Origin of the sequence: Cellulomonas sp. Y8, from assembly GCF_008033115.1 — a bacterium.
In the GTDB taxonomy this organism is placed as follows: Bacteria; Actinomycetota; Actinomycetes; order Actinomycetales; family Cellulomonadaceae; genus Cellulomonas.
Genome location: NZ_CP041203.1, coordinates 516,454 through 631,796, shown reverse-complemented (window position 1 = coordinate 631,796; position 115,343 = coordinate 516,454). Strand labels below are relative to the sequence as shown.

At 75.2% G+C, this 115,343-nt stretch carries 89 protein-coding genes and 5 pseudogenes (2 of these 94 only partly in view); 70 read left to right on the top strand and 24 right to left on the bottom strand.

Annotated elements, in window-relative coordinates; genetic code table 11:
• From FKM96_RS02810 to FKM96_RS02790, 5 genes are all read left to right on the top strand, one after another.
• Positions 1–405 carry the end of a carbohydrate ABC transporter permease gene (locus FKM96_RS02810; protein WP_371300479.1) on the top strand. It extends 525 nt beyond the left edge of the window, so 405 of the gene's 930 nt are visible here — the last part of the coding sequence; the start codon falls outside the window, past its left edge; the stop codon is at positions 403–405.
• A gap of 2 nt (positions 406–407) precedes the next feature.
• Complete coding sequence (locus FKM96_RS02805; protein WP_147793950.1) at positions 408–1,331, top strand: carbohydrate ABC transporter permease; 924 nt, start codon at positions 408–410, stop codon at positions 1,329–1,331.
• Between the two features lie 55 nt (positions 1,332–1,386).
• Complete coding sequence (locus FKM96_RS02800) at positions 1,387–2,703, top strand: sugar ABC transporter substrate-binding protein (protein ID WP_147793949.1); 1,317 nt, start codon at positions 1,387–1,389, stop codon at positions 2,701–2,703.
• A gap of 127 nt (positions 2,704–2,830) precedes the next feature.
• Complete coding sequence (locus FKM96_RS02795) at positions 2,831–4,597, top strand: beta-galactosidase family protein (protein WP_147793948.1); 1,767 nt, start codon at positions 2,831–2,833, stop codon at positions 4,595–4,597.
• Between the two features lie 127 nt (positions 4,598–4,724).
• Positions 4,725–6,359, top strand: a complete 1,635-nt coding sequence (locus FKM96_RS02790; protein ID WP_168216849.1) for a sensor domain-containing diguanylate cyclase — start codon at positions 4,725–4,727, stop codon at positions 6,357–6,359.
• A gap of 38 nt (positions 6,360–6,397) precedes the next feature.
• Here FKM96_RS02790 and mtnN read toward each other — a convergent pair whose 3' ends face one another.
• From mtnN to FKM96_RS02770, 4 genes are all read right to left on the bottom strand, one after another.
• Positions 6,398–7,144 carry a 5'-methylthioadenosine/S-adenosylhomocysteine nucleosidase gene (mtnN, locus tag FKM96_RS02785; RefSeq protein WP_246855165.1) on the bottom strand — a complete coding sequence of 249 codons (747 nt, stop codon included), beginning with the start codon at positions 7,142–7,144 and terminating at the stop codon, positions 6,398–6,400.
• A complete protein-coding gene (locus FKM96_RS02780) occupies positions 7,141–7,593 on the bottom strand; it encodes an S-ribosylhomocysteine lyase (RefSeq protein ID WP_147796879.1) in 453 nt (150 codons plus the stop codon). Before FKM96_RS02780 ends, mtnN begins: the two co-directional genes overlap by 4 nt.
• A 114-nt stretch (positions 7,594–7,707) precedes the next feature.
• Positions 7,708–8,649: a DNA-3-methyladenine glycosylase gene (locus FKM96_RS02775; RefSeq protein WP_147793946.1), complete on the bottom strand. Its 942-nt coding sequence runs from the start codon at positions 8,647–8,649 to the stop codon at positions 7,708–7,710.
• A 71-nt stretch (positions 8,650–8,720) separates the two neighbouring features.
• On the bottom strand, positions 8,721–9,554 hold the full coding sequence (locus tag FKM96_RS02770; RefSeq protein ID WP_147793945.1) for an alpha/beta fold hydrolase: 834 nt from the start codon (positions 9,552–9,554) through the stop codon (positions 8,721–8,723).
• Positions 9,555–9,649: 95 nt separating this feature from the next.
• Here FKM96_RS02770 and FKM96_RS02765 point away from each other — a divergent pair, with 95 nt between their 5' ends.
• The 3 genes from FKM96_RS02765 to FKM96_RS02755 are packed head-to-tail and all read left to right on the top strand — an operon-like array spanning position 9,650 to position 10,867.
• Positions 9,650–10,246, top strand: coding sequence for a TetR/AcrR family transcriptional regulator (locus FKM96_RS02765; RefSeq protein WP_210417350.1), 597 nt, complete (start codon positions 9,650–9,652; stop codon positions 10,244–10,246).
• Positions 10,247–10,280: 34 nt separating this feature from the next.
• The gene (locus FKM96_RS02760; protein WP_147793943.1) at positions 10,281–10,526 is read left to right on the top strand and encodes a CopG family transcriptional regulator; all 246 of its coding nucleotides are present in this window, start codon (positions 10,281–10,283) and stop codon (positions 10,524–10,526) included.
• Positions 10,523–10,867, top strand: coding sequence for a type II toxin-antitoxin system PemK/MazF family toxin (locus FKM96_RS02755; protein WP_147793942.1), 345 nt, complete (start codon positions 10,523–10,525; stop codon positions 10,865–10,867). The genes FKM96_RS02760 and FKM96_RS02755 overlap by 4 nt, the downstream gene beginning before the upstream one ends.
• A gap of 5 nt (positions 10,868–10,872) precedes the next feature.
• Here FKM96_RS02755 and FKM96_RS02750 read toward each other — a convergent pair whose 3' ends face one another.
• Entirely contained in the window at positions 10,873–11,841 is a 969-nt protein-coding gene (locus FKM96_RS02750; protein WP_147793941.1) for an alpha/beta hydrolase, read from the bottom strand.
• The gene (locus FKM96_RS02745) at positions 11,838–13,298 is read right to left on the bottom strand and encodes an MFS transporter (RefSeq protein ID WP_147793940.1); all 1,461 of its coding nucleotides are present in this window, start codon (positions 13,296–13,298) and stop codon (positions 11,838–11,840) included. The genes FKM96_RS02750 and FKM96_RS02745 overlap by 4 nt, the downstream gene beginning before the upstream one ends.
• Positions 13,299–13,418: 120 nt before the next feature.
• On the opposite strand from FKM96_RS02745, the gene FKM96_RS02740 reads away from it, so the two are divergent.
• Positions 13,419–14,312 (top strand): DUF72 domain-containing protein, encoded by an 894-nt coding sequence (locus FKM96_RS02740; RefSeq protein ID WP_147793939.1) that lies wholly within the window; start codon positions 13,419–13,421, stop codon positions 14,310–14,312.
• Positions 14,313–14,494: 182 nt separating this feature from the next.
• Here FKM96_RS02740 and FKM96_RS02735 read toward each other — a convergent pair whose 3' ends face one another.
• Positions 14,495–14,872 (bottom strand): RNA-binding S4 domain-containing protein, encoded by a 378-nt coding sequence (locus FKM96_RS02735; protein ID WP_210417418.1) that lies wholly within the window; start codon positions 14,870–14,872, stop codon positions 14,495–14,497.
• 118 nt (positions 14,873–14,990) lie between these two features.
• Positions 14,991–15,992, bottom strand: a complete 1,002-nt coding sequence (locus FKM96_RS02730; RefSeq protein ID WP_147793938.1) for a ketopantoate reductase family protein — start codon at positions 15,990–15,992, stop codon at positions 14,991–14,993.
• A gap of 107 nt (positions 15,993–16,099) precedes the next feature.
• Between FKM96_RS02730 and FKM96_RS02725 the strand changes: the two genes are divergently transcribed.
• The 3 genes from FKM96_RS02725 (at position 16,100) to FKM96_RS02715 (ending at position 21,108) form a co-directional block, all read left to right on the top strand.
• Complete coding sequence (locus FKM96_RS02725) at positions 16,100–17,323, top strand: amidohydrolase (RefSeq protein ID WP_147793937.1); 1,224 nt, start codon at positions 16,100–16,102, stop codon at positions 17,321–17,323.
• Positions 17,324–17,525: 202 nt separating this feature from the next.
• Positions 17,526–18,989, top strand: coding sequence for a S1C family serine protease (locus FKM96_RS02720; RefSeq protein WP_147793936.1), 1,464 nt, complete (start codon positions 17,526–17,528; stop codon positions 18,987–18,989).
• A 367-nt stretch (positions 18,990–19,356) separates the two neighbouring features.
• Positions 19,357–21,108 carry a glycoside hydrolase family 127 protein gene (locus tag FKM96_RS02715; RefSeq protein ID WP_210417349.1) on the top strand — a complete coding sequence of 584 codons (1,752 nt, stop codon included), beginning with the start codon at positions 19,357–19,359 and terminating at the stop codon, positions 21,106–21,108.
• Positions 21,109–21,185: 77 nt separating this feature from the next.
• On the opposite strand, the gene ppdK is transcribed toward FKM96_RS02715, so the two are convergent.
• Entirely contained in the window at positions 21,186–23,897 is a 2,712-nt protein-coding gene (gene ppdK, locus FKM96_RS02710) for a pyruvate, phosphate dikinase (RefSeq protein WP_147793935.1), read from the bottom strand.
• A gap of 205 nt (positions 23,898–24,102) precedes the next feature.
• On the opposite strand from ppdK, the gene FKM96_RS02705 reads away from it, so the two are divergent.
• The 18 genes and pseudogenes from FKM96_RS02705 to FKM96_RS02615 all read left to right on the top strand — a co-directional run bounded on the left by FKM96_RS02705 (position 24,103) and on the right by FKM96_RS02615 (position 53,643).
• The gene (locus tag FKM96_RS02705) at positions 24,103–25,113 is read left to right on the top strand and encodes a PhoH family protein (RefSeq protein WP_147796877.1); all 1,011 of its coding nucleotides are present in this window, start codon (positions 24,103–24,105) and stop codon (positions 25,111–25,113) included.
• A pseudogene (gene ybeY, locus FKM96_RS02700) lies at positions 25,110–25,563 on the top strand (rRNA maturation RNase YbeY). Before FKM96_RS02705 ends, ybeY begins: the two are co-directional and overlap by 4 nt.
• Positions 25,560–26,864 (top strand): hemolysin family protein, encoded by a 1,305-nt coding sequence (locus FKM96_RS02695; RefSeq protein ID WP_147793934.1) that lies wholly within the window; start codon positions 25,560–25,562, stop codon positions 26,862–26,864. The pseudogene ybeY and the gene FKM96_RS02695 overlap by 4 nt, the downstream one beginning before the upstream one ends.
• Before the next feature lies 1 nt (position 26,865).
• The gene (gene era, locus FKM96_RS02690) at positions 26,866–27,783 is read left to right on the top strand and encodes a GTPase Era (protein ID WP_147793933.1); all 918 of its coding nucleotides are present in this window, start codon (positions 26,866–26,868) and stop codon (positions 27,781–27,783) included.
• A gap of 68 nt (positions 27,784–27,851) precedes the next feature.
• Positions 27,852–30,134 carry a protein phosphatase 2C domain-containing protein gene (locus tag FKM96_RS21240; RefSeq protein WP_246855164.1) on the top strand — a complete coding sequence of 761 codons (2,283 nt, stop codon included), beginning with the start codon at positions 27,852–27,854 and terminating at the stop codon, positions 30,132–30,134.
• Positions 30,135–30,260: 126 nt separating this feature from the next.
• Positions 30,261–31,769: an FHA domain-containing protein gene (locus FKM96_RS02675; protein WP_147793932.1), complete on the top strand. Its 1,509-nt coding sequence runs from the start codon at positions 30,261–30,263 to the stop codon at positions 31,767–31,769.
• On the top strand, positions 31,766–33,385 hold the full coding sequence (locus FKM96_RS02670) for a serine/threonine-protein kinase (RefSeq protein WP_147793931.1): 1,620 nt from the start codon (positions 31,766–31,768) through the stop codon (positions 33,383–33,385). Before FKM96_RS02675 ends, FKM96_RS02670 begins: the two co-directional genes overlap by 4 nt.
• The gene (locus tag FKM96_RS02665; RefSeq protein ID WP_147793930.1) at positions 33,382–39,249 is read left to right on the top strand and encodes an Ig-like domain-containing protein; all 5,868 of its coding nucleotides are present in this window, start codon (positions 33,382–33,384) and stop codon (positions 39,247–39,249) included. Before FKM96_RS02670 ends, FKM96_RS02665 begins: the two co-directional genes overlap by 4 nt.
• A 78-nt stretch (positions 39,250–39,327) precedes the next feature.
• Positions 39,328–40,281: a MoxR family ATPase gene (locus FKM96_RS02660; RefSeq protein WP_147793929.1), complete on the top strand. Its 954-nt coding sequence runs from the start codon at positions 39,328–39,330 to the stop codon at positions 40,279–40,281.
• A gap of 31 nt (positions 40,282–40,312) precedes the next feature.
• The gene (locus tag FKM96_RS02655) at positions 40,313–41,482 is read left to right on the top strand and encodes a DUF58 domain-containing protein (protein ID WP_147793928.1); all 1,170 of its coding nucleotides are present in this window, start codon (positions 40,313–40,315) and stop codon (positions 41,480–41,482) included.
• Complete coding sequence (locus FKM96_RS02650; protein WP_147793927.1) at positions 41,479–44,106, top strand: transglutaminase domain-containing protein; 2,628 nt, start codon at positions 41,479–41,481, stop codon at positions 44,104–44,106. The genes FKM96_RS02655 and FKM96_RS02650 overlap by 4 nt, the downstream gene beginning before the upstream one ends.
• Positions 44,103–44,765: an RDD family protein gene (locus FKM96_RS02645; protein WP_147793926.1), complete on the top strand. Its 663-nt coding sequence runs from the start codon at positions 44,103–44,105 to the stop codon at positions 44,763–44,765. Before FKM96_RS02650 ends, FKM96_RS02645 begins: the two co-directional genes overlap by 4 nt.
• Positions 44,740–45,894: an FHA domain-containing protein gene (locus FKM96_RS02640; RefSeq protein ID WP_147793925.1), complete on the top strand. Its 1,155-nt coding sequence runs from the start codon at positions 44,740–44,742 to the stop codon at positions 45,892–45,894. The genes FKM96_RS02645 and FKM96_RS02640 overlap by 26 nt, the downstream gene beginning before the upstream one ends.
• A 16-nt stretch (positions 45,895–45,910) precedes the next feature.
• The gene (locus FKM96_RS02635; RefSeq protein WP_147793924.1) at positions 45,911–47,374 is read left to right on the top strand and encodes a PQQ-binding-like beta-propeller repeat protein; all 1,464 of its coding nucleotides are present in this window, start codon (positions 45,911–45,913) and stop codon (positions 47,372–47,374) included.
• A gap of 176 nt (positions 47,375–47,550) precedes the next feature.
• A complete protein-coding gene (gene leuA / locus FKM96_RS02630; protein WP_147793923.1) occupies positions 47,551–49,323 on the top strand; it encodes a 2-isopropylmalate synthase in 1,773 nt (590 codons plus the stop codon).
• Between the two features lie 304 nt (positions 49,324–49,627).
• The gene (gene recO, locus FKM96_RS02625) at positions 49,628–50,359 is read left to right on the top strand and encodes a DNA repair protein RecO (RefSeq protein WP_147793922.1); all 732 of its coding nucleotides are present in this window, start codon (positions 49,628–49,630) and stop codon (positions 50,357–50,359) included.
• Entirely contained in the window at positions 50,359–51,135 is a 777-nt protein-coding gene (locus FKM96_RS02620; RefSeq protein WP_147793921.1) for an isoprenyl transferase, read from the top strand. The genes recO and FKM96_RS02620 overlap by 1 nt, the downstream gene beginning before the upstream one ends.
• Before the next feature lie 126 nt (positions 51,136–51,261).
• Positions 51,262–53,643: a penicillin-binding protein gene (locus FKM96_RS02615; RefSeq protein ID WP_147793920.1), complete on the top strand. Its 2,382-nt coding sequence runs from the start codon at positions 51,262–51,264 to the stop codon at positions 53,641–53,643.
• Between the two features lie 23 nt (positions 53,644–53,666).
• On the opposite strand, the gene FKM96_RS02610 is transcribed toward FKM96_RS02615, so the two are convergent.
• Positions 53,667–54,287, bottom strand: coding sequence for a DedA family protein (locus FKM96_RS02610; protein ID WP_246855163.1), 621 nt, complete (start codon positions 54,285–54,287; stop codon positions 53,667–53,669).
• A 211-nt stretch (positions 54,288–54,498) separates the two neighbouring features.
• On the opposite strand from FKM96_RS02610, the gene FKM96_RS02605 reads away from it, so the two are divergent.
• Both FKM96_RS02605 and FKM96_RS02600 read left to right on the top strand, forming a co-directional pair.
• The gene (locus FKM96_RS02605; protein ID WP_147793919.1) at positions 54,499–56,571 is read left to right on the top strand and encodes a glucose PTS transporter subunit IIA; all 2,073 of its coding nucleotides are present in this window, start codon (positions 54,499–54,501) and stop codon (positions 56,569–56,571) included.
• A gap of 77 nt (positions 56,572–56,648) precedes the next feature.
• Entirely contained in the window at positions 56,649–57,497 is an 849-nt protein-coding gene (locus tag FKM96_RS02600; protein WP_147793918.1) for a PRD domain-containing protein, read from the top strand.
• A 19-nt stretch (positions 57,498–57,516) separates the two neighbouring features.
• On the opposite strand, the gene FKM96_RS02595 is transcribed toward FKM96_RS02600, so the two are convergent.
• Genes FKM96_RS02595 through FKM96_RS02585 form a run of 3 tightly spaced genes read right to left on the bottom strand, consistent with a single transcriptional unit; the run spans position 57,517 to position 60,172 of the window.
• A complete protein-coding gene (locus tag FKM96_RS02595) occupies positions 57,517–58,410 on the bottom strand; it encodes a metal ABC transporter permease (protein ID WP_217615863.1) in 894 nt (297 codons plus the stop codon).
• Positions 58,411–58,433: 23 nt separating this feature from the next.
• Positions 58,434–59,225, bottom strand: coding sequence for a metal ABC transporter ATP-binding protein (locus tag FKM96_RS02590; protein WP_147793916.1), 792 nt, complete (start codon positions 59,223–59,225; stop codon positions 58,434–58,436).
• On the bottom strand, positions 59,222–60,172 hold the full coding sequence (locus tag FKM96_RS02585; protein WP_147793915.1) for a metal ABC transporter substrate-binding protein: 951 nt from the start codon (positions 60,170–60,172) through the stop codon (positions 59,222–59,224). Before FKM96_RS02585 ends, FKM96_RS02590 begins: the two co-directional genes overlap by 4 nt.
• Positions 60,173–60,340: 168 nt before the next feature.
• Here FKM96_RS02585 and FKM96_RS02580 point away from each other — a divergent pair, with 168 nt between their 5' ends.
• The 4 genes from FKM96_RS02580 (at position 60,341) to FKM96_RS20495 (ending at position 64,403) form a co-directional block, all read left to right on the top strand.
• Complete coding sequence (locus FKM96_RS02580; RefSeq protein WP_147793914.1) at positions 60,341–61,726, top strand: glycine--tRNA ligase; 1,386 nt, start codon at positions 60,341–60,343, stop codon at positions 61,724–61,726.
• Positions 61,727–61,813: 87 nt separating this feature from the next.
• A complete protein-coding gene (locus FKM96_RS02575) occupies positions 61,814–62,956 on the top strand; it encodes a YibE/F family protein (RefSeq protein ID WP_246855162.1) in 1,143 nt (380 codons plus the stop codon).
• Positions 62,957–63,114: 158 nt separating this feature from the next.
• Entirely contained in the window at positions 63,115–63,492 is a 378-nt protein-coding gene (locus FKM96_RS02570) for a PadR family transcriptional regulator (RefSeq protein WP_147793912.1), read from the top strand.
• Positions 63,489–64,403, top strand: coding sequence for a permease prefix domain 1-containing protein (locus FKM96_RS20495; RefSeq protein ID WP_168216847.1), 915 nt, complete (start codon positions 63,489–63,491; stop codon positions 64,401–64,403). The genes FKM96_RS02570 and FKM96_RS20495 overlap by 4 nt, the downstream gene beginning before the upstream one ends.
• A gap of 63 nt (positions 64,404–64,466) precedes the next feature.
• Here the strand turns inward: FKM96_RS20495 and FKM96_RS21800 are convergent, their stop codons facing one another.
• Complete coding sequence (locus FKM96_RS21800) at positions 64,467–64,805, bottom strand: YibE/F family protein (protein ID WP_256375950.1); 339 nt, start codon at positions 64,803–64,805, stop codon at positions 64,467–64,469.
• A gap of 97 nt (positions 64,806–64,902) precedes the next feature.
• Positions 64,903–65,274 (bottom strand): annotated as a pseudogene (locus FKM96_RS21795) (YibE/F family protein); the annotation flags it as partial.
• Positions 65,275–65,852: 578 nt separating this feature from the next.
• Between FKM96_RS21795 and dusB the strand changes: the two are divergent.
• Positions 65,853–67,046 carry a tRNA dihydrouridine synthase DusB gene (gene dusB, locus FKM96_RS02555; protein WP_147793911.1) on the top strand — a complete coding sequence of 398 codons (1,194 nt, stop codon included), beginning with the start codon at positions 65,853–65,855 and terminating at the stop codon, positions 67,044–67,046.
• Positions 67,047–67,209: 163 nt separating this feature from the next.
• Here dusB and FKM96_RS02550 read toward each other — a convergent pair whose 3' ends face one another.
• The 3 genes and pseudogenes from FKM96_RS02550 to FKM96_RS02540 all read right to left on the bottom strand — a co-directional run bounded on the left by FKM96_RS02550 (position 67,210) and on the right by FKM96_RS02540 (position 70,910).
• Positions 67,210–68,136: a carbohydrate kinase family protein gene (locus FKM96_RS02550; protein WP_147793910.1), complete on the bottom strand. Its 927-nt coding sequence runs from the start codon at positions 68,134–68,136 to the stop codon at positions 67,210–67,212.
• A gap of 4 nt (positions 68,137–68,140) precedes the next feature.
• Positions 68,141–69,886, bottom strand: a complete 1,746-nt coding sequence (locus FKM96_RS02545) for a glycoside hydrolase family 13 protein (RefSeq protein ID WP_371300478.1) — start codon at positions 69,884–69,886, stop codon at positions 68,141–68,143.
• Positions 69,883–70,910: pseudogene (locus FKM96_RS02540) on the bottom strand (LacI family DNA-binding transcriptional regulator). The gene FKM96_RS02545 and the pseudogene FKM96_RS02540 overlap by 4 nt, the downstream one beginning before the upstream one ends.
• Positions 70,911–71,135: 225 nt before the next feature.
• Between FKM96_RS02540 and FKM96_RS02535 the strand changes: the two are divergent.
• From FKM96_RS02535 to FKM96_RS02520, 4 genes are all read left to right on the top strand, one after another.
• Entirely contained in the window at positions 71,136–72,377 is a 1,242-nt protein-coding gene (locus FKM96_RS02535) for a maltose ABC transporter substrate-binding protein (RefSeq protein ID WP_147793909.1), read from the top strand.
• Positions 72,378–72,481: 104 nt separating this feature from the next.
• Positions 72,482–74,107 carry an ABC transporter permease subunit gene (locus FKM96_RS02530; protein WP_147793908.1) on the top strand — a complete coding sequence of 542 codons (1,626 nt, stop codon included), beginning with the start codon at positions 72,482–72,484 and terminating at the stop codon, positions 74,105–74,107.
• A gap of 1 nt (position 74,108) precedes the next feature.
• Positions 74,109–74,987, top strand: a complete 879-nt coding sequence (locus tag FKM96_RS02525) for a sugar ABC transporter permease (protein WP_147793907.1) — start codon at positions 74,109–74,111, stop codon at positions 74,985–74,987.
• A 5-nt stretch (positions 74,988–74,992) separates the two neighbouring features.
• Positions 74,993–76,927, top strand: coding sequence for a glycoside hydrolase family 13 protein (locus tag FKM96_RS02520; protein ID WP_371300477.1), 1,935 nt, complete (start codon positions 74,993–74,995; stop codon positions 76,925–76,927).
• Between the two features lie 9 nt (positions 76,928–76,936).
• Here the strand turns inward: FKM96_RS02520 and FKM96_RS02515 are convergent, their stop codons facing one another.
• Positions 76,937–77,338 (bottom strand): PIN domain-containing protein, encoded by a 402-nt coding sequence (locus FKM96_RS02515; protein ID WP_147793906.1) that lies wholly within the window; start codon positions 77,336–77,338, stop codon positions 76,937–76,939.
• Entirely contained in the window at positions 77,335–77,583 is a 249-nt protein-coding gene (locus FKM96_RS02510) for a hypothetical protein (RefSeq protein WP_147793905.1), read from the bottom strand. Before FKM96_RS02510 ends, FKM96_RS02515 begins: the two co-directional genes overlap by 4 nt.
• A gap of 83 nt (positions 77,584–77,666) precedes the next feature.
• Here FKM96_RS02510 and FKM96_RS02505 point away from each other — a divergent pair, with 83 nt between their 5' ends.
• The 7 genes from FKM96_RS02505 (at position 77,667) to FKM96_RS02475 (ending at position 84,598) form a co-directional block, all read left to right on the top strand.
• Positions 77,667–78,938, top strand: coding sequence for a deoxyguanosinetriphosphate triphosphohydrolase (locus tag FKM96_RS02505; RefSeq protein WP_246855161.1), 1,272 nt, complete (start codon positions 77,667–77,669; stop codon positions 78,936–78,938).
• Between the two features lie 35 nt (positions 78,939–78,973).
• Entirely contained in the window at positions 78,974–79,618 is a 645-nt protein-coding gene (locus FKM96_RS02500) for a SigE family RNA polymerase sigma factor (protein WP_371300476.1), read from the top strand.
• Positions 79,615–80,583, top strand: a complete 969-nt coding sequence (locus FKM96_RS02495) for a hypothetical protein (protein WP_147793903.1) — start codon at positions 79,615–79,617, stop codon at positions 80,581–80,583. The genes FKM96_RS02500 and FKM96_RS02495 overlap by 4 nt, the downstream gene beginning before the upstream one ends.
• Positions 80,584–80,750: 167 nt before the next feature.
• On the top strand, positions 80,751–83,012 hold the full coding sequence (gene dnaG, locus FKM96_RS02490) for a DNA primase (protein ID WP_147793902.1): 2,262 nt from the start codon (positions 80,751–80,753) through the stop codon (positions 83,010–83,012).
• A gap of 55 nt (positions 83,013–83,067) precedes the next feature.
• Positions 83,068–83,595: a DinB family protein gene (locus FKM96_RS02485; protein WP_147793901.1), complete on the top strand. Its 528-nt coding sequence runs from the start codon at positions 83,068–83,070 to the stop codon at positions 83,593–83,595.
• A 48-nt stretch (positions 83,596–83,643) separates the two neighbouring features.
• Positions 83,644–84,150, top strand: a complete 507-nt coding sequence (locus FKM96_RS02480; protein WP_147793900.1) for a phosphoribosyltransferase — start codon at positions 83,644–83,646, stop codon at positions 84,148–84,150.
• Between the two features lie 25 nt (positions 84,151–84,175).
• Entirely contained in the window at positions 84,176–84,598 is a 423-nt protein-coding gene (locus tag FKM96_RS02475; protein WP_147793899.1) for a hypothetical protein, read from the top strand.
• A 104-nt stretch (positions 84,599–84,702) separates the two neighbouring features.
• On the opposite strand, the gene FKM96_RS02470 is transcribed toward FKM96_RS02475, so the two are convergent.
• Genes FKM96_RS02470 through FKM96_RS02460 form a run of 3 tightly spaced genes read right to left on the bottom strand, consistent with a single transcriptional unit; the run spans position 84,703 to position 88,186 of the window.
• The gene (locus tag FKM96_RS02470; protein WP_147793898.1) at positions 84,703–85,365 is read right to left on the bottom strand and encodes a response regulator transcription factor; all 663 of its coding nucleotides are present in this window, start codon (positions 85,363–85,365) and stop codon (positions 84,703–84,705) included.
• Positions 85,362–87,434, bottom strand: a complete 2,073-nt coding sequence (locus tag FKM96_RS02465) for a histidine kinase (protein WP_147793897.1) — start codon at positions 87,432–87,434, stop codon at positions 85,362–85,364. The genes FKM96_RS02470 and FKM96_RS02465 overlap by 4 nt, the downstream gene beginning before the upstream one ends.
• Positions 87,435–87,493: 59 nt before the next feature.
• Positions 87,494–88,186 carry a hypothetical protein gene (locus tag FKM96_RS02460; RefSeq protein ID WP_246855160.1) on the bottom strand — a complete coding sequence of 231 codons (693 nt, stop codon included), beginning with the start codon at positions 88,184–88,186 and terminating at the stop codon, positions 87,494–87,496.
• A 548-nt stretch (positions 88,187–88,734) separates the two neighbouring features.
• Here FKM96_RS02460 and ileS point away from each other — a divergent pair.
• The 22 genes and pseudogenes from ileS (at position 88,735) to FKM96_RS02355 (ending at position 115,278) form a co-directional block, all read left to right on the top strand.
• Positions 88,735–92,052 carry an isoleucine--tRNA ligase gene (ileS, locus tag FKM96_RS02455; RefSeq protein WP_147793896.1) on the top strand — a complete coding sequence of 1,106 codons (3,318 nt, stop codon included), beginning with the start codon at positions 88,735–88,737 and terminating at the stop codon, positions 92,050–92,052.
• Positions 92,052–93,443 carry a folylpolyglutamate synthase/dihydrofolate synthase family protein gene (locus FKM96_RS02450; RefSeq protein ID WP_147793895.1) on the top strand — a complete coding sequence of 464 codons (1,392 nt, stop codon included), beginning with the start codon at positions 92,052–92,054 and terminating at the stop codon, positions 93,441–93,443. The genes ileS and FKM96_RS02450 overlap by 1 nt, the downstream gene beginning before the upstream one ends.
• Before the next feature lie 138 nt (positions 93,444–93,581).
• A pseudogene (gene dhaK, locus FKM96_RS02445) lies at positions 93,582–94,578 on the top strand (dihydroxyacetone kinase subunit DhaK).
• 98 nt (positions 94,579–94,676) lie between these two features.
• On the top strand, positions 94,677–95,285 hold the full coding sequence (gene dhaL, locus FKM96_RS02440; RefSeq protein ID WP_147793894.1) for a dihydroxyacetone kinase subunit DhaL: 609 nt from the start codon (positions 94,677–94,679) through the stop codon (positions 95,283–95,285).
• Positions 95,282–96,019, top strand: a complete 738-nt coding sequence (dhaM, locus tag FKM96_RS02435; RefSeq protein ID WP_147793893.1) for a dihydroxyacetone kinase phosphoryl donor subunit DhaM — start codon at positions 95,282–95,284, stop codon at positions 96,017–96,019. Before dhaL ends, dhaM begins: the two co-directional genes overlap by 4 nt.
• Before the next feature lie 58 nt (positions 96,020–96,077).
• On the top strand, positions 96,078–96,686 hold the full coding sequence (locus FKM96_RS21230; protein ID WP_168216846.1) for a TetR/AcrR family transcriptional regulator: 609 nt from the start codon (positions 96,078–96,080) through the stop codon (positions 96,684–96,686).
• Positions 96,687–96,814: 128 nt separating this feature from the next.
• Positions 96,815–98,509, top strand: a complete 1,695-nt coding sequence (locus tag FKM96_RS02425; RefSeq protein WP_147793891.1) for an MDR family MFS transporter — start codon at positions 96,815–96,817, stop codon at positions 98,507–98,509.
• 15 nt (positions 98,510–98,524) lie between these two features.
• Entirely contained in the window at positions 98,525–98,980 is a 456-nt protein-coding gene (locus FKM96_RS02420) for a DUF4233 domain-containing protein (protein ID WP_147796871.1), read from the top strand.
• Positions 98,981–99,002: 22 nt separating this feature from the next.
• Entirely contained in the window at positions 99,003–99,434 is a 432-nt protein-coding gene (gene ndk / locus FKM96_RS02415) for a nucleoside-diphosphate kinase (protein WP_147793890.1), read from the top strand.
• Positions 99,435–99,482: 48 nt separating this feature from the next.
• Positions 99,483–103,067 carry a chromosome segregation protein SMC gene (smc, locus tag FKM96_RS02410; protein ID WP_147793889.1) on the top strand — a complete coding sequence of 1,195 codons (3,585 nt, stop codon included), beginning with the start codon at positions 99,483–99,485 and terminating at the stop codon, positions 103,065–103,067.
• A gap of 83 nt (positions 103,068–103,150) precedes the next feature.
• Complete coding sequence (locus FKM96_RS02405) at positions 103,151–103,720, top strand: hypothetical protein (protein WP_147793888.1); 570 nt, start codon at positions 103,151–103,153, stop codon at positions 103,718–103,720.
• 52 nt (positions 103,721–103,772) lie between these two features.
• Positions 103,773–104,972 carry a signal recognition particle-docking protein FtsY gene (gene ftsY, locus FKM96_RS02400; protein WP_147793887.1) on the top strand — a complete coding sequence of 400 codons (1,200 nt, stop codon included), beginning with the start codon at positions 103,773–103,775 and terminating at the stop codon, positions 104,970–104,972.
• A gap of 108 nt (positions 104,973–105,080) precedes the next feature.
• On the top strand, positions 105,081–105,440 hold the full coding sequence (locus FKM96_RS02395) for a hypothetical protein (protein ID WP_147793886.1): 360 nt from the start codon (positions 105,081–105,083) through the stop codon (positions 105,438–105,440).
• Between the two features lie 71 nt (positions 105,441–105,511).
• Positions 105,512–106,033 (top strand): hypothetical protein, encoded by a 522-nt coding sequence (locus FKM96_RS02390; protein WP_147793885.1) that lies wholly within the window; start codon positions 105,512–105,514, stop codon positions 106,031–106,033.
• A complete protein-coding gene (locus FKM96_RS20490) occupies positions 106,027–107,148 on the top strand; it encodes a peptidoglycan-binding protein (protein ID WP_168216845.1) in 1,122 nt (373 codons plus the stop codon). Before FKM96_RS02390 ends, FKM96_RS20490 begins: the two co-directional genes overlap by 7 nt.
• Positions 107,145–107,801 (top strand): ATP-binding cassette domain-containing protein, encoded by a 657-nt coding sequence (locus tag FKM96_RS02385; protein ID WP_168216844.1) that lies wholly within the window; start codon positions 107,145–107,147, stop codon positions 107,799–107,801. Before FKM96_RS20490 ends, FKM96_RS02385 begins: the two co-directional genes overlap by 4 nt.
• A gap of 599 nt (positions 107,802–108,400) precedes the next feature.
• Positions 108,401–108,886: a hypothetical protein gene (locus tag FKM96_RS02380; RefSeq protein WP_147793883.1), complete on the top strand. Its 486-nt coding sequence runs from the start codon at positions 108,401–108,403 to the stop codon at positions 108,884–108,886.
• 174 nt (positions 108,887–109,060) lie between these two features.
• Positions 109,061–110,369 (top strand): annotated as a pseudogene (locus FKM96_RS02375) (ammonium transporter).
• On the top strand, positions 110,366–110,707 hold the full coding sequence (locus FKM96_RS02370) for a P-II family nitrogen regulator (protein WP_147793882.1): 342 nt from the start codon (positions 110,366–110,368) through the stop codon (positions 110,705–110,707). The pseudogene FKM96_RS02375 and the gene FKM96_RS02370 overlap by 4 nt, the downstream one beginning before the upstream one ends.
• A 19-nt stretch (positions 110,708–110,726) precedes the next feature.
• Positions 110,727–112,523 (top strand): [protein-PII] uridylyltransferase, encoded by a 1,797-nt coding sequence (locus FKM96_RS02365; RefSeq protein WP_147793881.1) that lies wholly within the window; start codon positions 110,727–110,729, stop codon positions 112,521–112,523.
• Between the two features lie 27 nt (positions 112,524–112,550).
• Complete coding sequence (ffh, locus tag FKM96_RS02360; protein WP_147793880.1) at positions 112,551–114,155, top strand: signal recognition particle protein; 1,605 nt, start codon at positions 112,551–112,553, stop codon at positions 114,153–114,155.
• A 34-nt stretch (positions 114,156–114,189) separates the two neighbouring features.
• On the top strand, positions 114,190–115,278 hold the full coding sequence (locus FKM96_RS02355; protein WP_147793879.1) for an amidohydrolase family protein: 1,089 nt from the start codon (positions 114,190–114,192) through the stop codon (positions 115,276–115,278).
• A gap of 10 nt (positions 115,279–115,288) precedes the next feature.
• Here the strand turns inward: FKM96_RS02355 and FKM96_RS02350 are convergent, their stop codons facing one another.
• Positions 115,289–115,343, bottom strand: partial view of an alpha/beta fold hydrolase gene (locus tag FKM96_RS02350; protein WP_147793878.1) — the 3' portion only. Its footprint extends 779 nt past the window's final position; the window shows 55 of its 834 coding nt (coding positions 780–834); the start codon falls outside the window, past its right edge; it ends in the stop codon at positions 115,289–115,291.

Sequence of the window (115,343 nt, the reverse complement as noted above, 5' to 3'; positions counted from 1 at the left end):
ATCGGCAACATCGTGACCTGGAGCTTCGTGGGCTACAACATGCTGATCTTCTACTCGGCGCTCCGGGTGGTGCCGGCCTCGCTCTACGAGGCCGCGGCCATCGACGGGGCGGGGCAGTGGCGGGTGATCCGTGCGATCAAGCTCCCCGCGATCCGCGGGGCCCTGGTCATCGCCACGATCTTCTCGATCATCGGCTCGTTCCAGCTGTTCAACGAGCCGAGCATCCTGCAGAAGCTCGCGCCCAACGCGATCACGACGAGCTTCACGCCGAACATGTACGCCTACTCGCTGTCCTTCTCCGGCCAGCAGTACAACTACTCGGCCACCGTCGCGATCATCATGGGCGTCGTCACGATGGTCGTCGCCTACGCCGTCCAGCTCCGCGGCATGCGGAAGGAGGCGTGACGATGACGACCACCACCGCCCCCACGCCCGCCCGTCCCGTCGCGGGCCCGAAGCTCCGCACCCGCCGCGGCCACAGCGTCGACAGGCCCCGCCGCAGCGTCCTGCTCACGGTGCTCACCACCGTGGTCGGCCTGTACGCGGTCGTCCCGCTGGCCTGGCTGGTCATCAACGCGACCAAGGCGCAGGAGGACCTGTTCGGCTCGTTCGGCCTGTGGTTCGCCGGCGACTTCTCCCTGTTCCAGAACATCGCCGACACGCTCACCTACAACGACGGCATCTTCGTCCGCTGGCTCGGCAACACGCTGCTCTACGTGGTCGTCGGCGCCGGCGGCGCCACCGCCCTGGCCGTGCTCGGCGGCTACGGCCTGGCCAAGTTCACGTTCCCGGGCAAGCGCGCCGTGTTCGCGATCGTGATCGGGGCGGTCGCGGTGCCCGGCACCGCGCTCGCCGTGCCGACGTTCCTCATGTTCAGCCAGATGGGCCTGACCAACACCCCGTGGGCCGTCATCATCCCGTCGCTGATCTCGCCGTTCGGCCTCTACCTCATGTGGACGTTCGCGGCCGAGGCGATCCCGACCGAGCTGCTGGAGGCCGCCCGCGTCGACGGCGCCAGCGAGGTGCGCACCTTCGCGCAGATCTGCCTGCCGCTGCTCGGCCCCGGCATCGTCACGGTGCTGCTCTTCACGATGGTCGCGACCTGGAACAACTACTTCCTGCCGCTGATCATGCTCAAGGACCCGGACTGGTACCCGCTCACGGTCGGCCTGAACTCGTGGAACGCCCAGGCGGCGACCTCGGGCGGCCAGGCGATCTTCAACCTCGTGATCACGGGCTCCGTCCTCACGATCGTGCCGCTCATCGCCGCGTTCCTGCTGCTGCAGCGGTTCTGGCAGTCGGGCCTCGCGTCCGGCTCCGTCAAGGAATGACCCCTCCCGCACGACCCAGCACCACCCATCTCACGACGACGTGGAAGGACACCCCATGACCGCACGTACCCGCCGGACGCTGGTGCGCACCGTCGCGCTGGCCGGCGCGCTCTCCCTCGGCCTCGCCGCCTGCAGCTCCGGCGGCGACGGCGGCGGCTCGGACGACGCCTCGGGCGGCGGCTCGACGACGCTCACCATCTGGGCGTGGGAGACCTCGCTGACGGACGTGGTCGCCGACTTCCAGGCCGACCACCCCGACGTGACGGTCGACCTGGTCAACGCCGGCACCGGCAACGACCAGTACACCGCGCTGCAGAACGCGATCGCGGCCGGCTCGGGCGTCCCGGACGTCGCGCAGATCGAGTACTACGCGGTGCCGCAGTTCGCGATCGGCGAGTCGCTGCTCGACCTCACCGAGTACGGCGCCGACGACCTGGACGGCACCTTCAGCCCCGGGCCGTGGAACGCGGTGCACCAGGGCGACGGCATCTACAACCTGCCGATGGACTCGGGCCCGATGGCGCTGTTCTACAACAAGGCCGTCTTCGACCGGCTCGGCGTCGCCGTGCCGACCACGTGGGACGAGTACCTCGCGGCCGCGCGCGCCCTGCACGCCGCCGACCCGAGCGTCTACATCGCGTCCGACACCGGCGACGCCGGCTCGGCGACCTCGATGATCTGGCAGGCCGGCGGCCACCCGTACACGGTCGACGGCACGGACGTGACCATCGACTTCACCGACGAGGGCACGCAGAAGTACACCGACCTGTGGCAGCAGATGATCGACGAGGGCCTGCTCTCCGACATCAGCGGCTGGACCGACGAGTGGTACCAGGGCCTCGGCAACGGCACCCTCGCCACCCTGGTCGTGGGCGCGTGGATGCCCGCCAACCTGGAGTCCGGCGTCGCGCAGGCCTCCGGCGACTGGCGCGTCGCGCCCATGCCGCAGTGGGAGGCCGGCGACTCCGTGACGGCCGAGAACGGCGGTTCCGGCCTGTCGATCCCGGCGGGCACGCAGAACGCCGAGCTCGCCTACGAGTTCCTGCAGTACGCCACCGCCGGCGACGGCGTGCAGACCCGGATCGACGCGGGCGCCTTCCCGGCCACCGTCGCCGACCTCGAGTCGGACGAGTTCCTCAACAAGGAGTTCCCGTACTTCGGCGGCCAGAAGGCCAACGAGGTCCTCGCGCAGTCCGCGGCCGACGTGGCCGAGGGCTGGCAGTACCTGCCGTTCCAGGTCTACGCGAACAGCATCTTCAACGACACGGCCGGCCAGGCCTACGTGTCGGGGACGACGCTGCAGGACGGCCTGCTCGACTGGCAGGACAAGTCGGTCGCGTACGGCAACGAGCAGGGCTTCACGGTCGACTGACGCCCTCCGCCGGGCCGGCGGCGCGGCGCACGACGCCCGCCGCCGGCCCGGCACCGGCCGCCCGCCCGGCCACCGCCCCGCCCGGCCACCGCGCCCCACCCACGACACCCCGGGAGCACCGCCCAGCATGCCCACGTTCGAGATCGGCGACACCGACTTCCTGCTCGACGGCCGCCCGCACCAGGTGGTCTCCGGTGCGCTGCACTACTTCCGGGTGCACCCCGAGCAGTGGGCGGACCGCATCCGCAAGGCCCGGCTCATGGGGCTCAACACCATCGAGACCTACGTGGCGTGGAACTTCCACGCCCCCGAGCGCGGGCGGTTCGACCTCGACGGCCCGCGCGACCTGGGCCGGTTCCTCGACCTGGTCGCCGCCGAGGGGATGCACGCGATCGTGCGCCCCGGCCCGTACATCTGCGCCGAGTGGGACAACGGCGGTCTGCCCGCGTGGCTGCTCGCGGACCCGGAGGTCGGCGTCCGCCGGCACGAGCCGCGCTACCTCGCCGCCATCGCGCAGTACTACGACCAGCTGCTCCCGCTCGTCGCCGAGCGCCAGGTCACCCGCGGCGGCCCGGTGATCGCGGTGCAGGTGGAGAACGAGTACGGCGCCTACGGCGACGACCACGACTACCTGCGCGCGCTGATCGCGATGAACCGGGAGCGCGGGATCGAGGTCCCGCTGCTGAGCTGCGACCAGGCCGACGACGAGATGCAGGCCCGCGGCAGCGTCCCCGAGCTGCACCGGACGGTCACCTTCGGCACCCGCGCCAAGGAGCGCCTCGAGCTGCTCCGCCGGCACCAGCCGACCGGCCCGCTCATGTGCATGGAGTTCTGGGACGGCTGGTTCGACTGGTGGGGCCAGCCGCACCACGTGGCGCCGGCCGAGATGAACGCGCAGGACCTGGACGACCTGCTGGCGCTGGGCGCGTCCGTGAACCTCTACATGTTCCACGGCGGCACCAACTTCGGGTTCACCGGCGGCGCCAACGACAAGCACACGTACCAGCCGATCACCACGTCGTACGACTACGACGCCCCGCTCGCGGAGCACGGCGCGGTCACCGCCAAGTGGCACGCGATGCGCGAGGTCATCTCCCGGTACGCGCCCGTGCCGGACGAGCTGCCCGGCGACCCGGCGCCGGCGCCGGAGCTCGCGGTCGACCTCGACCGCCGGGTCCCGTTCGCCGCGGCGCTGCCCGTGCTCGGCGAGCCCGCGGCGTGGGACCACCTGCCGACCACCGACGAGCTCGGCCACTGGACCGGGTTCACGCTGTACCGCACCCGCGTCACCGCGGACGACGGCGCGCTCACGTTCGCCGAGGTCCGGGACCGCGCGCTGGTCGCGCTCGACGGCGAGCCGGTCGGCGTCCTGAGCCGGACCGAGCACAGCCGCACGCTCGCGCTGCCCGCCCGGGCCGGCGAGCTCACCCTGCTGGTCGAGGACCAGGGCCGCGTCAACTACGGCCCGCGGATCGGCGAGCCGAAGGGGCTGATCGGGCCCGCGCGGACGGCGACCCGCGAGGTGACCGACTGGGCGGTGACGCCGCTGCGCCTGGACGGCGTCGAGCCGGCGCTGGCCGACCTGCTGGCCGCCGCGCCCGCCTCCGACGCCGCGGTGCCGGTCGCCGGTCCGGCGTTCCTGCGCGGCACCTTCGACGCCGTCGCGGGCGCCGACCACTTCCTGCGCACGGACGGCTGGGGCAAGGGCCTGGTCTGGGTGAACGGCTTCCTGCTCGGCCGGTACTGGAGCGCGGGCCCGACCGCGACGCTCTACGTGCCCGGGCCCCTGCTGCGCGCCGCCGGCAACGAGCTCGTGGTCCTCGAGCTGCACGGCGCCGCGGAGGCGCGGGTGACGTTCGTCCCCGGTCCCGACCTCGGCTCCTCGGAGGTCTGAGAAGTCACCCGCCCGCCATCGCGGTCCACCCGGTCGGCGCCTCAGATGACCTGCGAGGACGCCGATGACACGAGCAGGTCCCCGGCGCGCTCGCCGGGGCGGCGCGTGCAACAGCGAGGATCGGGACGTGGACGGCGCAGGGCAGCAGGAGTGGGAGGCCGACGAGGGCGCCCGGGCGCTGCGCGGGGCCCTGGCGGCGCTGACCCGGGACGGCTCGTTCCCGCTCGACGGCCTCACCCCCCGGTCGCCCGCGTCGGCGGCCGAGGGCGCCGGGCGGGTCCCGGGGCTGCCGCGCCGCCGGCGCCGCGTGGAGGCGGGCGGCGCGCCGGCTCCCGAGGACCTGCCCGCGCTGATGGCGCGGCAGTCGCAGCGGCTGCGGCAGCTCGAGACGCTCATCGAGGCGGCACCGGTCGGCATCGGCCTCGTGCAGCTCGACGGCCGCACGCCGCTGACGAACGACACCCTGCGGCAGCTGCTCGGCTACTCGACCGAGGAGTTCGCGACGATGCCGTTCGCGGACTACACCGTGGCCGAGGACCAGGCCGAGAACGACCGGCTGTTCCGCGCGATGGTGGACGGCGAGGGCGAGGCCGACGGGTTCGCCATGCAGAAGCGGTTCGTCCGCAAGGACGGCACGACGCTCTGGGTGGACCTCACGGTGTCGCTGGTCCGGGACGCCGACGGGCGGCCGGACTACGCCATCGGCATGGTCCAGGACATCACCGAGCGCAAGCGGCTGGCCGACGAGCTCGCCGCCGCCGAGCTGCACTACCGGCTGCTGGTCGAGCACGTCCCGGCGGTCGTCTACATCGCCGAGCCCGGGCCCGGCGGCCGGTTCGAGTACGTGAGCCCGCGCCTGGAGTGGATGCTCGGCCGAACACCCCAGGAGTGGCTGGACGACGCGGGGGAGTGGACCCGCGCGATCCACCCGTCGGACCGCGCGATGCGGTTCCACGAGGAGGCGCTGCGCGAGGGCCTGGGCGAGGGCGGCCAGCTGCCGTCGATCACCTACCGCCTGCGGCACCGCGAGGGCTACGACGTGTGGGTGCGCGACGACGCCGTCCTCCGCCGGGACAGCGACGGCAGCCCGCGGCTGCACGGCGTGCTCGTCGACGTCACCCAGGAGAAGACGCTCGAGGAGCGCCTGGCCCACATGGTCGACCACGACGCGCTCACCGGGCTGGTCAACCGGTCGCACTTCCACCGGCTGGTCGACGAGGCGCTGGCCGGGCGGGTCGACGGGCGCCGCGGCGTCGCGGTCATGTACGTCGACCTGGACGACTTCAAGGCCGTGAACGACAGCTTCGGGCACGCCGTGGGCGACCGGGTGCTGGTGGCGGTGGCCGACCGGCTGCGCGAGCTCGTGCCGCCGTCCGGCGCCGTCGCCCGGCTGGGCGGCGACGAGTTCGCCGTGCTGGTCACCGGCACGCCCGCCGCGGTGCGGCGCGCGGTGGCGGCGGTGCAGGACATGGGCCAGGTGTCGGTGCCCGTCGGCGGCGCGTGGGCGCGGGTCAGCGCCAGCGTCGGGGCCGCGGTGGCGGACCGGGCGCACACGACCGAGAAGCTGCTGCACGACGCGGACCAGGTGATGTACGACGCCAAGCTCGGCGGCGACCGGCCGGGGCGCGGCGGCGCGCGCCGGGGTGCGGCGGTGCGCCGGACCGTCGCGGAGCGCCGCGGGGCCGTCGGCGGTGCCGCGGCCGGGCGCCGGGCGGGCGACCGCGGGACCGGCGACGAGGGCGGCCGGCGCGCCGGGGGCTGAGGCGGATCCTCGAGTCCCCGGCGCGCCGGCCGTCGTCGTCAGGCGGGCGCGCCCACCCGGGCGAGCATGGCCAGCACGACCGCCGCGGAGCGGTCGGCCGCGTCGTCCACGTGCGTGAGGAAGTCGTCCGCGCCGGCCGGGCCGCACAGGTCCGAGATCCCGCGCACGGCGAGGAAGGGCACGCCGTAGACGTGCGCCACCTGGGCGAGCGCGGTGGTCTCCATGTCGGTCGACAGGCCGCCGGGGAACTGCTCGCGCACCGGACCGACCAGGCTGGCGTCGACGAACGCGTCGCTCGACAGCATGAGGCCCGCGCGCACGGTGAGGTCGCCGGCGTCGGCACCCAGGGCGGCGCCGCGCAGCGCCTGGTCGCCGTGGTAGGTCGCCGGCATGCCCGGCACCTGGCCGAGCGCGTAGCCGAAGGCCCGGGCGTCCGCGTTCGTGTACACGTGCTCCGAGCCGACGACGACGTCGCCGACGTGCACGCCCGCCTGGACGCCGCCCGCGCTGCCCGCGCTGATCAGCGCCGCCGGCGCCGCGCCGCCGCGCGCGGCCGCGACCAGCACGAGCGCCGCGGACGCGGCCGAGGCGGCGTTCGCCAGGCCGATCCCGGAGCGGACGAGCAGCACGTCCCGGCCGGCGACGGTGAGGACATGGTGCTCGGCGCCGCCGACCGTGGCCGGCTCGCCGACGGCGGCGGCGCGCTCCAGGAACGGCGCCGCCTCGTCCGGCATCGCGACCGAGACGACGACGTCGACGCCCGCGAGGGCGCTCGCCGCCGTCACGCGGTCACCTGGCTCCACTCGGCGCGGTGCGCGAGGAACTCCCGCGCCGCGCCCTGCGCGCCCTCCAGGGTGTGGTTGGCGCCCCAGCCGCACTGCACCTCGTTCGCCGCGGGCACCTCGCCGGCGGTGGTGATGTCCTGGAGCGTGTCGGCGACCAGGGCCTGGACGTCGTCCTCGGCCCACTCGCCCTGCAGGATCAGGTAGAACCCCGTCTGGCAGCCCATCGGGGAGAAGTCGATCACCCGGTCGCTGTGGTTGCGCGAGTGCTCGGCGAACAGGTGCTCCAGCGAGTGCACGACCGGCATCTCCAGGTGCGCCTTGTTGGGCTGGGCGAACCGGATGTCGTACTTGCTGATCACGTCGCCCGCCGGGAGCACCTTCGTGTCGGCCAGCCGGATGTACGGCGCGGCGACCGTCCGGTGGTCGAGGTTGAACGACTCGACGTTCATGCGGGGCTGGTTCACGGGACTCCCTCGGGGTGCAGCGGTCGGACGGGAACATTGTGCAGCGGTCGGGGGGTGCGCGGTATTCCGGGCGCGAGGGCCGGACGCAGGTGTCGCGGGTCAGGCCGGGCGGACCGCGCGCCGGGGCCGCGGCCGGGTGCGGGGGGAGCGTGACCGGTCCGTGAGCTCGAGCAGCCGCACGACCCGTCCCCGGTGCGGGGCCCAGGGGGCGAGCACGTCGAGCACCTCCTCCTGCTCGACCCGCCGCCCCGCGATCGCCGTGCCGACGAGCCGGGGCAGGTGCAGGTCCCCGACCGACACGGCGTCCGCGTCGCCGAGCGCGCGCCGGGTGGTCTCCGCGACCGTCCACACGCCGATCCCGGGGACGGTGGCGAGCCGCCGCCGGACCTCCGCGGCGGCGCCGGGCGCGTCCGGGGCGACGTCCAGCACCTCCTGCAGCCGGCGCGCGACCGCGGCGGCGCGGAGGATCGTCGAGGACCGCTGGTCGTCCACCCCGGCCCGCCGCCAGTCCCACACCGGGACCCGGCGCCAGCCGAGGGCGTCCGGGGGCACCCGCATGCCCGCGGGTGCCGGCCCGGGCGGGACCTCGCCGTGCCGGAGCAGCAGCCAGCGCCAGGCGTGGTGCGCGTCGACCGTGACGACGCGCTGCTCCAGCACCGCGGGTACCAGGGCGCCCAGCACGTCGCCCGTGCGGGGGATCCGCAGGCCGTGCAGCCGGTGGTGCGCCGCGGCGAGCGCGAGGTGGCCGACGGCGTCGAACGTGCGCGGGTCGTCCCGGGCGCCCAGCAGGTCCGGCAGGCCGGCGAGCGCGCGGGCCGCGCCGGGTCCCCAGGCGGCCGCGGCGACCCCGCGGGGCCCGGGGCGCAGGTGCAGGGTGGCGGGCCCGTCGGCGGTGCGCAGGGCGTGCCAGACCGTGCCGTCGCGCTCGATGCGGAGCGCGGGGTCGAGGCCGCCGCGGCGGACCAGCATCAGCGTGAGCCGGACGTCGAGCGGGCCGTCCGGGACGTACCCGCGGGTCTCGGGGCCGCCGGGGTGCTGCACCCCTCCAGCATGCCGGACGGCGCCGACACGGGCCTCGTGGGCCCGGCCGGCGCCGTCGCGGGGACGCGGGGTCAGCGCTTGAGGAAGTCGAGCAGGACCTCGGTCACCTCGGCGGCGTGCGTCCAGAGCATGCCGTGCGGCGCCCCCTCGATCTCGACGTACTCGGCCTGCGGCAGCGCCGCGTGGAACGGGCGGCCGGTGGCGTCGATCGGCAGGATCCGGTCCGCGGTGCCGTGCACGATCAGCGTCGGCACGTCGACCTTCGGCAGGTCGCCGCGGAAGTCGGTGAGCCAGGCGGGGACCACGGCGCTGGACGCGAACCAGGACGAGCCGGCGGCGACGTCCCAGGAGTGCCGGAGCGCCTCCTCCGACAGCCGCGACCCCAGGTTCTCGTCGGTGTTGTAGAAGTCGGCGTAGAAGCTGGTGAAGTACGCGTAGCGGTCGGCGGTCACGGCCTCGACGATCCCGTCGAACACCTCGCCCGGGACGCCCGTCGGGTTGTCGTCGGTCTGCAGCAGGAACGGCTCGAGCGACGCCAGGAACACGGCCTTCGCGACCCGCTCCGAGCCGTAGGTGCCGAGGTACCGGCCGACCTCGCCGGTGCCCATCGAGAACCCGACGAGGACCGCGTCGCGCAGGTCCAGGGTGTCGAGCACCGTCTTCAGGTCGGCGGCGAACGTGTCGTAGTCGTAGCCCGTGGTGGGCTGGCTCGACTGCCCGAACCCGCGGCGGTCGTACGTGATGACGCGGTAGCCGGCGTCCAGCAGGGCGGCTGACTGCTTCTCCCACGAGTGCCCGTCGAGCGGGTAGCCGTGGATCAGGACGACGGGCTGCCCCGTCCCGTGGTCCTCGTAGTAGAGGTCGATCGACGTGGTGTTCTCGGTGCCCACGGTGATGTACGGCATGGTCAGCCCTCTCCCTCTTCGGAGAACGGTCGTTCTCCGCGATGTCGCCTACACTAGAGAACGAGCGTTTTCCGCGCAAGCCCCGAGGAGCGGCCATGAACCAGGTGCAGGAGGCGGCCCGTCCGGCGCCGTCCGCCGACGAGCTGCGCGAGCGGGTGCTCGCCGCCGCGGACGGGCTCTACTACCGGCGCGGCATCCAGGCCGTCGGCATGGACGAGCTGCGCGCCGAGGCCGGCGTCCCGATGAAGCGGCTCTACGCCCTGTTCGGCGGGAAGGACGCGATCGTCGCCGAGGTGCTGCGCCGCCGCAGCGCGCAGTGGGAGCGCGGCGTGCAGGCCGCCGTGGACGCGGCGCCGAGCCCGCGCGAGCGGCTGCTGGCCGTCTACGACCACCTGGCCGGGTGGTTCGGCGAGACCGACTTCCACGGCTGCATCTTCATCAACTCGTTCGGCGAGCTCGGCGGGTGCTCGCCCGAGGTCGCCGAGATCGTCCGCGCGCACAAGGCGCGGTTCCAGGAGTACGTCGCGGGCCTCGTCGCCGACGCCGGCGGAGGGCCCGCGCTCGCGGCGCAGCTCGCGATCCTCGCGGAGGGCGCGCAGACCACCGCGGCGATCGCCGGCTCGCCCGAGGCGGCGGTGCAGGCGCGGGCGGCGGCGGCGACGCTGATCGACGCGGCGGGGCTGCGGGGCTGACGCCGGGCTGGTATGACCGGTTATACTCGGGGCCATGAAGACCGCGATCTCCGTACCGGATCCTGACTTCGAGCGGTTCGAGCGCGTCGCGGCGCGGCACGGGATGAACCGCTCCGAGTTCTACCGCCTTGCGGGACGCCGCCTCGCGGACGAGCTCGAGGGGACGAGCGAGCTCACCGCCCTCGCCAACGCGGCCATCGCGCGCGCCGGGCAGCCGGCCGGCGACGGCGCGTTCCTCCGCGCGTCGGAGCGGGCGGTGCTGGAGGGGACCGAGTGGTGATCGCCCGCTCCGACGTGGTGTGGGTCGACTTCGGTCAGCCGAGGGGGAGCGAGCCGGGCAAGGTCCGTCCCGCCGTGGTCGTGCAGGACGACTGGCTGCTCGCGACCGAGATCGGGACGGTGCTGGTGGTGCCCCTCACGTCGAACCTGGCACTGGAGGTGTTCCCGGGCAACGTGCTGGTCCCCGGTGCCGCGAGCGGCCTCGACCGGGACAGCGTCGCGGTCGTCTCGCAGGTCGGCCCGGTGTCGCGCGAGTTCCTCGAGCCGTTCCCGACCGGCCACCTCCCGGCCTACCTGGCGAACGCGGTGGCGGCCGGCATCCGCCTCGTCACCGGCATCTGAGCGGATCAGGCCGCGCGGTCGCCCTGCACCCGCGCGAGGAACTCCGTGACCGTGCGCAGGTACTCCGTCCGCGGGCCGTCGGCGGACAGCGCGAGGTCGTGGATGCCGCCCGGGATCGTCACGAGCGTGACGTCGTCGCCGAGCCGGGGCGCGCGCGCCCAGATCTGCTGCACGTCGAGCACGGTGTCCTGGGCGTCGAGCAGCGGGTTCGACCGGGAGTTCGGCCCCGACTCCGCCGCGGTGGCGACCAGGACGGGGACGTCGATCCGCAGCCCGCGGCCCAGCCGCGCCTGGCCCCGGCGCACCGCGCGCAGCCAGCCCGCCCGCACCGGGAACCCCTCGGCGGGCTTGAGCGACCGGTCGTAGTCCCACCGCCCGCCGTGGTCGGCGTGCAGGTGCCACGAGTAGGCGGACGGCCCGTCGGCCAGCACCCGCATCCGGTCCACCGGCCCCAGGCTGTCCAGCACCCAGGTCGACACCACGCGGTGGAACCACCGGGAGTTCAGGTCGAACCACGGGCTGTTCAGCACCAGCGCGTCGACGGCCCCGCGGCCGCCGGGGCTGTCCGCCCACAGCGCGGCCGTGAGCCCGCCGGTCGAGTGGCCGTGCACCGTGAGCCGGTCGTGGCCGAGCTCGTCGCGCAGCAGCCGGGCGGCCAGGCCGAGGTCGGCGCGGTACTCGGCGAGGTCGTCGACGTAGTGCGGCACCTGGCCCTCGCGCCAGGACCGGCCGCACCGGCGCAGGTCGAGCGCGTAGAACGTGTGGCCCGCCGCGGCGAACGCGTCGGCGAGGTGGGTCTGGAAGAAGTAGTCGTTGAACCCGTGCACGTGCAGCACGGCGCCGCCCCCGGGGGTCGACCCGGGCTCCGGGGTCCGGCGGACGACCGTCGCGACCAGGTCCGCGTCCGTCCCCGACAGCGCGAGGGTGCGCTGCTCCCAGCCCGGCCCGAGCGGGTCGGGCCGCCAGCCGGTCACGCGGGGCCCCCGTCGGTCGACGCGCGCGCCCCGGGCCGGGCCGCGGCCAGGCGCAGCGGCAGCAGCGCGGCCAGGCCGATCGCGATGACGAGCACGATGCCCAGGATGCCCCACCGCTGCGAGCCCGCGACCGCCACGGCGGTCGAGAACGCGAACGGCGCGAGGAAGCTCGCCGCGCGACCGGTGGTCGCGTACAGCCCGAAGATCTGGCTCTCGCGCCCCGGCGGCGCGATCCGGGTCAGCAGCGAGCGGCTCGCCGACTGCGCCGGCCCGACGAACACGCACAGCAGCAGCCCGCACACCCAGAAGGCCGAGGTGCCGGCGCCCGCGAGCGCGAACGTGGCGACGCCCGCCACCACCAGCCCGACCAGCGAGACGACGATGAGCACGCGGGGACCGACGCGGTCGTCCAGGGCGCCGGCCGCGAGCGTCGAGATCCCGGCGACCACGTTGGCGGCGATCGCGAACACCACGACCTCGCTCGCGGAGAACCCGAACGTGCCGGACGCGATCACGGCGCCGAAGGTGAACACGCCCGCGAGCCCGTCGCGGTACACGGCGCTCGCGAGCAGGAACCACACGGTGCTGCGGGACGTCCGCCACAGGTCGCGCACGTCGGCGACGATCCGACGGTAGGCCTCGAGCACGCCGGGCCGGCGGCGCGCCGCGGCGGCCTCCGCGGGGTCGTCCGGCACCGCGACGAGCACCGGGACCGCGAACGCGCCGAACCACAGCGCCGACACCAGCACCGCGACGCGGATGTTCACGCCGTCCTCGCCCGTCACCCCGAACCAGCCGACCTCCGGGTTGATGAACCCGACGAACAGCACGAGCAGCAGCACGATGCCGCCCAGGTAGCCCGCGCCCCAGCCGAGCCCGCTGACCCGGCCGAGGGTCGCGGGGGTCGCGACCCGGGGGAGCAGGGCGTTGTAGTGCACGCTCGCCAGCTCGAACGTGAGGTTCGCGGTCGCGAGCAGCGCGATGCCGAGCAGCAGGTTCGCGGTGAGCGAGTCCGGGTCGGGCCGGACCAGCGCCATCGCGGCGCACAGCGCCACCGTGACCGCGGTCTGGACCGCCAGGTTCCGCCGCCGGCGGCCCGAGCCGTCCGCACGGGTGCCGGTGAGCGGCGCCAGCAGCGCGATGAGCACCCCGGCGGCCGTCAGGCCCCAGCCGAGCCAGGTCGAGTGCCGGGCGAGCGCGGCGTCGAGCGCGTCGCCGCCCGCCGCGACCACGGCGGGATCGACGAACGCGTCGCTGGTCAGCCAGCGCGTGAACACGAACGTCGTGATGACCGCGTTGAAGGCCGCGGAGCCCCAGTCCCAGAGGGACCAGGCGAGGATGCGGCCGCGCGCGCCGGGCGCGGGAGCCGGCGGGGCGGCAGGGCCGGGCGTCGCGGGGTCGGTGGGCGTCGGGGGCCCGGCCGGCGTCGGCGGCTGCGGGGCGGGGTCGGCGTGCACCCGCCAGGCATACCGTCATCGGGCGTCCCGCGCGTGTCGAACGGCTGAACGGGCCGTGACGTGGGCCCGGCGTCACCCGTCCGCGTTGCCGCCCGCTCGGTCCCTGCCTACGGTCCGGCCATGACCTCCACCGTCCGGATCGGCATCTCGGGCTGGCGGTACGCGCCCTGGCGCGGGGTGTTCTACCCGAAGGGGCTGCCGCAGCGCCGCGAGCTCGAGCACGCCTCCCGCCACCTGGGCACCATCGAGATCAACGGCTCCTTCTACGCGCTCCAGCGGCCGGAGTCGTACCAGGCCTGGCGCGCCGAGGTGCCGGAGGACTTCGTGTTCTCGGTGAAGGGCGGCCGGTTCGTCACCCACATGAAGAAGCTCGCCGACGTCGAGGTGCCGCTGGCCAACTTCTTCGCCTCCGGGGTGCTCGCGCTGGGCCCGGCGCTCGGGCCGGTGCTGTGGCAGCTGCCGCCGACGCTCGGCTACGACCCCGACCGGCTGGCGCGGTTCTTCGACCTGCTGCCGCGGACGACCGCCGCCGCGGCGGAGCTGGCCGGGCGGCACGACGAGCGGCTCGACGACCGGGCGTTCACCACCACCGACGCCGACCGGCCGCTGCGGCACGTGCTGGAGGTGCGGCACGCGTCCTTCGAGACGCCCGAGTTCCCGGCGCTGCTGCGCGAGCACGGGATCGGGCTGGTGGTGGCCGACACCGCCGGGCGCTGGCCGTACCTGGAGGACGTCACGTCCGACCTGGTCTACGTGCGGCTGCACGGCGACTCCGAGCTGTACGTCTCGGGCTACGACGACCCGGCGCTGGACCGGTGGGCCGCGCGGGTGCGCGCGTGGGCCGCGGGAGGGGAGCCGGAGGACGCGCACCGGCTGGGCCCGGCGGCCGCGGCGGCGCCGGAGGGGCGGGACGTGTTCGTGTACTTCGACAACGACACCAAGGTGCGCGCCCCGGTCGACGCGATGGCCCTCGCGGGGCGCCTGGGCGTGGGACCGCTGGTCGCCCCGGCCTGACCGCGGCCGACCCAGGGTCGCCGGGGGGCCGGCGGGCCCGCATCGCCCTGTCCGCACCCGACAGTGGAACGTCATGACCGACACGCCGACGGCGTGTCGGTCATGACGTTCCACTGTCGCGGGCGCGGGCGCGGCCCCGGGGAAGGGAGCGAGGGCGGGCGCGGGCGCCGGTTCGAGCGGAGTCAGCCGCGGCCGCGGAGGCGGTCGATCTCGCGGCGCTCGCGCTTGGTCGGCCTGCCCGCACCGCGGTCGCGCTGCGCCGCCACGGCCACCTGCTCCGGGGGCGGGGGTGCCGGGGTGCGGTCGACGTAGCACCGGGCGGCGGGCTCGGCGCCGACGCGACGCTCCAGGACGTGCGCGACCTCGACGATCCGCTCGGGACCCTCGCCGCGGACCCGGACCTCGTCACCGACCTTGACCGACGTGGCCGGCTTGGCGCGCTCGCCGTTGACGCGCACGTGGCCGGCGCGGCACGCGGTCGCCGCCGCGGCGCGGGTCTTGGTGAGCCGGACGGCCCACACCCAGCGGTCGACGCGCGTGGACGGCGGCCCGGCCGGCAGCGGCTTCGGGGTGGGCGCGGGGGAGCCCGTCGCCCCCGGACCGCCCGCGGCACCCGGGTCGGCCTCGCCGCCGCCCGCCCGGCCCGCCGCGTCGTCGCTCAGCACGTCGTCGCTCCGGTCAGGCCGCGGCCCGGGCCGCGCCGAGGATCTCGGCCGCGTCGTGCCCGCCGGGCTGCTCGCCGGCTGCCGCGGCGGCCTCGGCCAGCCGCAGCAGCGCCGCGTTCAGCGGCGTTGCGACGCCGTGCAGCCGACCGAGCAGCACGATCTCGCCGTTCAGGTACGCCGCCTCGATCGACCCGGCGCCGCGCACCAGGCTCTGCCAGGACGACCCGCCGCGGCGGGTGACGCCCGGCAGCTCCACCAGCGTGAAGTCGCCGCGGGCGGCGCCCTCCTCCTCGGGGGAGGTCGGCTCGATCCCCGCCGCCGCGAGCACCGCGCGCGCCTCGGCGACCGTCGCGGCCAGCAGCTCCTTCGCCGCGGGCTCGCGCACCGGGCCGCACAGCGCCTCGACGGCGTTGCCGAGGTTGCTCAGCAGCTTCGCGTACTTCCACGCCATGACGTCCCGCACGACCGGCGCACGGAACCCGACCGCCTCCAGGTCCGCGCTGACGGCGGCCAGGTCCGGGTCGGCGTCCCCGACGGGGAACGAGCCGAGGGTGAGCACGCCGGTCACCGGGCTGCCGGCCGCCGACACCCGGCCCGGCTCGAGGAACGTCGCGGGCAGCCACACGCCCATGCCGGCCACCCGGGCGAACCGGCGCAGCGCGGTGCGCTCGTTGTCGACGCCGTTCTGCGCGCACACCAGCAGCAGGTCCTCGCCCGCGGTCCGCCCGCCGGCGACCGGGCGGCCCGCCCACTGCGCCGTCGTCGCGGCGGTGTCCTGGCCCTTCACGGCGAGCACGAGCACGTCGCCGGGGCGCAGCTCGACGTCCTCCGGCCCGGCGGCCGTCGCGGCCCGGACCACCCGGGCGCCGGCCGGGGTCGTCAGGTGCAGGCCGTCCGCCCGCAGCGCGTCGAGGTGGGCGCCGCGGGCGACGAGCACGACCTCGCGCCCCGCCTCCGCCAGCAGCCCGCCGATGGTCCCGCCGACCGCGCCGGCACCGATGATCACGTATCGCACGCGTGCCACCGTGCCACACGCGGGGCGCTCGCGGCGTTCGGGGTCGGCCGACGGACGCCCGGGTCCCGGGTGCGAGCCGGTCCGGACGCCGACGTACGGTGGAGGTCATGACCTCCTCTGTCGTCGCCATCACCGGCGGCCACGTCGTCCCCGTCTCCTCCGACCCGATCGACGGCGGCACCGTCCTCATCCGCGACGGCCGCATCGAGGCGGTCGGCGCCGACGTCGCCGTCCCCGAGGGCGCAACCGTGATCGACGCGACCGGCCGCTGGGTGCTGCCGGGCTTCGTCGAGGCGCACGGCCACGTGGGCATCCACGAGGAGGGCGAGGGCGTCGCGGGCAACGACACCAACGAGATGACCGGCCCCAACATGGCGGCCGTCCGGGCGATCGACGCGGTCAACATCGACGACGAGGGCTTCCGCGACGCGCTGTCCGGCGGCGTGACGTCGGTCGTCGTGAAGCCGGGCTCGGGCAACCCGATCGGCGGCCAGTCGGTCGCGATCAAGTCCTGGGGCGGCCGCACCATCGACGAGCAGGTCATCAAGGCCGCCGTCTCCGTGAAGTCGGCGCTCGGCGAGAACCCCAAGCGGGTGTACGCGGAGAAGAAGCAGACGCCGTCGACCCGGCTCGGCACCGCGCTGATCATCCGGCAGGCGTTCACCGACGCCCAGCACTACCGCGCCGCGCGCGCCGCCGCCGAGGCCAAGGGCGAGCCGTTCAAGGTCGACCTCGGCCTGGAGACGCTGGCGCGGGTGCTCGACGGCGAGCTGGCCTGGGACCAGCACGCGCACCGGCACGACGACCTGGTGACCGCCATCCGGCTGGCCGACGAGTTCGGCTACCGGCTCGTGCTGAACCACGGCACCGAGGGCCACAAGATCGCCGACGTCATCGCCGAGCGGGACATCCCGGTGATCTTCGGCCCGATGTTCACCTCGCGGTCGAAGGTCGAGCTCCGGGACCGCGCGATCGCCAACCTGGCCGCGCTCGCGAAGGCCGGCGTCCGGGTCGCGATCACGACGGACCACCCGGTGGTGCCGATCAACTTCCTGGTGCACCAGGCGACGCTCGCGGTGAAGGACGGCCTGCCGCGGGAGACCGCCCTGGAGGCGCTGACCGTCAACCCGGCGTCGTTCCTCGGCCTCGACGACCGGGTCGGCGCGCTGGAGCCGGGCCGCGACGGCGACGTGGTCATCTGGTCGGGCGACCCGCTCGACGTGCACGCCCGCGCCGAGCACGTCCTCATCGAGGGCCGCACGGTCTACACCTGGGACGACGCGACGCAGACCGCCCACGTGGTGGAGCGGTCGGAGCGGTTCACCGCCTGACACGGGGTGTCCGGCTGCCGTGAGGTCGTCACAACCCGGTGAGGTCGTCACGAGCGAGTGACGACCTCACGCGGTTGTGACGACCTCGCGGGCCGGCGGAGGTTCATGGGCGGCGCTCAGGGAGGGTTCAGCGACCTTCCGGGATCGGGGCGTTCTCTTGCTCCTGTCGGCGCCACAGCGGCGCCCCGCAGGAGGTGCCCTCATGGACCAGCACGACCAGGCCGCTCAGCCGACCGACCCGCAGCCGACCGACCCGCAGCAGTCCGCCGCGCAGCCCGTCGGCGGTGCGCCGCAGCCGGCGACTGCGCCGCAGCCCGCGGTCGACCCCGCGTACCCCGGCTACGCCGCGTACCCCGGCTACGCCGCCTACCCGGGCGACCCGGCCGCCGCCCCGTCCGCCCCGCGCCGCTCCCGCCGACGCCGCACCGCCGTCGGACTGGTCGCCTCGGGCGCCGTCGCCGGGGCCCTGGTCCTCGGCGGGTCGGCGGTCGCGCTCGGCTGGCCCGCGGGCACCGCCGGCACCGGGCTCACCGCCTCGGCGGGCCGCGACGGCTCCGCGTCCGGCCTCGGCGGCTGGAGCGGCTCGACGGGGTCGCAGGGCGGCTCGTCCTCCGGCTCCGGGTACGGCGGCTCCGCCCCGTCGACCGGTCTCCCCGGCTCCTCGTCCGGCTCGGCGTCGACCGGCACCGGCACCCTCGACACCAGCACCGCCACCGAGGCCCAGCAGCAGGGCGTGGTGCTGATCGACACCGTGCTCGGCTACCAGTCGGCCGAGGCCGCGGGCAGCGGGGTCGTGCTCACCTCCGACGGCCTCGTGCTGACGAACAACCACGTCGTCGAGGGCGCGACCGAGATCACCGTGACGATCGGCACCACCGGCGAGACGTACACCGCCCAGGTCGTCGGCACCGACGCGACCGCCGACGTCGCGGTCCTGCAGCTCGAGGGCGCGTCCGGCCTGACCACCGCCACGCTCGACTCGGACTCCGACGGCGACCTCGCCGTGGGCGACGCGGTCACGGCGGTCGGCAACGCGGGGGGCGGCGGCGTGCTGCTCGCCGCGGACGGCACCGTCACCGCGCTCGACCAGTCGATCACCACGCAGGCCGAGGGCGTCTCGTCCGGCGAGTCGCTGACGGGGCTGATCCAGGTGGACGCGGACGTGGTCTCGGGCGACTCCGGCGGTGCGCTGCTGGACGACCAGGGCGAGGTCGTCGGCATCACGACCGCCGCGTCCTCCGGCTCGTCGGACATCACCGGCTTCGCCATCCCGATCGACGACGCCCTCGACGTGGCGACGCAGATCGTCGCCGGCCACGACTCCGACACGATCACGCTCGGCTACCCGGCGTTCCTCGGCGTGCAGCTGGCGACCGGCGCCAGCACGACCGTCCCGGGCCTGGGCGGCCTCGGCGGGGCGACGGGCTCGACCGGCGAGGGCGCGACCGTCGCGGGCGTGATCGACGGCACCCCGGCGGCGCAGGCCGGCCTCGCGGCGGGCGACACGATCACCGCGGTCGACGGGACCGCCGTGGCGGACGGCGACGCCCTGAGCGCGGCGCTCGCGACGCACGCCCCCGGCGACCAGGTCACGCTGACCTGGACCGCCGCCGACGGCACCGCGCAGACGGCGACCGTCACCCTGATCGCGGGCCCGGCGGACTGATCGCCGGCGACCCGCCGGCGCGCCCGGCCTCTCCCTGCGGAGGCCGGGCGTCGTCGGGTCGGCGCGCTGTCCAGCGGCTTACGATCTCCCGTTTGACAACGATGTAGAACCGTCGGGAGAGTGGCTCGGGCAACGGTGCACCGCTCACGGCGAGGAAGCCCCATGACGCACGCGTCCACCCCCGCGGACCCGACCGCGATCCCCACGACCGCGCTCGGGGCGCACGCCGGACCGGTGGCCCCGCGCGCCACCGGGCGGCTGACTCAGCGCCCGCTGCCGGCCACCTCGGTCCGGCTCGACCCCGCGGGGCCACCTGGGCCGCTGGCAGCGCCTGAACGCCGACGCCACGCTCCCGCACAGCATCGGGATGCTGGAGGACAGCGGCGCCCTGCCCAACCTCCGCCGGGTCACCGGCGAGCACGACGGTCCGTTCGTCGGCTACCAGTTCGCCGACTCGGACGTCTACAAGGTGCTGGAGGCGATCGGCTGGGAGATCGGCCGCACCGGGACCGACGCGTTCGACGGCTTCCTCGACCGGACCCTCGACCTGCTCACCCGGGCCCAGGACGCCGACGGCTACCTCAACTCGTTCGTCCAGGTCGACCGCCCGGACCAGCGGTGGGTGGACCTGCGCTGGGCGCACGAGCTGTACTGCGCGGGCCACCTGATCCAGGCCGCGGTCGCGCTGCACCGCGGCGCCGGCCGGGCGGACTACCTCGCGCTGGCCCGCCGGTACGCCGACCTGGTCGTCGCGACCTTCGGCCCGGACGGTCGCGCCGGGTACTGCGGCCACCCCGAGGTGGAGACCGCGCTCGTCGAGCTGTACCGCGAGACCGGGCACGAGCCCTACCTGGCGACGGCCCGGCGGATGGTCGACGAGCGCGGCCAGGACCTGGCGCTGCTCGGCCCGGACCGGCTCGGCGCGCACTACTTCCAGGACCACGCGCCCGTCCGGGAGTCGCCCGAGGCGACCGGGCACGCCGTCCGGCAGCTCTACCTGGACGCGGGTGTCACCGACGTGTTCACCGAGCAGGGCGACGTCGCCCTGCTGGACGCGATGCGCGCCCAGTGGGACTCGGCGCACCACCAGAAGATGTACGTCACCGGGGCGATGGGCTCGCGGCACTTCGACGAGTCCTTCGGCGACGCCTACGAGCTGCCGCCGGACCGCGCCTACGCCGAGACCTGCGCCGCGATCGCCGACGTGCAGTGGTCGTACCGGATGCTGCTGGCCGACGGCGGCTCCCGGTACGCCGACGCGATCGAGCGCGCGCTGCTCAACGCCGTCGCCGCCTCGGTGTCGGCGGACGGACGGTCGTTCTTCTACTCCAACCCGCTGCACCTGCGCGAGGGCCACCGCGAGGAGGAGAACGCACCGTCCCGGCGGACGCCCTGGTACTCCTGCGCGTGCTGCCCGCCCAACATCGCCCGGCTGGTCGCGTCGCTGCACGCGTACCTGGCGACCGCGACCGACGACGCGCTGCGGGTGCACCTGTACTCCGCAGCCACGATCGAGGTCCCCGAGCACCTCGGCACCGGCACGGTCCGCCTCGACACCGCGTACCCCGCCGACGGGCGGGTGCTGGTCGAGGTCGACGGCGAGCTCACCGGGTCGCTGGCGCTGCGCGTCCCCGGCTGGGCCACCGGCCTGCGGGTCGTCGTCGACGGCGCCCCGCTCGCGGCGACGGCTCGCGCCGACCTGCCCCTCGACGACGGCTACCTGGTGCTGCCACCCGGCACCCGCCGGGTCGAGCTCGACCTCGACATGCCGGCCACCGCCGTCGCCGCGCACCCGCGGGTGGACGCCGTGCGCGGGTCGGTGGCGATCGTGCGCGGCCCGGTCGTCTACTGCGTCGAGCAGGCCGACCACCCCGAGGGCCCGTCGGTCGAGGACGTGCGGCTGCGCGCCGGCGGCGCCCTCACGGTCGTCCCCGGGGACGACCCGCTCCCGCGCATCGTGGCGGAAGGCGTCGCGACGGACGCGGCGGACGTCCCGCTGTACCGCGCCGGCGCGGACCTGCCACCCGCCGGCCGCCCGGTCCGGCTCACCGCGATCCCGTACGCGCAGTGGGGCAACCGCGCCCCGGGCGCGATGCGCGTCTGGCTCCCGCTGGCCTGACGGGCGACCGCGGACCGGGCGCCGCGCCGCCGCCCTCCCGGTGTCCCAACCGGGCGGGCGGCGCCGCGCGCGCCCCCTCACCGGGCGTCGGAGTCGGCTCCCTGGATCGCGGCCCTGCCGGCCTCGAGCCGCGCGACCGGAACCCGGAACGGCGAGCAGGACACGTAGTCCAGGCCCACCGAGTCGAAGAACCGGATCGACTCCGGGTCACCGCCGTGCTCGCCGCAGACGCCGACGGTGAGGTCCGGGCGGGTGGCCCGACCCTCCTCGACGGCGATGCGGACGAGCCGACCGACGCCCTTCGTGTCGATGGTCTCGAACGGGGACACGGTCAGCACCCCGTTCGCGAGGTACTCCGGGAAGAACGCCCCCTCGACGTCGTCCCGCGAGAAGCCCCACGTCGTCTGCGTGAGGTCGTTGGTGCCGAACGAGAAGAACTGCGCCACCTCGGCGATGCGGTCGGCCGTGAGCGCCGCGCGCGGCAGCTCGATCATGACGCCGACGGGCAGGTCGAGCGGGACGCCCCGCGCCTCGCCGACCTCGGCCATGATCCGCAGCGCCTCGTCGCGGACCAGGTGCAGCTCCATCACGGAGCCGACCAGCGGCACCATGATCTCGGCGTGCGGGGTGCCGCCGGCCTCGACGCGGTCGGCCGCGGCCTCGCAGATCGCGCGGATCTGCAGCGCGAACAGCCCGGGCACGACCAGGCCGAGCCGGACGCCGCGCAGGCCGAGCATCGGGTTGGCCTCGTGCATCCGGCGCACCGCGGCGAGCAGCTTCACGTCGTGCGCGTCCTCCTCGCCGCGCTCCCGGGCGAGCGCGACGCGCACGGCCAGGTCGGTGAGGTCGGGCAGGAACTCGTGCAGCGGCGGGTCGATGAGCCGGATGGTGGTGGGCAGCCCGTCCATCTCCGCGAGCAGCGCGCCGAAGTCCTCGCGCTGCAGCGGCAGCAGGGCGTCGAGCGCCGCCTGCCGCTCCTCGTCGTCGTCGGCGAGCACGACCCGCTCGACCAGCACCCGCCGCTCGCCGAGGAACATGTGCTCGGTGCGGCACAGCCCGATGCCCTGCGCGCCGAGCGACCGGGCGCGCCGGGCGTCCTCGGCGGTGTCGGCGTTCGCGTGCACCCGCAGCCGGCGGGTGTCGTCGGCGTGCGTGAGGACGCGGTGCACGGAGCGGACGAGGTCGGCGGTCTGCTCGTCCTCGCCGGCCTGGTCGAGCGCGGCGTCGAGCCCCTCGCCCAGGTAGGTGCTGACGGGGGAGGGCACGACCGGGACGGCGCCGAGGTAGACCTCGCCGGTGGAGCCGTCGATCGCGAGGACGTCGCCCTCCGCGACCTCGTGCCCGCCCACCTTCATGGACCGGGCGGCCGGGTCGATGTCGAGCGCGTCGGCGCCGACCACGCAGGTCAGTCCCATGCCGCGCGCCACGACCGCCGCGTGCGACGTCTTGCCGCCGCGCGCGGTGAGCACGCCGACCGACGCGATCATGCCGCCGAGGTCGTCGGGGTTGGTCTCCCGGCGGACCAGCACCACGTCCTCGCCCGCGGCGGCGCGCGCCTCGGCCGTGGCGGAGTCGAACACCGCGGCGCCCACCGCGGCGCCGGGGGAGGCGGCCATCCCGGTGGTGAGCAGGGTGCGCTCGGCGTGCGCGTCGAACCGGGGGAACATCAGCTGCGACAGCTGCGCCCCGCTGACCCGGGCCAGCGCCTCGTCCATCGTGATGAGGTGCTCGTCGACCAGCTGGGTGGCGATCCGGAACGCCGCCGGGGCGGTCCGCTTGCCGACGCGGGTCTGCAGCATCCAGAGCTTGCCGCGCTCGACGGTGAACTCGACGTCGCACAGGTCGCGGTAGTGGGTCTCCAGCCGGCGCATCGCCTGGCGGAGCTCGCCGTACGCCTGCGGGGACACCTGCTCCATCTCCGCCAGGCTCAGGGTGTTCCGGATGCCGGCGACGACGTCCTCGCCCTGGGCGTTCGCCAGGTAGTCCCCGTAGTCGCCGGAGTGGCCGGTCGCGGGGTCGCGGGTGAACGCCACGCCGGTGCCGGAGGTCGGCCCGAGGTTGCCGAACACCATGCTGACGACGTTCACCGCGGTGCCGAGGTCGTCGGGGATGCGCTCGCGGCGCCGGTACAGCCGGGCGCGGTCGGTGTTCCAGGACCGCAGGACGGCGACGATCGCCAGGTCGAGCTGCTCGCGCGGGTGCTGCGGGAACACGCGCCCCGACTCCGTGCGCACGATCTCCTTGTACGCCTCGACGAGCTGGCGGAGGTCCGCCGCGTCGAGGTCCACGTCCTGCTCGACGCCCTTGGCCGCCTTGGCCTTGTCGAGCGTGTCGGCGAACAGGTCGCCGTCGATGTCGAGGACGGTCCTGCCGAACATCTGGATCAGCCGCCGGTACGAGTCCCAGGCGAACCGCTCGTCGCCCGCGAGCTCGGCGAGCCCGATGACGGACGCGTCGTTGAGCCCGACGTTGAGCACGGTCTCCATCATCCCGGGCATGGAGAACTTGGCGCCCGAGCGCACCGAGACGAGCAGCGGCTCGTGGAAGTCGCCGAGCCCGCGGCCCAGCGCGTCCTCGAGCCGGCGGACGGCCATCGTGACCTGCACGCGCAGCTCGGGCGGCAGGTGCCCCGTGCGCATGTACGCGCGGCAGGCGTCGGTGGTGATGGTGAAGCCGGGCGGCACCGGCAGGCCGAGGCGGGTCATCTCGGCGAGGTTCGCGCCCTTGCCGCCGAGCAGGTCCTTCTGGTCCTTGCCACCCTCGGAGAAGTCCTGGACATAGCTGGCCACGTGCACCTCCGGTACGACCGCGGGGGCGTCGTTGCACCCGCCCTCCCTACTCTGCTCCCCGCGCTCGCGGTCCGGTAGGGCCATCGGTACCTGGCGGAGCCGCACGACGACCGGGAGAATCCGGGGGCGGTGCGTCGGTGGGGGTCGGTAGGATGGGAGCACCAGTCCGCCTCGATGAATGGAGCGCACGGCGCACGCCGAGCACATGGCCGAGACCACACCCGATCGCCCGCGGCGATCGCTCCCCGGCACCGCCCGGGTCGAGCACCGGATCACGATCCCGTCGAGCGTGTCCATGGTCGAGCTCCTGGGGATGGACGACCAGGTCCTGCGCGCCGTGGAGGACGGCTTCCGCACCGTCGACGTGCACGTGCGGGGCAACGAGATCACCCTCGGCGGCCCGGCGGGGGACGTGGCGCTCGTCGCCCGTCTCGTCGACGAGCTGGTCGAGACCGCCGTCGCCGGCACGCCCCTGACCCCGGACGTGGTCACGCGCTCCGTCGCGATGCTCACCGCCGGCACCGCCACGCGCCCGGCCGACGTCCTGACGTTCAACATCCTGTCCAGCCGAGGCCGGACCATCCGGGCCAAGACCGCGGGCCAGAAGGAGTACGTCGACGCGATCGACCGGAACACGATCACGTTCGGCATCGGCCCCGCGGGCACCGGCAAGACCTACCTCGCGATGGCCAAGGCCGTGCAGGCGCTGCAGGCCCGCCAGGTGAACCGCATCGTGCTCACCCGGCCGGCCGTCGAGGCGGGGGAGCGGCTCGGGTTCCTGCCCGGCTCGCTCAGCGAGAAGATCGACCCGTACCTGCGCCCGCTGTACGACGCGCTGCACGACATGGTCGACCCCGAGTCGATCCCGCGGCTGATGGAGGCGGGCACGATCGAGGTCGCGCCGCTCGCCTACATGCGCGGCCGCACGCTCAACGACTCCTTCATCATCCTGGACGAGGCGCAGAACACCTCGGCCGAGCAGATGAAGATGTTCCTCACCCGCCTGGGCTTCGGGTCCAAGGTGGTCGTGACCGGCGACGTCACCCAGGTCGACCTGCCGTCCGGCACGACCTCCGGCCTCCGCGTGGTCGAGTCGATCCTCGACGACGTGGACGACGTCGCGTTCTGCCGGATGTCCTCCTCGGACGTCGTCCGGCACCGCCTGGTCAGCGACATCATCGACGCCTACGCACGCTGGGACAGCACCAAGAGATGAGCATCGAGGTCAACAACGAGTCCGGTCACGAGGTCGACGAGGCGGAGTTCGCCGCGCTCGCCCGCTTCGTCCTGGACCAGATGCACGTGCACCCGCAGACCGACCTGTCGATCCTGTTCGTCGACACCGAGGTCATGACGGACCTGCACGTGAAGTGGATGGACGAGCCCGGCCCCACGGACGTGCTGTCGTTCCCGATGGACGAGCTGCGCCCCGGGGCGCGCCGACGAGCCGACGCCCGCCGGGCTGCTGGGCGACGTCGTGCTGTGCCCGGAGGTCGCCGTCGAGCAGGCGCGCACCGCCGGCCACTCCACGGCCGAGGAGCTGCTTCTCCTCACGACGCACGGGATCCTGCACCTGCTGGGCTACGACCACGCGGAGCCGGAGGAGGAGAAGGAGATGTTCGGCCTGCAGCGCCAGCTGCTGCTGACCTTCCTCGCAGGACGATGACCGCCGGCGTCCCGCTCGGGCTGCTCGCGGCCCTGACGGTCCTGGCGGTGCTCGTGGCGGCCGTGCTGTCCGCGGGCGAGGCGGCCGTGCTGCGGGTGTCCCGCGGCGTCGTCGCCGACCTGCTCGCGTCGCGGCACCCCGCCGGCGAGCGCGTCCGCCGGCTCACCGAGGACCGCGCCGCGGTCGCCGGGTCGGCCGGCGTCGTCCGGCTGCTGTGCGAGATGGTCGCGGCCGTCTGCCTCACGCTCGCGATCGCCGCCTCGTCGCTGCCGTGGGCGGCCGAGCTGGTCGTCGCCGTGGCCGCCTGCGCGTTCCTCACCGTCGTGCTGGCCCGGCTCAGCCCGCGCTCGCTCGGCCACCGGTACCCCCGCCAGGTGCTCACCACCACGTCCCGGCTGCTGCTCGGCGTGCGCGCCGTCGCCGGCCCGCTGGTCCGGGTCGCGCCGGCCGCGGGCACCGACCTCGACGAGGACGAGCTGCGCGAGATGGTCGAGCGCGTGGGGGAGTCGCCGTCGATCGACGTGGACGAGCGCGCGATGGTGCGCTCGGTGCTCGGGCTCGGCGACACCCTGACCCGCGAGGTCATGGTGCCGCGCACCGACATGGTCACGACCCACGAGGCGACGCCGCTGCGCAAGGTCCTGTCGCTGCTGCTCCGCTCCGGGTACTCCCGCGTCCCGGTGGTCGGCGAGGGCGTCGACGACCTGCGCGGCGTGCTCTACCTCAAGGACCTGGTGCGCCGGATGCAGGACGACCCGGAGGGCGCCGAGGCGCCGGCCGGCTCGCTGGTGCGGTCCGCCGTGTTCGTGCCGGAGTCGAAGCCGGTCGACGAGCTGCTGCGCGAGCTGCAGGCCGGCGCCAGCCACATCGCGATGGTCGTCGACGAGTACGGCGGCATCGCCGGCCTGGTGACGATCGAGGACGCCCTCGAGGAGATCGTCGGCGAGCTGACCGACGAGCACGACCCGCACGCCCCGCAGGTCGAGGACCTCGGCGGCGGCACCTACCTGGTGCCCGCGCGGCTCGCGAAGGACGAGCTCGGCGAGCTGTTCGGCCTGGACGTCGAGGACGACGACGTCGACACCGCGGGCGGCCTGCTCGCCAAGGCGCTCGGCAAGGTGCCCATCCCGGGCTCTGCCGGCGAGATCCACGGCCTCCGCCTCGTCGCGCAGGGTACCGAGGGCCGGCGCAAGCGCGTCGCCCGGGTGCTCGTCTCCCGAGCCCCGGAGCCCGACGACGCGGACGCCCGCGAGACCGCCGACCGACCGGCCGACCCGGCCCCCACCCCGACGGACCACTGACATGACGGAGACCCCCGTGCCCCACCGCTCCGGCTTCGCCTGCCTCGTCGGCCGGCCCAACGCCGGCAAGTCGACGCTCACCAACGCCCTGGTCGGCCAGAAGGTCGCGATCACCTCCGGGCGGCCCCAGACGACGCGGCACACGGTCCGCGGCATCGTGCACCGCCCGGACGCCCAGCTCGTGCTGGTGGACACCCCCGGGCTGCACCGGCCGCGCACCCTGCTCGGCGAGCGGCTGAACGACCTGGTGCGCGACACGCTCAGCGAGGTCGACGTCGTCGGCTTCTGCCTGCCGTCGGACCAGAAGGTCGGCCCGGGCGACCGGTTCATCGCCGAGCAGCTGGCGCAGCTGGGCCGCCGGACCCCGGTCGTGGCGATCGCCACCAAGGCCGACCTGGTGGGCAAGCAGCGGCTCGCGGAGCACCTGCTCGCCGTGTCCGAGCTCGGCGAGTGGGCCGACATCGTGCCGGTGTCCGCCGAGTCGGGCTACCAGGTCGACGTCGTGGAGCAGGTGCTCGTCCAGCACCTGCCCGAGGGCCCCGCGCTGTACCCCGAGGGCGAGCTGACCGACGAGCCCGAGGCCGTGATGGTCGCCGAGCTGGTCCGCGAGGCCGCGCTCGAGGGCGTGCGCGACGAGCTGCCGCACTCGCTGGCGGTCGTCGTCGACGAGATCGTCCCCCGGGAGACCGGCGCGGGCGAGACCCCGATGCTCGACGTCCGGGTGAACCTGTTCGTCGAGCGGGACAGCCAGAAGGCGATCGTGATCGGGCGCGGCGGCTCCCGGCTGCGCGAGGTGGGCACGACCGCGCGCCGCGGGATCGAGGCCCTGCTCGGCTCCCGGGTGTACCTGGACCTGCACGTCAAGGTCGCGAAGGACTGGCAGCGCGACCCCAAGCAGCTCGGGCGGCTGGGCTTCTGAGCACCGCGACCACGCAGCGCGAGCAGGGGGTCCCCCCGGGGGGTACCCACCACGGGGATAATCGCGACGTGCGCTACCGGACCGCTGCGGGGACCGTCGTGGGCGCGGTGGTCCTCGCCGTGCTCGGGGCGCTCATGGGCCCGCAGTGGGCGCCGGTGCCGCTCACCGACCCGCTGACGGTGCAGACGCAGTCGACGGCGATCACCGACGCGCCCGCGCTCGGGACGTACGCGGTGCGGTCGTCAGTGCTCACCGTGCGGCTCGACGGCGCGGACGTGGAGGCCCGGCTGCTGATGCCGGTCGGGGTCGACGGCGACGTGCCGGCGGTGGTGTTCGTGCACGGCGCGGGGACCGGGAAGTTCGAGGACGCGTTCGTCGACCAGGCGCGCTCGCTCGCCGAGGCCGGCGTGGCGACGCTGGTGCCGAACAAGCGGCTCGACACCTACACGCTGCGGCACCGCGACTACGTGGCGATGGCCGACGACTACCTGCGCTCGTGGGACCTGCTGCGGGGCCTGCCCGGGATCGACCCGGACCGGGTCGGCGTCTACGCGGAGAGCGAGGGGGCCTGGATCGCGCCGGTGATGGCCGCGGACCAGCCGGGCATCGGCTTCGTGGTGCTGGCCTCCGCGCCGGTCGTGCCGCCCCGGCAGCAGGCCGCGTTCGCGGTCGACTCGTACCTGCGGAACACCGGCGTCCCGCAGCAGGTGTTCCGGGCGATCCCGCGGGCGGTCGGCATGTCGCTGCCCGGGGGCGGCCTGGACTACGCGGACTTCGACGTCGCGCCGTACCAGCGCCGGATGAGCCAGCCGGTCCTCGTCGTCTACGGCACCGCGGACGCGTCGATGCCGGTGGTGCAGGGGGCCGAGCAGATCATCCGGGACCTGGCGATCGCCGCGAACACCGACTACACCGTGCGCTACTACCGGGGCGCCGACCACGGGATCCGGGTGGACGAGGTCGTGGCCCCGGCGTTCCTGGACGACCTCGCGGGCTGGGTGCAGGGGCTGCCCGCGACCGCGTCGGCCGCCCCCGCGGATCGCGGGCCAGCAGCCCGAGCAGCTGTACTGGGCCGGTCCGGTGCCGCAGCCGCGGTGGCTGGGCGACGGCGACGTGCTGCTGTTCCTCGTCGCGGGGGCGGTGGGGGTGCTCGTGCTGCTGCCCGTCGGGCGGCTCGCCGTGGTGGGCGTCCGGCGGGTGCGCGGCCGCGAGCCGGGGCCGGGGCGCGACCGCGTGCTGACCCGGCGGCTGGCGCTGCTGTCCGCGGCATCCGTCGCCACGGTCGCCGCGCTGGTCTGGTACCTCGTCTCGGTGGCCCGACTCGCCGTCGGGTACGAGCGCAACGGCTGGATCGTCCAGGGCGGCTGGATCGCGGTGCGCGTGCTCGGCCTGGTCGCCGTGTACGCCGCGGCGGCCGTCGTGGTGCGGCTGCGGCGGCTGCGCCCGGGCCGGCGAGCCGATGGCGCACGGGGTGCTCGGGCACGTCGTGCTGTGGGGCACCTGCGCGGCCAGCGCGGCCCTGCTGGTGGTCCTGGCGTACTGGGGCGTGTACCAGCTCGGCATCTGAGGGTGTGGACGATGCGGTGCGTGGCGCCGCGACCAGGCACCATGGTGCCTGCCAGGGCGACGAGGGGAGAGCACGGGTGCGGACGACGTGGGGTTCGGCGACCGACCGCGGGCGGGTGCGCGCGCTGAACGAGGACGCGCTGCTGGCGCACCCGCCGGTGTTCCTCGTCGCGGACGGCATGGGCGGGCACGAGGCGGGCGACGTCGCCAGCCGGCTCGCGGTCGAGGAGTTCGGCGCGCTCGCCGGCCGGACCGCGGTCGACCCGTCCGACCTGCACGCGTGCTTCCGCAGCGCCGCCCGCCGGATCCGCGGGGCGTTCGAGCGCCGCGAGGGCGGCACCACGGTCGCCGGGGTGGCCCTGGGCGAGCACGACGGCGCCGCGCACTGGCTGGTGTTCAACGTCGGGGACTCGCGGGTCTACCGGTGGGCCGACGGCGAGCTCGCGCAGCTGACCGTCGACCACTCGGTGGTCCAGGAGCTCGTCGACTCCGGCGCGCTCAGCCGGGACGCCGCCGAGCAGCACCCGGAGCGGCACGTGCTCACCCGGGCGCTCGGCACCCGGTGCCGACCCGGAGCCCGACTACTGGACGCTGCCCGCGCGCCCCGGCGACCGCCTGCTGGTGTGCTCCGACGGCGTGACCGGCGAGCTCGCGCCGTCCGACCTGGCCGACGTGCTGGACCGCGTCCCGGGCGCCGCCGCGGCCGCCGCCGAGCTCGTCCGCCGCGCGGTCGAGGCGGGCGGCCGGGACAACGCCACGGCCGTCGTCGTGGACGCCCTGGGTGACGAGCCCGACGGGACGGATTCACCCGGATGGCTCGCGTTCGGCACCGGTCCTGCCGATAGGACATGGGACGAGACGGTCGACGGGGCCACCATCCCGCGACCGCGAAGCCACCAGGAGGACCGTCGGTGATCGTGCCCGAGTACACCCCCGGCGAGTGGTACGCCGTCGTCGCGGGAGGCGTCGTGCTGCTGCTCGCCCCGTCGACCCCGCCCGAGGTCGTGCGCGACGTCTGGGCCACCGCGCCGGAGCGCGGCGGCGGCCTGGGCGCGCAGCTCGACGCCCTGGTGCGGCACGGCCTCGGCGGCCTGCACCCGTTCGCGGCGGTCGACCTGGCCGGCGGCAAGGTGCACACCGCGCTGCGCGGCGACGTGGAGGTCGAGGTCGTCCGCGGCACCCGCGCCGAGGTGCTGTCCGCGCCCGAGGTCGTGTCCTGGTCCGAGCGGTCCGTCGGCTCCGCCGAGGAGATCACCGTCCGGGTGTCCGGCGCCGGCCGCGGCCCCGCCCTGCCCATCGTCAGCGGCGTGGTGCGCGCGTCCCGCGTGCGGGTGCGGCTGACGGGCGCCGAGCCGGCGCGCGAGGTCGAGGCCGCGCCGTCCGAGCCCGTCGCGCTGCCCGCCGCGCCGACGCCGGTCGCCGTCGCGCCCGCGCGTGCGGCGGCGGTCGAGGACGCGGCGCCGGCGCCGGCCGAGGTCGAGGCCGAGCCGGTCCCCGCGGTCGAGGCGGCCGCCGTGGCCGAGCCGGTCCCCGCGGCCGGGTCCGCGGACGTGCCGTCCGGCACCGAGGTCGTCGAGGGCACCCCCGCGCCGGCCGAGGTCGTCGAGGGCGAGCTCGTCGAGGCCGAGGTGGTCGAGGAGGACGCGCCCGCCGAGCAGGACGCACCCGCCGAGGTCGCGCCCGCCGAGCAGGACGCACCCGCCGAGGACGCGCCCGCGGAGGAGGCGCCCGCCGAGGTCGAGGAGCACGACGCCGTCGCCGAGGTCCCCGCGCCCGCCCCGGCCCCGTTCCCCGCCCCGGCACCCGCGCCGCCCGCCGCCGGGGGCCCCGTGCTCCCGTCGCCGGCGCAGCCCTACGTGCCGCCGGCCGCCCCGGCGCTGCCCGGCCCGGCGTCCGCCGACGACCACGACGGCCTGACGATCCTCAGCGGCGAGCTGGCGTCGATCCGCCAGCACCTGCCGTCCTGGGCCGTGTCCCAGACCGGCGACTGGCCGTCCGGCCCCGTCGTGCCCACCCCGGCGCCCGCGCCCGGCGTCTCGGGCGCGCTGCCCGTCACCGCCGCGCCCACGGCCCAGCTGCCGGTGCCCCGGCTCGCCCTGTCCACCGGCGCGCTCGTGCCCGTCGACGCCGTCGTCCTGATCGGCCGCGCGCCGCAGGCCGACCGCGCGCCCGACGGCTCCGAGGCGCGCCTCGTGACCGTGCCGAGCCCGGAGCAGGACATCTCGCGCACGCACGCCGAGGTCCGCCTGGAGGCCGGCCGCGTGCTGGTCACGGACCTGTACTCCACGAACGGCATCACCGTCGCGACCGGCACCCTGCCGCCGCGGCGCGTCACCGCGGGCGAGCCCGTCGCCGTCGCGGAGGGGGACGTCGTCGACCTGGGCGACGGCGTGACGTTCACCGTGGAGCCGGGTGCGTGAACCGACGGCGTGAGGCCTCGCAGCCGCCGCACCTGCCCGGATACGCGGTGCAGCGGCTGCTGGGCTCGGGGGGCTCGGCCGACGTCTTCCTGTACGAGCAGGACCTGCCGCGGCGACCGGTCGCGGTCAAGGTGCTGCTCGGCAGCGTGGACGCGGAGGCGCGGGAGGCGTTCGAGCGCGAGGCGGACCTGACCGCCCGGCTCTCGCACCACCCGTCGATCGTGACGGTCTACCAGGCGGGCGTGGCCGGCGACGGCCGGCCGTACCTGGTGATGGAGTACTGCGCGCGGCCCGGCCTCGGGCAGCGGTACCGCAGCGAGCGGTTCGAGGTCGCCGAGGTGCTCGAGCTCGGCGTCCGGCTGGCCTCGGCGGTCGAGACCGCGCACCGTGCCGGGATCCTGCACCGGGACATCAAGCCCGGCAACGTGCTCACCAACGACTTCGGCCGGCCGGTGCTCACCGACTTCGGCATCGCGTCCACGGTCGACGCCGGCGGCCCGGCCGTCGGCATGTCGATCCCGTGGGCGGCACCCGAGCTGCTCGCGGCCGACCCGCACGGCGACGCGCGGTCCGACGTGTACTCGCTGGCCGCGACGCTGTTCTCCGCGCTCGCCGGCCGCTCGCCGTTCGAGCGGCCCGGCGGCCCGAACGAGGCAGCGGACCTGGTGGGTCGGATCGAGCGCGGCGCGCCGGTGCCGTTCGCCCGCGACGACGTGCCCGACCGGCTGCGCACCGTGCTGGCGCGCGCCATGGCCCGGGAGCCGCAGCAGCGGCACGCCCGGGCGCTCGACCTCGCGCAGGACCTGCGCGCCGTGCAGGCCGACCTGGGGCTGCCGGTCACCGCGCCCGACGTCGACGACCACGCCGGCCCGGCCGGAGCCGCCGCCGCCGGTGCCGCGGCGCCCGCCGACGCCACGCGCGTGCGGCCGGTCGTCGAGGTCGCCCCGCACGCCGCACCCTCGCTCGCGGCCCCGGGCGCTCCCGCCGCGCCCGCGCGCCCGGCCGCGCCCGTCGGGCCGCCCCTCGACCTCGGCTCCGGGCCGGAGGCGACCCGGCTGCGACCGGTCGTGGCGGTGCACCCCGGCGCCGCGCCGGGAGCCGCCCCGGCCGCGGGCGCGCCGGCTCCGGACGCCGCGCCCGGCCCCGAGCTCGTCGCCGCCCCCGTGCACGAGGTGCACCCCGGGTCGGCTGGCCGGTCCCGCACCGGCCGCGTCCTGGCCGCGGTCGGCTCCGTGGTCGTGATCACCGGCGCGGTCCTCGGCATCGCCCTGTTCGCGAACCGCCCCGAGACCGACCCCGGGCCTGCCGCGGGCACCGAGTTCCCCGGGCCGGCGAGCACCCTCGGCCAGACCGTGCCGGCGCCGACCAACCTGTTCGGGGCGCGCCAGGCCGACGGCACCGTCGTGTTCACCTGGACCAACCCTGAGCCGCAGGACGGCGACACCTACCTCTGGGGCGTGCGCACCGCCACGGGCGAGCCCCAGCTCGAGATCGCCGAGGAGCCCACCGTGACCGTGACCCCGCCGGCCGAGGGCGGCGAGGTGTGCATCGAGGTCTCCGTCGTGCGCGCGGACCGCCGCGCGTCGACGGTGCCCGCGGAGGGCTGCGCCGCGTGAAGCTCCCCTGGAACCGCAAGAAGGTCGCGTCCACCGCGGCCGTCGTCACCGTGCCCGCGGTGCTCGCGACGCTCGCCCTGGTCAACCCCGGGTTCCCGCTCGCGCAGGTCGACCTCAACGACGGCGCCGTCTGGCTGACGTCCACCAGCACCCTGCAGGTCGGCCGGTACAACGCCCAGGTCGAGGAGCTGAACGCCGGGCTGGTCGCGAGCAGCACCGAGTTCGACGTGCTGCAGGACGCCGGCGACGTGCTGATCGTCGAGGCGGGCACGCTGACCGTGGTCGACCCGGCCGGGGTCACCGCCGCCGCGCAGGTCGCGGTCCCCGCGGGCGTCCAGGTGTCGATGGCCGGCGGCACCGTCGCGGTGATGGACACCGACGGCCAGGCCTGGGTCCGCACGTTCGCCGATCTGCCGATGCTCCAGGTGACGGCCGACGAGCCGGACGCCGACGTCGGCGCCGGCGGCGTCGTCACGGCGTCGGTGACCGGCGACGCGTTCGCCGTGGCGGGCGCGACCGGCGAGGTCACGCGCCTCACGCCGACCGCGGGCGGCGCGGCGACGGCGGAGGAGGCCCCGGCGCTCGGGGGCGCGGTCGAGCGGCTGACCGCCGTGGGCGACGTGCCGGTCGGCCTGGACGGCGACACCGTCCGCACCCCGGGTGGGTCGACGGCCCTCGGCCTCGCGCAGCCCGTGCTCCAGCAGCCCGGTCCCGCCGCGAGCACCGTGCTCGTCGCGGGCAGCACCGGCCTGGTCGAGGTGGCGGTGTCCTCCGGCGAGGTCGCCGCCGAGCACGAGGCGGGCGGGGCGGGCACGCCCGCGGCGCCCGTCCGGGTCGGCTCCTGCGCGCACGCCGCCTGGCCCACCGCGACGCAGAACTACCTCGAGCTGTGCGCGGACGCGGAGCCGCGGCTGCTCGACCTCGACGGCGTGACCGCGACGGACCACCTGGTGTTCCGGGTGAACCGGCAGGTCGTCGCCCTCAACGAGACCGTCGACGGGCGGCTGTGGCTGCCGCTCGAGGACACCGAGCTCCGGGAGCCCGACTGGTCGGACGTCGTGCCGGAGGAGAAGCCCGAGGACGACACCGATCGGGCCGAGGGCGACCGGACCACCCAGCAGCTGGTCCCCGAGTGCTCGCCCACCAGCGCCGCCCCGACCGCGGTCGACGACCAGTTCGGCGTCCGCGCGGGACGGACCACGATCCTCCCGGTCATCGACAACGACACCTCCTCCGACTGCGGCATCCTCGTGCTCAGCGAGGTCGACCCGCTGCCCGCCGAACTCGGCACGCTGCAGCAGGTGTACGGCGGCCGGGCGCTGCAGGTCACCGTGCCCGCCGACGCCACCGGCTCGGCGACCTTCGCCTACTCGATCAGCGACGGCCGCGGCACCACCGCCCCGTCGACCGCGCAGGTCACGCTGACCGTCCGCGACGCGTCGCTCGACGAGCCGCCGGTGCAGGACCGCACCGGCGAGATCCGCGTCGAGCAGGGCCAGACTGCGTCCTACCCGGTGCTCGCCGACTTCTCCGACCCCGACGGCGACCCGCTCACCCTGGTCGGCGCGACTGCCGAGAAGGGCACCGCGCGGTTCCGCCAGGACGGCACGCTCAGCTACGTCGCCGACGGCGGCGAGCTCGGGCGCGACGTGGTGCACGTCGTCGTGTCGGACGGGACGTCGACCACCGAGGGGACCGTCGACGTCGACGTCCGGGCCATCGGTTCGCTGGACCTGCAGATCGACCCGGTGCACGCCGTCACCTACGTGGACCAGGACGTCCAGCTGCGCCCGCTCGACGCCGTGCGCACCTTCGGCGCCGAGCAGCCGCGGCTGGCCGGCGTCGAGGACGTGCAGGGCACGACGGTCACGCCCGACCTGGAGGCCGGGACGTTCAGCTTCCGCGCCGCGCAGGCCGGCACGTTCTACGTCAGCTTCACGGTGACCGCCGCGCCGCAGCAGGCGACCGGCGTCGCGCGCATCGACGTGCGGGAACGGCCGGAGCAGGCCGAGCCGCCGGTCGCCGTCGCCGACGACGCCTGGCTGCCCGCGGGCGGGGAGACCACCGTCGACCCGCTGGCCAACGACACCGACCCGGCCGGCGGCGTGCTGGTGCTGCAGAGCGTGTCCGCGCCGGACGGCCTGCGGGTCGCCGTTCGGCAGCGCACCCTCGTCACCATCTCCGCGGTCGGCGCGCTGACCGAGCCGGTCACGCTGCAGTACGTCGTGTCCAACGGCACCGCCAGCGCCACCGGGCAGATCCTGGTCCGCCCGGTGCCGGCGTCCGCCACCCCGCAGCCACCCGTCGTGCCGAACGTGACGGCCGACGTCCGGACCGGGGGCGTCGTCACGATCCCGGTCCTGGAGGACGCGTCCGACCCGGACGGCGACACCATCACGCTGAAGCCCGAGCTGGCCGAGCCGCTCGGCGACGGCGAGGGCCTCATGTTCGTCTCGGGCGACAACCTGCGGTACCAGGCCCCGTCGTCCCCGATGACCGTGCACGCGACGTTCGTCGTCCAGGACGCGACCGGCATGGAGACGGCTGCGACCGTCACCGTCCGGGTGCACGAGTCCGACCCGGAGACCAAGGCCCCGCCGAAGCCCCGCGCTCTCACGGCGCGCGTGTTCGCTGGGGAGACCGTGCGGATCCCGGTCCCGCTGGTCGGCATCGACGCCGACGGCGACGGCATCACGCTGCTCGGCGTGGCCTCCGCCGGCACCAAGGGCCGGGTCACCACCGTCGGCGCGGACTTCCTGGAGTACGAGGCGCTGCCCGACGAGGCCGGCACCGACACCTTCACCTACGCCGTCGAGGACTGGACCGGCCAGCGCGCCGTCGCCACCGTGCGCGTGGGCATCGCCGCGCGACCCGGGGACAGCAACCGCGTGGTCGCGCGCGACGACACGATCACCGTCCGGCCGGGGCAGACCGTCGAGGTCCGGGTCCTGGAGAACGACACCGACGTGCTCGGCGGCGAGCTCGCCGTCCGGGAAGACCTGGAGGTCGACGAGGGCATCACGGCCTCGCTGTCCGGCAACCGGGTCGTGGTCCGGGGCGACGCCGCGGGCGTCTTCAACATCGGCTACACCGCGGTCAACGAGCGCGGGGCCGTCAACGGTGCCGTGCTGTCCGTGACCGTCGACCCGGACGCGCCGGTGCTCGCGCCGATCGCGCGCGACGTCGTCGTGCCGCCGGTCGACACGGTCGGGCGGACCAGCGTGGACGTCGACGTGCTCGGCGTCGCGCAGAACCCGAGCGGGCCGCTCGGGGACCTGCGGGTCTCCGTGCCAGGCAGCGCGTCGTCGGTGGCCACCGTCCGCGGCGACGGCACGATCACGGTCACCCTCGCCGAGACCGCCCAGACCATCCCGTACCTGCTGACGAACACCACCGCCGAGGACGTCAGCTCCTACGCGTTCATCTCGGTGCCCGCCCTCGGTTTCTTCCCACCGACCGCGCGCCCGCGCGCCCCCGAGCTCCGGGTCGCCGGCGGCGAGACGCTGACGATCCCGCTCGGCGAGCAGGTCCAGGTCGCGCCGGGGCGGACCGCGCAGGTCGCCGACGCCACCGCCGTGACGGCCACGCGGTCGGACGGCTCGCCGCTGGTCGCCGACTCCACCACCGTGCAGTTCCGACCCGCCGACGGGTACGTCGGCCCGGCGTCGATCACCGTGCCGGTCACCGACCGCACCGGCGCGGGGGACACCTCCGCCCGGACGTCGGTGATCACGCTGCCGATCACGGTCTACACGCTCGACGACTACCCCCCGACGTTCGTGCCCTCCACCCTGGAGGTCGGGCCCGGCGAGGCGCCCACGACGGTCGACCTCCAGGCCTTCACGCAGGGTGTCGAGGGCGCGTCCGGCGCGGACACCTTCACGTACCGGCTGACCGGCGACGCGCCGGCCGGGTTCTCGGTCTCGCTCCAGGGCAGCCGGCTGTCCGTCGCCTCCGACGTCGGCACGCCCAAGGGCACCCGCGGCACGCTGCCGATCGAGCTCGGCTACGGCCGCGCCGGGAAGATGGCCGTCCAGGTCGAGGTGCGGACCGTCGCGAGCACCCGGCGCGTGGCCGCGCTCCAGGACAAGGTCGTCAACGACGCCGTCCAGGGGCAGGAGCGCGTGGTCGACGTCCTGGCCGGGGCCTCCAACCCGTTCCCGGACCAGCCGCTGCGCGTCGTCGGCGTCACGGTGGAGACGCCGGGCGCCGGCACCGCGTCCGTGTCCGGCTCCGACGTCGTGGTCCGGCCCGCCGCCGAGCTCGTCGGGCAGATGGTCGTGCGGGTGCGCGTCCGGGACGCCACGGACGACAGCGCCCGCGAGGTCGCGTCCAGCGTCACGCTGCGGGTGCGGGGGAAGCCGGAGACGCCGGCAGCCCCGCGGGTCGGCGAGGTCCGCGACGGCACCGTGGTGCTGTCCTGGACCGCGCCCTACGACCGCGGCGAGCCGATCAGGGGCTACCGGGTGACCGCCAGCGCGGGCGGCCCGACGACGTCCTGCGCCAGCACCACCTGCACCATTACCGGGCTGACGAACAACGTCGAGTACACGTTCACGGTCGCGGCGGAGAACGCCGTCGGCTGGTCCGACCCGAGCCCGGCGTCCGCCGTCGCGCGCCCCGACACGGTGCCGGACACCCCCGCCGCCCCGTCGCTCGCGTGGGGCGACCAGGAGGTCACGGCGACCTGGGCGGCGCCGAACTCCAACGGGTCGCCGGTGTCGTCGTACACGCTGATGATCTCGCCCGCGCCGCCGGGCGGCTCGCCGTCCGTCACGACCAGCGGGACGTCGTACACGTTCCGCGGGCTGAGCAACGGGACCGCGTACACGGTGCAGGTGCGGGCGCACAACCGCGCGCCGGAGCCGAGCGCGTGGAGCGCGGCGTCGGCGCCCTCCACGCCGGCCGCGCCTCCGGAGGCGCCGACGGTGTCCGCGGGACGGGTCGGCAGCCCCCTGGGCGGTCAGATCAACGTGACGTGGAGCCCGGGAGCCGCGAACGGCGACGCCGTCGCGGGCTACCAGCTCAGGATCACCGGCGGCGGGCGCGACCGCACACTGACGTACGGCGCCGATGTCACGTCGTACCCGATGACCGACGCCGCCAACGGCGTCGAGTACCGGTTCGAGGTCTCGGCTCGGAACAAGGCGGGCTACGGAGGTGCCGGCTCGGCCACCGCCAAGGCGTACGGTCGACCTTCCGCCGGCTCGGCACAGGTCTCGGCGTCGCAGTCGGATGCTCCGTCGGGCCAGGGCTGGGCGCGTATCGCATGGGGTGATGCGAACGGCAACGGCCAGGAGGTGGACCACTACGACGTTCTCCGAGACGGCGCGGTCATCGCTCAGGTCGGGCGTTGGGAGCGGTCGTACCAGGTCAACGGTCTGACCGGCGGGACCACGCTCACGCTCCAGGTGCGGGCTGTGCACGACGGCGGCGAGAGCGATGCCGTCGGTGACACGGTGACGGTGGCGACCAAGCCGAGCGCGCCCTCGTCGATCTCGATGGTGCAGAACCCGGCGGACGGGTCCGCACGCCCTTCGCAGGTCCGGGTCTCGTGGCAGCCGAGTTCCCCGGGCGAGCGGAACGCGACGATCACCTCCTACCAGTACCGGGTCACCGGCTGGCCCGGTATGGGGAACGGCGAGATCAGGTCGACGCCCACCCCGTATGTAGACCTGCCGGTCGAATCGGTCGACAACGGCACAACTTTCCGCATCGAGGTCTGGGCGGTGTCGTCGAGCGGCGCCGAGAGCACCAGCACGCGGTCCGACCCGTTGCGTGTGGCGTGGACCGACGCGCCGCCGCAGAACCCGGATCCACCGGACGACGGAAGCGGATCCGGCACCGGCGGTTCCTCGCCCTGACGCCCGGCCTGCCGATCGGGTGATGGGCCCGCACGACACGACACCACGACAGACAGCACCGACAGGAGACACCCCCCGATGACCCCCGAGCAGTCCGCCTGGTTCGCCGAGACGTTCGCCGGCCTCGTGGGCAACGTGTCCCGCGCGGTCCTGGGCGCCGACCGCCCGGTGCGGCTCGTGCTGACCGCGATGGTCGCCGAGGGGCACGTGCTCCTGGAGGACGCCCCCGGCACGGGCAAGACCTCGCTGGCCAAGGCCATCGCGGCGTCGGTCCAGGGCACCCACCAGCGCATCCAGTTCACCCCCGACCTGCTGCCCTCCGACGTCACCGGCGTGACGATCTGGGACCAGGGGGCGCGCACGTTCCAGTTCCACCCGGGCCCGGTGTTCACCTCCGTGCTGCTGGCGGACGAGATCAACCGCGCCTCGCCGAAGACGCAGTCCGCGCTGCTGGAGGTCATGGAGGAGGGCCACGTCACGGTCGACCGGGACACGCACCCGGTGGGCCGGCCGTTCGTCGTGATCGCGACCCAGAACCCGATCGAGCAGGCGGGCACCTACCGGCTGCCGGAGGCGCAGCTCGACCGGTTCCTCGTGCGCACCTCGCTCGGCTACCCGGACCGCACCGCGACGGTCGAGATCCTGTCCGGCGCGCGGGACCGCACCCGCGAGCTGGACGCCGTGGTCACCACGGCGGGTGTCGTCGAGATGGCGGAGCTCGCGCAGACGGTGCACGTCGACGGGTCGGTGCTGGACTACGTCGCGCGCCTGATCGAGGGCACGCGCGAGGACCCGCAGACCTCCCTGGGCGCGAGCGTCCGCGGTGGTCTGGCGCTGGTGCGCGCCGCGCGGGTGCAGGCGGCTGCCGCGGGGCGTGCCTACGTGATCCCGGACGACGTGAAGGACCTCGCGGTGCCCGTCCTGGCGCACCGCCTCGTGCTCGACCCCGAGGCCGACTTCCTCGGCGCGACGACCACCCAGGTGGTCGAGCGCGTGCTGTCCGCGACCCCGCCGCCGGTGGCGCGCGCGTGACCAGGGTCGGGGTGCACCCGGGAGGCGCGGCGTGAGGCGGTCGCGCACCCGGCTGTCGGGCGTGGGCTGGGGCGCGGGGCTGCTCGGTGCGGCCGCCGCGGTCGCCGGCGTGCTGCTCGGCTGGGTCGAGCTGGCGGCACTGGGCGCCGTCGGCGTCGTGGCGCTGCTCGTCGCGCTCGCGATGACGTGGGGCCGGCTGCCGCACGCCGTGCGGCTCGACCTCGCGGACCGGCGGGTGCGCGTGGGGGAGCGGGCGTTCGGCGGGGTGGTCGTGTCGGCCCCCGGCGGTCGGCGGACGCGCGCCGTGCGCCTGGAGCTGCAGGTCGGCGAGGGCCGGGCCGAGCTCGAGATCCCGTCGCTGGCCCCGGGCACGGAGCACGAGGAGCTGTTCGCGGTCCCCACCGACCGGCGCGCCGTCGTCACGGTCGGCCCGGTGCGGGCGGTGCGCGGCGACGCGCTCGGCCTCGCCACCCGGCACGCGGTGACCACGGGCTCCGAGGAGCTGTACGTGCACCCGCGCGTCGTCATGCTCACCGGCGCCGACGCGGGCCTGCTCCGCGACCTCGAGGGGGGCGCGACCCGCGACCTGTCCGACATGGACCTGGCGTTCCACGCGCTGCGCGACTACGTGGTCGGCGACGACCGCCGGTCGATCCACTGGCGCACCACCGCGCGCCGCGGGCAGCTCACGGTGAAGCAGTACGAGGACACCCGCCGCACCCAGACCGCCGTCGCACTCGCCACCGACCCCCGGGACTACCGGCACGGCGCGGACGACGCGGAGCTGGAGCTCGCGGTCAGCGTGGTCGCCTCGCTCGGCGTGCACGTGCTGGCCGAGGAGCACCCGCTCGCGGTGCTCGCCGGTCCCGGCCGGGTGCGCACCACCGCGCGCCGGCCGCTGCTCGACGACTGCTCCGGCATCACCTGCGGCCCCGACGGCACCGGCTCCCGGCTGCTCGGCCGACGGGTCGCCCGCGAGGCGCCCGACGTGACGCTCGCGTTCCTGGTCACCGGGTCCGTCGTGCCCGCGGCGGACCTGCGCGCCGCCGCCCGGCACGTGCCCGAGGGCACCCGGACGCTCGTGGTGAGCTGCGTCCCCGGTGCCGAGGTCGAGGTCCGCACGCAGCGCACGCTGAGCCTGGTCCGCCTGGGCTCGCTCGACGACCTGCCCCGCGCCCTGCGTCTGGCGGCGGCGGCATGACGACGACGACCGAGAACCCCGTCGCGCCCGGCGTCGTCGCGCACGGCGCCCCGGACGCAGCCCCCGGCGTTCCGACGCCGCCCGGGCCGCCCTCGTCCGGGCGCCGTCGGCCCGGCGGCTCCGGGCAGCCCGCGGGCGCGGAGCGGCCCCGCCGCGGCGTCCCGCGCGGCGGCCGGGCGGTCGTCGACGTGCTCGTGCTGGCCGGCGCCGTCCTCGCCGCGCTGACCCCGCTGCTGCCCGTGTACGGCGGTTCGGTGCTGCTGGCCCCGGTGGTCGGCGGCGTGCTGCTCGGCGCGGCCGCGGGCGTGCTGTCGGCGTGGGCGCGCTGGTCGCCCCCCGTGACCACGGCCGTGCTGCTCACGGTCACCGTCGTGCTCGGCGGGCCGCTCGCGACGCCGGACCAGACCGTCGGGGGCGTCGTGCCGACGCTCGCGTCGATCGTGTCCGTGGTCCGCGGGTCGGGGCTGGGCTGGAAGGACGTGCTGACCCTGCAGCCGCCGCTGGGCGGCTCGGGCTGGCTGCTGGTCCCGCCGTACCTGCTGGCGGTGGTCGGGACCGCGGTCGCGGTGCGGCTCGCGCTGGGCTCCGGGCGCGCGGCACCGGCGGCCGCGCTGCTCCCGCCCGTGGTCCTCGCCGGGGCCGTGCTGCTCGGCACGCACACCACGGTCGCCCCGGTGGCCGCCGGCACCGCGATCGCGGTCGTCCTGCTGGTCTGGGCGTCCTGGCGGTCCGGCCGGCTGCGGGCGCGGCGCCCGGTCGCGCTCGTCCTGCTGGTCGCGCTCGCCGGCGGCGCGGGCGTCGCGGCGGGCACCACGGTCGAGTCCAACCGGGACCGGTACGTCCTGCGCGACGCGCTGCTGCCGCCGTTCGACCCCCGCGACTACGCCAGCCCGCTGTCCGCCTTCCGCAAGTACGTGAAGGACGACGACACCGTCGAGCTGTTCACAGTGCAGGGACTGCCCGCGGGCGCCCGGGTCCGGCTCGCGACCTTCGACCGGTTCGACGGCGTGGTGTGGAACGTGGCCGGCGACGGCTCGTCCCGCGCGTCGGGCCAGTTCCGCCGGGTCGGCGAGGTCGTCAGCGAGCAGGCCGTCGAGGAGGCCGACGCCGTCGAGGCGTCCGGCACCGGCGGGGAGCGCGCGGAGGTGCAGGTCCAGGTCGACGGGCTGTCCGGCGTGTGGCTGCCGACCGTCGGCGAGGCGGTGTCCGTGCGGTTCGACGACACCGAGGCCCAGTCGCGGCTGCGGTTCAACGACGCGACCGGCGCGGCCGTGCTCACCGGCGGGCTGGACGAGGGGCTGACCTACACCCTCGACGCCGTCGTGCCGGCCGAGCCCGACGACGAGCAGCTCGGCTCCGCCGCGGGCAGCGCGCTCGACCTGCCGGAGCCCCAGGGCGTCCCGGACGCCGTGTCGACCGCGGCCGGTGACGCCGCCCGCGAGGCCGAGACGCCCGCCCAGGTCGCCCGCGCGCTCGAGCAGGCGCTGTCCGAGCGCGGCTTCTTCTCGCACGGGCGCACCGACCAGGGGGACTACCCGTCGCTGTCCGGGCACGGCGCCGACCGGGTGGCGACGCTGCTCGGCGGCGACCTCATGGTCGGCGACGACGAGCAGTACGCGTCCGCGATGGCCCTCATGGCCCGCGAGATGGGCCTGCCCGCGCGGGTGGTCATGGGCTTCGTGCCGGGCGACGACGAGGAGGCGGCCGCGACGCCGGACGCGCCCCTCGACCCCGACGCCCCGGTGGTCGTGACCGGCGCCGACGTGCACGCCTGGGTCGAGATCGCGTTCGAGGGGTACGGCTGGGTCACCTTCGACCCGACCCCGCCCGAGAGCCAGACGCCGCAGGACGAGCAGGAGACCAGCCAGGCCGACCCCGAGCCCCAGGTCGCGCAGCCCCCGCCGCCGCCCGCCCCGCCGGTGGACCCGCCCGCGGACGACACCGACCAGCCCCAGACGCAGGACGGCGAGGACGAGTCCGCCCTGGCGGTCTGGCAGCGCATCGCCCTCGGCGTCGCCGCCGGGTCCGGCCTGCTGCTGGTGCTGCTCGCGCCGTTCCTCGTCATCGCGGGTCTCAAGGCACGCCGCCGGCGCCGCCGGCGGCGCGACCCCGTCCCGGTGAACCGGGTCGTGGGTGGCTGGCAGGAGGTGCTCGACCTGGCGACCGACCTGCGCCGCGACGTCGACCCGGTGGCCACCCGCCGCGAGGGCGCGCGGTCGCTGGACCGGGCGTTCACCACCGCGCCGGAGCCGGAGGAAGGGCGCCGCCGGAAGCGTCCCGCCCCGGTGCCGGCCGGCCCGACGCCGGCCGGCGTCGAGGCGGGCGCCGCGGTGGTCGCGCTGGCCGACCGTGCGGACGCGGCCGTGTTCGGCGCCGCGGCCCCGACGACGGCGGACGCGCGGGAGTACTGGGCGGAGGTCGACCGGACGCTCGCGTCCATGCGGGCGGCGACGCCCCGCAAGCAGCGGTGGCGCGGGAGGGTGGCGACCCGGTCGCTGCGCCGGTCCGAGCGGCGCCGGGCCGCGGCGGCCGCCGACCGGGCGCGGCGGAGCGCGCCGGACGGCAGGGAGAAGCGGGGGACCAGGGGACGACGGGCACGACGAGCGGACGGAGCGGACGGATGAGCAGCACCACCGGCGGCGTGGTCCCGCCGAGCGCACCGCCTGCGCCGGTCGGACGCCGCGTCGCGGCGTACCTCGTGGACGCCGCGCTGACGTCGATCGCCGCGGCGCCGCTCTGGCTCGCGTGGGCGCCGGCGTTCGCGGCGACCGTGCGCGCGGCCTCCGACTCAGGGGCGGGCACGGTGCCCGAGCCCGCCGCGCCGTCCGGGGTGCTGCTCGCCGTCGGGGCGGTGCTGCTCGCCGCCTGGGCCGTGGCGCAGTGGGTGTGGAACGGCACCCGCGGCTGGACCGTCGGGCGCCGGCTGCTCGGCCTGCGGCTCGTCGACGTCCGGTCCGGCCGGCCCGTCGGGCTCGGGCGGGCGTTCGTGCGGGCGCTGATCGTCGCCCTGGGCTCGCTGGCGTGCGGCGTGGGCCAGCTCGTGGTGCTGCTGTCGCCGCTGTTCGACTCGTCCGGGCGCCGGCGCGGCTGGCACGACCGGGTGGGGGGAGGGTGTCGTCGTCGACGTGCGGGGGCTCGTCCCCGCCCGTCGGGTGGCCGACTGGCCGGCGCGCCCGAGCCGGGCCGGAGGCGCCGACGCGCCCGCGCCGCCCGCACCGCCCGCGGGGCACGGCGGGGACGCCCCGGCGTGGCCCTCCGTGCCGCACCCCGCGGCACCGGGTGACGCGTGGGCGGGCGAGCCGACCGCCGCGGGCGGCACGCCGACCGTCGACCCCACCCCGTCCGAGCCCACGCGCACGCGGTGGAGCGCGCTCGCCGCCGACCGCCGGCTCGACGCCCCGGGGCTCGTGCTGCCCCCGCTCGGCGGACCCGGCCTCGGGCCGGACCTCGACACCCGGCAGATCCCGGTCGTCCCGGCGGCCGTGGTGCCCGCGCACCCCGCGGCGCCCGTGCCGCTCGCACCCGGACCGGACGCCGCCGCGCCCGCCGCCGGACCGGCGGCGCCGGCCCCCGCTCTGCCGGACGCCCCGGCTCCGGCCGCTCCGGGTGCGGCGCCCGGGTACCTCGCGGCCCCGGCGGCGCCCGCCGCGACGCCCGCGTACCCGTCGGCCCCGGCGATGCCCGTCGCGGCCCCGGCGACGCCCGCGCACCCCGCCGCCCCGGTGCCGCCCGCGCCGGCCGGTCCCGCCTCCGGCGAGCAGGCCGCCTGGCGCGACGCCCTCGGTCCCGTCCCGGGGCCCGTGCCGACCGAGCCGCCGACGCGGACCGGCCGGCACGCGGTCGTGCCGGGCGCGCCGGTGCACCCGGACGCCCCGCCGGCCCCGCCCGCGCCCGCCGCGCCGGCGACCCCGCCGCCTGCCGCGGCGGCAGCCCCGCCGCCGGCGCCCGGCCCCGCGCCCGCCGGCGACTGGCCCCCGCCCGCCCCGGCACCGGCCCCGCACGCCGCCGTCGCCCCCGCGACCCCCGCGGTGCCGGTCCCGCCCGCCCCGTTCCCCGCCGCGCCCCCGGCCCCCGTGCCGGGCCCGGGCGCCGGGTGGGCGGTCCGGCTCCCCGACGGCACGGTCGCCGCGCTGGACAGCCCGCTGCTCGTCGGGCGCAACCCCGACCCGCAGGACGGCGTCCGGACGGTCGCCGTCGCCGACCCGGGCCGCTCGGTGTCGAAGACGCACCTCATGCTCGGCGTCGACGAGCACGGGCCGTGGGTCGTCGACCGCGGCTCGACCAACGGCACGCTCGTGACGCTCGCCGACGGCCAGCGGATCGTCTGCCTGCCGGACCGTCGGGTGCGGCTGGCGGACGGCTCGCTGGTGGCGTTCGGCGACCTGGCGCTCGCCGTGGGGCTGCGCGCCTAGGGGCCTACGATGACGCATGGGCCGCCTGCGGTCTGCTGCGACGATGCAGGACGTCGAGCTGGTCGACGTCACTGGCCGCCCGCGCGCGCCCGGACGGCCCCGCACCTGGCTGCCGCCGTCCCCGCCGGACGAGCCGCCCGCACCGGGGCCGCCGCGGTCGACGCGTCCCCGTCGTCGTCGGTGGATCGCGGTGCTCGTCGTCGTGGGGCTGGTCGTGGCGGGCGTCGCCGTCGGGCGCGCCGCGGCGCCGGCACCGCCCGCGGTCGTCGCGCCCGGGATGCTCGCCCCGCTGGACGGGCCGCCGTGGGCGCGGTGGCGGGTCTCCGTGCCGCGGTCGGCCGACGTGCTGGCGGCGACCGGTGCGCTGGTCGTGTCCGGGGTCCGGGACCGCCGGTTCCAGGTGACGGGCTACGACGAGGGCAGCGGCGAGCGGCTGTGGACGCGCGACCTCGGGCCCGTGGCCGGGACCCGGCCGCTGACGGGCTGCCCGCACACGGGGGCGGACGTCGGCCCGGTCGTGCTGTGCGTGGTCGAGCCGCCCGTCCTGCCCGGCGGCGGCTGGTCGCACGGCACGGTCCCGTTCCCCGCGCCGGACGAGCGCTGGGCGCAGATCTCGGCGCTCGACGCCGCCACCGGTGACGTGCTGGGCCGGTGGACGGTCTCGGGCCGGCTCGCCGCGGTCGACCGGATCGGCGACGACCTGGTGGTGCTGCGGGTCGGGGCGGACGGCCACGCGCGTGTCGGCCGGTACGCCGGGGCGGACGGCCACCGCCTCTGGTGGTACCGCGGCACCACCCCGCTCCGGCTGCGCGAGGGGATCGTCAGCGGCTCGGAGCTGCGGGTGAACGAGTCGTTCGTCCTGCTGCAGGGCTGGTCGGCGACGGTGCTGGACGCCGCGGACGGCGACGAGCTGACCGCCACCCCGCCCCGCTCGTTCGTCGTGGGGTCGCTGTCGACCGACGTGTACGGCACCTGGTCCAGCGGCGACGGCGGCGTCGTCCACGACCGGACCGGTCGCCCGCTGTTCTCGTCCCGGGCGCTGTTCCCGACGATCACGGCCTCCGACGGCGCCCCGCCGGACGTCCTGGTGATGGACGAGGGCGGGACGCTCGTGGGCCGGTCGCTGCCGGACGGGGCGGAGCTGTGGCGGCACGACACGTACCGCGCGGTCCGGGTGCAGTCCGGGGGGCACCTGGTGCTCCTCGGCGTCGACGGCTACCAGGTGGTGGCCGCCCGCACGGGCCTCTCGGAGTGGGAGTCGCCCGAGCGGGTGCTGATGTGGTGGGCGCCGCTCACCGACGGGGCGACGGTGCTGGGTGCCGGTCGCTCGCCGACGGGGCGGCCGACGATGGAGGCCCGCCGGCTGTCCGACGGCGAGCTCGAGTGGGTGCTGCCGATCGAGGACGGCGTGCGGTCCGTCGAGGCCGTCGGCGGCCACCTGGTGCTGCGGAGCCGGGACGAGCTGATCGCCCTCACCTGAGCCGTCCGCATGCTGAGCGGTTGCGGTCCGCCCGGTGGTGCGGAGTACAGTCGAACCGTGCTCACGCTTCGCAGCCTCCTCCTTCGCCGCCGCGACGAGGCCCTCTAGGCCGGATCCTCGTCGCGGTGTTCGGTGCGCCGGCTGACCCCAGCACCCCGCGAAGCGAAGGACCCCCGATGAGCTATCACACCCGCACCGCCCAGCAGCCCTCCGGCATGCCGGTGCACAAGTACCGCCCGTTCGCCGACCAGATCCGGGTCGAGCTGCCGGACCGCACCTGGCCGACCAGGCAGATCAGCAAGGCCCCCCGCTGGTGCGCGGTCGACCTGCGCGACGGCAACCAGGCGCTGATCGAGCCGATGAACGCCGCCCGCAAGCTGGCGATGTTCGAGCTGCTGGTGCAGATGGGCTACAAGGAGATCGAGGTCGGCTTCCCGTCCGCCTCGCAGACCGACTTCGACTTCGTGCGGATGCTGATCGAGGAGGGTCGCATCCCCGACGACGTCGTCATCCAGGTGCTGACCCAGTCCCGCGAGCACCTGATCGAGCGGACCTACGAGGCCATCGCCGGCGCCAAGCAGGCGATCGTCCACCTGTACAACTCCACGTCGGTGCTGCAGCGGGAGGTCGTCTTCCGGTCCGACGAGGACGGCATCGTCGACATCGCCGTCTCCGGCGCCCGCCTGTGCAAGAAGTACGAGGAGAGCATCCCGGAGACCGAGGTGTTCTACGAGTACAGCCCGGAGTCGTACACCGGCACCGAGCTCGAGTTCGCGGTCCGGATCTGCAACGCCGTGCTGGACGTGTTCGAGCCGACCGCAGAGAAGCCGGTCATCATCAACCTGCCGGCCACCGTCGAGATGGCCACCCCCAACGTCTACGCCGACTCCATCGAGTGGATGGGCCGGCACCTGCGGTACCGCGAGAACGTCGTGCTGTCGCTGCACCCGCACAACGACCGCGGCACCGCCGTCGCGGCCGCCGAGCTGGGCTACCTGGCCGGCGCCGACCGCATCGAGGGCTGCCTGTTCGGCAACGGCGAGCGCACCGGCAACGTCTGCCTGGTCACCCTCGGCATGAACCTGTTCAGCCAGGGCGTCGACCCCGAGATCGACTTCTCCGTCGGGGGCGGCATCGACCACATCCGCCGGGTCGTCGAGTTCTGCAACCAGATGGCGGTCCCCGAGCGGCACCCGTACGGCGGCGACCTGGTGTTCACCGCCTTCTCCGGCTCGCACCAGGACGCCATCAAGAAGGGCCTGGACGCGATGGAGGCCCGGGCGGCGGCCGAGGGCGAGGACGTCGACGACATCGTCTGGGCCGTCCCGTACCTGCCGATCGACCCGAAGGACGTCGGCCGGTCGTACGAGGCGATCATCCGGGTCAACTCGCAGTCCGGGAAGGGCGGCATCAGCTACCTGATGAAGTCCGAGCGCGACCTGGACCTGCCGCGCCGCCTGCAGATCGAGTTCTCGCAGGTCGTGCAGCGGTACACCGACGCGCACGGCTCGGAGGTCACGGCCGACGTGCTGTGGCGGATCTTCACCGACGAGTACCTGCCCGTCGACGCCGCGTCCGACCTGGACGCCTGGGGCCGGTTCGCGCTCCGCGGCACCCGGACCACCAGCGCCGAGGAGGGCCCGGACACGCTCGCGGTCGACCTCGTCGACGGCGGGGTGGACCGCACCGTGGAGGCGTCCGGCAACGGCCCGATCGCGGCGTTCGTCGCCGCGCTCGACCAGGTCGGCGCCCGGGTGCAGGTGCTGGACTACGCCGAGCACGCCCTGTCCGCCGGCGGCGACGCCGCGGCCGCCGCGTACGTCGAGTGCGCGGTCGGGGACCGGACCCTGTGGGGCGTCGGGATCGACTCCTCCATCACCACCGCCTCGCTCAAGGCCATCATCTCGGCCGTCAACCGCGCCGAGCGCGAGGCTGCCGCCTCCCGCTGACCCGCGCGGGCCCCAGGACGGGGCCGGCGCCACCCCCGACCGGCCCCAGCGCCCGGTCCCGCCCGCCGCGCCCACCCGCGCGCGGCCGCGGGGCCGGGCGTCGCCGCGTCCGGGACGGGTGGCCGGCGCGGTCGTCAGGTCGCGTCAGGCCGGGAGTGGAAGATTGTGACGGACACGCCGACGGCGTGTCCGTCACAACCTTCCACTCCAGCGGGGGTGCGGCGTGAGGAGGTTCCGCGGGGGCGCGGCACGCGGTCGGCGAACAGGTGCGCGGTCCGGGGCGGTCGCAGGGGACAATACGACCGTGAGCCTCTACCGCGACGAGGCGATCGTGCTGCGCACCCACAAGCTGGGGGAGGCGGACCGGATCGTCACCCTGCTGACCCGCACCCACGGCAAGGTGCGCGCGGTCGGCAAGGGCGTCCGGCGCACCACCTCGCGGTTCGGCTCCCGGCTCGAGCCGTTCATGCACATCGACGTGCAGCTCAACACCGGCCGGAACCTCGACGTCGTCACCCAGGTCGAGACCCTCGGCGCGTACGGCCGGCCGGTGTGCGAGGACTACGCCCTGTACACCGCGGGCACCGTGATGCTGGAGACCGCCGAGCGCCTCGTCGAGGCCGAGCGCGAGCCCGCGCTGCAGCAGTACTGGCTGCTGGTCGGTGCCGTCCGCTCGCTGGCGTCCCGGGAGCACGCGCCCGGCCTGGTGCTCGACTCCTACCTGCTGCGCGCGCTCGCGATCGCAGGCTGGGCGCCGTCGTTCACCGACTGCGCCCGCTGCGGCCGGCCGGGACCGCACCACTCGTTCGCCGTCGCCCAGGGCGGCGCCGTCTGCACCTCCTGCCGCCCGCCGGGCGCGACCGCCCCGGCCCCGGAGACGTTCGAGCTGCTGTCCGCGCTGCTCGCCGGCGACTGGGCGGTGGCCGACGCGTCCGCCGAGCGGCACCGCAAGGAGGGCAACGGCCTGGTGTCCGCGTACTCCCAGTTCCACCTGGAGCGCACGCTGCGCTCGCTGCCGATGGTCGAGAGGATCTGATGCCGGTTCCGCCGCCCCCGCACCCGAGCGGGGCCCGCCCGCCCGTGCTGCCGAAGGAGCTCGTCCCGCAGCACGTCGCGATCGTCATGGACGGCAACGGCCGGTGGGCGAACGCCCGCGGGCTGCCGCGCACCGCCGGGCACGCCGCGGGCGAGGCGTCGCTGCTCGACGTCGTCGCCGGGGCCATCGAGATCGGCGTGAAGCACGTCTCGGCGTACGCGTTCTCGACCGAGAACTGGACCCGGTCCCCGGAGGAGGTCCGGTTCCTCATGGGCTTCAACCGGGACGTGCTGCGCCGCCGCCGGGACGTGATGAACGACTGGGGCGTCCGCGTGCGCTGGGCCGGGCGCCGCCCGCGGCTCTGGCGGTCGGTCATCTCGGAGCTGGAGGAGGCCGAGCGGCTGACCGTCGGCAACACCACCTGCACGCTCACGATGTGCGTGAACTACGGCGGCCGCGCCGAGATCGCCGACGCCGCCAAGGCGATCGCGCAGGACGTGGCGGCGGGCCGGCTCAAGGCCGACAAGGTCACCGAGAAGACGGTCCAGCGCTACCTCGACGAGCCCGACCTGCCGGACGTGGACCTGTTCCTGCGCTCCTCGGGGGAGCAGCGCACGTCGAACTTCATGATCTGGCAGGCCGCCTACGCCGAGCTGGTCTTCCTCGACGAGCCGTGGCCCGACGTCGACCGCCGGCACCTGTGGCGCGCGATCGAGACGTACGCGAGCCGCGACCGCCGCTACGGCGGCGCGGTGGACAAGCCGACCTCCGCCTGACCGGGGTCGCCGGTCCGTAGGTGGGCACGGCGTCTTCACCACGTCTCCCGGCCGTCCCCGCAGGTCCACCTACGCCCGCCACCCGGTGGGGCCGGGGGTGCCGCCGGGCTCCCTAGCGTCGCGCGCATGACTCGTCCCCGCCGCCCGCCCCGGGTCCAGGTGACCCCGGCCCAGGTGCTCGCGCTCCTGCTCGCGTTCCTGCTCGCGTCCGGCACGGGCGGCCTGCTGCTCGCCGGCACGCTCATGCCGGTCGCGGCGGCCGCGCGCAACGCCACCGAGCTCGGCGAGGAGATGCTGCAGGACCTGCCCGCGCACCTCGAGCGCCGTCCGCTGTCCCAGCGGTCCGTGATGACCGCCGCGGACGGCACGCCGTTCGCGGAGTTCTTCGCGGAGGACCGCGTGGTCGTGCCGCTGGACGCGGTGTCGGAGCACCTGCAGCACGCGGTGGTCGCGACCGAGGACCGGCGGTTCTTCGACCACGGCGGGATCGACCCGACCGGCATGGCCCGCGCCCTGGTGCAGAACCAGCTCACCGGGTCCCAGCAGGGCGCGTCGACGCTCACGCAGCAGTACGTGAAGAACGTGCTCATCGAGCGGTCCGCCCGCGTCGGCGACCACGCCGGGGTCGAGGCCGCGCAGGAGACCGACGGGGCCGAGGGCTACGCCCGCAAGCTCCGGGAGGCGCGGCTGGCGGTGGCGCTGGAGCAGGAGCTCACCAAGGAGGAGATCCTGGAGAGCTACCTCAACATCGCGCCGTTCGGCGTGGCGGTCTACGGCGCGGAGTCCGCCGCCCGGCGGTACTTCAGCAAGCCGGCGGCGGAGCTCGACCTGGTGGAGGCCGCGACGATCGCGGGGATCACCCGGAGCCCGAGCGCGCTCGACCCCACCCGGTCGCCGGCGGCCGCCGAGCGGCGCCGCAACACCGTGCTGATGCTCATGCACGACCAGGACTACATCACCGTCGAGGAGCACGACGCCGCGGTCGCCACCCCGATCGCGGACACCCTGCACGTCAGCGAGGCGCGCAGCGGCTGCATGGCGGCGGACGCCGCGATCCCGGGCTCGGGGTTCTTCTGCGACTACGTCACCCAGGTGATCCGGCACGACCCCGCGTTCGGCGAGACGCCGGAGGAGCGCGCCGACCTGCTGTACCGCGGGGGCCTGGTCATCACCACCACGCTCGACCCCCGCCTGCAGGCGCTCGCGGACGAGCAGGTCAAGGCGCGCGTGCCGGTGGGCGACCGCTCCGGCGTGGGGTCGGCCATGGTGGTCGTGGAGCCGGGCACGGGCGGGGTCGTCGCGATGGCGCAGAACCGCACCTTCGACAACACCGCCGAGGCGGGCGGGTCCGCGGTGTCGGTGAACTACAGCACGTCGTACTCCTACGGCGGGTCGGGCGGGTTCGCGCCGGGGTCGACGCTCAAGCCCTTCACGCTCCTGGAGTGGCTGGAGCAGGGGAACGACCTCGGCCGCACCGTCGACGGCACCGCGCGCACGCTGAACACGAACCAGTTCACCGCGTGCGGGTCGCGGCTGCCGAGCCAGACGTGGCCGGTGCGCAACTCCGAGGGCGGCGCCGGCGCGATGTCGGTGCTCCAGGCGACCCAGCGGTCCGTGAACCTCGGCTACCTGTCGATGGCGATGCAGCTCGACCTGTGCGACATCATGCAGGGCGCGGCCGACCTGGGCGTCACGCAGTCCTCGGCCGGGCGCGAGGGCGAGCCGTTCGGGGCCTACGCGGCGAACGTCCTCGGCTCGGAGTCGACCTCGCCGCTCGCCCTCGCCGGGGCGTACGCGGCGTTCGCCGCCGACGGGCTGTTCTGCACCCCGGTGGCGGTGAGCGGCGTGCGGGACCCGTCCGGCGCCGCGCTGCCGGTGCCGGACGCCGGGTGCTCGCAGGCGGTCGACCCCGAGATCGCCGCCACGATGAACCACGCCCTCGGTCACGTGTGGCAGGGCACCGGGCGGTCGCTCGGGACGCCGGGGTACGCGGCGGCGGGGAAGACCGGCACCACGAGCCGCAACGAGCAGACCTGGTTCGTCGGCTACACGCCCCGGCTGGCCGCGGCCACCTGGGTGGGGTACCCGGACTCGTTCTCCCCGATGCAGAACCTGGTGATCAACGGCCGGCGGCACCAGCACGTCTACGGCGCCACGATCGCGGGCGTGGCCTGGAAGGGGTTCATGGACGCGGCGCTCGCGGACGGGAAGCCGAACCCGGCGTTCACGCCGGTGACCGACCGGGCCCGGCTGGGCCGGTCGTCCTCGGTGCCCTCGGTGGTGGGCCTGGACCGGGACGCCGCGGTCGAGGTGCTGCGGCGGGCCGGGTTCGAGGCGGTGGTCGGTGGCAGCACGGCGTCCGACCTACCGGCCGGGGTCGTCGCGAGCCAGAGCCGGATCGGCAGCGCGGAGCCGGGGTCGCGGATCACGCTCTACCCGTCGCGGGGCGGCGGGGGAGGCGCGCCGCTGGACGGCACGGAGGAGGACGGCGCGGAGGAGGACGGCTGACGGGAGCGGGCCGCGCCCGTGGGTCAGACCAGCTGCTCCGCGGGTGCCGCGTCGGCGGCCGGCTCCCCGCCGGCGGCCGTGCGCGCGGCGCGGGACCGGCGGCGGAGCACCGCCCAGGTCAGCAGCGCGGCGAGCACCACCAGCACCGCCGCCAGGCCCCACGGGGACGCGGTCGCGATCCGGACGGCCGCCCACACCGCGCCGAGCCCGACGGTGCCCCAGACGAAGGCCCACGCCACGCTGCCGGGCACCGACGCGGCGAGGAACCGGGGGTAGGGCATCCGCACCAGCCCCGAGCCGACGAACACCGCCGTCTGCACGCCGACGGTCAGGTACGCGAGGACCACCGCGAACGGACCGAACCGGTGCACGAGGCCCAGCCCGCGCCGGGCGGTCGGGGTGCGCATGAGGCGCTGGACGTGGGCACGGGCGACGCCGCCGCGGGCGGTCGTGGCGTCGTCCGCGTCCGCCGCGTCGCCCTCGGCGCCCGGCACCCGGTCGGCGAGCCGCGCGGCCCCCGACGTCACCCCCCGGCCGACCCAGTAGAACAGGTGCGAGCGCGCCATGACGACGACGAACAGCCCGGCGATGACGGCCCAGAACGGCCACCCGCCCATCCCGTACGCCGCCGCCGTGTCGCTCACCCGTCCGAGTCTACGAGTGAGGTCAGCCTGACCTCGTCGGGACGAAGGTCCCGAGCGGACCCCCGGCGCCGGGGTGCTAACCTCTCCGCGAACCTGAGTTCACACAGGGTTGTTACCCGCCGTCGTCGCGGGGCAAGACCTGAGCCGCAGCGATGCGCCTCAGGTCTTTTTTTGTGCCCGGACGGCGTCGGCTCTCGACGAGGAGTACGACATGACGTCCGCGACGACGCGCGACAGGGCCGAGGAGATCATCCGGGCGGTCGGAGGACCGGCCAACGTCCGCGCCCTGACGCACTGCGCCACCCGGCTGCGCTTCGAGCTGCGCGACGCCTCGGTGGTCGACCAGCAGGCCGTGGAGGCCGTGCCCGGCGTGATGGGCGCCGTGCCGCAGTCCGGCGACCGCTACCAGGTGGTCGTCGGCGGGGCGGTGCAGACGGTGTTCACCCAGATCATGGGCCTGCCCGAGATGGCCGGCGTCGGCGCCGGCCGGCAGTCCGACGCCGACGTGAAGGCCGCGGCGCGGTCGAAGGCGCGCGGCAAGGTCGCGTGGCTCGACGCGGTGTTCGAGTACCTGTCCGACTCGTTCCGCCCGCTGCTCGGCGTGCTGCTCGGCGCCTCGCTGATCATCGCGTTCGCCGCGGTGCTCGACGCGCTGGGCGTGGTCGACTTCCGCGCCGACGACAAGCCCGCCACCTGGGTGTTCGTCGACGCGATGTGGCGGGCGGTGTTCTACTTCCTGCCGATCATGGTCGCGTACAACGCGGCGAAGAAGCTGCAGGTCGACCCGTGGCTCGGCGCCACGGTCATGGCCGCCGTGATGACGCCGAACTTCCTGTCCCTGACGGACGCGGCGACGACGGTGTGCACCACCAACGCCACCCTCGGCACCACGGCCTGCGTGGCGGACGTGTTCGGGCTGCCGATGCAGCTCAACGACTACGGCGGCCAGGTGTTCGTGCCGCTGATCATGGTCGCGGTGCTCGCCCCGCTGTACCGCGGGCTCAAGCGGGTGTTCCCCGAGAACATCCAGATGGTGTTCGTGCCGTTCCTGTCGATGGTCGTGATGATCCCGGTCACCGCGTTCCTGCTCGGCCCGCTCGGCATCTGGCTCGGCTCCGGGCTCGGCGACGGCCTGGCGTGGCTGAACGGCAACGCCCCGATCGTGTTCGCCATCGTGATCCCGCTGATCTACCCGTTCCTGGTGCCGCTGGGCCTGCACTGGCCGCTGAACGCGCTGATGCTGGTCAATCTCAACACCCTGGGCTACGACTTCATCCAGGGCCCCATGGGCGCGTGGAACTTCGCCTGCTTCGGCGCGACCGCCGGCGTGCTCGTGCTCGCGGTGCGCGACAAGGACGTGCAGATGCGCCAGACCGCGACCGGCGCGCTCGCCGCCGGCCTGCTCGGCGGCATCTCGGAGCCCTCGTTGTACGGCATCCACCTGCGGTTCAAGCGGATCTACCCGCGGATGCTCGTCGGCTGCCTCACCGGCGGCGTCATCATCGGCGTGCTGGGCGGCGTCGACACCAACGCCTTCGCGTTCACCTCGCTGCTGACCATCCCGGTGTTCAGCCCGATCCCGGTGTACCTGATCGCGATCGCCGCGGCGTTCGCGGTGTCGATGGTGCTCGTGATCGTGTCCGACTACCGCACGCCGGAGCAGCGGGCCGAGGCCCGCGCCGCCCGGGAGCAGGCGGAGGCGGACCTGGCGCTGGAGTCGGCGTCCGTCTCCGCCCCCGTCGCGGCGACGGTGGGGGCCGGTGCGCCGGCGGCCGGCCCGGTCGCCGCGGCGCCCGCCGCCCCGGCCGCGCCCGCCGCCCCGGCCGCCCCCACGGCCGCCGTCCTGGCGCCCGTGGCCGGCGAGGTCGTCCCGCTCGCCGAGGTCGACGACCCGGTGTTCGCGTCGAAGGCGCTCGGCGAGGGCGTCGGCGTGGTCCCGTCGGACGGCGTGGTCGTGGCCCCGGTCGCGGGCGAGCTGCTGACGGTCGCCGACACCGGGCACGCGTTCGGGCTGAAGACCGCCGACGGCGTCGAGGTGCTGGTGCACGTCGGCATCGACACGGTGAAGCTCGCGGGCACCGGCTTCGAGGTCGCCGTCCGCAAGGGCGAGCACGTGGCGGCGGGGGACCGGCTGGTGACCGTCGACCTCGGCGTCGTCCGCGAGGCCGGCTACGACACCACGACGCTGGTCACGGTCGTCAACGCCCGGGCCCTCGCGCGCGTCGAGCCGCGGCCGGCCGGTACCGTCGCCCGGGGCGCGGTCGTCGTCGACGTCGAGCCCTGACCGCCCGGGCGGGGCCGCGCCCGACCGCGCGGCCCCGCCCGGACACCCCGACCACCCGAGCCCCGGCGAGGAGCGACGTGGACATCCTCCGCGTGTTCAACAACAACCTGGTCCTCGCGCGCGACGAGGACGGCTCCGAGGTGATCCTCACCGGCCGGGGCCTCGGCTTCCAGGCCCGCCCGGGCGACCTCGCGGACCCGGAGCGCATCGTCCGCGTGTTCCGCCCCGACGACGGCCGGGACCCGGACCACCTGGCGGGGCTGCTCGCGGGCATCCCGCCGGAGCACGTCCAGCTGGTCGGCGACGCGCTGACCGAGGTCGGCCTCCAGGCGGTCGCCGGCCGCCCGGCGCTCGTCGTCGCGATGGCGGACCACGTCAGCTTCGCCCTGGCGCGGGCCGAGGCCGGGCAGGCCGTCGAGTACCCGCTGCTCGCCGAGGTCACCAACCTGTACGCCGACGAGCACGCGCAGGCCCTGCGGCTGCTGGAGGCGATCAACACCCGCGTGGTCACGCCGCTGCCGCCGACGGAGGCGGTCGGCCTGGCGCTGCACCTGGTCAACGCCGGGTTCGCCACCGGCGACCTCGCGTTCAGCTACACGATGACCGGGCTGATCCAGCAGTTCCTGGACGTGGTCGCCGGCGCGCACGGGGTCGCGCTCGAGGCGGGCGGGGTGAGCGTCGGGCGGTTCGTCACCCACCTGCGGTACCTGTTCGTGCGGGTGCACCAGCGCCGGCAGCTCGACGACGCGAAGCACTCGGCCGTGGGCGACGCGATCCGCGCGACCTACCCGGAGGCGGTCGACACCGCCGACCGGCTCGCGCGGCTCGTCGAGGTCCGGCTGCAGGCGTCCCTGACCCCGGACGAGGTCGCGTACCTGGCGCTGCACGTCGCCCGCGTGGTCCAGGACGCGCAGCAGCCGGCCTGACACGACGGCGACGGCGGGCTCAGCGGGCCGCCGGCAGCTCCACGTCGTCCGGCAGCTCCGGGTGCGGGTCGTGCGGGGCCTCGTCGCCGCGCCGCGCCAGCAGCGGCCGCGTGACCGCCGCGACCGCGTACAGCCCGATCGCCAGCAGCACGATCGTCGCGCCCGGCGGGATGTCCTCCCAGTACGTGATGGACAGCCCGACGACGCTGACCGCGACGCCGATGCCCGACGCGAGGGCCATGACCCGCGAGAACGAGCCGGCCACGAGCTGCGCGACCGCCACCGGGACGATCATCAGCGCGCTCACCAGCAGCAGCCCGACGACGCGCATCGCGATCGTGACCGTGAGCGCCGACATCGCGGCGACCACCATGTTGAGCGCGGTCACCGGCAGCCCCGAGCCGCGGGCGAACTCCTCGTCGTGGCTCACCGCGAACAGCACGTGCCGCAGGCCGAGCCCGACGAGCAGCACGCCGACGGCGAGGCCCGCGGTCCACCACAGGTCGCCGGTCGACACGGTGGAGATCGAGCCGAACAGGTAGGACACCAGGTTGGCGTTCGTGCCGCCGGCCAGCTTGATGAGCAGCACGCCGCCGGCGATGCCGCCGTAGAACATCAGCGCGAGCGCCAGGTCGCCGGAGGTGCGGCCGCGGGCGCGCACCCACTCGATCGCGACCGAGCCGATCAGCGCGGCGACCACGGCGCCCGGGATCGCGAGCGCGTCCTGGGGGACCAGGCCCGCCCAGGTGCCGACCAGCCAGCCGAGCGCGACGCCGGTGAGCGCGACGTGGCCGAGCCCGTCGCCCATCAGCGCGAGCCGGCGCTGCACGAGGAACGTACCGACCACGGGCGCGGCGGCGCCGACCAGCACGGCCGCGATGAGCGCGCGCTGCATCAGGGGGGACGACAGCATCGCCCCGAGCGTCTCGAACCACGTCACGGCAGGACCTCCATGGACAGCCCCGTGCCCGGGTCCGGCGGGGGCGGGTCGGCGTGCGGGTGGGTGTGCTCGTGCTCGGGGCCGGCGTGCTCGCCACGCGGGGTCGGCGGTGGGCCGTCGTAGACGACCCGGCCGTGCCGCAACGCGACCGCGCGGTCGATCAGGCCGGCGAACGAGCCGAGCTCGTGCAGGATCACCAGGACGGTGCCGCCCTGCTCGTGCAGCCGGCGGACCGTGGCGACGAACGTCTCCTGGGTCGGCAGGTCGATCCCGGAGGTCGGCTCGTCGAGCACCAGCAGGTCGGGCTGACGGACCAGCGCGCGGGCGATGAGCACCCGCTGCTGCTGGCCGCCCGACATCTGCAGCACCGAGCGGCGCGCGTGCCGGGCCATGCCGACCTCCTCCAGGGCGGCGAGCGCCCGCTTCCGGGCGTCGCGCGGCGGTCGGAGCGTGCGGCCGTGCACCAGGCCGGACATCACGACCTCGAGCGCGGTCGCCGGGACGCCGCCGCCGGCCGGCAGCCGCTGCGGGACGTAGCCGACGCGCTCCCACGGGACGCCGTCGCCGAGCGCGCCGCCGAGCAGCCGGACCTCGCCCGCGGTGCGCGGCGCGATGCCCAGCAGGGCCCGCACCAGCGTCGACTTCCCGGAGCCGTTCGCGCCGAGCAGGGCGACGACCTCGCCGCGATCGACCCGCAGGTCGACGCCGGACAGGATCTGGTGGCCGCCGAGGACGACGTCGACGCCGGTGGCGAGGACCGCGGGCTCGGGCGCGGTGGTGTCGGTCACGAGCACGAGAGTGCCGTACGGAGGGTCTCCAGGTTGGCCCGGGCGACCGAGACGTAGTCCTGCGTGTCGTCCGTCAGGCCCTCCAGCGGGTCGAGCACCGCGGTGTCGACGCCCAGCTCGTCGGCGAGCGTCTCGGCGACCTTCGGGCTGGCGAGCGTCTCGAAGAAGATCGTGGACACGCCCTCGTCCTGCACGACCTTCCCGACCTCGGCCAGGCGCGCCGGCGACGGCTCGCCCTCGGGGTCGACGCCGGAGATCCCGACCTGCTCCAGGTCGTACCGCTCGGCCAGGTAGGAGAACGCCTCGTGCGTGGTGACGATCGTGCGGCTCTCGCACGACGCCAGGCCCGTGGAGTACTCGGCGTCGAGGTCGGCCATCGTCTGGGCGAACGCCTCGGCGTTGGCCTGGAACTCGTCGGCGTGGTCGGGGTCGATCTCGGCCAGCTGCGCGGCGACGTCGTCGGCGACCGCGGGCAGCCGGGTGGGGTCGAGCCAGAAGTGCGGGTCGAGCGAGCCGTGGTCGTGGTCGCCGTGGCCGTCCGCTTCCTCCTCTCCGTCCTCGCTGTGCTCGGCGGCGTGCAGCTCGGTGTCCTGAGCCGCGTCCACGACGTGCGCCGGCGGGTTCGCGTCCACCGCGTCGTCCACGGCGGCCTGGAACTCCGACAGGTACACGACCAGGTCGGCGCGGCCCACCTCGTCCACCTGGGCGGGGGAGAGCTCGAGGTCGTGCGGCTCGGCCCCGGGGGGCGTCAGCGTGTCGACGGACACGAGGTCGCCGCCGACCTGCTGCGCCACGTACTGCAGCGGGTAGAACGAGGCCAGCACCGCGATGCCGTCGCCGTCGCCGGACCCGCCGCCGGAGCCGCCCGAGCCCGGGGAGGAGCAGGCGGACAGGGCGAGGACGACCCCCGCGGACACGGCGAGGGGCAGGGTGCGACGACGGGGCATGCCTCCATCATCGGACTGTTGAGAACGAGTGTCAAAACCGCGAGGCGACGCGCCCGTCCGAGGTGCGGCGTCGCCGGTCACGGGCGGGCGCGGCCCGGTAGCCTGTCGGACGATCCCTCCCTCCGCGCCACCCAGGCGCGCAGGACCCCGGCACCAGGAGCACTCACCGTGGCAGCACCGTCCCGTCTCGACTCCGTCGTCTCCCTCGCCAAGCGGCGCGGCTTCGTCTTCCAGAGCGGCGAGATCTACGGCGGTTCCCGCTCCGCGTGGGACTACGGGCCGCTGGGCGTCGAGCTCAAGGAGAACATCAAGAAGCAGTGGTGGCGCACGGTCGTGCAGTCGCGCGACGACGTCGTCGGCCTCGACTCCGCGGTGATCCTGCCCCGCCAGGTGTGGGTGGCCTCCGGCCACGTCGGCGTGTTCACCGACCCCCTGACGGAGTGCCTGCACTGCCACAAGCGGTTCCGCGAGGACCACATGCTCGAGGAGTACGAGGAGAAGAAGGGCCGCGCGCCCGAGAACGGCCTGGCCGACATCGCCTGCCCGAACTGCGGCACCCGCGGCCAGTGGACCGAGCCCCGCGACTTCAACATGATGCTGAAGACGTACCTCGGCCCCGTCGAGGACGAGTCCGGCCTGCACTACCTGCGGCCCGAGACCGCCCAGGGCATCTTCGTGAACTTCGCCAACGTGCTGACCACGGCCCGCAAGAAGCCGCCGTTCGGGATCGGCCAGATCGGCAAGTCGTTCCGCAACGAGATCACCCCCGGGAACTTCATCTTCCGGACCCGCGAGTTCGAGCAGATGGAGATGGAGTTCTTCGTCGAGCCCGGCACCGACGAGACCTGGCACCAGTACTGGATCGACCAGCGCACCGACTGGTACGTCGACCTGGGCATCTCCCGCGAGAACCTGCGGCACTACGAGCACCCGGCCGAGAAGCTGTCGCACTACTCCAAGCGCACCGTCGACATCGAGTACAAGTTCGGGTTCAGCGGCTCCGAGTGGGGCGAGCTCGAGGGCATCGCGAACCGCACCGACTTCGACCTGTCGACGCACAGCAAGCACTCCGGCCAGGACCTGTCGTACTTCGACCAGACCAAGGACGAGCGCTGGGTGCCGTACGTCATCGAGCCGGCCGCGGGCCTGACCCGGTCGCTCATGGCGTTCCTCATCGAGTCCTACGCCGAGGACGAGGCGCCGAACGCCAAGGGTGGCGTCGACAAGCGCACCGTGCTGAAGCTCGACCCGCGCCTCGCGCCGGTCAAGGCCGCCGTGCTGCCGCTGTCCCGCAACGAGGCCCTGTCGCCCAAGGCGCGCGACCTCGCCGCGGAGCTCCGCAAGTCCTGGAACGTCGACTTCGACGACGCCGGCGCCATCGGCCGCCGGTACCGCCGCCAGGACGAGATCGGCACCCCGTTCTGCATCACGGTCGACTTCGACACGCTCGAGGACCAGGCCGTCACGATCCGGCACCGCGACGACATGACCCAGGAGCGGGTCGCGCTCGACCAGGTGACCGGCTACCTCGCGCAGCGGCTCGTCGGGGCCTGACCCCTGGGCCTCTCGCACGGCCACGCGCACGGCGCGGGTCCCGCCCCCGACGTCACCGTCGGGAGGCGGGCCCGCGCCGTCGTCGTCGTGCTGCTCGGCGTCGCGCTGCTCGCGACCGTGGCCGGGCTCGTGGCGCTCTGGCCGCGCGAGGACGCGCCGACGCTGCAGACCACGCCCGACGGGTCGTCGTACGTCGAGGTGACCGCCACCGACGTCGACCTGCTCGCGGACGCGGAGACCGGGCCGGCGCTGCTCGCGGAGACCGACGACGGCACGTCGATCACCGTGCAGGTCGCGCCCGAGTACCTCGACGTCATCGAGGCGGGGGACCGGATCCGGGTGCTGACGCTGCCGCAGGCCGGGGGTGCGGCGCCGTACGTGTTCGTCGACCTGGTGCGCGGGCCGCCGATGGCGCTGCTCGCGGCCGTCATGGGCGTGCTCGTGCTGGCGGTGGCGCGGCTGCGCGGGCTCGGGGCGCTGGCGGGGCTGGTGGTGTCGGTCGGCGGCGTGCTGTGGTTCACGGTGCCCGCGCTGCTGACCGGCGGTCCGCCGCTGCCCGTCGCGCTGGTCACCGCGTCGGCGCTCATGTTCGTGCTGCTCTACCTGGCGCACGGGGTGTCGATCCGGACGTCGACGGCGCTGCTCGGCACCCTCGGCGGGCTGCTGGCGACGGGCGCGCTCGCCGCCTGGGCCACCGGGGCGACGCACCTGACGTTCCTGAGCGGCGAGTACGCGCTGGACCTGCGGGCCAACGCCCCGCTCGCGGACCTGCAGGGCATCTTGCTGTGCGGCATCGTGCTCGCCGGGCTGGGCGTGCTCAACGACGTGACGATCACCCAGGTGTCGGCGGTGTGGGAGATCCGGGCGCTGTCGCCGGCCGCCTCCCGGCGGGACCTGTTCCGCGGCGGCATGCGGATCGGGCGGGACCACATCGCGTCGACGGTGTACACCGTGGCGTTCGCGTACCTCGGCGCGGCGCTGCCGCTGATCCTGCTCGTGGCGATGTCGGACCGGACGCTGCTCGACACGCTGACGAGCGGGGAGATCGCGGAGGAGGTCGTGCGGACGCTGGTCGGCTCGATCGGCCTGGTGCTGGCGATCCCGCTGACGACCGCGATCGCCGCGGCCCTGGCCGCGCCCCCGGCGGCGCTCGCCGCGGGGGAGCCGGCGAGCGACCAGGACGCCGCCGCCCCGACGCCTGATCCCGACGGCCTGACCCCGACGGCCTGACCCCGCCCTCTCGCCCGACCACGCCCGCTCCTCGCCGAGATGGCAACTCTCGGCTGTGCGAGGCGCCCCGGTCACAGCCGAGAGTTGCCATCTCGGCGGATGTGGTTCTGGGCGAGAACTCTGGTGGCACGAGTAGTTGATCTGTTACGGTACTCGACATGACACAGGCACCCGACCGCCCGGCCGCGGGGTCGGACGCGTTCGCCGCCGACCTGCTGCGAGGGCACACCGACACGATCGTGCTCGGGGTGCTGCGCCGCACCGACCGGTACGGCTTCGAGGTCTACAAGGCCATCCGCGACGCGACCGGCGGCCAGCACGAGATCAAGGAGGCGACGCTGTACGCCTCGTTCCGGCGGCTCGCCCGCGACGGCCTCGTCGAGGCCTACTGGGGCGACGAGTCCCAGGGCGGCCGCCGCAAGTACTACCGGATCACCGACGCCGGGCGCGCCGTGTACCGCCGCAACGTCGCCGACTGGCGCGCCACCCAGCAGATCATCAACACGCTCCTGGACCTCGAGGAGGGCCCGCGATGAGCACCACCGTCGACACGAGCATCCACCGCGCGCTGGACCGCGCGTTCGCCGCGGCGCCGGCCTCGGACGAGGCGCAGGACCTCAAGGAGGAGGTGCGCGCCAGCCTCATGGCCCGCGCCGCCGACCTCGAGGCCGCCGGCGCGGCCCCCACGGAGGCGGCCCGCACGGCCCTGGCCGAGATCGGCGACCTGCGCGACGTCGTCGCCGCGGTGGCCGACGCCCCGGCGGACGACGCGGGGTACGCCGCGCTGCTGTCCGCGCACCGGGTCCGGCCGCGGCCCGCGTTCGTCGTGCGGATCACGCTCGCCGCCGTCGTGCTGGCGGGTGCGGCGGCTCTGGTGGCGCTGGTCGCGACCGGCGTGCTGGCGTGGTCGGTCGGGGCGGGGGCGGCGCTCGGGGTGGTCGCCGGGCTGGCGACCGGGGTCGTCGTCGCCGACGCGCTGCGCCAGGAGACGACGCAGAACTACCCGCTGCCCGGCGGGCGCGCGCTGGGCTTCGGCGCCGCGGGCGCGGCCGTGGTGACGGCCCTCGGGCTCGGCGGGCTGTTCGCGACCGACGTCGGCCGCGTCTGGCTCGCGGTCGCGGCCGGGGTGCTGCTCGTCGCCGGCGTGCTCGGGTTCGTGGTCCTCGGCGTGACGCAGACCAACCGGCACAAGCCGTGGACCGTCGAGCTCGGGCGGCAGGCCGCGGGCCAGGACCGGTTCACGCGGGAGCCGGAGGCGGCGGCGCGGTTCGGCATCTACTCCGCGGCGCTCGGGCTCGTCGCGGTCCTGGCGTTCGTGGTGCTGACGATGACGGTCGGGCTGGCGTGGTCGTGGCTCGCGCTGGCCGCGGCGGTCCCGCTGTACTTCCTCCTCCTGGCCCGCATGCTCTTCCCGGCGTCCGCCGGCGCGCGCGGCTCCGCCGCCTGACGTCGAGGTAGGACCTCCGCGTCGAGGTAGGACCGTCTGCGGCCCTACCTCGCGCGGACGGTCCTATGTCGGCGGGTGGAGCGGCTCGGCGGCATCGGCCTCCGTGACCGCGTGGACGTGGGCGTAGGCGTGGGTGTCCGGGGCCGCGTGCCGGGCCGGGGCGGCGCCCGCGCGGGTGACCACCAGCGCGGCGATGCCGGTCGTCAGCGGGATCGCGAGCACCAGGCCGATCGACGACACCATGGTCCGCACGATCTCCTCCGCGAACTCCCCGGACGTCAGCGTCGGCCCGAGCGGCAGGCCGTACAGCTCGAGCAGCAGCAGCACCGGCAGCGCGGCCCCGGTGTAGGCGAACGCGATCGTGTAGACCGTCGACGCGATGTGGTCCCGGCCGATCCGCATCCCGCCGCGGAACAGCTCGCCCCGCGTCGCCGCGGGGGGAGACCGCCCGCAGCTCCCACACCGCCGACGCCTGGGTGATCGTCACGTCGTTCAGCACGCCGAGCCCGGCGAGCACCAGCCCGCAGAGGAACAGCCCGCGCAGCGACGTCGCCCCGCTCTCGCCGAGCAGCTGCGCCAGCCGGTAGGAGTCCTCGCTGCTCACCCCCGACAGCCGGGCCCACTCCGCCCCGAGGATGCCGAGCCCGGTCGTCGCCGCGAGCCCGGCCAGCGTGCCGAGCAGCGCCGCCGAGGTCCGGAGCGACAGCCCGTGCGCCAGGTACAGCACGACCGCCATGATCAGCGTCGACGCGCTCAGCGCCACCACCACCGGGTTCTCCCCGCGGACCAGGGCCGGCAGCACGTACACCCCGATCAGCGCGAACGCGATGAGCAGCCCGATCAGCGCGCGCAGCCCCCGGCCGCGCGCCACCAGGATGATCGCGAGCGCGAACACCAGCGCGATCGACACCAGCGGGAGCGTGCGGTCGTAGTCGTGCCAGGCCCAGACCTCGTCGTCGGAGCCGCTCGCCGGGTAGTGCTCGACCAGGATGCGGGTGCCGGCGGGCACCTGGTCCGCGGGTGGTGGACGCCGTGGCCCACACCTGGACGTCGCGCCCCTGCTCCGGCCCGCTGGTGACGGTGGCGTGCACCCGGAGGCAGGCCACCTCGTCGGGGATCGTGCCGTCGGGCAGCCGGTCCTCGACCGTGCCCTGGCACTGCTCGACGGACGTGCCGGTGACCGTCGCCGTCGGGTAGTCGATCGCGACGTCGCTGATCTGCCGGGCGGTCGACGGCTCGCCGTGCGGCCAGGTCAGCGCCATGCCGACGGCGGCGGCCAGCACGAGCGGCAGCAGGATCGCGGCGATGACGCGGCGGGTGCGCAGGGCGGCGGGGGGAGGGCACGGGGCGATTCTGCCGGGTGCGCGGGGATCGCGCCGCGGGCCGTGCCGGCGGGGCGCCGACCGGCCCGACGCGGGGTCCGCCCGCGCCGTGGGGGACAATCGAGGCATGACCGCTCCCTCCACCGTCGACCCGGCCGCCCCCACGGCCGAGGGGCACGTGCTCCCGCCGCTGCGCATCGGACCGCTCACGATCGACACGCCCGTGGTGCTCGCGCCGATGGCCGGCGTGACGAACGCGGCGTTCCGCCGGCTGTGCCGCGAGTCGGGCGCCGGGCTGTACGTCGCGGAGATGGTGACGTCGCGGGCGCTGGTCGAGCGCGGCGAGGAGTCGATGCGGATCATCTCGCACGCACCGGACGAGAAGCCGCGCTCCGTGCAGGTCTACGGCGTCGACCCGGCGACGGTGGGCGCGGCGGTGCACCTCATCGCGTCCGAGGACCGCGCCGACCACGTCGACCTCAACTTCGGCTGCCCGGTGCCCAAGGTGACCCGGCGCGGCGGCGGCTCCGCGCTGCCGTGGAAGCGCGAGCTGTTCGAGTCGATCCTGAAGGCGGCCGTCGACGCGGCGCGGCCCTACGGCGTCCCGGTCACGGTCAAGATGCGCAAGGGCATCGACGACGACCACCTGACCTACCTCGAGGCCGGCCTCGTCGCGCAGGACCTCGGCGTCGCCGCGGTCGCGCTGCACGCCCGCACCGCCGAGCAGTACTACTCCGGCACCGCGGACTGGTCGGCGATCGCGCAGCTGAAGGAGACCGTCACCGACATCCCGGTGCTCGGCAACGGCGACATCTGGTCCGCGGAGGACGCCGTGCGCATGGTCCGGGAGACCGGCTGCGACGGCGTCGTCGTGGGACGCGGCTGCCAGGGGCGGCCGTGGCTGTTCGCCGACCTCGCGGCCGCGTTCGCCGGCTCGCCGGAGCGGATCACGCCGGGCGCGCGGTACGTCGCGCAGGTCATCCGGCGGCACGCCGAGCTGATGGTCGAGGCGTTCGGGGACGAGGGCAAGGCGCTGCGTGAGCTCCGCAAGCACATGGCCTGGTACTGGAAGGGCTACGTGGTCGGGGGCGAGCAGCGCGCGGCGCTGGGCCTGGTGTCGAGCCTCGCGGAGCTCGACGACCGGCTCGCCGCGCTCGACCTGGACCAGCCGTACCCGGGCGAGGCGGCGGAGGGCCAGCGCGGCCGCGCCGGGACCCCGAAGCGCCCGCACCTCCCGGACGGCTGGCTGGACAGCCGCGACCTCTCGGAGGACTTCCGCCGCGGCCTGGCGGAGGCCGAGCTGAGCGTCAGCGGCGGCTGACGCCGCCGCGCCCACACACACCCTCGCCGAGCGGGCACTCGATGTCCCCATCGGACGCCGCGAGGGGACATCGAGTGCCCACTCGGCGTGCGTGGAGCGTGGGTCGGGAGCGCGTGGGGTGGTCGTGGGGCCGTGAGGTGGTCGCGGAGTGCGGGAGTCCGGGTCAGGCGCGGGTGACCGCGACGCGGGTCGCGAGAGCGCGCACGACCTCCGCGCTCGCGTGCGGGGCGCCCAACGACTGCGTCCCGACCGCCAGGGCGCCCGCCGCGCTGGCCCACGCCAGGGCCTCCGGCGTGGGGAGGCCCGCCAGGGTCGCCGCCAGGAGGCCCGACAGGAACGCGTCGCCCGCCCCGTTGGTGTCGACGACCGCGTCGGCCGGCGCCGCGCCGACCTCCCAGAACCCGCCCGCGTCCAGCGCCAGGGCGCCCCGCGCGCCGCGGGTGCACACGGCCAACCGCGCGCCGCCGGCCACCCGGGCCCGCAGGTACGCCACCGGGTCCGCGAGTCGGGCCTCGGACACCAGCAGCACGTCGGCCCCGTCCGCGAACGGCCGCTGGAACTCCGCCACACCGTCGTCGTCGTGCACGTCGCACCAGACCGGCACCCCGGCCTCCCGCGCGGCGGCCAGCACCGGGATCGACAGCTCCGCGAGGTCCACGACCGCCGCCCGCGCGCCGGCGAGCCCGGCCCGCGCGTCGACCGCGACCCCCGGCGACGGCAGCGTCAGGTACACCGACACCCGCCCGCCGTCCGCGGCCATGAGGTTGACGTGCCGCTCGGTCCGCCCGTCGCGCGCCGGCACCGCGTCGAGTGCGATCCGCGGGTGGTCGAGCGCCGTCCGCACCGCGTCCCCGAGCGCGTCCGCGCCCAGCACCGTCCGCAGCCGCACGTCGACGCCCAGCGCGGCCAGCGTCACCGCCTTGCCCGCGGACGTCCCCCCGAGCCCGTCGTGGTGCCCGGACGCGAACAGCGTCTGCGAGCGCGCCTCGGGCAGCGCGTCGAGCCGGACCAGCGTGTTCCAGGAGGCGGGCCCCACGACGACGACGGGGCCGCCCCCGTGCGCGGGGGCGGCCCCGTCGGGGTGCGTCACGGCGTCAGCGCGCCCGGAGCCAGACGGTGGTGTCGCCGGGCAGCTCGGCGCCGACCGGGGCGTCGCCCGGCAGGCCGGAGGCCAGCAGCACCTCGGCGCCGGCGGGCAGCGCGACCGGGGAGGAGCCCAGGTTCGCGACGACGACGACCGAGCCGTTGCGCACGGCGATGACGTCCTCGTCGTCCTGGAACTCCGGCTCCCAGGACGCCCCGCCGAGGCCGAGCTTCTCGGCCCGGCGCAGGCGCAGCGCGGCGCGGTACAGCTCGAGGGTCGAGCCCTCGACGCCGTCCTGCGCGTCGGCGGCGAACGCGGCCCACTCCGCGGGCTGCGGCAGCCACGTCCTCCCGTTCGGCGAGTAGCCGAAGCCCGGGGCGTCGGCCTCCCAGGGCAGCGGGACGCGGCAGCCGTCGCGGCCCTTCTCGGCACCCTGGGTGCGGAAGAACGCCGGGTCCTCGCGGACCTCGTCGGCGAGCGCGGTGTGCTCGGGCAGGCCGAGCTCCTCGCCCTGGTAGACGTACGCGGAGCCCGGCAGGCCGAGCATGAGGAGCGAGGCGGCGCGGGCGCGGCGCAGGCCGAGCTCGGCGTCGGGCTGCTCGTCCTCGGCGCCGATGCCGTTGGGCCGCGACGACGGGTCGGCGAGGCCCAGGCGGGAGGCGTGCCGGACGACGTCGTGGTTCGACATCACCCAGGTCGTCGGGGCACCGACGGTGTCGTTGACCTGGTACGACGCGGCGATGACCTTCTTCAGCGCGGGCGCGTCCCAGCCGGTGGCGAGGAACGCGAAGTTGAACGCCTGGTGCATCTCGTCGGGGCGGACGTACCGGGCCAGGCGGCTCAGCGGCTCGACCCAGGCCTCGGCGACGAGCATCCGGTCGCCGTCGTACTCGTCGAGGACCTCGCGCCACGCGCGGTAGATCTCGTGCACGCCGTCCTGGTCGAACATCGGGCCCTGGTTGCCGGAGCCGGAGACGGCGTCGCTGTCGTCGGCCCCCTCGATCATCGAGACATGGCCGTCCCAGTCGGGCAGCCCCTCGGCCTTGACCATGCCGTGCGCGACGTCGACCCGGAATCCGTCGACCCCGCGGTCCAGCCAGAACCGCAGCACGCCCTCGAACTCCTCGCGGACCTCGGGGTTCGACCAGTCGAGGTCGGGCTGCTTGGAGTCGAACAGGTGCAGGTACCACTGGCCGTCGTCGACGCCGTGCTGCTCGGGGGTGAGCCGGGTCCAGGCCGGGCCGCCGAAGATGGAGCCCCAGTTGTTCGGCGGCTCGGTGCCGTCGACGCCGCGGCCCTCGCGGAAGAGGTACCGCGCGCGCTCGGGGGAGCCCGGGGGCGTCTTCAGCGCCTCGGCGAACCACACGTGCTCGTCGGACGAGTGGTTCGGGACCAGGTCGACGACGACCTTGAGGCCGAGCGCGTGCGCGCGCTCGAGCAGCGCGTCGAAGTCGGCGAGCGTGCCGAACAGCGGGTCCACGTCCCGGTAGTCGGCGACGTCGTAGCCCGCGTCCGCCTGCGGGGACTTGTAGAACGGGGACAGCCAGACCGCGTCCACGCCCAGCGCCGCCAGGTGGTCGAGCCGCGCGGTGATCCCCGGCAGGTCGCCGATGCCGTCGCCGTCCGCGTCCGCGAAGGACCGCGGGTACACCTGGTAGATCACCGCGTCCCGCCACCACGGGCCGTCGACGGGGCCGGGCTCGTGCACGACCTCCGGGGCGGGGCGGGAGATCGGCTGCTGGTCGAGCTGGGTCACGCTGGTCCTCCGGGAGAAGCGGGTGCAGAGCTGGTGGAGCCGCGCACGATGAGCTCCGGGTGGAACAGGAGCTCGGTGCGCGACGTGGGGGTGCCGTTGATCTCCGCCATGAGCGCGGAGACGGCGGCCTGGCCATCGCCTGGACGGGCTGGCGCACCGTCGTCAGCGGCGGGTCGGTGAAGCCGATCAGCGGCGAGTCGTCGAAGCCGACGACCGACACGTCCTCCGGGACGCGCAGGCCGCGGGACCGCGCGGCGCGGATCACGCCGAGCGCCATGAGGTCGGACCCGCAGATGATCGCGGTGTGGCCCGAGTCGATGAGCTCGTGCGCCGCGGTGGCGCCGCCCTCGACCGTGAACAGGGTGGTGTTGACGTGCGGCGCGGCGTCCTCGACGCCGAGCTGCGCGCGGAGCTGGTCCGCGAACGCCTGCCGCTTGCGGGCGGCCGGCACGAACCGCTCGGGGCCGATCGCGAGGCCGATGCGCCGGTGGCCGAGGGCGACCAGGTGCCGCACGGACAGCTCGATCGCGACGGAGTCGTCGGTCGCGATGCTCGGGGCGTCGACCGCCTCGGCCCGGCCGTTGACGAGCACGATCGGCAGCCCGCGCCCGCGCAGCGCGTGGTAGCGCTCCACCGACGCCTGCGTGTCCGCGTGCAGACCCGAGACGAACAGGATCCCGGCCACGTCGTGGTCGAGCAGGATCTCGACGTACTGGTCCTCGGTGGTGCCGCCCGGCTGCTGCGCGCACAGCAGCGGGGTGTACCCCCGCTGGGTCAGCATGGACTCCATCGCCTGGGCCATCGCCGGGAACACCGGGTTCGACAGCTCGGGCACCACGAGGCCGACCAGGCCCGCGGGCCGGGTGCGGAGCTTCTCGGGCCGCTCGTAGCCGAGCACGTCGAGGGCGGCCAGCACAGCCTGCCTCGCCTGCGAGGAGACGCCGGGCTTGCCGTTGAGGACGCGGGAGACGGTCGCGGTGGAGACGCCGGCCTGCTCGGCCAGGTCGGTGAGGCGTGTGCGCACGGTCGCGAGCGTAGAGGGCACCGTCGCCTCCTCGTCGTCGTTGTCGTCATCCGATCGGGGCAGCTTCGTCCCCTCGGGTCGGAGAGCACTGTAACCGATGCCTGAAAGTTACCGTAACGGCTTGCAACGAGGCCCGGAAGTTGATGACCGTCCGGGTCATCGAGCCAGCGCCGGCGGTGCCGGGGTCTGCTCGCACCGCCCCTTCTGACGCTGGGAGACACCCTGATGCGACGGAGCATCCCCGCCCTCGCCACGACGGCCGTCCTCGCGCTCGCCCTCGCGGCGTGCTCGAGCTCGGACGCGCCGTCCGACGCCACCTCCGACAGCCCCGCCGCCGACTCCGGCGCCGAGGGCACCCTGACGATGTGGGTCGACGACACCCGCATCGACTCCATGCGACCCGTCGTCGAGGCCTTCACCGAGGAGTCCGGCGTCGACGTCGACCTCGTCCAGAAGGCCACGGGCGACATCGGCCCCGACTTCGTGACCCAGGTCCCGACCGGCGAGGGCCCGGACATCATCGTCTCGGCCCACGACGGCCTCGGCGAGTGGGTCAACAACGGCGTGGTCGCGCCGATCGAGCTCGGCGACAAGGCCGACGAGTTCGCCGACTCCGCGGTCCAGGCCATGGCCTACGACGGCCAGACCTACGGCGTGCCGATCTCGATCGAGAACATCGCGCTCGTGCGCAACAACGCGCTGCTGGCCGACACCCCGGCCACCACGTTCGACGAGCTCGTCGCGCAGGCGCAGACCGCGGGCACCGACTTCTCCGTGCTGATCCAGCAGGGCGAGGAGTCCGACCCGTACCACCTGTACCCGCTGCAGACCTCGTTCGGCGCCCCGGTATTCGAGCAGGCCGCGGACGGCTCCTACACGGACACCCTGGCGCTCGGCGGCGACGCCGGCCACGCGTACGCCCAGTACCTGGCCAAGCTCGGCCAGGAGAAGGTCCTCGACCTGTCGGTCGACGGCGACAAGGCCAAGCAGGCGTTCCTGGACGGCCAGGCGCCGTACATCGTCACCGGCCCGTGGAACACCTCGGCGTTCGAGGAGGCCGGCATGGACATCTCCGTCCTCCCGGTCCCGTCGGCCGGCGGCCAGCCCGCGCAGCCGTTCGTGGGCGTGCAGGGCGTGTTCATCTCCGCGAAGTCGGCCAACCCGGTCCTCGCCAACGAGTTCGTGGTCAACTACCTGACCACCGAGGCGGCGCAGGACGCGCTGTACGAGGCCGGCGGCCGCCTGCCGGCGCTGACCGCCTCCGCGGACAAGGTCGACGACCCGGTCCTCCAGGGCTTCAACGACGCGGGTGCCACCGGCGCGCCGATGCCCGCCATCCCCGCGATGAGCTCGGTGTGGTCCTTCTGGGGCGCAACCGAGGCGCAGATCGTCGGCGGCCAGACGGCCGACCCGGCCGGCGCGTGGGACGCGATGGTCCAGAACATCCAGGACGCCATCGACGGCTGATCGTCTCCGCGACCGCCGGGGTGCCCACGAGGCGCCCCGGCGGTCGCTCCGCTCTTCCCCCCATCCCGCAGCACCAGCACCGCCGCGCGCCCGGAGGCACCCGCATGACCGACCAGTCGACCGTCCAGGAGGTCGCGCCCGACGACCCCGGGACCGCACGTCCGCCCCGCCGCCGGCGCGTGCCCCGCGGCACCACGTCGCACGCCCGCTCCTTCTCCCCGGGCTTCATCGCCAAGCTGATCCTCATCGGCACGGTCGACGCGCTCGGCGTGTACGGGATCCTGTCCGCCTGGGCCGTGTCCCAGTGGGGGATCCTTGCGTTCCTGGTCGTGGCGCTGGCCGTCGCGAACTGGGCCTACTTCTCCCGCCGGATGCTGCCGGCGAAGTACCTGGTGCCCGGCCTGGTGTTCCTGGTCGTCTACCAGCTGTTCGCCATGGCCTACACGGGCTACGTCGCGTTCACGAACTACGGCGACGGCCACAACTCGACCAAGGCCGACGCGATCACGCAGATCGCCGCCCAGAACGAGCGCCGCGTCGAGGGCTCGCCCGCGCTGCCGCTCACGGTCGTGCAGAACGGCGACGAGCTCGGCTTCGCGGTCGTCACCGAGGACGGCGACGCCCAGGTCGGCACCGCCGAGCAGCCGTTCGAGGACGTCGACGCCACCGTCGAGTCCGGCCGCATCACCGAGGTGCCCGGCTGGGAGGTCCTCGGCTTCGCGCAGGTCGCGGCCGACCAGGAGGCCATCACCTCGCTGCGGGTGCCGTTCTCGGACGACCCCGCCGACGGCTCGGTCCGCACCCAGGACGGCTCGACCGGCTACGTCTTCCAGTCGACGCTCGAGTACGACGCGGCGAGCGACACGTTCACCGACGCCGAGACCGGCACCGTCTACGCGCCCGGCGAGGGCGGCAACTTCGTCTCCGAGGACGGCCAGCGGCTGACCCCGGGCTGGCGGGTCGGCGTCGGCTTCGACAACTTCACCGCGATGGTCACCGACTCCCGGATGGCCGGGCCGTTCGCGCAGATCTTCGTCTGGACCTTCGCGTTCGCGTTCCTGTCCGTCGTGACGACGTTCGCGCTGGGCCTGTTCCTGGCGATCACGTTCAACGAGCCCCGGGTGCGCGGCAGGAAGGTCTACCGCTCGCTGCTGATCCTCCCGTACGCGTTCCCCGGCTTCCTGTCCGCCCTGGTGTGGCGCGGCATGCTGAACGAGCGGTTCGGCCTCATCAACGAGGTGCTGCTCGGCGGGGCGTCGATCCCGTGGCTGAGCGACCCGTGGCTGGCGAAGGCCGCGATCATCGGCGTGAACCTGTGGCTCGGCTTCCCGTACATGTTCCTCATCTGCACGGGCGCGCTGCAGTCGATCCCGCACGACATGACCGAGGCCGCGCGGATCGACGGCGCCGGGCGCTGGCGGATCTTCCGCTCGCTCACGCTGCCGCTGCTGATGGTGTCGGTCGCGCCGCTGCTGATCTCGAGCTTCGCCTTCAACTTCAACAACTTCTCGCTGATCTACATGCTGACCGGCGGCGGCCCGAACTTCGTGGGCACCCCGTACGTCGTGGGCCACACGGACATCCTCATCTCGATGGTCTACTCCGTGGCCTTCGAGTCCGGGGTCAAGCAGTACGGCGTCGCCAGCGCGCTGTCGATCGTCATCTTCCTGATCGTCGGGGTCATCTCCTACCTCGGCTTCCGTCGCACCCGCACCCTCGAGGAGATCTGAGATGGCCCGCTCGCCCGAGCTGCACACCGCCGTGCGCGGCCGCCGCTGGTGGTCCGAGATCGGCTGGCGGCACGTCGTCGGCGTCGTGATGATCGCGATCTGCCTGCTGCCGCTGCTGTACGTCCTGTCCGCGTCGCTCAACCCGGGCGGCACGCTCACGGGCTCGAACCAGCTGTTCCGCACGTTCAGCCTCGAGAACTACACCGAGCTGGGCTCGCGCGGGTACTACAACTGGGCCGTCAACTCGCTCGTGGTGTCCACCGCGACCGCCGTCGGCACCGTGCTCATGGGCGCCGCCGCGGCCTACGCGTTCTCGCGGTTCCGGTTCCGCGGCCGCCGCTCGGGCCTGACGACGCTGCTGCTGGTGCAGATGTTCCCGCAGATGCTCGCGTTCGTGGCGCTGTTCCTGGTGCTGCTGTCGCTGTCCGAGGTGTTCCCGGCCATCGGGCTCAACACCCAGCTCGGCCTGATCTGCGTCTACCTCGGCGGCGCGCTCGGCGTGAACACGTTCCTCATGTACGGGTTCTTCAACACCGTCCCGCGGGAGATCGACGAGGCGGCCAAGATCGACGGCGCGTCCCACGCGCAGATCTTCTGGACGATCATCCTGCGCCTGGTGGCGCCGATCCTCGCCGTCGTCGGCCTGCTGTCGTTCATCTCGTCCTACGGCGAGTTCATCATCGCCAAGGTCGTGCTGCAGCGGCCCGAGCGGTTCACGCTCGCGCTCGGCCTCTACAACTGGGCGTCCGACGAGCGGAACGCGCGCTGGGGCATCTTCGCCGCCGGCGCCGTGCTCGCCGCGATCCCGGTCGTGCTGCTGTTCCTGTTCCTGCAGAAGTACATCGTCGGCGGCCTGACCGCCGGCTCGGTGAAGGGCTGAGGCGCTTGTCCGACCCGACGACGCGGGGCCGGCACGCCGCCGGCCCCGCCGCGTCCGACGCCGTCCCCGTGCGGCTCGGCGCGCACCACGACGGCTCCGCGCTCTACGTCCCGGGCGGGACGCCGTCGCTCGGCGACGTGGTGCCCGTGCGGGTGCGGGTGCCCGTCGGCGCCGGGCCGGACCCCGAGGTGTGGCTCCGGGTCGTCGAGGACGGCGAGCCCCGGGTGTACCCGGCGCGCGCCGACGGCGGCGACGCCCACGAGCGCTGGTTCACCGCCGACGTGCCGGTGACGAACCCGGTGACGTCGTACCGGTTCCTGCTGGCCGGCCCCGGCCGCCCCGGCGGCCAGGAGTGGCTGAACGGCGAGGGCACCATCGCCCGGGACGTGCCGGACACCTCCGACTTCCGGCTCGCGACCACGCCGCCCGGGCCGGACTGGGCGCGGGACGCCGTGGTCTACCAGGTGTTCCCCGACCGGTTCGCCCGGTCCTCGGGCCGGCACGACGGCCCGCCCGCGGGGGACCTGCCCGACTGGGCGCTGCCCGCGGCGTGGGGCGACGAGCCCATCGGCGGCGGGCCCGGCACCGGGACGCAGCTGTACGGCGGCGACCTCGGGGGCATCGAGCAGCGGCTCGACCACCTGCAGCGGCTCGGCGTCGACACCCTCTACCTGACCCCGGTGTTCCCCGGCCGGTCGAACCACCGGTACGACGCGCGCACCTTCGACCACGTCGACCCGGTCCTGGGCGGCGACGAGGCGTTCGCCTCGCTGTCCCGGGCGCTGCACGGCCGCGGGATGCGGCTGGTCGGCGACCTCACGACCAACCACACCGGCGACGCGCACGACTGGTTCCGGCGGGCTCTCGGGGACCCGGCGTCGGAGGAGCGCTCCTTCTACTACTGGCAGGACGCCGCGCCCGGCTACGTCGGCTGGCTGGGCCACGCCTCGCTGCCGAAGCTCGACCACCACGCGCCCGCGCTGGCCGCCCGGATGTTCGGCGGGCCGTCGTCGATCGTCGGCCGCTACCTGTCCGAGCCGTTCGGCATGGACGGCTGGCGGGTCGACGTCGCGAACATGACCGGCCGGCAGGGCGCGGACGACCTGACGCACGAGGTCGCCGAGCGGATGCGCGCGGCCATGGCCGAGATCAACCCGGACGCCGTCCTGATCGCGGAGCACTTCCACGACGCCGGCGCCGACCTCCGGGCCGCGGGCGGCTGGCACGGCACGATGAACTACTCCGCGTTCACCCGGCCGGTGTGGACCTGGCTGACCGACCCGGCGTCCGAGGCCGCGGCGGGGCTGCGGTACGTCGAGCTGCCCGTGGGGATCCCGCGCCGGCCCGGCACCGCGGCCGTGGCGGCGATGCGGGAGTTCGGCGCGGCCGTGCCGTGGAGCGTCACCACCCACCAGTGGAACCTGCTGGGCTCGCACGACACCGCGCGGTTCCGGACCATCGCGGGCTCGCGCGAGCTGGTCGAGGTGGGCGTCGGGCTGCTGATGACCTACCCGGGCACGCCCGTGCTGTTCGCGGGGGACGAGGGCGGGCTGGTCGGGCGCAACGGCGAGAACTCGCGCGTCCCGATGCCGTGGGACCAGATCGACGCCGGCGGCGGGCCCGTGTGGGACGCCGGGCTGTTCGAGACGTACCGCTCGCTGATCGCGCTGCGCCGGTCGTCCCGCGCGCTCCGCGAGGGCGGCCTGCGCTGGGTGCTGGTCCGGGACGACGCGATCGCCTACCTGCGGGAGACCGCCGACGAGCGGGTGCTGGTGCTCGCGGCGCGGGCGCCGTGGGGCGGCGCGCTGCTGCCGGGGCACCTGCTGGCGGCGGGGGAGCAGCCGGAGAACCTGCACGGCGGGGCGGCGCTCGGCGTGGAGCCCCGCGGGCTGCGGCTGCCGGGGGACGGGCCGGGGGTGCAGGTGTGGCGGCTGGCGTGACGCGGCAGGTCAGGACGCGGTGATCGTCCGGATCGGGCATCGGGCGACGCCCGCGCGCGCGATCCGTGCGTCCGCGGTGACCAGAGTCGCGTCATGCGCCTCCGCCGCCGCGACGTAGGCGGCGTCGTACGCCGAGAGGTTCGTCCGCACCTGCCACATCCGTGGCAGCAGCGGCGCCGTTGGCGTCACGGCGACGGTAGCGGCCGCGAGTGCACCCACCGCCGCGTCGGCTCGGGCCTGGCCGATCTTGTCGCCCAGGAGCAGGCCGCGCATCACGGCGAGCACCTCGACATGCCACTGCTCGGGGACGAGCCACGCCGGATCGGCGCGCAGCGCGCGATCGGCCTCGGCTGCCCGGGGGTCGTCGCCCGTGAAGAGCAGCGCGAATGCGGAGGCGTCGGGGACGATCATGCCGAGCCGCCCGGCCGGTCGCGGCGGGCTGCGTCGAGCGCGTCCAGCACGTCCTGCCCGGAGGCGGGTGACTCACGGCGCCAGGCGGCGATCGCGTCCAGCAGCGCGACGTTGTGGTCGAACGCCGCCTCCCGGAGCACCATCTCGCGCAAGAACGCCTGCAGGCTCTGACCCTTGGCCCGCGCGCGTCGGGTGAGCGCGTCGCGCGCGTCGTCGGGGATGTCGCGGATCTGGAGGGCCACCATACAGCCATTGTGCATGCAGTCTGCATGCGGCGGTAGGTCGCGCCTGGAGCCGGTGCCGGGGTTGCCCGCCTAAACTGGGGCCCGTGACCAGCGAGCACCCCGACGGCTACGTCGACGCCGACCGGGAGCGCTGGGTCGCCGAGGCGCCCAAGTCGCGCTCCCGGACCCCGTTCGAGCGCGACCGCGCGCGCCTGGTGCACTCCTCGGCCCTGCGCCGGCTCGGCGCCAAGACCCAGGTGCTCGGCCCGTCGACCGACGACTTCGTCCGCACCCGGCTGACCCACACCCTCGAGGTGGCGCAGGTCGGCCGGGAGATCGGCAAGACGCTCGGCTGCGACCCGGACGTCGTCGACACCGCCTGCCTGGCGCACGACCTCGGCCACCCGCCGTTCGGCCACAACGGCGAGCGCGCGCTGGCCCACCTCTCCCGGGACATCGGCGGGTTCGAGGGCAACGCCCAGACGCTGCGGCTGCTGACCCGGCTCGAGCCGAAGGTCGTCGGCCCGGACGGCGTCGCGGTCGGGCTCAACCTCACCCGGGCCTCGCTCGACGCCTCGGTGAAGTACCCGTGGGGCGTGGGCGAGGGGCCGCTGTCCGCGACCGGCCGGCCGACGCACAAGTTCGGCGTCTACGCCGACGACCTGCCGGTGTTCACCTGGCTGCGCGACGGCTCCCCGGTCGGCCGCAAGTGCCTCGAGGCGCAGGTCATGGACCTCGCCGACGACATCTCCTACTCGGTGCACGACGTCGAGGACGCGGTCGTCGGCGGCCGGTTCGACCTGTGGGTGCTGACCGTCCCGGACCAGCGCGCGCGGGTCGTCGAGGCGATCCAGACCTGGTACGGCGACGCGATCGACGCCGCCGGGCTCGAGGCGGCGATGGACCGCCTGGTCGCCGCCGAGCTGTGGCGCCCCGGGTTCGACGGCACCCGCCGGGCGCTCGCGGCGCTCAAGGACACCACCAGCCAGCTGATCGGCCGGTTCGCCCGCGCCGCGCAGGTCGCGACGCGGGAGCAGTACGGGCCCGGCCCGCTGACCCGGTACGCCGCGGACCTCATCGTCCCCGAGGAGACCCAGGCCGAGATCCTCGTGCTCAAGGGCCTCGCCGTCGCCTACGTCATGGCGCCCCGCGAGCTCGAGCCGCTCTACCAGCGGCAGCGGGAGATCCTGGCCGACCTCGTGCACGTGCTGTCCGAGCGGGCGCCGCTGGCGCTGGAGCCGCCGTTCGCGGCGGACTGGCGCGCGGCGGCCGACGACGCGGCCCGGCTCCGGGTCGTGGTGGACCAGGTGGCGTCGCTCACCGACGTCAGCGCGGCCGCCTGGCACGCGCGCCTGGCACCCCCGCCGCGGTACTGACGCAACCTTCAGGCCCCGCGGTGCGTGTACCGGGTGTGAGAGTCACCATCGCCGCCCCGGCCGAGGGGCCCGACGCGCCGGCGGAGCTGCTGCTCCCCGTGCAGCCCGACCGTGCTTCGGACCGCGGGGCGCGCCGCGAGCCCACCCGCCGGGCGACCGCCGACGAGGAGTTCGCCCTGTTCATGGGCGACGCCGCGCCGGCGCTCGCCCGGACCGCGTGGCTGCTCTGCGGCGACGTGCACCAGGCCGACGAGCTCGTGCAGCAGGCGCTCGTCCGCACCTACCTGGCGTGGCCGCGGGCGCGGGAGCGCGACCCGCTGGCCTACGCCCGGCGCGTGCTGGCGAACCTGCGCATCGACACCTGGCGACGGCGCCGCCGCGAGGTCCTCACCGATCCCGGCGACCTCCCGCACGGCGCCGAGCCGTCCGGCGCGCAGCGGCAGGCGGACCGCGACCAGCTGGTCCGCGCGCTCGCCACGCTCAGCACCCGGCAGCGGCGCGTCGTCGTCCTGCGGCACCTGGAGGGTCTGTCCGAGGCCGAGGTCGCCGACGACCTGGGCGTCACCGTCGGCACCGTGAAGTCCACCGCGTCGCGCGCGCTCGCGCGGCTGCGCGCCTCGCTCGGCGAGGACGCCGCCGTCGGCCCCGGCCGCCCCACCGACCCGAGGAGCACCCGATGAGCACCGACGACGAGTTCGCCCGCGACCTGCGCTCCCGCGTCGAGTCCGCTGCCCCGACGATCGACGTGCACCTGACGGGCGTCGTGCCGCGCGCCCGGCGACGGCGGGCCTGGACCCGTGCGGCCGGGGCGGGCGCGGCCGGCGGGCTGGTGCTCGCCGGCGTGCTGGTCGGGCAGGCGTGGGCGGGGGCGCCGTGGTCGACGCACACGCTGGCAGGGCCGGCGGGGACGGGGACGCCGGTGGCGACGGCCGAGCCGTCGGCGGACGCGTCGGCGGAGGCCACGGCCGCCGAGGACGCGCGGGACGCGGCCGAGGCTGCGGCCGACGCGGCGCTCCGGGACGGCACCGCGCAGGGGGCGGCGCCGTACTGGTACACGAAGTACACCAGCGCGTCCGGGGTCCACGAGTCGTGGATCAGCCAGGACCGGCCGGGTCTGCTGGTCTCCGGCGGTGACCTGGCGGGGGCGGAGGTGATCGAGCCGTCGGACGTGGTGGGACGCTTCCGCATCGACGGCGAGTGGATCGAGATGCTGCGCGACCCCGCTCGGCTGCCTACGGACCCGATCGCACTCGAGGCGGTCTTCCGGGCCAGCATCGAGCCGGACCGCCGCTCCGGCACCGATGACGACAAGGTCTTCGGCATGGCCTACGACCTCCTCAACGACGGGAGCTGGCTGCCCTCGCCGCTCCTGCAGGCCGCGTGGCAGGTCGCTCGGTCGCTCCCGGGGTCCGAGGTGACCACGGGGAGCGACGCCGCGGGGCGCCCGGGCGAGGTCCTCGTCTACACGCCCTCGGGAGTCGACGGCCCCATCCAGCTGGTCGCGGACCCGGCGACGGGCGGGCTCCTCCAGATCGACTCCCTCGCCGGAGCCGGTCCCGTCGTGATCGAGCACGCCCGCGTGGCCGCGGTCCCGGTCCAGCCGTCCCTCGACGGCACCTTCTGCCGCTCGTGGGACGCCTGCTGACCCACCCCCACCCCCACCCCCACCCCCGCGAGGTCGAGGGTTTCCCGCCAGGACGGCCCCGGAGACCCTCGACCTCGCCGGAACCCCTCGACCTCGCGGGGTGACCTGCGCCGCAGCGGGGGGAGCGGGGAGAGGGTGCACCTCCGGCGGGACCTAGGATCGTCACCGTGGCGGGACGGATCCGGCGGGAGGACGTGGAGGCGGTCCGCGAGCGTGCGCGGATCGAGGACGTGGTCGGCGAGCACGTCAGCCTCAAGACCGCAGGCGTCGGCTCGATGAAGGGCCTGTGCCCGTTCCACGACGAGAAGTCGCCGTCGTTCCACGTCCGCCCGCAGGTCGGGCTGTACCACTGCTTCGGGTGCGGCGAGGGCGGCGACGTCATCGACTTCATCCAGAAGATCGACGGCCTGCCCTTCACCGAGGCGGTCGAGTATCTGGCCGGCCGCGCCGGCGTCACGCTGCGGTACGAGGAGGGCGGCGGGCCGCGCCCCGGGCACGAGCCCGGCAAGCGGCAGCGGCTGCTGGAGGCGCACCGGGTCGCGGCCGAGTACTTCGCCGAGCAGCTGCTCTCGCCGGAGGGTGCGACCGCGCGGCAGTTCCTCGCGGAGCGCGGGTTCGACCGCGCGGCCGCCGAGCAGTTCGGCATCGGGTACGCGCCCCAGGGCTGGGACCACCTGCTGCGGCACCTGCGCGGGCGCTCGTTCACCGAGGCCGAGCTCACCGCCAGCGGCCTGATGAGCCAGGGCAACCGCGGGCTGTACGACCGGTTCCGCGGCCGCCTGGTGTGGCCGATCCGCGAGGTCACCGGCGACACGGTCGGGTTCGGCGCCCGCCGGCTCTACGAGGACGACCAGGGCCCGAAGTACCTGAACACCCCGGAGACCCCGCTCTACAAGAAGTCCCAGGTGCTCTACGGCATCGACCTGGCCAAGCGCGAGATCGCGAAGAACAAGCAGGTCGTCGTCGTCGAGGGCTACACCGACGTCATGGCCATGCACCTGTCCGGCGTCGGGACCGCGGTCGCGACCTGCGGCACGGCGTTCGGCTCGGACCACGCGCGCATCGTGCGGCGGCTCATGGGCGCGGGCGGGGCCGGCTCCGGCATCCAGCTGGCGTCGGGGGAGTCGGTCGGCGGCGAGGTCGTGTTCACCTTCGACGGCGACTCCGCCGGGCAGAAGGCCGCGATGCGCGCGTTCGGCGAGGACCAGGCGTTCAGCGCCCAGACGTTCGTGGCCGTGGCCGACGGCGGCATGGACCCGTGCGACCTGCGCCAGGCCCAGGGACCTGACGCGGTGCGCGCGCTGGTGAAGGCGCGGCAGCCGCTGTTCCAGTTCGTCATCCGGACCACGCTCGACGGGTTCGACCTGCACACCGCCGAGGGCCGGGTGGCCGCGCTGCGCGCCGCCGCCCCGATCCCCGGCGGCATCCGGGACGCCGCGCTGCGCCCCGAGTACACCCGCATGCTCGCGGGCTGGCTCGGCATGGACATCGAGACCGTGCAGCGCGCGGTCCAGCAGGCCTCGCGCGGCGGGCGGTCCTCGTCGGGCGGCCGGGACGCCGGGCGGGGGGCTCCGTCCTCGGGCTACGGCCAGGGCGGCGGCTACGGCAGCGACGCCGGCCGGACGGCGTTCGTGCCCCCGGGCCCGGAGGAGGGCGGCTGGCGCCGGGACGGCGGGCGCGGCGGCAAGGGCGGCGGACGACCCGGCGGTGGCCAGGGCGGCGGGTCGCGCGGCGGCGGCGGGCGCTGGGACGACCGGCGCGGGGGCGACCGGTTCGGCCAGGGCGGCGGGCGCGGCCCGTCCAACCCGGGCCAGGGCTACGGGCAGCGGTTCGACGAGCCGCCGCCGGAGCCGTACGACGACGCGCCCCCGCGCGACCTCCACCGGGCCGGCGACGCCGCGACCCCGCTGCCCGCGCCCCAGATGGCGATGCCCGACCCGCGCGACCCGGTCACCGCGACCGAGCGGCGCGCGCTCGAGGCCGTCCTGCAGATGCCGGACGCCGTGCCGCCGGAGTTCGACGACCTGCCGCCCGAGGCGTTCAGCGCGCCCGCGTACCGGGCCGTGCACGCCGCGATCCGCGCCGCGGGCGGGGCCGCCGCCGCGCGCGCCAGGGTCGCCGCCCAGGGACCGGGCGGGGCCGTCGGCTGGGTGGAGGCCGTCCGCGAGGAGGCCGCGTCGCCGGTCGAGGGCCTGATCACCCGGCTCGCCGTCGCGCCGCTCCCCGAGGACCGTCCCGACCGGCTGCCCGGCTACGCGCGCGGGCTGGTGATGGCGCTGGTCGAGATGGAGCTCACCCGGCACATCGCCGACCTGCGGGGACGCCTGCAGCGGATGGACGCGCAGGCCGACCCGGACGGGTACCGCGACCTCGCGCGCGAGCTGTTCGAGCACGAGACCCGCCGGCGGGCCCTGCGCGAGAGCGCCTGAGCCACCCGGCCGCCGCCCGGACCGTCTCTGCGCGCCCCGGCGGTACGGTGCCGGGATGGAGCTGTGGGGCGCCGCGCTGTACGGGGAGCCGTGCACCGGGTGCGGCTACACCTGGGTCCGCACCCCGGAGGAGGCGGTGCACGCCGTGTCCGAGGTGCCGGGACGGTTCGCGGCGGTCCTCGTCGGGGCGCCGGAGCCCCTGCGGCACCCGGACCTCGGCTGGTCGACCGCCGCGTACGTCCGGCACGTCGCCGACAACCTCGAGACCTGGGCGTACCGCCTGGACGCCGCGCGCTGCGACGGCCGCACGACCACGGCCGGCTACGACCCGGACGCCCTCGCGGCGGCGCGGGACTACGCGCACGCGACCGTCGGGGCGTCGCTGCTGGCCCTGCGGCGCGTCGTGCCGGGCTGGGTCGACGCCGTGTCCGCGGCGCTCGCGGAGGGAGTCGTCCTCGACCACGCCACCCGCGGGCCGCAGCGCGCCGAAGACGTCGCCCGGAACAACGCCCACGACGCCCTGCACCACCTGCACGACGTCCGGCGGATCGTGGAGCACGCGGCCGCCGTCACCGGGTCCTGACAGCCCCGCGCAACCTGGCGCACACGTCCGGCCGCTAGCCTGGCCGGCATGACGACTGCGGAGGCCGCACCCGGCCAGGACCTGCCCGACGAGCGCGAGATCCTGGGCTGGGACGAGTTCGGCGAGGCGGCGCGCGACCTGGCCCGCGCGGTGGTGGCCTCCGGCTTCGAGCCCGACGTCGTGGTGGCGGTCGCCAGGGGCGGCCTGCTGCCCGCCGGCGCCCTGTCCTACGCGCTGGGCCTCAAGGCCTGCGGCACGCTGAACGTCGAGTTCTACACGGGCATCGACGCCCGGCTGCCCGAGCCCGTCGTGCTGCCCCCGCTGCTCGACAACGCGGCGCTGGTCGGCCGCCGGGCGCTCGTCGTCGACGACGTGGCGGACACGGGGGAGACCCTGGCGCTGGTGCAGCGGCTCGTCGCCGAGCACTGCGAGGAGGCGCGCACCGCGGTGCTGTACGCGAAGTCGCACTCGATCGTCGCGCCGGACTTCGTGTGGCGTCGGACGGACCGGTGGATCACGTTCCCCTGGTCGGCGCAGCCGCCGGTCACGGACTGACGGCGCGGTCGGCGGGGGCGGCCGCGTGCGGGGCCCGTCCGTGCTGCGGCTGCGCTGCGTGGCGGCCCGCGGCGCGTTCCTCCCCGCGGGCCGCCGACCACGCGGCACCAGCGAGGCGTCTGCGTACGCGGTGACGCCCGGACGCACGTACGAGGCGGCGGGGGTCCTGGCGCTCGCCGACCACCTGAGCGTGCTGGTGCGCGACGACTGGGGCGGCCCGGCGTTCGTGCCCGCGGAGCTGTTCGCGGGCGTCTCGACCGTCGTGCCCGCGGGCTGGGTGTTCGCCCTCGACTCCGGGGCGCGGGCCGGACACCGGACGCTCTGGGGCGAGCCGGTCGTCGCGGTCTGGGGCTACCCGACGCTCGTCGAGGAGGAGGGTCACGCGGCGGCGCTGCTCGCCGGGGACGCCCGGGCGGTGGCGCTGTTCGACGAGGCCTGCGGGACGTAGCCCCGGGGGCTGCGCGCCGAACCCCACCCGATCGTCGCGCAGCCACCCGATCGATCGGGGTGCGGCGTGACGATCGGGTGGGGATCAGGCCGGGGCACCGTGTCTCAGCCCGCCGCCGCGCCGCCCAGGCCCTCGGCCCGCGCCCGCACGATCGCCGCCGACCGGTCCGGCACCTCCAGCTTGGTCAGCACGTTCGCCACGTGGTTCCGGACCGTCTTCGCCGACAGCCCCAGCCGCCGCGCGATGACCACGTTGTCGTGCCCGCCGGCGACCAGGTCGAGCACCTCGCGCTCGCGGTCGGTCAGCCGCGGGAACGGCACCCGGACGGCCGAGCGCCCGCCGAGGACGTAGGCCATCGCCCGCTCCGCCACCGTCGGCCCGAGGATCATCTCCCCGGCGGCGACGGCGCGGACCGCGCGCTCGACCTGCTCGGGCGGCGCGGACTTCACCAGGTACCCGCGTGCCCCCGCCCGGACGGCGGCGACCACGGCGTCGTCGTCCTCGTGCATGCTCATGACGAGCACGGCGGTCCCCGGCCGCGCGGCGACGACCTCCCGCGTGACGTCGATCCCCGACCCGTCGCCGAGGTCGAGGTCCATGACGACGACGTCCGCACCGGGAGCGCCGTCGCCGGTCAGGAGCGCCCGCGCTTCCGCGGCCCCGGCCGCCGTCCCGACGACCTCGACACCCGCGAGGGACCCCAGCAGCGCCGCCATGCCGATCCGGAACACGGGGTGGTCGTCCACGAGCGCGACCCGCACCGTCACGTCGGCACCGCCTCGGCGGCGTCGGATCCGGCGCCCACCCCGGCGCCCACCCCGCCCGCCCCCGGCACCGGCGCCCCCGGCACCAGCGGCAGCACCGCACGCACGACCGTCCCCGGCGCCGACTCGGCCACCTCGAGCCGACCGCCCAGCTCCTCCGTCCGCTCCCGCATCGAGCGGGTGCCCACGCCGACGGCGTCGCCCGGCCGCGCGGACCCGGCGGCGGGTCCCGGTCCGCGCCCCGCGTCCGTGCACCGCACGTCCAGCAGGTCCGCGGACCGGCGTACGACGATCCGGCAGCCGGCGGCCCCGGAGTGCCGCTGCGCGTTGCGCGCGGCCTCGCTCAGGACCCCGTACGCCGCGGCCGCCACGACGGGATCGAGCGCGCCGGGGTCGTCGCCCGCGACCTCGACCGCGAACCCCTCGCGCCCGAGCCGCCGGGCCAGGTCGTCGAGCGCCGGCCCGAGGCCCTGCTCGTCGAGCACCGGCGGCAGCAGCCCACGGGCGAGGTCCCGGACGTCCTCGACGCGCCGCTCGGCCTCGTCACGCAGTGCGGTCAGCGCGGCGCGCGCCGCCTCGACGTCGTCGGGCCGGCCGCCGTCGAGCAGGTTGACCGCTCCCTGCAGTCCGAGGCGCATCCCCGACAACCACGGGCCGAGCCCGTCGTGCAGCTCCCGCCGGACCGCGCGGCGCTCGCGGAGCCGGGCCGACGTCGTGGCGTCCCGGGCGCGTTCCAGGTCCCGGGCGCCGGTCGCGAGCGCCAGCCCGGCCGCGACGACGGGAGCGAGCTGGTCGAGGGCGGTGCGGCTCCGGGCGTCCAGCCGCTCGCCGGGCGGGGCGGTGACGGCCAGGTCGCCGACGACGTCGCCGGCGCGCTCGACCGGCACGCGGACCGGCTCGGAGGTGGGCGACCCCCAGGAGGCGGCGACCGGGTCGGCGCCCCGGGTCGCCAGGCGGACGGACTCCAGCCGGAGCGACTCGCCGACGCCCGCCGCCAGCCCGGCCAGGAGGTCCGCGGACCCGCCCGGCGTCGTCAGGCTCCGGCCCAGCCGCAGCGCGGCCCGCCCGGGGTCGGTCGCGTCGCCGTAGACGAGTCGGCGCACCCGGACCTGCAACCAGCCCCGCACGGGCTGGAGCAGCAGCACGACGCCGACCGCCGCGGCCACCTGCGCGCCGGGGGTCGTGGCGCCCACGAGCGCCGACACCCCCGCCGTGACGATCGCGTACACCCCGGCGAGGGTCAGGGTCAGCAGCGCCGCGACCGTCGCGCGGCTGATCGCCAGGTCGAGTCCCCACAGGCGGTTGCGCAGGACGGTCACGAGCAGCGCGGCCGGGAACAGCGCCTGGCAGACCAGGTGGCTCACCGGCACGGCGAGGAACGCCGCAGGCCCGGGGTCGGCCAGCAGCAGCGGCACGAACGACAGCGCCATGATCGCGGTCGCGACGGCGAGCAGCCCCAGCCCGCGGCGCTCGGCCGCCGGCCCGCGGCGGTACCGCCACCACGTCGCGGCCGCGGTGAGCAGCCCGGCGACCACGACCAGCGCGATCGCCCCCCGCGCGTCCGACATCGGCGCGAGCAGCCGGGTCCCGGTGAGCAGCAGGGCCGAGCCGGTCCCCAGCGCGACGCCGGCCCGGGCCACCGGCCCGAGCCGCCGGTCGCGGGCCAGCCACGGCACCACGGTGAACAGCGCGACGGTGCCGGGCACCCACACCCAGCCGAAGGCGCCCGTCAGCCAGTCGAGCGCGGGGGCGCCGGGCCGGGTGGCCGCGAACACCCCCCAGGCGCCGCCGACCGCCGACACCCCGCCTGCGACGCCCGTCAGCGCGACCAGCCAGCCGACGGGGTGCCGCCGCCGGGACAGGATGACCGCGCCGACGGTGCCGTAGACGGCCGCCACGGTGACGTCGACGGCGGTGAACAGCAGGTCCCCGGCGGACATCCCGCCCCCGGCGGCGACGTGCAGCACGGCGGCGGTCCCGGCGAGCAGCCAGGCGACCAGGGCGATCGCGAGCGCCACCCGGGGCACCCCGTCGCGTCCCTGGTCGCGCGCGCCCGAACCCTCCCGGTCCATGGCGTCACCGTAGGGGCAGACCACCACAGAACGGGAGGGTTCGGGCGCAACGGCGACGATCACCGCCGGTCGCCCACCGCGAACCCGATCGCGGTCACCAGCAGCCAGAGCGGCCCGGTGAACCCGGCCATGTACTGCAGCGGGGAGATGCCCAGCAGCAGCGTGAGCCCGCCGAGCACGGCACCGACCCAGCCGAGCCAGCGCGGCGCCGCCGCGTGCCGGAGCGCCGCGACCGCCACCGCCACCCCGGACAGCCCCGCCCCGACCCACAGCCACGGGATGGTCGCGATCCAGTCGCTGAAGAACGCGCCCGACTCCGGGACGATCAGGTCGACGTCGGCGAGGCCGAACATGAACTGGGTGTCGAGCCCGGACCCGAGCAGCCCCGCGACGGCCACCAGCAGCAGCCCGCCGGACGCGACCGACGGCAGCAGGCTCCCCGCAGGCGCCTGCTGGGACAGCCGCCGCGACAGGCCTGCGGCGAAGACGACGGCCAGCAGCGCCGACAGGATCGTCGCGGTGTGGAACAGCAGCAGCGTCGCGGTGCGCCCGGACAGGTCCGCGATGATCGCGTCCGCGTCGCCAGCGGTCTCCTCCCAGTTCACGCCGAGCGCCATCGAGGCCTGGATGCCGACCAGGCCGGTCAGCCCGGCGGCGATGCCGGCGAGCGCCCAGCCGCGCGGCTGGGGGCGCACCCGGGTGGCCGCGGCCGACGCCGGGGTCGTCATGGGCGAGGTGTCGTGCGTGGTCATGTCCAGCCCTTTCGTGAGGGGGAGGCCCGGTGCCTCCGCCGGGCACGACGCTCGGCCGGGGCACGTCCCGGGCGGAAGGGCGGAGAGCCCGGGCCGCCGGGCGATCGGGGCGGGCGCGCCGGCGTGCGCGTGCGCGCGCCCTCCGCCTCCCGGCGCGTCCTGCGCCCATCGGCGTGGGCGAGGCCGGAAGGCGTAGGCGTGCCGTCCGGCCCGCTCCGACCACCCGCGGGGTATCCCGGTGCGGCCCGCTGGCCGCCCTCGCTACACTCGTGCGCACAGGCACCGATCCGGCCATCACCGGGGAGCCTCCGGAAGAACAGGGCGGCAGCACCACCGGCGCCCCCAGTAGAACCGGACGGGGCAGGCCCGTCACAGCCGTCGCAGAGAGTGGTCGCGCGCCGACCCCGCCCCCGGCGGGACCCGGCGATCGGCAAGCGGGGTGGTACCGCGGTGCGCACCGGGCGAGAGCCGGGCGGGCGTCGTCCCCGTGGATCCGCCACCGCACCGCGAGCCCCCGGGCCCGCCGACCACCAGGAGCGCCATCCGCCATGGCCTATCCGCTGCACCGCACCCCGAGCGGCAAGCACGCCGCCCCCGTCGCGCCCGGCGCGTCGTTCGGCCTGCCCGCGTCCCCGGACCTGCCGGCGCTGGAGAAGGACGTCCTCGCGTACTGGGAGTCCGACGGCACGTTCCAGGCGTCGATCGACGCGCGTGACGCCGGCACCGACGGCGCGAACGAGTTCGTGTTCTACGACGGCCCGCCGTTCGCGAACGGGCTGCCGCACTACGGCCACCTGCTGACCGGGTACGCCAAGGACATCGTCGGCCGGTACCAGACGCAGCGGGGCCGCCGCGTCGAGCGCCGGTTCGGCTGGGACACGCACGGCCTGCCGGCGGAGCTCGAGGCGGAGCGGATCCTCGGCATCACCGACAAGGCGCAGATCGAGGAGATGGGCATCAAGGCGTTCAACGACGCCTGCCGGACGTCGGTGCTGCGGTACACCGACGAGTGGCAGGTGTACGTGACGCGCCAGGCGCGGTGGGTCGACTTCGAGCACGACTACAAGACGCTCGACCCGACGTTCATGGAGTCGGTGATCTGGGCGTTCAAGCAGCTCTACGACAAGGGCTGGGCGTACGAGGGCTACCGCGTGCTGCCGTACTGCTGGAACGACCAGACGCCGCTGTCGAACCACGAGCTGCGGATGGACGACGACGTCTACAAGGACGTCCAGGACCAGACGGTGACGGTCACGTTCCCGCTGACCGGCCCCCGGGCGCAGGAGCTCGGGCTCGACGGCGTCGCCGCCCTCGCCTGGACGACGACCCCCTGGACCCTGCCGACCAACTCGGCGCTCGCGGTCGGCCCCGACGTGACCTACGCGGTGGTCCCCGCCGGCCCGAACGGCACCTCCGCGACGGCGGAGCAGTTCCTCCTCGCCCGCGACCTCGTCAGGGGCTACGCCAAGGACCTCGGCTACGACTCCGCCGAGGACGCCCTGGCCGCTGTGACCCGCGAGGTGCGCGGCGCCGACCTGGCCGGAGTCCGGTACGAGCGGCTGTTCGACTACCTGGCGGACCAGCAGGGCATGGCCGAGCACGGCTTCCAGATCCTGCTCGCCGACTACGTCACGACCGAGGACGGCACCGGCGTGGTGCACCAGGCCCCGGCGTACGGCGAGGTCGACCAGGAGACCTGCGAGGCGGTCGGCATCCCGACGGTGCTGAGCGTCGACGAGGGCGGGAAGTTCACGTCCCTCGTGCCCGACTTCGAGGGCCAGCAGGTCTTCGAGGCCAACAAGCCGATCACCCAGCGGCTGCGCGCCGACGGCCGGCTGCTGCGCCAGGCGTCCTACGTGCACTCCTACCCGCACTGCTGGCGGTGCCGGAACCCGCTGATCTACAAGGCCGTGTCGTCCTGGTTCGTGAAGGTCACGGCGTTCCGCGACCGGATGGTCGAGCTGAACCAGGACATCTCCTGGGTGCCGGAGCACATCCAGGACGGGCAGTTCGGCAACTGGCTCGCGAACGCGCGCGACTGGTCGGTGTCCCGCAACCGGTACTGGGGCACGCCGATCCCGGTGTGGGTGAGCGACGACCCGGCGCACCCGCGCATCGACGTCTACGGCTCGTTCGCCGAGCTGGAGGCCGACTTCGGCCGGCTGCCGCTGAACGACGCCGGCGAGCCCGACCTGCACCGGCCGTTCATCGACGAGCTGACCCGCCCGAACCCGGACGACCCGACCGGGCGCTCGACCATGCGCCGGATCCCGGACGTGCTGGACGTGTGGTTCGACTCCGGGTCGATGCCGTTCGCCCAGGTGCACTACCCGTTCGAGAACGCCGACTGGTTCGAGCACCACTACCCGGGCGACTTCATCACCGAGTACATCGGGCAGACCCGCGGCTGGTTCTACCTGCTGCACGTGCTGGCGACGGCGCTGTTCGACCGCCCGGCGTTCCGCACGTCCGTCTCGCACGGCATCGTGCTGGGCTCGGACGGCCGCAAGATGAGCAAGTCGCTGCGGAACTACCCGGACGTCAACGAGGTGTTCGACCGCGACGGCTCGGACGCGATGCGCTGGTTCCTCATGGCGTCGCCGATCCTGCGGGGCGGCAACCTGGTCGTCACCGAGGAGGGCATCCGCTCGGAGGTCCGCCAGGTGCTGCTCCCGCTGTGGAGCACCTGGTACTTCTTCGCGCTGTACGCCAACGCGGCGAACGACGGGACCGGTCTCACCGCCGGCCGGGTCACGCCCGGCACCCCGGTCACCACCATGGACCGGTACGTGCTGGCCCGGACCCGGAAGCTGGTCGAGACCGTCACCGCGCAGCTCGACGCGTACGACGTGCCGGGCGCCTGCGAGACCGTCCGCGTGCACCTGGACCTGCTGACCAACTGGTACGTCCGCACGCAGCGCGACCGGTTCTGGTCCGAGGACCAGGCGGCGTTCGACACGCTGTGGACGTCGCTCGAGACGCTGACCCGCGTCATGGCGCCGCTGGCCCCGCTGCTCTCCGAGGAGGTGTGGCGCGGCCTGACCGGCGACCGCTCGGTGCACCTGACCGACTGGCCCACCCTGGGCGACGGCTCGGCGGACGACCTGGCGCTCGCGGCCGACGACGACCTGGTCGCCGCGGTCGACGGCGTGCGGGAGGCGGTGTCGGCGGCGCTGGCGCTGCGCAAGGCCAACGGCCTGCGCGTCCGCCAGCCGCTGAACGAGCTGCGGGTCGCCACGGCGACGCCCGGGGCGCTGGCGCCGTTCGCGGACCTGCTCGCGGCCGAGCTCAACGTCAAGCACGTCGCGCTCTCGACGGTCGAGGAGGCCGCCGCCGGCGGCGTCGCGGTCCGGAGCAACCTCGCGGTGAACGCCCGCGCCGCGGGCCCGCGCCTGGGCCGCGGCGTCCAGGCGGTGATCCGCGCCGCGAAGGCCGGGGACTGGTCGACGGACGCCGAGGGCACGGTGGTCGTGCGCACCGACGACGGCGACGTCCCGATGCAGCCGTCCGAGTACGAGCTGACGACCACGATCGACGTCACGACGGCCGAGGGCGAGGCCCCGACGCTGGCCGCGGGCGTCCTGCCCTCGGGCGGGTTCGTGGTGCTCGACCTGGCGCTGGACGAGGCGCTGCTCGCCGAGGGCTACGCCCGCGACGTGGTCCGTGCGGTGCAGGACGCCCGCAAGGCGGCCGACCTCGTGGTCACCGACCGGATCCGGCTGACGCTGGGCGTCCCGGCGGAGCACCGCGCGGCGGTCGACGCGCACCGGGAGTTCATCGCGCGGGAGACGCTGGCGACGGAGGTGGTCGTCGAGGACACCGACGGCTCCGAGCTCACCGTCGGCGTCGAGCGGGTGGCCGCCTGATGGCCGCCGCGAAGGGCCGCGGGGGAGCGGACCACCAGCGCGACGAGGCCGCCGCAGCCGCCCGCCGCGCCGCGGACGAGGTGTACGCCGGCATCCTCGAACGGGCGCCCGAGCACGACATCGACCCGACCCTGGACCGGGTCGCGGCGGTGTGCGAGCTGCTCGGCGACCCGCAGAAGGCGTACCGGGTCGTGCACCTCACGGGCACGAACGGCAAGACGTCGACCGCGCGCATGGTCGAGCGGCTGGTGCGCGAGCACGGGCTGCGCACCGGCCGGTTCACCAGCCCGCACCTGCACCGGGTGACCGAGCGCATCGCGATCGACGGGGAGCCGATCTCCGACGAGGCGTTCGTGGCCACCTGGCAGGACGTCGCGCCGTACGTGCACATGGTCGACGTCAAGGAGCAGGAGGCCGGTCGGCCCCGGCTGAGCTTCTTCGAGGTGTTCACGGTCATGGCGTTCGCGGCCTTCGCGGACGCCCCGGTGGACGTCGCGGTGGTCGAGGTCGGCATGGGCGGTCGCTGGGACGCCACGAACGTCGCCGACGGCGAGGTCGCGGTCATCACGCCGGTCGCCTACGACCACGAGCGCTGGCTCGGGCACACCCTCGTCGAGATCGCGGGGGAGAAGTCGGGGATCGTCAAGGACGGCGCCACCCTCGTGCTGTCGACGCAGCAGGAGGACGCCGAGGGCGTCATCCTGCACGCCGCGGCCGAGCACGGGGCGCGGGTGGTCCGCGAGGGCGTCGACATCGACGTGGTGGACCGGCAGGTCGCGGTCGGCGGGCAGCTGCTCACGCTGCGCGGCACCGGCGGCGTCTACACGGACGTGTTCCTGCCGCTGCACGGCGAGCACCAGGCGCACAACGCACTCGCGGCGCTCGCGGCCGTCGAGGCGCTGATCGCGGGCGGCGGCGCGCTGGACGGGTCGGTGGTGGAGGCGGCGTTCGCCGACGTCGACTCGCCGGGCCGCCTGGAGCTGGTCCGGTCCAGCCCGACCGTCCTCGTCGACGGGGCGCACAACCCCGCGGGCGCGGAGGCGCTGGTCGCGGCGGTCGAGGAGGCGTTCGCGTTCCAGCGGATCGTCGGGGTGGTCGGGGCGATGGCGGACAAGGACCCCGAGGCGATCCTCGCGGTGCTGGAGCCGTACCTGGCCGAGGTCGTCGTGACGCGGGCGTCGAACCCGCGGGCGATGGAGGTCGACGACCTGGCCGAGATCGCGGTCGACGTGTTCGGCGAGGACCGGGTCCACGTCCGCGAGCGGCTCGACGAGGCCGTGACCCTGGCGGCCGACCTCGCGGAGCGCGAGGTGGAGCGCGGCGCGGCCGTCCTCGTGACCGGGTCGATCTACCTGGTGGCCGAGGCGCGGGTGCTCACCGGCCGCGCCTGACGGGCCCGCGGCGGGCGGTGCACGAACGTGCACCCCCGCCGCACACCGTGCCCTTGACGGCCCGCGACCAGCGCGGCGAGTGTGAGCACTGTCGCGGCGAGGGCGCCGCGGTCCGGGTGCCGGGAAGGAAGCATCGCCGTGAAGAAGCTCATCAACGACCCCCAGAACGTCGTCGCCGAGTCGGTGGAGGGCTTCGGCCTCGCGCACGCCGACGTGGTCGAGGTGCACACCGACCCGCTGTTCGTCTCCCGCGCCGGCGGCGCCGTGAGCGGCAAGGTCGGCCTCGTGTCCGGCGGCGGCTCCGGCCACGAGCCGCTGCACGCCGGGTTCGTCGGCGACGGGATGCTCGACGCCGCCGTGCCGGGCGCGATGTTCACCTCGCCCACCCCGGACCAGATCGCCCCCGCGTTCGCGGCGGCCGACGGCGGGGCGGGCGTCCTCGCGATCGTCAAGAACTACACGGGCGACGTGCTCAACTTCGAGACCGCCGCCGAGCTCGCCGACGCCGACGACCTGACGGTCCGCACGGTGGTCGTGAACGACGACGTCGCGGTCGAGGACTCGCTGTACACCGCGGGCCGCCGCGGCGTCGCGGGCACCGTCGCGGTCGAGAAGATCGCCGGCGCGGCCGCCGCGCGGGGCGACGACCTGGACGCGGTCGTCGCGGTGGCGGAGAAGGTCGTCGCGAACGTGCGGTCGATGGGCGTCGCGCTGACCGCGTGCACCGTCCCGCACGCCGGCAAGCCGTCCTTCGACCTGCCGGACGACGAGCTCGAGATCGGCATCGGCATCCACGGCGAGCCGGGCCGGCGCCGCATCAAGGCCGCCCCGGCGGACGAGATCACCGAGATGCTGCTGACCCCCGTGGCCGACGACCTCGGCCTGGCGTCGGGGGAGCAGGTGCTGCTGTTCGTCAACGGCATGGGCGGCACGCCGCTGTCGGAGCTCTACGTCGTCTATCGTCAGGCACGCAAGCTGCTCGAGGGCCGCGGGGTCCAGGTGACCCCGCTCGCTCGTGGGCAACTACGTGACATCACTGGAGATGCAGGGCGCCTCGGTCACTGTCCTCCGGTTGGACGACGAGCTCACCGCGCTCTGGGACGCGCCGGTGCGCACGGCCGCGCTGCACTGGTAGCCGGCCCGCCGCCCTCCCGGGGGCGGGGTCGTGGGTCCGACGGCGGAGGTGGGAACGGGACATGACGGGTTCTCTGGACGGGCTGGGCGGTCGCCTGGGTGCGGCGCACGGCGCAGGTGGTCGCCGAGCACCGGGAGGAGCTCATCGAGCTCGACCGGCAGATCGGCGACGGCGACCACGGCGAGAACCTCAACCGGGGGTTCACCGCCGTGACGGCCAAGCTGGACGCGCTGGACGCCCCGCCGGGCGACGTCGGCGCCGTGCTCAAGCTCGTCGCCACGACCCTCATGTCCACCGTCGGTGGCGCCGCGGGCCCGCTGTACGGCACGGCCTACCTGCGCGCCGCGAAGGTGACCGGGCTGCCGGAGCTCGACAGCGCAGCGGTCGTGGCGCTGCTGGAGGCCGGCCTGGAGGGCATCGTCGTGCGCGGGAAGGCCACGACCGGCGAGAAGACGATGGTCGACGCGTGGACACCGGCGGTCGAGGCCGCCGTGGCCGCGTCCGACGCGGGCGCCTCCCCGGCCGCGGTGCTGGCGGCCGCGGCCGAGGCGGCGCGCGCCGGGGCCGAGGCGACGGTCCCCCTGGTCGCGACGAAGGGGCGCGCGTCCTACCTGGGCGAGCGCTCGGCCGGGCACCAGGACCCCGGCGCCACGTCGACCGCCCTGATCCTCGAGGCGGCGGCCGCGACCGCGGAGGCGACGGCATGACCGCCCCGGTCGCCCTCGTCCTGGTCTCGCACTCGGCGACGCTGGCCGAGGGCGTCCGGGAGCTGGCGGCGCAGATGGCTCCGGAGGTGCTGATCGTCGCGGCCGGTGGCGACGGCGCGGGCGGGCTCGGCACGAGCTTCGACCTGGTCGAGCAGGCGCTCGGCGAGGCGACGGCCGACGGCCGGTCCGCGGTCGTGCTCACCGACCTGGGGTCGGCGGTCCTCACCACCGAGTCCGTCCTGGAGCTCCTCGACGAGGACGTCGCGGCCCGGGTGCACCTGGCGGACGCGCCGTTCGTCGAGGCGGCGGTCGCCGCCGGGGTGACCGCCGCGGGCGGGGCGCCGGTGGGCGAGGTGCTCGGCGCCGCCGTGGCCGCGGGGGCGGGCTTCCCGCACGCCGCGGGGCCGGGGGAGGTGGCGCCCGAGGCGTCCGCCGAGCCTGCGCCGCCCGCGCCGCCGCACGCCGGCGACTCCGCCGCGCCCATCACCGCGCACGTCGTCGTGCGCAACCCCATGGGCCTGCACGCCCGCCCGGCCGCGGTGCTCGCCCGGATGATGGCCGGCTTCGACGCCGCCGTGCAGGTCGACGGGGTGAACGGCGCGAGCGTCCTGGAGCTCATGCAGCTCGCCGCCACCCAGGGACGGACCCTCGAGGTGACGGCCACCGGTCCGCAGGCGCGGGTCGCCGTGGACGCGTTCGTCGGGGCGGTCGAGGAGGGCTTCGGCGAGGTGTGACGGGCCTCGCACCTCCGTTGCCCTGGACAACTCTGCACGCTCTGCAATAATTCAGGACGTGCAAGAAGTCGTGGAGCCCGAGGGGCTGCGGGCGCGCAAGAAGCGCGCCCGCCTGGAGGCGTTCGTCGACGCGACCCACCGCCTCGCGGCGGAGCAGGGCCTGGACCGCGTGACGGTCGAGGCCATCTGCGCCGAGGTCGGCGTCTCGGTCCGCACGTTCTTCAACTACTTCGAGTCGAAGGACGACGCCGTGCTCGGCATGGAGCACTGGCGCCTCGACGAGGCCGCCGCCGAGGCGTTCGCGACCGGCGGCCCCACCGGCGACCTGCTCGCGGACATGCAGGCCCTCACCGCCAGCGCCCTCGACCACCCGCCGCTCGGCAAGGAGCGGATGGAGCGGGCCTTCGAGCTCGCGAAGGGCCACCCGGAGCTCATGCTCCGGGCCTACACCCACGTCCAGGGCCTGCACGACGAGATCGGCGCCCTGGTCCGGCGCCGGCTCGGGGACGCCGCCGACGAGTCCGCGGTCGCCCTGGTCGGGACCCTGCTGCTCGGCCTCGCGCACGCGACGTTCGTGCGCTGGGACACCGCCGGGGGGACCGGCGACGTCCAGGACCACCTGCCGTCGGTCGTCGCGGACCTCACCGCGATCTTCGCGCCCCGCTAGCACCCGTCGCGGTCCGGCCGCCCCCGCGGCCACCGCACCACCACCCGCCGCACCACCACCGCCGACGACGGCCCGCCCCGGCGTCGTCCCGGCGGCCCCGGCGCCGCCCGCACGAGAACGAGGTACCCATGGCCACCGCCGCCCCCGCCCCCGACAAGCCCCTGGTGGAGCTGAACCAGCGCACCGTGTGGCTGATCTTCGGGGCCCTGCTCGCCAGCATGCTGCTGTCGTCCCTCGACCAGTCGATCGTCGGCACCGCGATGCCCACGATCGTCGGCGAGCTCAACGGCGTCGAGCACCAGGGCTGGGTCGTGACGATCTACATCCTGGCGATCGCGATCGTCATGCCGCTGTACGGCAAGTTCGGCGACCTGTGGGGGCGGCGCTGGCCGTTCCTGGTCGCGATCAGCCTGTTCACGCTCGCGTCCGCCGGCGCCGGCTTCGCGCAGACGTTTCACGAGCTGGTCATCTGGCGCGGCGTCCAGGGCCTCGGCGGCGGCGGCCTGATCATCCTGTCGCAGGCGATCATCGCCGACATCGTGCCCGCCAAGGAGCGCGGCAAGTACATGGGCCCGATGGGCGCGCTGTTCGGCGTCTCCGCGGTCGCCGGCCCGCTCCTCGGCGGCCTGTTCACGGACCACTTCGACTGGCGCTGGTGCTTCTGGATCAACATCCCGATCGGCATCGCCGCGCTCGTCGTCGCGTGGTTCACGCTGAAGCTGCCCAGCCACCGGTCGAACCGCCCGCTCGACGTCGCCGGCATCGTCCTGCTGACCCTGGCCACCTCCGGCCTGGTGCTCGTCACGTCGTGGACCTCGCTGTCCGGCGAGGGCGGCTACGACTGGTCCGACCCGCGCCTCGTCGGCCTGCTGGTCGGCACCCTGGCCGCCGCCGTGGCGTTCGTGCTCGTCGAGCTGCGCGCCGCCGAGCCGATCCTCCCGCTGCGCCTGTTCAAGAACCCGACGTTCACCCTCGCCACCGGCATCGGCCTGGTCATCGGCATGGGCATGTTCGCGTCGCTCGCGTTCCTGCCGACGTTCCTGCAGATGTCGACCGGCTCCGGGGTGACCGAGTCCGGCCTGCTCATGCTCCCGATGACCGTCGGCGTCATGCTGACCTCGATCGCCTCGGGTCTCGCGATCACGAAGACCGGGAAGTACAAGGCGTTCCCCATCACCGGCATGGCGATCACGACGCTCGGCCTGGCGTGGCTCACCACCATCACGGGCGACATGTCGATGGTGCTGTTCGGCGCGATGATCTTCACGCTCGGCGCGGGCCTCGGCCTGGTCATGCAGACCGTCGTCCTGGCCGTGCAGAACTCCGTCGACCCGCACGAGCTCGGCACCGCCACCTCGGCGAACAACTTCTTCCGCGAGATCGGCGCCGCGGTGGGCACCGCGCTGTTCAGCACGATCTTCACCACGCGGCTGTCCGAGCGGCTGGAGTCCGTGTTCGCGGGCGCCGGCTCCGCGGGGATCGACACCGGCGGCTCCGCCGAGTCGCTGACCCCTGCTCTCGTCTCCCAGCTGCCCGAGCCGCTGCACGACGGCGTGGTCACCGCGTACACCGAGGCGCTCGCCCCGGCGTTCTGGTACCTGGTGCCGCTGCTGGCGGTCGGCTTCGTGCTCACGCTGTTCCTGCGCGAGGTGAAGCTGTCCGACGTCGCCGGCATGGTGGCGCGCGGCGAGGCGACCGCCGCGGCCCCGGCGGCGCCGGCGACCGTCTCGGCCGGCGTGGGTGCGACGGGGGCGACCCCGGGCGCGTCCGCCCCGGGCGAGAGCGCGGGCCCGGACCACGGCTCCGCCGACGACCGCAGGTAGCCTGCGCGGGTGAGCATGCACTCCTCCCGGCCCGTGCGCCAGAAGCGCCCCGCCAAGCCCCAGTTCACCTCGATGATCCTGGTCCTCGAGGGCGTGCTGGTGCTGTTCGCGGCGCTGACGGCGTACGGGCTGGCGCAGGCCGGCGTCGTCGCGGCGTCGCCGGCGGTGCTCTGGACCGTCGCGGGCGTGCTGTTCGTCGTGCTCGTCGTGCTGTCCCGGCTGGTCACCGCGCCGGGCGGCTACGTCGCCGGGTCGGTCGCGCAGGTGGTCGTCATCGCCTGCGGGTTCGTGATCCCGCTGATGTTCGCGCTCGGCCTGCTGTTCGCGGTGCTCTGGTTCGTGTCCCTGCGCCTGGGCGCGCGGATCGACCGCGAGCGGGCGGCGTTCGACGCCGAGTACCCGGACCAGACCCCGCAGGGCGGCCTCCCGCCCCGCGCCCAGGACCCGCCGGCCGCGCCCACGCAGCCCTGACGGGTTCGTTAGGGTTCGGGGCATGAGCGACATCCAGCGCACCCTCGTCCTGGTCAAGCCCGACGGCGTCAGCCGCGGACTCTCCGGCGAGGTCCTCCGCCGCATCGAGGCCAAGGGCTACACCCTCGTGGCCGTCGAGCTCCGCACCGCCGACGACGCCCTCCTGGAGGAGCACTACGCCGAGCACCAGGGCAAGCCGTTCTTCCAGCCCCTCGTCGACTTCATGAAGTCCGGCCCGGTCCTGGCCGTCGTGGCCGAGGGCCACCGCGTCATCGAGGGCTTCCGTTCGCTGGCCGGCGCCACCGAGCCCACCACCGCCGCGCCCGGCACCATCCGCGGCGACCTCGGCCGCGACTGGGGCCTCAAGGTCACCCAGAACCTCGTGCACGGCTCGGACTCCGAGGAGTCGGCGGCCCGCGAGATCGCCCTCTGGTTCCCGGCCCTGGCGGTCTGACCCACCACCTCCCGGGGCACGGGCCGCGGCCGCACTAGGCTGCGGCCCGTGCACCTGAAGACGCTCACCCTGCGCGGGTTCAAGTCGTTCGCCTCGGCGACGACGCTGAACCTCGAGCCCGGGGTGACCTGCGTCGTCGGGCCGAACGGCTCCGGCAAGTCCAACGTCGTCGACGCGCTCGCCTGGGTCATGGGCGAGCAGGGCGCCAAGTCGCTGCGCGGCGGCAAGATGGAGGACGTCATCTTCGCCGGCACCTCCGGCCGCCCGCCGCTGGGCCGGGCCGAGGTCGCGCTGACCATCGACAACACCGACGGCGCCCTGCCGATCGAGTACACCGAGGTCACGATCTCGCGGACGCTGTTCCGCAACGGCGGCTCGGAGTACGCGATCAACGGCCGCGCGTGCCGGCTGCTCGACATCCAGGACCTGCTGTCCGACTCCGGCCTCGGCCGTGAGATGCACGTCATCGTCGGCCAGGGCCAGCTCGACGCCGTGCTGCGCGCGACCCCGGAGGAGCGCCGCGGGTTCATCGAGGAGGCCGCGGGTGTCCTCAAGCACCGCAAGCGCAAGGAGAAGGCGCTCCGCAAGCTCGACGCGATGCAGGCGAACCTCACCCGGCTCACCGACCTGACCGCGGAGCTGCGCCGCCAGCTCGGCCCGCTCGGGCGGCAGGCCGAGGTCGCGCGCCGCGCGCAGACCGTGCAGGCCGACCTGCGCGACGCCCGCGCCCGGCTGCTGGCCGACGACCTGGCGCAGCTCACCGCGCAGCTGGAGCAGGAGATCGCCGACGACACGGCCCTGCGGGCCCGCCGGGCCGAGGCGGAGGCGGCGCTGGACGCCGCCCGCACCAGGCTCGCGGCGCTGGAGCGCGAGGCGGCCGAGGCGGCGCCCGCGCTCGGCGAGGCGTCCGACGTCTGGTACCGGCTGTCCTCGCTGCGCGAGCGCCTGCGCGGGACGGCCTCGCTGGCCGCGGACCGCGCGCGGCTCCTGGGGAGCGCCGGCCCCGAGCCGGCCCGCGGGCAGGACCCGGACGACCTGGAGCGCCAGGCCGAGCGCGTGCGCGCCGCCGAGACCGAGCTCACCGCCGAGGTGGACGCCGCCCGCGCCGCGCTGGAGGCCGCGCAGGCGTCGCGCCAGGAGGCGGAGGGTGCCGCCGCGGCGGCGGAGAAGGCGCTGGCCACGGTGCTCCGCGGCGCGGCCGACCGCCGGGAGGGGCTCGCGCGGCTCGCCGGGCAGGTCGGCGCGCGGCGCAGCCGGCTGGAAGCCACCGAGGCCGAGATCGGCCGGCTCCGCGAGACGCTGACCGCCGCCGAGCGCCGCGGGCACGAGGCGACCGTCGAGTTCACCGCCCTCGAGACCCGGGTCGCCGGCGTCGAGGAGGGCGAGGAGGACCTGGACGCCGCGCACGAGGCGGCTGCCGAGGCCGTCGAGACCGCGTCCGCGCGGGTCGCCGAGCTGACGGCGCAGCTGACCGAGGCCGAGCGCGAGCGCGCCGCGCTGGAGTCCCGCATCGAGACGCTCGAGCTCAGCCTGACCCGCAAGGACGGCGCCGGCGCGCTGCTCGCGGCGGACGACCTGGTGGGCGTGGTCGGCTCGGTCGCCGCGCTGCTCGGCGTCGCGGCCGGGGACGAGGACGCGATCGTGGCGGCGCTCGGTGCGTCCGCGGACGCGGTGGCGGTCGAGTCGGTGGAGGCCGCGGTGGACGCCATCCGCTGGCTGCGCGAGCAGGACGCCGGGCGGGCGGGGCTCGTCGTCGCGGCCGGGGACGCGGCGGACGCGGGCGACGAGGACCAGGGCGCGGCCCCCGGGGGCGCCGACTGGGCCCTCGACCTCGTCCAGGCGCCGCCGGCCGTCGTCCCCGCCGTGCGGCGGCTGCTGCGGGGCGTCGCGGTGGTGGACGACCTGGTCGCCGCGCGAGGCGTGCTGCGCGACCGCCCCGACCTCGTGGTCGCGACCCGCGCCGGGGACGTGCTCGCCGCGCACCGCGCCTCCGGCGGATCCGCCACCGCGCCGAGCGCCCTGCACCTGCAGTCCGCCCTGGACGACGCCCGGCAGGGCGCCGAGGCCGCGGCGGCGCGCGCGGAGCAGGCGCGGTTCGCCCTGGTGGGCGCGCGCGAGGCCGAGGAGACCGCCCGCGCCGAGTACCAGCGCACCCTCGACGAGCTCAACGAGTCCGACGCCGCGCTGGCCGCGGTCGCCGAGCAGCTCGGCCACCTCGGCGCCACGGCCCGCGCCGCGCGGAACGAGGCGGAGCGCGTCCAGGCGTCGCTGACCACCGCCGAGCAGACCCTCGCCGACGGCGTTGCCGAGCTGGCCGAGCTGACCGAGCGGCTGGCCGCCGCCGAGGCCGAGCCCGCCGACACCGACGCCGCGATCGAGGAGCGCACCGGGGAGCGGGACGCCGCGAACGCGGCCGCGACCGCCGCGCGCGGCAAGGAGACCGAGGCCCGGCTCAGCCTGCGCACCGCCGAGGAGCGCGCGCGGGCGCTGTCCGGCCGCGCCGAGTCGCTCGACCGCGCCGCGCGCACCGAGCGGGCCGCGCGCGAGCGCGCCGCCGAGCGGGAGCGCGCCCGCGCCCGGCAGGCCGCCGTCGCCACCGCCGTCGCCCTGGGCGCGACCCAGGCCCTCGGGGCGATCGAGCACGCGCTGCAGCGGGCCGCCGACGAGCGGGACGCCGCCGAGGCCGCGCGCGCCGAGCGGGAGACCGCGCTGTCCGCGGTGCGGTCGCGCGTCGACGAGACCCAGCGCGAGGTCGCCCGGCTGACGGACGCCGCGCACCGGGACGAGGTGCTGCGCGCGGAGCAGCGGCTGCGGGTCGAGCAGCTGCAGATCCGTGCCGTCGAGGACCTCGGCATCGACCCGGCGGTGCTGGTCGAGGAGTTCGGCCCGCACCGGTCCGTCCCGGTCCTCACCCCGCCCGCGGCCGGGGCGGGCGACGACGAGGACGCCGGCCCCCGCGAGGTGCCGTACGTCCGCGCCGAGCAGGAGAAGCGGCTGAAGGCGGCCGAGCGCGCGCTGTCGCAGCTGGGCCGGGTCAACCCGCTGGCCCTGGAGGAGTTCGCGGCGCTCGAGGAGCGGCACAAGTTCCTGGTCGAGCAGCTCGCCGACCTCAAGAAGTCGCGCGCCGACCTGCTGGAGATCGTCAAGGAGATCGACGAGCGCGTCGAGCGGGTGTTCGCCGACGCCTACCGCGACACCGCCGAGCAGTTCGACCGGGTGTTCCCGCGCCTGTTCCCGGGTGGCGAGGGCCGGCTGGTGCTGACCGACCCGTCCGACATGCTGACCACCGGCATCGAGGTCGAGGCCCGGCCCGCCGGCAAGAAGGTCAAGCGGCTGTCCCTGCTGTCCGGCGGCGAGCGGTCGCTCACCGCCGTGGCGCTGCTCGTGTCGATCTTCAAGGCCCGGCCGAGCCCGTTCTACGTGATGGACGAGGTCGAGGCCGCGCTCGACGACGCGAACCTGGGCCGGCTGCTGGAGATCTTCCGCGAGCTGCAGGAGGACTCCCAGCTGATCGTCGTGACGCACCAGAAGCGGACGATGGAGATCGCCGACGCCCTGTACGGCGTGACGATGCGCGGCGACGGCGTCACGACGGTCATCTCCCAGCGGCTCCGCGACGAGGTCCCCGCCTGACGGTGTGAAGATCGCGTGGGGGTTCGCCGCCGATGCGGGCGCCGTCCCCGCGGCTCCCAGGTCGACGGCGGACAATCGTCCCCATGGGCGGCTATCTCGTGGTGATCGGGCTGGCGCTCGTCGCGGCCATCGGCGTGATCGTCCTGGCGAACGCGGCGGGCGACGGCGGGACCGACCTGCGCACGTTCTGGGCCGACCTCCGCAACGGGCTGCGCCGGCGCCGGGACCGTGACGCGGAGGCCCCGGTCGTCGACGAGGCGGAGCCGGTGGACGTCCCGTTCGAGCAGCTGTTCGCCGAGGCGTCCCAGCCCGACGACGGCTACCTGCAGCTCGACGAGCTCGCGGAGATGCTCGAGCGGACGGGCGAGCGCGCCGTCCGGCTGCGCGAGCACCTGCCCTACCCGCGGGCCGGGGCCGGGGAGCCGGCCGAGCGCCTGGTCGTCCAGGACGGGGTGGCCGCGCCCGCCGTCGCGGACCCGGACCGCCCTCCGGCGCCGCACGAGCACGCGCGGCGCGCGCCCCGCCGCAGCGGCCACGTCCCGGTCCGGAGGGCCACCGTGGTCCCCGCCGCCGCCCGGCCGACCCCGGCCGCGAGCGTCGCCGGTCCCGCGACGCCCCCGCCGTCGGTCCCGCCGCAGCGCGGCGACGCCTGACCGGCGCCGCCCCCGCGCCGCGTCCCGCCCGCCCGCCTGACAGACTGTCCCGGTGGACTCGAACGACCTCCTGAACCTGCTCCTCGTCGGCGTGCCGGCCCTGGCGATCCTCGGCGGCGGCGCTGCCGTCCTCCAGCGGCGCCGGAACGCGGGCGACCGCGACCGGACCGACGAGCGCCCCGCGGAGGGATCGGGCACGGGCACCTCGACGCTCGAGCGCCCGGTCCCCGACGCCGCGGGCCCCGAGGCGCCGACCGCGCCCGGCGCCCCGGCGCCCGAGGACGCCGCGACCGCCCCCGCGCTCGAGGTCCCCGCCCCGACGGCCGGCCGGCTCACCCGGCTCCGGGACCGCCTGGCCCGCTCGGGCTCGCCGCTCGGCGCCCGCATGCTCCAGGTGCTGTCCCGCGACCACCTGACCGAGGACGACTGGGACGAGCTCGAGGAGACGCTCCTGCTCGCCGACGTCGGCGCCGGCCCGTCCGCCGACCTGGTCGAGTCGATCCGCACCCGGGCCCGCGTCCAGGGCCTGAAGGACCCGGCCCAGGTCCGCGCCCTGCTCCGCGAGCAGCTGCTGGCGCTGGTCGACCCGTCGCTCGACCGGACCCTGTCGACCGCCCCGCAGACCGGGGAGGACGGCGTGACCGTCCCGGCGGTCGTCCTGGTCGTCGGTGTCAACGGCACCGGCAAGACCACGACCGTGGGCAAGCTCTCCCGCGTGCTCGTCGCCGACGGCCGCACCGTGCTGCTCGGCGCGGCGGACACGTTCCGCGCCGCGGCCGCCGACCAGCTCGAGACCTGGGGCTCGCGCGTCGGCGTGCGCACCGTGCGCTCCGACCGCGACGGCGCCGACCCGGCGTCGGTCGCGTTCGAGGCGGTCCGGGAGGGCGCGGCCGAGGGCGTCGACGTGGTCCTGGTCGACACCGCCGGCCGGCTCCAGAACAAGGCCGGCCTCATGGACGAGCTCGGCAAGATCACCCGGGTCATCACGCGCACCGCGCCGCTGTCCGAGGTGCTGCTGGTGCTCGATGCCACCACCGGCCAGAACGGCATGAACCAGGCGCGCGTGTTCGCGGAGGTCGCCGGCGTGACCGGCATCGTGCTGACCAAGCTCGACGGCACCGCGAAGGGCGGCATCGTCGTCGCCGTGCAGCGCGAGCTGGGCGTGCCGGTGAAGCTCGTCGGGCTCGGCGAGGGGCCGGACGACCTGGCGCCGTTCGACCCGGAGGAGTTCGTGGACGGCATCCTGGGCTGACGCCACGGGGGTGCCGGTCCTGCTTCGAACTGGCGTTGTGGTCGCCTCGCGGGTATCGCTAGCGTTCAGGACGACATCAGCCGCAGTTCGAACGAACGGAGCGGCAGCATGCCCACCTTCCTCCGGCGACTCGTCGCCGTCCTTCCCGTCACGGCCCTGGTCATCGGTGGGTCGGTGCTCGTCCACGCCGACCCGGCGGAGGCGTTCGGCTTCAACAGGGCCGTGAGCAGGTCGTGCGGCGACAACTGGGTCTCGAGCTCGGGCGATCTGACGAACGGCCAGGCGGTCACCAGTCACTACAGCGGCTCGTGCAACGACAAGCTGGTAGCGGGCCTCAACCACGGGGGCGCCGTCAAGTGGACGACGTCGCCGAGCGTCCGGGGCACCGCCAGGCACGCGGCGTCGGGGCTCGGAGACACGACCGGACGCCACAAGGGCTGCCCGTCGTGCGCCGTCACGCTCTCCTGATCGGTGTCGCCCTCGGGGGCGGCGGGATGGTGCTCTCCGCGTGCGGACCTGGAGATGACGAGAGTGAGGTGGTGCGGGAGCTCGTCTACCAATCCGTCGCCGAGGCGGAAGCCGAGGCTCGTGCGAACGGCTGGGACAGCCAGGTCCGGTTGCTTGAGGACGGCGTCGTCACAGCCGCCGAGTACGAGCAGGCGATCGACAACACCCGTGCCTGCGCCGAGCGTGGAGCCAACGGCATCACCGAACCCGTGCTGTCGCCGGTCGATAACTTGACCCTGGAGTTCGGCTTCCCCATCGGCGCGATGGCCGAGGAGGACGTCTGGGCCGTCAGCGACGACTGCTCGCAACAGCACCTGTGGACCGTTCAGGCTGCTTACGTCTCCACCCACGATGCCGTGATGGACGTCGACATCCGGGTCGACACCCTCGCCTGCATGGCTGATCACGGGCATCCGATAGCCGCGGAGGTGCGTAACGCCCGCGAGATGGCGTCCCGGATCGGACGCGATGCTGAGAGCCAGCTCGCGGAGTGCATCTCGGACGTCACCCTCAGGCTGCGTCCAGAGCTCGAGAGCATCGGAGTCTCGTGGTGAACGCCCCCGGTGTGGTGCGCCTGGCCCTCGCAGGCGTGGTCGTCCTCGTGTGGGTGGGCGGACCCGTGGCCGTGGTCGGAGCCTTGAGCCGCGAGGCGGGTGGTGTCCGGCTCGCGGGCGACGAGCCGGCGTGGGCGACCGTCCGTCCGCTGTCAGGGCAGGTCGAGCAACGGCTCGGTCTGGCCCTGTCATGGACGGCGGGACCCGTCGTCGTGGCCCCGGCGTGGGACGGCATCGTCGAGGTGCTCCACGTGGGCGCGGGGGATGTACTGCGCAGTGGTGATCAGGTGGCGGTCGTCGCCGGTGTGACTCGCATCGGGTTTGCTGGTGAACGGCCGTTCTCGCGCCATCTCCGGCGTGGCGACCGAGGGCCGGATGTCGGCGTGCTGCACGCTTTGCTCGAGCAGCGTGGGCTCTCACGCGGCCCGGGCGATCGGTTCGACCGGAAGACCGCAGCTGGCGTCCGTGCGCTCGCCACCGAGCTGGGCGCGCCGCAGACCGAGGTCCTCGACCCTGCGTGGTTCGTGCACCTGACCGCACCTGAGCTGGTCGTGACGACCGTCGACCTCGTAGTCGGCGCACCTGCTCCTGCACCCGGTTCGCAGGTCCTCCGGAGCGCGGCCAACCTCGTTGCAGCCCGGGTCACGTCCGAGGACTGGGTGGCGCGCGCGGTGGTCACCGGTCAAGCGGCGGTGCCGGATGACGGTGACGCGTCCATGCTCCCGGAGGGCGTCGATCTCGGAACGGACGCGCGGACTGTGCCCGCCGAGGCCGAGCTCCGGGTTCGCGGCTCCGCCATGGAACTGACCGAGGACCGGCGCCGTGTCGACGACGCGAGTCTGCTCGTGCTCGCCGCCGCTATCGAACCGGGCGCCGCCGGTGTCGACGCCGTCGCCGTCTCAGAGCCGGTGGTCGGCAGCTGGGCCGTTCCCTCAGCAGCGGTGCACGTGGATCCAGAAGGGAGGCCGAGCGTCCGGGTGCAACGGACCGGAGCTCAGATCGAGGTCGATGTGGAGATCATCGGGTCCGGCGGGGTGTCGACAACGGTCGTCGTCGGCGGGCTCGCGTCCTCGGACCTCGTGCAGGTTCCCGGTGGTTCGGCGGCGGAGAGGTGAGCGACGCCCTTCGAGGTGTCGAGGGCGAGTACGCCGGAGGCCTGGCGGTGTCGGGCATCCGGGTCGCGTTCGGTGATCGCTGCGTGCTCGACGGGGTTGAAGCCCGTGTGCCCAAGGCGTGCTCCGTGGCGTTGGTCGGACCTTCGGGCTCGGGCAAGACGACACTGCTCGCCGTGATCGGGGGTCTGCTCGCGGCCAGCGCTGGTGTGGTCCGCTACGCCGACTCGCGGGTGGACAGCCGTGACACAGCGTGGGTCATGCAGACCACCGCGCTGCTCGGAGCTCGCTCGGCCCGGTCGAACGTCGCGCTCGGCCCCTTGCACAAGGGACTCACGAGAGCACGGTCGTGCGCGATCGCGGACGCGGTGCTCGCGGAGCTCGGCATGGAGGAGTGGGCGCAGACTCAGGTGCGGCGGTTGTCGGGCGGAGAGCGGCAGAGGGTCGCGGTGGCGCGTGCGCTGGCGCAGGGCGCGCCGATCGTGATCGCGGATGAACCGACCGCGTCGCTCGACGCGCGCTCGCGCGACCGTGTCGTCGACGCCCTGCTGGCGGTCGAGGACGCCGGCCGGCTCGTCGTCATCGCGACGCACGACTACTGGGTGGCCGAGCGGTGCAGCACGGTGCTGGAGCTGGTCGACGGACGGGTGCGGTGACGCGCTCGCGCGCCCGGCTCCGCCATGTCGTGGGCGAGGCGGTCCGCGATCTCACAGCCCGGTGGATCCTCAGCGTGCTCGTCGCGGTGTGCTCTCGTGTGCGTGCGGGGCGTCGACTCTCGTGCTGACGTCACGCGACACGTCCCACATCCACGCGACCTGGGACGAGCACGTGCAGTCGGGCCGGTTCGTGCTGTCTCTCACGGGTCCGCGCGGCGCGGGGGTCGACGCGGCGACGTGTGCCGTCGTCGGGTCGTGGACGGGCGTCCGAGCGGCCGGGGGCAGGATCTCGACCGAGCCGGTACGCCTGGTGTCCGCACCCGGTGCCCGGTACGAGCTCGACCAGGTCACGTCCGGCTATCTCCAGGTGCTCTGGCCGGGGACGGCCGCTCCCCTCGCCGGGCAGGTGCTTGTGGGACCCTATCTCGCCGCGAGCGCCGGCGTGAGCACGGGCCACAGCCTCGCCTGGGTGGATTCCTCGGGCTCACGAGGCCGCGCGGAAGTGGCCTCGGTGCCCAGCACGGGGACAGCCCGCGAGCCGGTCGCTGACCGGCACATCCTGGCCGTGGCTCCCGCCGTGGGCCGTGTGGACCCGGTGCTTGGTCGACGTCGACCCCAGCCATCGAGACGCCGTGCTGGCCGCGCTCGTGACCTGGTCCTCCTCCACCGCGTCGGCACCCTTGCCGCTCGCCGACTTCACCAGAGCCGCCGATCCCGAGTCCCAGCTGGCCGGACGGGCGTCAGGCTGGTGGTGGGCCATCGCCGCAGGGGTGGTGCTGTCAGCGATCCTGGCGGTGTGGAGCACCCGGCGGGCCGACTTCGCGCTGCACAGGTTGCTCGGCGCAGACACTGGCACGATCGCGTTGCTCCTGGCGGTCGACACCGTGGTCCTCGTGCTCACACCCTTGCTCGTCGGCATCGCAGGGGCGGCGCTCGTGGTTGCGCCGGAACTCGCGCACGAGGTCGTCCGCGATCTCACCCTGCTCGACTGCGCTCGGTTGCTGGTCAGCATCGCGACCTTCCCGGTAGCAGGGCTGCTCGTGGTGGGGCGCGGTTCCGTCTTCCGAGCGTTGAAGGAGCGGTGAACCGCCCACCGTTCGTCCCGCCCCCTGAGACGCGGGCCGTCCCGTAACACGATGTTGACGCGCGCGGACCGCTCGTCACATCGGTGTAACACCGGTGGCGCCGTCGCGAAACGGCCGCGCACGACTCTGGTGCCCGATCCGGCAGACCGGCCGGCGAGGGGAGAGGCGTTCCACATGGATCTGGACACCGGAGCGACAGCCTGGATGCTGACGTCAGCGTCCCTGGTGCTGCTCATGACGCCGGGACTGGCGTTCTTCTACGGCGGCATGGTGCGCGGCAAGTCCGTGCTCAACATGATGATGATGTCGTTCATCAGCATCGCGGTGGTCGCCGTGGTGTACGTGTTCTGGGGCTGGTCGATGTCCTACGGCTCGGACGTCGCGGGGATCTTCGGCAACCCCGTTCGACCAGTTCGGTCTGTCGGGCGCGATCTGGGACGAGAACGGCGAGTACCTGATCGACGGGTACGGCGTGCCGGTCATCGTCGGCGTGGCCTTCCAGGTGACGTTCGCGATCATCACCGTCGCGCTGGTCTCCGGCGCGATCGCCGACCGCGTGAAGTTCGGCACCTGGGTCGCGTTCACCGCGCTGTTCGCGACGTTCAGCTACTTCCCGCTGGCGCACATGGTCTGGGGCGGCGGCGCGCTGTCCGGCTCGGAGAACGGCATCGCCGCGATGCTCTTCGGCACCACCGACGGGGCGGCCACGGTCGCACCGATCGACTTCGCCGGCGGCACCGTCGTGCACATCAACGCCGGTATCGCGGGCCTGGTGCTCGCGCTGATCGTCGGCCGGCGCAAGGGCTTCGGCAAGGAGCCGATGCGCCCGCACAGCCTGCCGTTCGTGATGCTGGGCGCCGCGCTGCTGTGGTTCGGCTGGTTCGGCTTCAACGCGGGCTCGGCGTTCACCGCCGACGGCACCGCGGGCCTCGCCTGGGTGAACACCACCGCCGCCACCGCGGCCGCGATGATCGGCTGGCTCATCACGGAGAAGATCCGCGACGGCCACGCCACCTCGCTCGGTGCCGCGTCCGGCGTCGTCGCGGGTCTGGTCGCCATCACCCCGGCCGCGGGTGCCCTGCGTCCGGTCACCGCCATCGTCCTGGGCGTGGTCGCCGGTGCGCTGTGCGCCCTCGCGGTCGGCCTGAAGTACCGGTTCGGCTTCGACGACTCGCTCGACGTGGTCGGCGTCCACCTGGTGGGTGGCCTCGTCGGCACCATCGGCATCGGGTTCCTGGCCGCCGAGGGTGGCCTGTTCTTCGGCGACGGCGTCAAGCTGCTCGTGGTCCAGGTGGTCATCGCCGTGCTGGCGCTGATCTTCTCCGGCTCGGTGACCGCGGTCATCGGGTTCATCCTGAAGGCCACGATGGGCTGGCGGGTCAGCGAGGAGGCCGAGGTCGGCGGGATCGACCTGGCCGTGCACGGTGAGACGGGTTACGAGACGCTGGGCGGCGCCCGCGTGGTGACGGAGGTGAAGGCATGACGAAGCTCGTGACGGCGGTCATCCAGCCGCATCGGCTCGACGACGTGAAGTCCGCCCTCGAGGCGGCGGGGATCCGCGGCCTGACGGTGAGCGAGGCCAGCGGCTACGGCCGCCAGCGCGGTCACACCGAGGTCTACCGGGGGGCCGAGTACACGGTCGACCTGGTCCCGAAGGTCAAGATCGACGTGCTGGTCACGGACGAGGACACCCCCGGTGTCGTCGAGGTGATCGTGAAGGCCGCGCAGACCGGCAAGATCGGCGACGGCAAGGTCTGGGTCGTCCCGGTCGAGGACGTCGCCCGGGTCCGCACCGGCGAGCACGGGCCCGAGGCCCTGTGACCGGGCGGTCCGCCCGAGCATGATCGACGCACGGTCGTCAGGGGGCACGGCCGGCGGCGAGACCCCGGAGGTCCCGCACCCCCAGCACGTGGGGGTGCGGGACCTCCGGGTCGAGCGGCTCGACCTCGCGGCGCGGCTGTCCGGCCCGGACGGCGACGGCGCCGCGCGCCGGCAGGCGGTCTCGGACCTCGTGCTCCGGCGCCTGGTCGAGCTCTGGGAGGACGCCACCGAGGGGCGCGAGACGCCGGGCATCGGCCTCGGCGCGGTCGGCAGTGTGGGCCGCGGCGACGCGAGCCCGGCCAGCGACCTCGACCTGCTGCTGGTGCACGACGGGCGCGGGCACTCCGCGGAGGAGCTCGCGGGGCTCGCGGACCGGCTCTGGTACCCGATCTGGGACGCGGGGCTGGACCTCGACCACTCGGTGCGGTCGCTGGCCCAGTGCCGGCAGGTCGCGTCGAAGGACCTGCCCGCGGCGGTCGGCCTGCTCGACCTGCGCCCCGTCGCGGGCGACCCCGGCATCATCCACCGGGCCCGGTCCGCCCTGCTGGCGGACTGGCGGTCCGCCGCCAGGCGCCGGCTGCCCGAGCTGCTGGCGTCCACCCGGCAGCGCGCGGAGCGGCACGGCGAGCTCGCGTACCTGATCGAGCCGGACCTCAAGGAGGCCCGCGGCGGCATCCGGGACGCGGTCGTGCTGTCCGCGCTGGCCGCGACCTGGCTGACCGACCGCCCGCACGGCGCCGTCGACCGCGCGCACGCGCACCTGCTCGACGTGCGCGACGCGGTGCAGACCGTCAGCCGGAGGCACACGAACCGGCTGCTGCTCGCCGACCAGGACGAGGTCGCCGAGCTGCTGGGCGTGGGGGACCGCGACGACCTGCTGGCCGGCCTGGCCGAGGCCGGCCGCGTCGTGTCCTACGCGCTGGACAGCACCGCCCGGAACGCGCGGCAGGCCCTGGCCCGCCCGGCGCGGCGCCCGGTGCTGGTGCGCGGCCGGCGGACGGCCCCGCGGCTGCGCACCGTCGGCGAGGGCCTGGTCGAGCACGACGGCGAGCTGGTGCTCGCGGCCGACGCCCAGCCGGCGGCCGACCCGCTGCTGTCCCTGCGCGCCGCCGCGACCGCCGCGCGCACCGGGCTCACGCTGTCGCCCATCACCGTCACCAGCCTGGAGCGCACGCCGCCGCTGCCCGAGCCCTGGCCGAAGGCCGCGCGCACCCTGCTGGTGCAGCTGCTCGCCACCGGCCCGGCGCAGGTGCCGGTGTGGGAGGCGCTCGACCTCGCGGGCGTGGTCACCACCTGGATCCCCGAGTGGGCCGGCGTGCGGAACCGTCCCCAGCGCTCGCCCATCCACCGGCACACCGTCGACCGGCACCTCGTCGAGGCCGCCGCGCGCGCCGCCGGGCTGCGCCGGACCGTCGACCGGCCGGAGGTCCTGCTGGTCGCCGCCCTGCTGCACGACATCGGCAAGCGCGCGGGGGCGGGGGACCACTCCGTCGAGGGCGCGCGCCTGGCGGGTCCGGTCGTGGCCCGCATGGGGTTCGGCCCGGACGACGCCGCGGACGTCGCGCGTCTGGTGCGGGAGCACCTGACGCTGTCCGAGCTCGCCACCGGGTCCGACCCGGACGACCCGGCGACGGTCGACGCGCTGCTCGCGGCGGTCGACCACCGGCCCGACCTGCTCGCCCTGCTCCGGGCCCTCACCGAGGCCGACGCGTCGTCCGCCGGACCCACCGCGTGGACCGCTTGGCGCGCCCAGCTCGTCGACGACCTCGTGGCGCGGGCGTCGGCCCGGCTGGCGGGTACCCTGGGACGTCCCTGACCGCCGAGAGAGCGTGAGGATCGCGCGGTGTTCGCCACCCTGTCCGACCGACTGACGTCGACCTTCAAGAACCTGCGCTCCAAGGGGCGGCTGTCCGAGGCGGACATCGACGCCACCGTGCGCGAGATCCGCCGCGCCCTGCTGGACGCCGACGTCGCCGTCCCGGTGGTGCGCCAGTTCACCGGCGCCGTGCGGGAGCGCGCGCTCTCCGCCGAGGTCTCGGGCGCGCTCAACCCGGCGCAGCAGGTCGTCAAGATCGTCAACGACGAGCTGGTGTCGATCCTCGGCGGCCAGAACCGGCCGCTGCACCTCGCGAAGAACCCGCCGAGCGTCATCCTGCTCGCGGGCCTCCAGGGCGCGGGCAAGACCACGCTCGCCGGCAAGCTCGCGCTGCACCTGAAGTCGCAGGGCCACACGCCGCTGCTGGTCGCGGCCGACCTGCAGCGCCCCAACGCCGTCACCCAGCTCCAGGTCGTCGGCGAGCGGGCCGGCGTGCCGGTGTTCGCGCCGCACCCGGGCAACCAGGGCAGCGAGCTCGACGTCGTCGCCGGCGCCGACCCGGTCGCCGTCGCCCGCGAGGGCCTGGCCACCGCGCAGGCGCGCCAGCACGACGTGCTCATCGTCGACACCGCCGGCCGCCTCGGCGTGGACGCCGAGCTCATGCGGCAGGCCGCGGACATCCGCGACGCCGTCAGCCCGGACGAGATCCTGTTCGTCATCGACGCGATGATCGGCCAGGACGCCGTCGCCACCGCCACGGCCTTCCAGGAGGGCGTCGGGTTCACCGGCGTCGTGCTGTCCAAGCTCGACGGCGACGCCCGCGGTGGCGCCGCGCTGTCCGTCGCGTCGGTCACCGGCCGGCCGATCCTGTTCGCGTCGACCGGTGAGAAGCTCACCGACTTCGAGGTGTTCCACCCCGACCGGATGGCCTCCCGCATCCTCGACATGGGTGACGTGCTCACCCTCATCGAGCAGGCGGAGCGGGCGTTCGACGCCGAGCAGGCCGAGGAGATGGCGGGCAAGCTCGCCTCCGGCCAGGGCTTCACGCTCGCGGACTTCCTGCAGCAGATGCAGCAGCTGAAGAACATGGGCTCGATGAAGAAGATGCTCGGCATGCTCCCCGGCATGGGGCAGATGCGCGAGGCCATCGAGAACTTCGACGAGCGCGAGGTCGACCGGGTCGAGGCGATCATCCGCTCGATGACCCCGGCCGAGCGCGACAACCCGAAGATCATCAACGGCTCCCGCCGCGCCCGCATCGCGCGCGGCTCCGGCGTCGAGGTCTCCGACGTCAACGGCCTGCTGGAGCGGTTCGCCGGGGCGCAGAAGATGATGCAGCAGATGGCCAAGGGCGGCGGCATGCCGATCCCCGGCATGGGCAACCTGCCGGGCACGGGCAAGAAGGGCCGCGGCCGCGTCGCCCCGTCCAAGAAGGCCAAGGGCAAGTCCGGCAACCCGGCCAAGCGCGCGCAGCAGGAGAAGGCCGCCGCCGACCGCGCCGCGGGCATCGCGCCGGCCGCCGCGCCCGCCGCGAAGGGCTCGGCGTTCGGCATCGGCGGCGGCGCCCCGCAGCAGCAGGACGCGTTCGACCCGTCGAGCATCGAGGACCTGCAGAAGTTCCTCGGCCGCTGACGGCCGCGGACCCGGATCGCGCGAGGGGGCGTGGATGGGGGACGTGCTGCACCTGACCGGCCCGGTCGTCCTGGACGACGACCGGGTCGTCGGCGAGGCGTGGGTCATCGGCGGGCGGCTGACGTTCGACCGGCCGGGCGGGGACTGGACGTCGGTCGACGGGTGGGTGGTCCCGGGCCTGGTGGACGTGCACTGCCACATCGGGCTCGCCGCCGAGGGGGCCGTCGACCGGGCCACCGCCGAGGCGCAGGCGGTGGCCGACCGGGAGGCCGGGGTGCTGCTGGTCCGCGACGCCGGCTCGCCCGCCGACACCGGGTGGGTGCACGCCCGCGAGGACCTGCCGCGGCTGATCCGCGCCGGGCGGCACCTCGCGCTGCCGAAGCGGTACCTGCGGCACTACGGGCGGGAGCTCGCGTCCGCCGACGCGCTGCCGGGCGCCGTGGCCGAGGAGGCGGCGCGGGGCGACGGCTGGGTCAAGCTCGTCGCCGACTGGATCGACCGGGACCTCGGCCCCGACGGCGACCTGCGGCCGCTGTGGCCGGACGACGTGCTGGCGTCCGCGGTGCGGGTCGCGCACGAGGCGGGGGCCCGGGTCACGGCGCACACCTTCTCGGGCGAGGCGCTCGACGGGCTCCTGGACGCGGGCGTCGACTGCCTCGAGCACGCCACCGGCGCGGAGGACCGGCACATCGCCCGCATCGCGGCGGCCGGCATCCCGGTGACGGCGACGCTGCTGCAGGTGGCCCAGTTCGGGGAGATCGCCGGGCGGGCCGAGAAGTACCCGGTGTACGCAGCCCGGATGCGGCGGATGCACGCGCGCCGGTACGCGCACGTCCGCGACCTGCACGACGCAGGGGTGCCGATCCTGGTCGGCACCGACGCGGGCGGCACGATCGGGCACGGGCGGATCGCGGACGAGGCGGCCGAGCTGGTCGCGGCGGGGCTCCCCGCGCGCGAGGTGGTGGCGGCGGCGTCGTGGCGGACCCGGGCGTGGCTCGGGGTGCCGGGGCTCGCCGAGGGGGAGAGCGCGGACCTCGTGGTGTACGACGCGGACCCGCGGGAGGACATCGGGGTGCTCGCGGCGCCGCGCGCGGTGGTGCTGCGCGGGGCGCGGGTGGCGTGACGGGCGCGGCTCAGGCGGGCGCGTCGCCCTGCGCCACCTGCAGCACCCGGGTCCGGGCGTGCGCC

Excerpts from the sequence above, each read along its gene's own strand:
- FKM96_RS02805 (WP_147793950.1), top strand. The coding sequence starts at position 408 with ATGACGACCACCACCGCCCCCACGCCCGCCCGTCCCGTCGCGGGCCCG.
- FKM96_RS02800 (WP_147793949.1), top strand. The coding sequence starts at position 1,387 with ATGACCGCACGTACCCGCCGGACGCTGGTGCGCACCGTCGCGCTGGCC.
- FKM96_RS02795 (WP_147793948.1), top strand. The coding sequence starts at position 2,831 with ATGCCCACGTTCGAGATCGGCGACACCGACTTCCTGCTCGACGGCCGC.
- FKM96_RS02780 (WP_147796879.1), bottom strand. The coding sequence starts at position 7,593 with ATGAACGTCGAGTCGTTCAACCTCGACCACCGGACGGTCGCCGCGCCG.
- FKM96_RS02770 (WP_147793945.1), bottom strand. The coding sequence starts at position 9,554 with ATGCCGTACATCACCGTGGGCACCGAGAACACCACGTCGATCGACCTC.
- FKM96_RS02765 (WP_210417350.1), top strand. The coding sequence starts at position 9,650 with ATGAACCAGGTGCAGGAGGCGGCCCGTCCGGCGCCGTCCGCCGACGAG.
- FKM96_RS02760 (WP_147793943.1), top strand. The coding sequence starts at position 10,281 with ATGAAGACCGCGATCTCCGTACCGGATCCTGACTTCGAGCGGTTCGAG.
- FKM96_RS02740 (WP_147793939.1), top strand. The coding sequence starts at position 13,419 with ATGACCTCCACCGTCCGGATCGGCATCTCGGGCTGGCGGTACGCGCCC.
- FKM96_RS02725 (WP_147793937.1), top strand. The coding sequence starts at position 16,100 with ATGACCTCCTCTGTCGTCGCCATCACCGGCGGCCACGTCGTCCCCGTC.
- FKM96_RS02720 (WP_147793936.1), top strand. The coding sequence starts at position 17,526 with ATGGACCAGCACGACCAGGCCGCTCAGCCGACCGACCCGCAGCCGACC.
- FKM96_RS02715 (WP_210417349.1), top strand. The coding sequence starts at position 19,357 with ATGCTGGAGGACAGCGGCGCCCTGCCCAACCTCCGCCGGGTCACCGGC.
- FKM96_RS02705 (WP_147796877.1), top strand. The coding sequence starts at position 24,103 with ATGGCCGAGACCACACCCGATCGCCCGCGGCGATCGCTCCCCGGCACC.
- FKM96_RS02695 (WP_147793934.1), top strand. The coding sequence starts at position 25,560 with ATGACCGCCGGCGTCCCGCTCGGGCTGCTCGCGGCCCTGACGGTCCTG.
- era (WP_147793933.1), top strand. The coding sequence starts at position 26,866 with ATGACGGAGACCCCCGTGCCCCACCGCTCCGGCTTCGCCTGCCTCGTC.
- FKM96_RS02660 (WP_147793929.1), top strand. The coding sequence starts at position 39,328 with ATGACCCCCGAGCAGTCCGCCTGGTTCGCCGAGACGTTCGCCGGCCTC.
- FKM96_RS02650 (WP_147793927.1), top strand. The coding sequence starts at position 41,479 with ATGACGACGACGACCGAGAACCCCGTCGCGCCCGGCGTCGTCGCGCAC.
- FKM96_RS02645 (WP_147793926.1), top strand. The coding sequence starts at position 44,103 with ATGAGCAGCACCACCGGCGGCGTGGTCCCGCCGAGCGCACCGCCTGCG.
- FKM96_RS02635 (WP_147793924.1), top strand. The coding sequence starts at position 45,911 with ATGGGCCGCCTGCGGTCTGCTGCGACGATGCAGGACGTCGAGCTGGTC.
- leuA (WP_147793923.1), top strand. The coding sequence starts at position 47,551 with ATGAGCTATCACACCCGCACCGCCCAGCAGCCCTCCGGCATGCCGGTG.
- FKM96_RS02620 (WP_147793921.1), top strand. The coding sequence starts at position 50,359 with ATGCCGGTTCCGCCGCCCCCGCACCCGAGCGGGGCCCGCCCGCCCGTG.
- FKM96_RS02615 (WP_147793920.1), top strand. The coding sequence starts at position 51,262 with ATGACTCGTCCCCGCCGCCCGCCCCGGGTCCAGGTGACCCCGGCCCAG.
- FKM96_RS02605 (WP_147793919.1), top strand. The coding sequence starts at position 54,499 with ATGACGTCCGCGACGACGCGCGACAGGGCCGAGGAGATCATCCGGGCG.
- FKM96_RS02595 (WP_217615863.1), bottom strand. The coding sequence starts at position 58,410 with ATGCTGTCGTCCCCCCTGATGCAGCGCGCGCTCATCGCGGCCGTGCTG.
- FKM96_RS02585 (WP_147793915.1), bottom strand. The coding sequence starts at position 60,172 with ATGCCCCGTCGTCGCACCCTGCCCCTCGCCGTGTCCGCGGGGGTCGTC.
- FKM96_RS02570 (WP_147793912.1), top strand. The coding sequence starts at position 63,115 with ATGACACAGGCACCCGACCGCCCGGCCGCGGGGTCGGACGCGTTCGCC.
- FKM96_RS20495 (WP_168216847.1), top strand. The coding sequence starts at position 63,489 with ATGAGCACCACCGTCGACACGAGCATCCACCGCGCGCTGGACCGCGCG.
- FKM96_RS21800 (WP_256375950.1), bottom strand. The coding sequence starts at position 64,805 with ATGCGGATCGGCCGGGACCACATCGCGTCGACGGTCTACACGATCGCG.
- dusB (WP_147793911.1), top strand. The coding sequence starts at position 65,853 with ATGACCGCTCCCTCCACCGTCGACCCGGCCGCCCCCACGGCCGAGGGG.
- FKM96_RS02535 (WP_147793909.1), top strand. The coding sequence starts at position 71,136 with ATGCGACGGAGCATCCCCGCCCTCGCCACGACGGCCGTCCTCGCGCTC.
- FKM96_RS02530 (WP_147793908.1), top strand. The coding sequence starts at position 72,482 with ATGACCGACCAGTCGACCGTCCAGGAGGTCGCGCCCGACGACCCCGGG.
- FKM96_RS02525 (WP_147793907.1), top strand. The coding sequence starts at position 74,109 with ATGGCCCGCTCGCCCGAGCTGCACACCGCCGTGCGCGGCCGCCGCTGG.
- FKM96_RS02515 (WP_147793906.1), bottom strand. The coding sequence starts at position 77,338 with ATGATCGTCCCCGACGCCTCCGCATTCGCGCTGCTCTTCACGGGCGAC.
- FKM96_RS02510 (WP_147793905.1), bottom strand. The coding sequence starts at position 77,583 with ATGGTGGCCCTCCAGATCCGCGACATCCCCGACGACGCGCGCGACGCG.
- FKM96_RS02495 (WP_147793903.1), top strand. The coding sequence starts at position 79,615 with ATGAGCACCGACGACGAGTTCGCCCGCGACCTGCGCTCCCGCGTCGAG.
- FKM96_RS02485 (WP_147793901.1), top strand. The coding sequence starts at position 83,068 with ATGGAGCTGTGGGGCGCCGCGCTGTACGGGGAGCCGTGCACCGGGTGC.
- FKM96_RS02480 (WP_147793900.1), top strand. The coding sequence starts at position 83,644 with ATGACGACTGCGGAGGCCGCACCCGGCCAGGACCTGCCCGACGAGCGC.
- FKM96_RS02465 (WP_147793897.1), bottom strand. The coding sequence starts at position 87,434 with ATGGACCGGGAGGGTTCGGGCGCGCGCGACCAGGGACGCGACGGGGTG.
- FKM96_RS02460 (WP_246855160.1), bottom strand. The coding sequence starts at position 88,186 with ATGACCACGCACGACACCTCGCCCATGACGACCCCGGCGTCGGCCGCG.
- ileS (WP_147793896.1), top strand. The coding sequence starts at position 88,735 with ATGGCCTATCCGCTGCACCGCACCCCGAGCGGCAAGCACGCCGCCCCC.
- FKM96_RS02450 (WP_147793895.1), top strand. The coding sequence starts at position 92,052 with ATGGCCGCCGCGAAGGGCCGCGGGGGAGCGGACCACCAGCGCGACGAG.
- dhaM (WP_147793893.1), top strand. The coding sequence starts at position 95,282 with ATGACCGCCCCGGTCGCCCTCGTCCTGGTCTCGCACTCGGCGACGCTG.
- FKM96_RS02425 (WP_147793891.1), top strand. The coding sequence starts at position 96,815 with ATGGCCACCGCCGCCCCCGCCCCCGACAAGCCCCTGGTGGAGCTGAAC.
- FKM96_RS02420 (WP_147796871.1), top strand. The coding sequence starts at position 98,525 with ATGCACTCCTCCCGGCCCGTGCGCCAGAAGCGCCCCGCCAAGCCCCAG.
- ndk (WP_147793890.1), top strand. The coding sequence starts at position 99,003 with ATGAGCGACATCCAGCGCACCCTCGTCCTGGTCAAGCCCGACGGCGTC.
- FKM96_RS02405 (WP_147793888.1), top strand. The coding sequence starts at position 103,151 with ATGGGCGGCTATCTCGTGGTGATCGGGCTGGCGCTCGTCGCGGCCATC.
- FKM96_RS02395 (WP_147793886.1), top strand. The coding sequence starts at position 105,081 with ATGCCCACCTTCCTCCGGCGACTCGTCGCCGTCCTTCCCGTCACGGCC.
- FKM96_RS02370 (WP_147793882.1), top strand. The coding sequence starts at position 110,366 with ATGACGAAGCTCGTGACGGCGGTCATCCAGCCGCATCGGCTCGACGAC.
- FKM96_RS02365 (WP_147793881.1), top strand. The coding sequence starts at position 110,727 with ATGATCGACGCACGGTCGTCAGGGGGCACGGCCGGCGGCGAGACCCCG.
- FKM96_RS02355 (WP_147793879.1), top strand. The coding sequence starts at position 114,190 with ATGGGGGACGTGCTGCACCTGACCGGCCCGGTCGTCCTGGACGACGAC.